Source organism: Cupriavidus sp. DB3, from assembly GCF_020418465.1.
GTDB lineage: Bacteria > Pseudomonadota > Gammaproteobacteria > Burkholderiales > Burkholderiaceae > Cupriavidus > Cupriavidus cauae.
This window is the reverse complement of the sequence record NZ_JAIZPL010000001.1, coordinates 452,710-568,052: the sequence shown is the minus strand read 5'-3', so window position 1 is coordinate 568,052 and position 115,343 is coordinate 452,710. Positions and strand designations below refer to the sequence as shown.

Here is a 115,343-nt window from a genome sequence, read left to right as displayed (position 1 = left end):
ACCATGCCGAGCACGGCCACGCCATAGGGAATCGCGGTCAGCAGTCCGATATCGAGCGCGCCCTTGACGCCGGTCTGCCGGATGATGGTCGGCAGCCAGAAGCTGATGCCGTACAGGCCCATCACGAAGCTGAAGTAGATGGCGCTCATCATCCAGACGCGCGGGCTCGACAGCACGCGGCGCACCGGCAGGTCTTCCTTGTGCGCGGATTCCGCGGCGACATTGCGCTCGAGCACGGCCTTTTCCTCGGCCGTCAGCCACTTGGCATGGCCGATGCGATCGTCGAGGTAGGCCAGCACCCACAGGCCCACCAGCACCGACGGAATGCCTTCGAGCAGGAACATCCATTGCCAGCCGGACCAGCCGTTGTGGCCGTCGAAGGTCTGCATGATCCAGCCCGACAGCGGGCCGCCGATCACGCCCGACAGCGCGACGGCCGTCATGAACCATGTCGTCGTGCGCCCGCGCCGTTCGGCGGGATACCAATAGGTCAGGTACAGGATGATGCCGGGGAAAAAGCCCGCCTCCGCGACGCCCAGCAGGAAACGCAGCACGTAGAACATCGTCGGCGTGGTGACGAACATCATCGCCGCCGAGATCAGGCCCCAGGTGATCATGATCCGCGCGATCCATACACGGGCGCCGACCTTGTGCAGGATCACGTTGCTCGGAATCTCGAACAGGAAATAGCCGATAAAGAAAACGCCCGCCCCGAGGCCATAGACCGTCTCGCTGAACTTCAGGTCGTTGAGCATCTGCAGCTTGGCGAAACCGACATTGACGCGATCCAGATACGCGACCACGTAGCACAGCAGCAGAAACGGAACGAGGCGCCAGCTGACCTTGCGGTAGATCGCGTCTTCGAATCCGGGATCCGTGGAACTCATGGCTGTCTCCTGATGGTTGTCATGCATGACGATGATGTCGACAGTGACGATGCGCCCGCCTCGTGGGCGGCCGCTGCGGGGTGCGAGGCGGTCAGACGCAGCGGCCGCCGTCCACTTCGATGCAGGTGCCGGTGACGAAGGCCGCTTCGTCCGATGCCAGGTAGAGGCAGGCCGCCGCGATATCGGCGGGCGTGGACATCCGTCCCATCGGAATCGTCGCCAGGAAGGAGGCGCGATTCTCCGGCGTGTCGGGCTTGCCCATGAATTGCTCCAGCAGCCCGGTCGCGCCGATCACCGGATTGACGCAATTGACGCGGATATTGTCCGGTCCGAGCTCGGCGGCCATGGCCTTGCTCGCGGTCACCACCGCGCCCTTGCTGGCGTTGTACCAGACCAGCCCCGGACGCGGCCGGATTGCGGCGGTCGATGCGATATTGACGAAGACGCCGCCGCCGCGTTGGCGGAAATGCGGAATGAAATGGCGCGCGGTCCAATACAGGCTTTTGACGTTGACCGCCTGCACACGATCGAATTCGTCTTCGGTAATGTCGAGAATGGGTTTGTTGCGATGCGTGGTGCCGGCATTGTTGACGACGATGCCGACATCGCCGAATGCGGCCAGCGCGACTTCGCGCATCGCTTCCACATCGCTGCCCTTCGAGACGTCGGCGCGCACGGCGCGGGCCTGTCCGCCCTGCTGCTCGATGGCTTGCGCCACCCCGGTGGCCTTGGCCTCATCGATATCGGCGACCACCACGCGCGCCCCTTCCCGCGCGAACAGATTGGCGATGCCTTCGCCAAAGCCGGAACCGCCACCGGTCACCACTGCCACCTTGCCCGCCAGTCTCATGCTTGTCTCCATCGTTATGGTGTGGCTGTATGGCGGGACATTTTAGCTTCGCTTTGCGATCGGAGTGACATCCCTTGAAATATTGCCAATTGCCATATTGATGGCGGCGGGAGGCGGAAACACTTACACGGCTTTCGCGGCGGCGCGATCCAGCACCACGAAATATTTGCGCACCGGCTCGATGACTTCGAATACGCCTTCGAATCCGGCGGGAATCACGCAGGCATCACCGGGGCCGAATTCGCGCGCCTCACCGGCGGCATCGCTGATGCGCAGGCGGCCGCTGATCACGTGAAAGAACTCTTCCTTGCCCGCCGGAAAGGCAATGCGCCAGGCACCAGGTTCGCAGGCCCAGATGCCGCAATCGAAATCGCCATGCGCCGCGCTGTAATGCGTCCACGTGGTGCGATCGGGATTGCCGCGCACCAGGCGGTCGGGACGCGGATTGTCGTGGGTGGGAACGGGGTCGTTGCGGAAGTCGATCAGCTTGGTCATCGGTACCACGGTGTTGTCGTTGGGAATGGTGTTATCCGCCCGCGCCGGTCCAGCGCAATTCGCTCAGATAGTCGTGGCCATCGGTGGCCATCCAGGTGCGCCGGAATTCGACCGGGGCGCCTTGCAGATCGAATGCGACGCGGATCGCCAGCAATACCGGATGTCCGGCCGGCAAGCCGAATTCGCCGGCCATGCCTTGCGGCAATATGCGCGCCTGCAAACGATCCTCGACGCGGCTGATCGATACGCCGCACTGCTGCTCGAGAAACGAGTACACCAGATGCGCGGCGGCGCCGTCCTCGCCCCATTCCTTCGCGCCGACGCGGGCAAACGGGAAGGCGATGGTCTCCAGCACCAGCGGGGTGTCGTCGATGTCCCGGCGGCGCCGCAGCCGGTAGACCATCGCGTCGGGCGGCAGCTTCAGCGCCGCCTTTTCCTCATCGTCGGCGCTCGCCCGTTCGCGGCTCAGGACGGTATCGACCGGCAGCCGCCGTGCGCCATCGGCGCGATCGACCAGGCGGAAGAAGCTGGTGAAGGCGCGCTCGTCGGTGGCGCGCGCGACAAACGTGCCGCGGCCGCGATGGCGCGTGACCAGGCCCTGTCCGCTGAGGACGTCGAACGCCTTGCGCACGGTGCCGACGCTGACTTTCAGTTCCCTGGCAAGCGCCTCTTCGCCGGGCAGCAATTGGCCGGGCAGCCATTCCCCTCCGATGATGCGTTCGCGGATATGCCGGGCAAGGCGGACAAAGGCCGGGCTCAGGTCGATGGCGGTCATCCGCGAATTCTATATAGAACATAGAAATAACACTACAGAATTTGATTCCCAACGGCGGATCGACTCCCTACAGTCACCATCCATCTGCATCGCAAATTGCACAGCGGTGACCACGCAAATTCACCGCCAATTCACCGCAAAGTCATCGCCAATTCCGGCATCGGCATCGATGCAGCGCCAATAACCGGCCGCGAACAAACAGCCTGGAATATCCGACCGGGTCTACGCGCAAGGCCGGAACGACCGAGGAGACAACAGCCATGAACCAACCATCCACCGCCGCGCGCCTGCTTGGCGCGCTGACGCTGGCCGCCGCCTGCGGCGCCGCCCTTGCGCAGACCGCGTATCCGACCCGCCCCGTGACCATCGTGGTGCCCTACTCGCCCGGCGGCACCACCGATATCGTCGCGCGGCTGGCCGCGCAATACCTGTCCGAGTCGCTGGGCAAGAGCTTCGTGGTGGACAACCGCCCCGGCGCCAGCGGCACCATCGCGGCGGGCATGGTGGCCAAGGCCGCGCCCGACGGCTACACGCTGCTGGCCAACGAGGTCGGCCAGACCGCGACGCCGGCGCTGTTTTCCAACCTGAAGTACGACCCGGTCAAGGACCTGACGCCGGTCACGCTGATCGCCGAAACGCCGGTGGTGCTGGCCGTCACGCCTTCTTTGCCGGTACGCACCCTCAAGGACCTGCTGGCCTACGGCAAGGCGCATCCGAATGCGCTGAACTACGGCTCGGGCGGCGCCGGCAGCGGCCCGCATATCGCCGGCGAGCTGTTCAAGCAGGTATCGGGCATTCCGGTCACGCACGTCCCCTACAAGGGCTCGGGCCCGGCGATCACGGATCTGATGGCCGGGCAGATCCAGATGCTCGCCTCCGCCGCGCCGACCATCGCGCCGCACGTGGTCAGCGGCAAGATCCGCGCGCTGGCCGTCGCCGGACCGCGCCGCGTGCCGACGCTGCCCGATGTGCCGACCGCCGCCGAGGCCGGCCTGCCGGGCTTCCAGTTCAGCATCTGGTTCGGGCTGGCCGCGCCCCATGGCACGCCGCCCGAGATCGTCAACAAGCTGAACACCGAACTGCAGAAGATGCTGCAGCAGCCGGCCATCCGCGAAAAGCTGTCGGCCGCGGGCGCCGATCCGGTCGGTGCCGGTCCGGAAGCCTTCGGCAAACGCATTGCCAGCGAAACCCGCCGCTGGGGCGACCTGATCCGCCAGTCGGGCATCAAGCTGGATTGATCCAATACATCGAATTGCCATGAACAAGTCCATCCATCGCATTACCTCGGTCGAAGCCCTGCACGTCGGGCAGTTCCTCTATGCCCGCATCCGCACGGAGGCCGGCCTGACCGGCTATGGCGAGGCCGGTTCCTGGGGCCATATCGAGGCCGCCAAGGCCGCGCTGGAGAAATTCGGCCAGTATCTGGTCGGCAAGGACGCGAACCAGATCGAGATGCACTGGAACGTGATGCAGCGCTTCTCGCATTTCCGCGGCACGGCGGTCAATGCCGCGGTATCGGCCATCGATATCGCACTGTGGGACCTGCTGGGCAAGCGCCTGCAGGCGCCGGTCTGGCAATTGCTGGGGGGCGGGTATCGCGACAAGCTGCGCGTCTACGGCCACGTCTACGCGGAAACGCTGGACGAGGTGCTGGCCGACTGCCGCCGCCTGCGCGCGGAGGGCTTTACCGCGGTCGGGCATATCAACCCCTTCCTCGACGAACCGGAGGGCGAGGCCTATTTCCGCTCGCACGCCGGCAAGGTGCGCGACGCCAGGGAGCGCGTGATGGCCTTCCGCGAGGCCGTCGGTCCCGATGTCGACCTGCTGATCGAGATGCATCGGCGCCTGAGCCCGGCCGAGGCCATTGCCATCGGTCAGGTGCTGGAGCCGCTGACCCCGATGTGGCTGGAGGATCCGCTGCGGCCCGAGTTCTATCCGCAGATGACGACGGTCGGCCATGCCATCCGCGTGCCGATCGCCACCGGCGAGCGCTTCTGCACGCCGGCCGAATTCCATCTGCAGCTGGCCGGCGGCGGCGTGCGTTTCGCGCGCACCTCCGTCTGCGTCTGCGGCGGCATCACCGGCGCAAGGAAGATCGCCGCGCTGGCGGAGGCGCAGAACGTCGATATCGCTCCGCACAACCCGCTGTCGCCGATCAGCCTGGCCGCCTGCATGCAGGTCGCCGCGGCGGTGCCCAACTTCGCGATCCAGGAATATCCGACCGGCTTCGAGAACCTGGTGCTGAAGTCGGGCCAGAAACTGCTCGGTGCCGATCTGGTCAAGCGCTATCCGGTGCCGGAGAACGGCTTTATCGCGGTGCCGGACGCGCCGGGGATCGGCATCGAGCTGGTCGACGACGTCGAGCACAAGCGCGCCCCGCTGTATCGGCCGGTGTCGATGCGGCGGACCATCGACGGCGCGCCGCTGGACCAATAAGGCGCTATCGCGCTCTACAGCTGCGCAGCGACCGTTCCAGGCCCGCTCCGAGCCTGCGCTACGACGGCCCTACGCCCGCTCGCCGACCTGGCTCTCCAGCTCGGCGAGCCGCTTCTTCAGCGCCCGCTCCTCCTGGAAGCGGGCGGTCTCGTCGCGGATCACCGCGACGATCCCCGTCACGGCGCCGCCCGCGTCCTTCAGCAGCGCGACCGTGAAGGCGATCGACATTGCCTTGCCGTCCTTGTCGATCGCCGGTACCTTCAGCAACTCGCTGCCGTAGCGGGTCGTGCCGGTCGCCATCGTCTTGTCGTAGCCCTGCCAGTGCCGCGCGCGCAGACGCTCCGGAATGATCAGATCGAGCGATTGGCCCAGCGCCTCGGCCTCGCTATAGCCGAACATCCGCTCCGCCGCTGGATTCCATAGCGTGATGGCGCCCTGGGCGTCGGCGATCACGATGGCATCGCCGATGGCCGCCACCAGTTGCGCATAGTCGATCGGGTCCGGCATGGGGGTCTCCTTGTTGTGGGGCATTCGTTCATTCGGACATTGCGGGGGCGTTCGTTGCACCCGGTCCTGAACCGACGGTAGCCCGATCCGCGCCGCCCCGCAATGGCGGCCTTGACGCCAGCGTGGAATATCCCATTCGCCCCGGTACTGGGCGCCATTCGATGATTTCGCTTGGGAATCAATGGGAGGCCATTTAAGATGCCGCCCTGGGCAAGGCCACATACGGCCGATGGGCCCATCGCTTGTCCCCGACTGCCCGTCCCGTCGACCCGTCGTCGAGACCTGTCATTACCGAACAAAATGCTGCGAGCGCGTACACGTATTCTTCTGGCGTCGTTGATCGCCTTGCTGATGATTCTCCCCGCCAGCGCGAGTACCGGGAAGCTGGATGCCCGCCTGCAAGCGGCGGCCGCGAACGGCGATGCCGCCGCCATTGCCCTGCTGATCAAGCAAGGGGCCAATCTGGAAGCGCGGGACGAGAGCGGCGCCACGCCGCTGCTGATCGCGACCCGCCACAACCATGTCGACGCCGCCAGGGTGCTGATCGACGCCGGCGCCAACGTCAATGCCAAGGACCGCATCCAGGACAGCGCCTACCTCCATGCGGGTGCGCGCGGCCACAACGAGATCCTGAAGATGACGCTGACGCATGGCGCCGATCTGAAGAGCACCAACCGCTATGGCGGCACGGCGCTGATTCCGGCGGCCGAACGCGGCCATGTCGAGACCGTGCGCATCCTGATCGCCGCGGGGGTGGACGTCAATCACATCAACAGGCTGCATTGGACCGCCCTGCTGGAAGCGATCATTCTCGGCGATGGCGGACCGAAGCACACCGAGATCGTCCGCCTGCTGGTCAATGCGAAGGCCGATGTGAATATTCCCGATGGCAAGGGCGTGAGCGCGCTGCAGCATGCGCGGCAGCGCGGCTATCGGGAAATCGAGAAGATCCTGGTCAAGGCCGGCGCGCGGCAATAGCGCGGCGCCCGGCGACGGCGCGGGTGCTGCGAGGCCTAGCGCTGCATGCCCCAGCGCCGCACCGTGGCCGCCTCCAGCGTGCGGAACACCAGCCCTTCGACCAGCAGGCCGATCAGGATCACCATCGCCAGGCCGGCGAATACGCGGTCGGTATAGAGCTCGTTGCGGTTCTGGAAGATGTACCAGCCCAGGCCGCCCTTGCCCGACGACGCGCCAAACACCAGCTCGGCCGCGATCAGCGTGCGCCAGGCGAAGGCCCAGCCGATCTTCAGGCCCGACACAATGGCCGGCAGCGCGGCCGGCACCAGGATCAGCAGCACATAGCGCAGCCCGCGCAGGCCATAGTTGCGTCCCGTCATGCGCAAGGTCTCCGGCACGCCACGAAAACCCGCATAAGTATTCAGCGCCAACGGCCACAGCACCGAGTGGATCAGCACGAAGATCAGGCTGCCGCTGCCCAGGCCGAACCACAGCAGCGCGAGCGGCAGCAAGGCGATCGCCGGCAAGGGGTTGAACATCGCGGTCAGGGTATCGAGCAGGTCGCGCCCGATCGTCGTGGAGACCGCCAGCGTCGTCAGCACGAAGGCGAGCGCAATGCCGGCGGCATAGCCTTGCAGCAGGATCGTCAGCGAGATCGCGGCCTTGTTCAGCAGCTCGCCGGTCGTCAGCCCCTCGATGAAGGCCTGTGCGGTGGCAAGGAAGGATGGCAGCAGCAGATCGTTGTTCTGCAGCCGGGCGACGGTCTCCCACAGCGCCGCCAGTACCAGAAGGATCACGGCGCGACGCAATCCGCTGTTCTGCCACAGCCGCTGGCGCAGCGGCAGCGCCCGGGCGACCGCGGTGGCGGTGAAGGGTTCGAGCTCGCGTTCGTACTCGGGCCGCAGCGGCGGCAGGGACTGCGTTGTCGTAGTGGCGATGGTCGTCATGGCTGTCCCCTTCAGCGCGCCCGCGCGGTACGCGGCGGGATGTCGGCGGCGTCCGCGATGTCAGTGTCGGCGGCGGGGTCCGGCGCCGGCGTATCGAACAGCAGCCGATGGATGCGCTGCGCGGTCTGCTGGAAGGCCGCGCTGCCCTGGCTGTGCAGATCGAACTGGTGGCTGTTCAGCTCGGCGCGTACGCGCCCCGGATGCGGCGACAGCAGCAGGATGCGGTTGCCGACCACCAGCGCCTCCTCGATCGAATGCGTGACGAACAGCAGCGTGAAGGCCGCGTCCTGCCACAGCGCCAGCAGTTCCTCCTGCATGCGGCGGCGGGTCAACGCATCGAGCGCCGCGAACGGTTCGTCCATCAGCAGCACCTTGGGCCGCAGCGCCAGCGCCCGGGCGATCGCCACGCGCTGTTTCATGCCGCCGGACAGCGTATGCGGATAGGCGTCCGCGAAGTTGGCCAGGCCCACCTTGTCCAGGTAGTGCAGCGCCACGTCGGCCGCTTCGGCACGGCGCAGTCCGCGCGCCTGCATCAGCGGGAACATCACGTTCTGCTTGACCGTCTTCCACGGCGGCAGCTGGTCGAATTCCTGGAACACGACGATGCGATCCGGCCCCGGCGCGCGCACGCGTTCGCCGTCGAGCCGGATCTCGCCCTCGATCGGCGGGACGAACCCCGCCACCGCCTTCAGCAGCGTCGACTTGCCGCAGCCCGAGGGACCCAGCAGCACGAAGCGGTCGCCGGCGTGCACATCGAAGCTGACGCGGTGCGTGGCGCGCACCACGCGCTCCGGCGTCCGATACTCGAGCGAGACGTCGTCGATCTGCAGCAGGGGGCCGCGTTGGCCGGCGGCGCCGACCACGCGCAGCGGTTGCGAGACGGTGGCGGTCATGATCAGCTCCCTTGCGCGGTGGCCGGATCGGCGAAGAAATAGTCCTGCCAGGACTTCGGCTGATTGCGGATCGCGCCGACGCGATGCATGAATTCCGCCAGCACGAAGGTGTTCTGCGGCGCGATACGGAATTGCACCTGCGGGTTCTTCAGGATGCCAACCAGCAACGTGCGGTCGATCTTCGCCTTGTTCGCGCGGATATAGAGGTCGGCGGCGGCCTCGGGATTGGCGGTGGCAAAGCGCGCCGCTTCGGCCAGTGCGTCGACGAAGGCGCGGTAGGTCTTCGGGTTTTCGTTGCGGAATTTCTCGGTCGCGTACAGCACCGTCGACGAACTGGGACCGCCGAGCACGTCGTACGAATTGAGCACGATATGCGCGTTCGGATTGCCGGCCAGTTCCTGCTCCTGGAACGGCGGATTGGCGAAATGCGCGGTGACCTCGGTGCCGCCGTTGATGATGGCCGACGCCGCCTCGGGATGCGGCATCGCCACGGTCCACTTGTCGAGCTGGTTGAAGGCCTTGTCGCCCCACTGCTTCGCCGCGGCCAGCTGCAGCACGCGCGCCTGTACCGACACCGTGACCGCCGGCAATGCGATGCGATCCTTGTCGGTGAAATCGGCCAGCGTCCTGACCTTCGGATTGTTGCTGACCAGGTAGTACGGGAAGCTGCCGAGCGAGGCGATGCCCTTGACGTTCTGCTTGCCGCGGGTGCGGTCCCACAGCGTCAGCAGCGGACCGACGCCCGCGCCGCCGACGTCGATCGCGCCCGACAGCAGCGCGTCGTTGACGGCGGCGCCGCCCGACAGCCGGGTCCATTCGACCTTGATGTCAATGCCCTGCTTCTGTCCCTGCTTCTCGATCAGCTGCTGTTCGCGGGCGACGTTGAGCAGCAGGTAGACCACGCCGAACTGCTCGGCGATGCGGATCTGCCCTTCGGCGTGGGCCGGTCTGGCAAACGCCAGTGCGCCGGCGCCGACGCTGGCGCCAACGGCAAGCGCAATCAGGCGGCGGCCCAGTTTGCTGAGCAGGGACGAACGGGGATACGGTGCTGCCATGGTGGGGCTCCGGAGAAAATTCTGGTTGTCTTGCGAAGGGGTAGTCGGACCGCCAGGAGGCGGTCCATCAGGCTGGCCAATCCCGCCACTGCGGGCCGCTTCGGATCGGCCCCCGGGGTTGTCCGTGCCGTCAGAACGGGAGGTCGCCCTCGATCGTGGTGCGGTACATCACGCGGCGCTGATCGGCCGGACAGCCGGCCGCCAGATGCAGCAGCGAGCGGTTGTCCCAGAACACCAGATCGTGCGGCTGCCAGCGGTGGCGATAGACGAATTCGGGCTTGACGCTGTGTGCGAACAGCGCGTCGAGCAGCGCCCGGCTTTCATCGTCGGGCAGGCCAACGATCCGCGTGGTGAAATGCTCGCTGACGAACAGCGCGCGCCGGCCGGTCTCCGGATGCGTGCGCACCACCGGCTGCAGCACCGGCTTGACCTGCGCGATCTGCTCCGCGCTCAGGTTCGGGCGCCACGGGCTGCGCTGCTGCAGCTCGGCATAGCGCGCGAGATAGGTGTGTTCGGCCTGGCGCCCCTCGACCGCCCGCTTCAATTCCGCGGGCAGCGTTTCCCAGGCCAGATGCTGGTTGGCAAACAGCGTGTCGCCGCCCTCGGCCGGCAGCTCCTGCGCATGGAGAAGCGAGCCCAGGCTCGGCTTTTCCTTGTACGACAGGTCCGAATGCCAGAAATGGCCGGCATCGCCAAGGCCGATCGGCTTGCCGTCCTTCAGCACGTTGGAGACGATCAGGATCTCCGGATGGCCTGGCAACTGGAACTGGTGCAGCACGTGGATCTGCAGCGGGCCAAAGCGCCGGCTGAACGCAATCTGTTCGTCGGGCGTGATGCGCTGGTCGCGAAACACCAGCACGTGGTGGTCCAGATGGGCACGGTGGATACGGGCGAAATCCGCGTCCGACAGCGGCTGCGACAGGTCCAGCCCCACGACTTCGGCGCCCAGCGGCGCGTCGAAGGGACGGATCTCGAAGCCGGTGCCGGCGCGTGGCGTCACGACGGGAGGACGCGCGGGCCGTGCCGCCTGGAGGGAAACGGTCATGTCTGGATACGGAGTTCGAAATGGATCAAGGCACGATGCAAAGGCGGTGCTCGCGCTGGCATCGAATGGGATCGATGCTAAGGAGACCGCCCATCGCCGGTCAACGAATCAAATCGTTCGGCCTTATCCGTTCTTCGCATATGGGCGCGCCGTTCTGACCGCCTGATGAGACCAGCCTGCTGACACCGGCCTGATGAGGCCGGCCATCTGCCATGAACTTTACTGTTATCTCATGGTCACATCGATCCGCTTCTTTCTCCGTGCCAACGGCCTCGCCGCCGACGCCGTTCCCGACCATCTGGAGTCTTGCATGAATACGACCCCGCCCCGGTTGTTGCCGCTATCGACGCTCGCCGTGTCGCTGGCCCTGACCGCGACGTTGCCCGCCGCCATGGCGGCCGAGCCCGGCTCAGCCAGTACCCCGCCTGGTGCCGTCACCCCCTACGGCCCACAACTCGAAGGCTTCCCGTACCCTCACCCGATCCAGCGCTTCACCTTCCAGTCGCAGCAGCAGGACCTGTCGATGGCCTTCATGGACGTCGCGCCGAAGGGCAAGCCCAATGGCCGCACCGCGGTGCTGCTGCATGGCAAGAACTTCTGCGGCGCGACGTGGGAAGCGACCATCGACACGCTGACCAACGCCGGCTTTCGCGTGATCGCGCCGGACCAGATCGGCTTCTGCGCGTCCACCAAGCCGCGCGGATACCAGTTCAGCTTCGCGCAGCTCGCCGCCAATACGCAGGCGCTGCTGCAATCGCGCGGCGTGACGCGCGCCACCGTGATCGGCCATTCGATGGGCGGCATGCTGGCCGCGCGCTTCGCGCTGCAGTATCCGAAGACGGTGGAGCAGCTTGTGCTGGTCAATCCGATCGGGCTGGAAGACTGGCAGGCCGAGGGCGTCCCCTATGCCACCGTCGATCAGCTGTATCAGGGCGAGCTCAAGACCAGCTTCGATTCGATCAAGGCCTATCAGCTGCGCTTCTACTACAACGGCAAGTGGCGGCCCGAATACGATCGATGGGTATCGATGCAGGCCGGGATGTACGCCGGTCCCGGCAAGGAACAGGTGGCCTGGAACCAGGCGCAGACCTCCGAGATGCTGTTCACGCAGCCGGTCATCCACGAGTTCTCGCGGATCGGCGTGCCGACGCTGGTGATGATCGGCGAGAAGGACCGCACCGCGCCGGGGGCCAATCGCGCGGCGCCGGACATCGCCGCGAAGCTCGGCAACTACCCCGTGCTCGGACGGAGCGCGGCCCGCACGATTCCGAACGCAACGCTGGTCGCCTTCCCGGAGCTGGGCCACTCGCCGCAGGTCGAGTCGCCGGCCCAGTTCCACAATGCGCTGCTGCGCGGGCTGGGGGTTGCGGACGGCCCGCGTTGAGCGCGCAGGCTGACGGGCCGCGGTGATGGAGTCGGCGGGATGGAGTCGGCGGGATGGAGTCGGCGACCCGCTGTGATCGGTCAGTTCCGATCAAAAGGTGACATGCCTGCAAGTGGAGCTCGGGGGCCGGCATCAAACTTGGTGCCGTTTTTCCCACCCGGCGACTTCCATCCAGCACCGCAGGGTCGTCGCTGGTCACCTCTCCTGGAGAACGCCCATGTTGCACGCCATCGTCAACCGTTCTACCCCTCCCTCCGCTCCCTCTGCTCCCCTCGACACGAGCCCTGCTGCCTCCCCGCAAGAATCGACAACGCCGACCCCCGCGGACTTCGACCAGCTGATCCTCGATCTGCAACAGGGCAACGGCGCCGCCGCCGCAAGCCGGCTGGCCCGGCAGCCGGCTCTGGCGACCATGACCGACTCGCAGGGCAACACCGCCTTGATCGTCGCCGCGGAACACGGCGCACTCGAGGCCGTCTCTTGCCTGCTGGAGGGCCCTGAGCGCGCCCGCCTCGATGCCGCGAACAACGCGGGCGACAACGCCTTGCTGCTGGCAACCGTTCACAACCATCTGGAAGTCGTCCGCCAGCTCATTCCCGCAGGCGCCAATCTCGAGGCGAGTGGCCGATACGGAAACACACCGTTGATTCTGGCCGCAGACAGGAATTGGACCGATGTTGCCGACGCGCTGATGGATGCCGGCGCGAACGTCAATGCCGCAAACCATAAAGGCGACACCGCATTGATCTTCGCGGCGATCCACGGCAATCGTCACCTGTTGCTTCGGCTGCTCGCGGCTGGCGCACACGTACACACAAGGAACAGCGTCGGACACACCGCCGTGATGATGGCGGCGCGCCAGAACCACGCAGACATGGTGCGGGATCTGATCAAGGTCAATGCCGATATCGATGGAGCCAGCCATGCCAGATACACGGCCCTGATTCTCGCCACGGAATTCTTGGCGATAGACACCGTTCGTGTACTGCTGGATGCCAACGCCAACGTCCATCTCAGAACCGAGAGCGGGAACACGGCGCTGAGCCACGCCGCGCAGAAAGGCCACGTTGCCATCTTCGACGCGCTGGTGAAGGCCAACGCCAACGTCGATACCATGAACAACGCCGGCGCTACGCCGATGATGCTCGCGGCCGAAAATGGGCATGTCGATGTCCTGGTGCGCCTGCTGAAGGCCGATGCCAATCGCGACGCCACCGATCATCTCGGCAACACGGCGTTGATCCGGGCCTCGGAAAAGGGCCAGCATGAAGTCGTCCGGACCCTGATTGCCGCGCGAGCCAATGTCCATGCGCGCGACCACCACGGGAACGCCGCGCTGATGACCGCGGCCGCCAACGGAAAGACCGACATCGTCAGGCAATTGGTCAACGCTGGCGCAAACGTCTACGCCCGGAACGAAGCCGGCCACACAGCCGCCCAGCTGGCGCTGCACGCCGGCCACCGTGATGTCGTCAAGCTCCTCGAGGCCCCGCCCTTAGGCTGACGCGATACCGACACCCGCCGGCGGAAGGCGCCGAGGGCTTCTACGGCACCCTCGGTTACACCGACGCCGGCAGCAGCACGACCTTGGCCGCGGCCACCCGTCCGGCGGACAGATCGTCGAATGCCTGAGGGCCGTCGGCCAGGGATCGGGTCTCGACCCATTCCAGGTCGCCAAAACTGCCGGCGTCCAGCGCCGCCACCGTCGCGCGCATATCCGCCATCGTGTAGGTGTAGGTGCCGAGCAAGGTCAGCTCGGCGAGCGTCAGCTTGCGCATGTCGATCTCGCTAGCCCAGTCCTGCAGGCCGATATGCATCACCACGCCGCCCGGGCGTGCCGCGCCGATGGCGAGATTCCGGGTCGGCTTGGCGCCGACCGCATCGATCACCAGATCGTAGGCCGCGTCTTCCGGCGTATGCGACAGCGGATCCAGCGTCTCGCATCCCAGATGCCGGGCGACGGAAGCGCGCCGCAACGCATTGGTTTCGGCCACGGCAATGTGCCGGCACCCATAGGACTTGACCAGCGCGGCGGTCAGCATGCCGATCGCACCGCCGCCCACGACCAGCGTGCGAGCCTCGGGCAGGGGTCGCGCCATCGCACGCATTGAAAGATTGAGCGCATGCAGGGCCGTGGCGGCCGGCTCGGTCAGCGCGGCGGCTACGCTCGAAAGCGAGTCCGGGATCGGAATCGCGCAGCGGATCGGCACGGCGAGATATTCGGACAGCGCCCCGGGCCGGCTCATGCCCACCATGCCGCGATCGGCGCAGAGATTGTCCCGGCCTTGCAGGCAATAGCCGCAGCGCCCACAGGTCACCAACGGATTGGCCGTGACACGGCTGCCGACCGGTAGCAAGGCGTCATCGCTGCTGGCCACGACCGTCCCCGAGAACTCGTGGCCAAGGACCAGGCCGGGCTTTCGCCGAGAATCGTGCCCATGATAGGCATGCAGGTCGGATCCGCAGATGCCGCTCGCAACGATTCTCAGCAGCGCTTCGCCGGCTTGCAGCGGGGGCACGTCGCGCTCCTGCAGCGCGACGGCATGGGGTTCGGTATAGACGATCGCTTTCATGAGGCTGGCATGGATCCAAACGGGAGAGAAAGAGAGGACGGCGAGGGGCGCCCCACCGCCCGGCCGGAGTCAGGCGTTTGCCTTGGACGGCGCGAGGCGCTCGTGCGCGCTCCGGCCGTTGCGCGAGGCGATCCACATCGTGCAGGCCGCACTGAGGACGCCGATCCCCAGCACATAGGCACACAGGTACCACGGATCGCCGCCGCCCTTGGCGTTCAGCCAGGTCGCGACGATCGGCGTCAGCCCGCCGGCGAACACGCCCGCGAACTGGTACACGAAGGAGATGCCGGTGTAGCGCACACTCGGGTCGAATACCTCGGAGAACATCGACGACATCGTGCCGAACACGGCGGCATGGAAGATGCCGAACGGGATGATGATGGCCGCCCAGACCAGCATCACATTGCCGCCCGAATGCTGCATCAGCCAGAACGCGGGGAACGCCGACAATCCCGCTAGCAGCGCGCCGGTACCGTAGACCAGCGGCCGGCCGACCCGATCCGATACGGCGCCCCACAGCGGGATGAACAGCGTCATCACGCCGGCGCCGATCAGCACGCCGAGCAAGGCATCGTTGCGCGACAGCTGCAGCGTCTGCGTCAGGTAGGACAGCGAGTAGACGCCGAACACGTTGAAGAACACCCCATCGATGAAGCGGGCGCCCATGCAGGCGAGCACCACGCGGGGGTATTGCCGCAGCATCGCCACGAACGGCAGCGGCTGGCGCTCCTGTTTTTTGCCGCGCTGCGCGGCAGCGAACTCCGGCGACTCCTCGACGTGGGTGCGCATGTAGGAACCGATCAGCACCATCACCGCGCTGAACAGGAACGCGATACGCCAGCCCCAGGCCAGGAAGTCCGCATCGGACAGGCCGAACGACAGCGCCGCGATGATGCCGCTGGCAAGAACGAGCCCCAGCGACATCCCCGTTTGCGGCAGGCTGGCGAAGAAGCCGCGCCGCCGCGGCGGGGCGCTCTCGAAGGTCATCAGCACCGCGCCACCCCACTCTCCGCCCAGTCCGATGCCCTGCGCGATCCGGCAGATCAGCAGCAGGATGGGAGCCCAGACGCCGATCTGTTCGTAGGTCGGGATCAGGCCGATGGCGGTGGTGGCGACGCCCATGATCATCAGCGTCAGGACCAGCATGCGCTTGCGGCCAAGCGTATCGCCGAAGTGGCCGAAGATGACGCCGCCGAGGGGACGGGCGACAAAGCCAGCGGCGAAGGTGGCGTAGGCGAGCAGCGTGCCGACCAGCGGATCGGTGGACGGGAAATAGAGCTTGTTGAAGACCAGGCCGGCCACCACGCCGTACAGAAAGAAGTCGTACCACTCCACCATCGCGCCGATCGTGCTCGACGTCACTACCTTGCGCAGCTTGCGCCCCGGGTCCTGCTCCGCGGTCCGCGTCGTCATGGCTGTCTCCTGTGAGTCTTGTCATGGGGGCGCGCTGGACGCCCTTGTATCGATGAGGCCGCGTGCGGGTTCGCCGTCTGCGCCGGCCGTTGCCTATTTCGCCGTGTACCCTCCGTCGACCATGAAGGTCTGGCCGGTGATATAGGCCGCCATATCGCTGGCGAGAAACGCCGCCAGCCCCTGCAGGTCTGCCAGTTCGCCATTGCGCCCGATGCAGGTGCGGGCGGCGTGATGCTGTGCCAGCGCCGCGTCGGCAAATACCGGCCCGGTCAGCGCGGTCGGAAAGAAGCCCGGTCCGATCGCATTGCAGGTAATGCCATGCGAGGACCACCGCTCGGCGATGGCGCGCGTCAGCTGGACGATGCCGCCCTTGGCGGCGCCGTATGGCGCGCTGTTGGCGAAGGCCCGATACGACTGCAGCGACGCGATGTTCAGAATGCGTCCCCAGCCGGCATCGCGCATCGCGGGCGCCAGCGCCTGGGTCAGAAAGAATGGCGCGCCGAGGTGCGTATCGAGCTGAAGGCGCCAGGACGCGGGCGTGACCGCTTCAAACGGCTCGCGCAGGTTCATGCCCGCGGCATTGACCAGGATATCGATATGCCCGTGCCGGTCCCGCATGGCCGCAACGGCCGCCGGGATGGCGTCGAGATCGGAGACGTCGCAGGCCGCCGTGTCGACCGCTATCCCGAGCGCATCAAGCCGGCCCGCCGCGGCATCGAGCTGAGCCTGGCGGCGCGCGGCCAGCAGGATGCGCGCACCGGCGCGGCCCAACGCCATCGCGATCGTCTCGCCGATTCCCGAGCTGCCGCCGGTGACAAGGGCCTGACGGCCGTTCAGCGCGGCGGCAAGCCGGGTAGCGGATGCCGGGCCATCAAGGACCGACATGGTCAGACCTCCACCGGCGCGCCCATCTCCGCGCGGGCACCCGGAAAGTACTTCGCCATGCGGTCGTCGGCGGTACGCGCATGCGCCTCCATGCCCTCCAGGCGCGAGATGCGGGCGGTGACCTGCCCGATCTGCCGGGTCGCCTCGCGCGTCATCCTTTGCCACGTCAGGGTCTTCATGAACTTGTGAACCGACAGGCCGCCCGAATAGCGGGCCGCGCCCTTGGTGGGCAGCACGTGATTGGGCCCGCTGGTCTTGTCGCCGAACGCCACCGTGGTTTCCTCGCCGAGGAACAGCGAGCCATAGCACGTCAGGTTGGCGAGCCACCAATCGAGATCGCGGGCATGGACCTCCAGGTGTTCGGACGCGTAGCGGTCGGAGATGTCCGCGACCGCTTCGCGGCTGTCGCACAGGATGACCTCACCGTAGTCGCGCCACGCGGCAGTCGCGGCATCCCTGGCTGTCGGGGGCAACGCGGCGATCAGATCCGGGACCAGCGCCATCACCCGTTCGGCCAGCCCGCGCGATGTCGTGAACAGCCAGGCGGGAGATTCGTGCCCATGTTCGGCTTGCCCGACCAGATCGCTGGCCACGATGGCGGCATCGGCGCTGTCGTCCGCGATGACCGCAACCTCCGACGGCCCCGCGAACACGTCGATGCCAACCTGGCCGAACAGCGTGCGCTTGGCTTCCGCGACGAACTTGTTGCCGGGGCCCACCACCACGTCGGCCGGTTTTCCCGTAAAGAGGCCGTACGCCATCGTCGCGATCGCCTGCACCCCGCCAAGGGTCAGAATCAGGTCCGCGCCCGCCGCCTGGAAGGCATACAGAACGTGAGGATGGATACCCTGGCCGCGGAACGGGCTCGAGCATGCCACTACGGTCCTGACCCCCGCAGCCTTCGCCGTCGCGACGCCCATATAGGCGGAGGCGATATGCGCATAGCGGCCGGCGGGCGCATAGCACCCGACCACGTTGACGGGAATCACGCGCTGACCTGCCGTCACGCCCGGGTGCAGTTCCACCGAAAACTCCTGCAGCGACGCCTTCTGCGGGGATCAAGACGATCCTGACCTGGTCGCTGTCCAGCCACTATCCCTGTATCGGCTTCGACAACGTCGAGATCGGCGCGCTGGCCGCCAGGCATCTGTATGACCTTGGCCACCGCGACTTCGGCATGATCTCCGGGATTGCCCAACACAACGATCGGGCGCGACTACGTACCGAAGGATTCCTCGGCACGCTGCGTGCACTGCGGATCAAGCCGGACGCCGGCGCGCTGTGCGAGCAGCCCTACAGCTTCGCCGGCGGCCGTGCCGGCCTGCGCCACATACTGCAGGCGTCGCCGAGCCGGCCGACCGCCGTCTTTTGCGGCAACGATGTGCTGGCGCTCGGCTGCCTGTTCGAGGCAACCGCGTTGGGCATCCAGGTGCCCGATCAGCTGTCCATCGTCGGCTGCGACGACCTGCCGATCTCCGCGGAGATCACGCCCGCGCTGACCACCATTGCGCTCGAAAGCGCGACGCTGGGCCGCATGACCGCCCAGGCGCTGCTGTCGTGGCTGCAGGACGGCGTGGAGCCGGGCCGGACCGAGCTGCCGGTCACGCTGGTAGAGCGTCAAACCACCGCGCCACCGGCCGTCCGCGCCTGATCGCGGCCTGACCATCGTCGCGTTCCAGCGCCTCCCCCCTCGGTGGTGCCCTGCATGGTCTTGCCGCTGATTTCGCCGGCATAACGCTGATCGCCCGCGACGAACTAGATGCTGGTGCCGGCGATGCGGCCGTCGCTGCTCGACCACCCGCCCTCACCCCAACCTCACCGGCAAGCGGGAGAGCGAGTGTGATCGCGCCCCGACGGACCGCCGGACACCATACCGGAGCGGAGGCAAGGGAAAACACCGATCCGTCCGGACATTGATTCGCAAAAGAATCCATACCTATACTTCGAACGTACCGCAAATCGCATCGAGTCACCTGCCGAAAAAGGGACTCGATCTTTTTTTAACCCGGCAATGAAACGATTCATCACGCACTTCCCGTAGCGGTCTTTACAAGGACCGCTCCATTCTCTTTCCTCTGTTTCGGCCCAACGATGCAGAGGAAGGGGACGTTTCGCGCGCGGCGCCGCGGCGAGACGCGTGCCCCCCGGATCCTCGTCGATCCCTCCGATTCAAGGAAAACCATGGCCCGCATTCCGTACTTCGACATGTCGCAAGCCCCCGAGTCCTATCTTCGCCTGATCGGTTCGCGCCCGCCGCTGAACCTCTACCGCATGCTGCCGCACGCGGGCAAGGCGGCCGAAGGCTTTCTGGCGCTGGGCGGCGCGATCCTGCGCGAGAACAGGCTCGATTCGAAGCTGCGGGAGATTGCGATCCTGCGCGTGGGCATCCTCAGCGGGGCCGGCTACGAGGTCCACCAGCACAAGCGCGTGGCACGCCGGGTGGGACTGGCCGACGAGAAGATCGCCGCGCTCGAACAAGGAGCCGATACCTCCGCGCTCGACGAGACCGAGAAGATGGTGCTGGCCTACACGGACCAGGTGCTGTTGCACGTGAAAGCGCCCGACGCGATGTTCCACGCCTTGTGCGAGCGGCTGAGCCCTGGCGTCGTCGCCGAGCTGACGCTGGTGATCGGCTTCTACATGCTGGTGAGCCGTTTTCTCGAGAACTTCGAGGTCGACATCGAGCCGCCGGGCACGATCGCTTGACCGGATCGATTGACCGGATCGATTGACCGGATCGCTTGACCGGATCGGTTGATCGACATCGGGCACCGTCGCATTCCCCCGCCAACAAGACAGATCGAAGCCATGAACCTTGCTCCCCAGGAAGTCGACCCAGGCCTTCAGATGCATGACGAGACGCTGGGCCGCGCGCCCGGCCGCGGCCGCCTGCAGGGCCGCCGCGTACTCGTCATCGGCGCCGGCCAGCGAGAGTTACCCGAAGACGATCCGCCGGTCGGCAATGGCCGCGCGATCTCGCTGCTGTTTGCACGCGAAGGCGCCAGCCTGGCCTGCGTCGACATGTCGAAGGCCGCCGTCGACCATACCTGCGCGCAGGTAGAGCGCGAAGGGGGAAAGGCCTTTGCCGAGGTCGCCGATGTGCGCGACGCCGATGCCATCGCGCCGCTGGTGCGGCGCTGCGCCGAGCGCCTGGGCGGGCTCGACGGGCTGGTACTGAATGTCGGGATCTCGAAGGCGCTGCCCCTCGCCAGCCAGACCGCCGCCAACTGGGATGAGGAGTATGCGGTCAACGTGCGCAGCCACATGCTGTTCAGCCAGGCGGCGCTGGAGGCGATGGCACCGGGATCGTCGATCGTGCTGATGTCCTCCCTCGCGGCGGTGCGAAACACCGGGCGCAATCCGGCCTACGAATCGTCGAAGGCCGCGCAGGTAGCGCTCGCGCGCGCGATCGCCGTGGCGGGCGAGCCCAGGGGCATCCGCTGCAATGCGGTGCTGCCGGGCCTGATGGATACGCCGATGGGCCGGGATGCATCGCGCCGCCGGCTGAACCGGGCAGCGGCCGTACCGTTCGGCCGCCAGGGCACCGGCTGGGAAGTCGCCTACGCCTGCCTGTTCCTGATTTCGCACGAATCGAGCTACGTCAACGCCCATGCGCTGATGGTCGACGGTGGGCTTGGTGTCGGCGTGGCGCGCGCCTGAACGTGTCTTCTGCCTTCAAACGCTGACCATGCCTTCGGCATCGGCTCCCTCCAATCGCTCGGCATCTCCATCATGAATACCATTTCCTCCGCTGCCCTCACCACGCCCCACTCCGAACCGGCCAGCAGCAGTCTCGAAGGCCGCGTGGCCATCGTCACCGGCGCCGGCTCGCGCACCGCCGACATCGGCAATGGCCGCGCCGCGGCCATCCTGCTCGCGCGCCGTGGCGCCCGCGTCCTGCTTCTGGACATGCAGCTGGACGCGGCGCGCGAGACCGAGCGCATGATTGCGGCCGAGGGTGGCACCGCGCTCGCCGCGGCATGCGACGTGTCGGTTGCCGAACAATGCCGCGAGGCGGTGGCCACCGCCGTCAAGGCCTGGGGCCGCGTGGACATCCTCGTCAACAACGTCGGCATCGGCGGGCCGGCCGGCACCGCGGTCGAGCTGGACATCGAGCAGTGGGACCATGCGCTGCGCGTCAACGTCACCTCGATGATGCTGATGGCCAGGTACGCGATCCCCGAGATGCGCAAGATCGGCCGCGGCGCCATCGTCAACATTGCCTCGGTGGCGGGGCTGATCGGCGGTACGCCCGCGCTGCTCTATCCGACCTCCAAAGGGGCGGTGGTAAACATGACCCGCGCCATGGCCGCGCATCACGGCGTCGAGGGCATCCGCGTCAACTGCGTCGCGCCCGGCATGGTCTATACGCCGATGGTGGCCGGACGGATGACGCCGGAGGTGCGCGAGCTACGCCGCAAGCGCTCGCTGCTGCAAACCGAAGGCTCCGGCTGGGACGTCGGTCACGCCGTCGCCTACCTGGCCAGCGACGAGGCACGCTGGGTCACCGGCGTGATCTTCCCGGTCGATGCGGGGACCACCGCGGGCAACGCCCCCTCGCCCGGCCTGAAGCCCGATGCCGCGACCCAGGCGAAGTCCGCCTGAACGCATTCCGGAACCCCCCATGCCACGCATTCCCCTGTTGCCCGAGCACCCTGAAGATACCGCCGCGAAAGCCCTGTTCGACCACGTTCGCGCGGCGCGCGGGGCCGGCTTCAAGATGCCCTATCTCTACCGCGTACTGGGCACCGCGCCCGAGATGTTCCGCGCCTGGCTCGACTTTGCCTGGCCGCTGCGCCTGAACGCCAGGACTTCGCGTCCGTTGCGCGAACTGCTGATCCTGCGCGGCGCGCAGGTCGCCGGCACGGCTTACGAGTGGGCACACCACCTGCCGATGGCACTCGAGGCCGGCGTCAGCGATGCGCAGATCGATGCGCTCGCGCATTGGCGCCACACCGACCTGTTCGATGCGAGCGAACGCGCGGTGCTGCAGCTGGCCGAGGAGGTCACGCTTGGCCCCAGCGCCTCGGAGGCGACCGTGACGCAGCTCAAGGCCTGCGGCTTCGACAATGCGGCCGTTGTCGAGCTGGTGTTGACGGCGAGCTTCTATGTCTGCGTCAGCCGCTTCCTGCAAACGATGGAAATCCAGCTGGAGCCTGGCTACGAAGCGCATCTCGCACGGATGTGAGCGGGGCTACCGGTGCGGGGTTCGCGCAGGATCGGCAACCCCGATGGCCATAAAAACGGAGGAGAACCAATCAAAATGCAGAGGAATTTCATCGCGATGCGTCGCCAGATCTGCGTCCTGGCGATCGGCGCCGCCGCCAGCGCCGCGCTGTTGACGAGTGCCGGCGCCACGGCACAGGAAACGGGATTTCCGGATCGGCCGCTCAGGATCATCCTGATGTTTCCTGCCGGCAATGGACTGGATACCAGCACGCGCAATTTCGCCGACGCGCTGTCCAAGGAGCTGAAACAGCCGGTGGTCGTTGAAAACCGCCCCGGCGCCAATGGCACCATTGCGTTCTCGGCCGCCCGGATGGCGCCGGCCGATGGCTACACGTTGCTCGTTGGCAGCTCCTCGGGAATGACCATCCCGCTCGCCTTCGGCCGGTCCCTGCCCTACGATCCGGTCAAGGACTTCAAGCTCGCGGGCGGCATGCTGCGCGCGCAAGCCATCCTGACCGTGCCGGCCAATTCCGAGATCAAATCCATGCGCGACCTGGCCCAGGTCGCCAAGGCCAGGCCCAACCCGATCACCATCGGCACCTACTCCGACGGCTACTACCTGACCTCCCAGCGGCTGGCCAAGATGGTGGGCATCCACCTGCAGAACGTCCCTTACAAGGGATACCCGATGGCGCTGCCCGATCTGGTGGCCGGGCGCATCGACATGGCGTATGGCGATGCCACGGCGACACAGGAGCTGATCAAGACCGGAAAAATCCGCCCGCTCGCAGTAACGGGCACGTCGCGGCATGTCAATTACCCTGACGTTCCGACGGTGGCCGAGAGCGGGTATCCCGATTTCTCCTACTACAGCTGGGATGTGTTCCTGGTGCGCAGCGAAACGCCGGCCCCGGTCACCGAGAAGCTCAGGACCGCGATCCGCCGCGTGCTCAATGGCCGCGAGTACCCGGCCTCGCTCCGTGCGAACGGGTCCGAACCGATGCTGGACGACCTGCCCGCGATTCAGCGCATGATCACCGAGGAGGTGACGCTCTACAAATCGCTGATCGCGAGCCTGCCAAAGCGGGAGTAGCATTCGGCCACCATGACACCGAGATCGGCGGCGACGGCGCGACCATGGCCAGACGATGGTGTGGCGGGTCGCTTGCCGCCCTGCTCGACGTGGAGCCTTCCGATGCTATCCGCCAATGCCATGCGTGGCGACGTCGGTCAAGGCTTCATCAAGGTCGCGTTCCAGCGCCCTCCCCCTTCGGTCGTGCCCTGCATCGTCCTGCCGCTGATCTCGCCGGTATAACGCTGATCACCGGCCACGAACGTGATCTTCGTTCCCGCGATGCGGCCCTCGCTGATCGGCGTGCTGGCGCCTTCCTCGCGCAGCGTCCCTTCGACCATCTGGTACTTCTGCGTCAGCACCAGCTGCTTGTCGCCCATCCGCCAGGTCCCCTGCACCTTGGCGGGGATCACCCACTTGTAGGCGGTGCAGTGCCCCGCGCAACCCTGGGTGACCTGGGCCGTCTCGTCGGGCTCCCAGTCGTCCATCGTGAAGGTATTGGAGACGACGCGAGTGCCCGGCTTCATGTTCAGCAAGGTCGGACGCAGCCGGAGATTGAGGTCCGGCAGCAGGAACAGCGTCACCACGGTGGCGTTCGAGAAGTCCGACTTGAAGATATCGCCCTGGTCGAACCGCGCACGATTGCCCACGCCCTCGGCCTGCGCCGTCCGGCGCGACAGCGCCACCAGGTCGGGATTGAACTCGATGCCGCGGGCGCTGGCGCCGCGCTTGGCCGCGGTGATCACCAGCCGGCCATCGCCCGAGCCGAGGTCGACCAGATGGTCCCTTGGCGTGAGCTCGGCCATGTCGAGCATGCGGTCGACCAGCGCCTGCGAGGTCGGCACCCACACCACGTCCTTGCCCGATTGGCCCACGGACGGCTTGTAGACCGAGGTCACCTCGGACGCCGTCTCCGTCTGCGCCAATCCGGGTCCGCTGAATGCCATCGCCCCCGCGGCGACAAGCGCGGCAGCGACGAAGGACTTGTGCAAGATCGTCATCGACGTTCTCCTGTTCTGAGGGTCACATGGGGTCCGGTGAAGCATCCTGTCTCTCCGCGGCTTCGGCCTGCTTGCGCTTGAACAGCAGGATCGGCGCGCCCGCGGCGAGCATCGCGACCCCGATCAGCGCCGCGGCGCCGGTATAGGTCACGCTGGCATACAGCATGTACAGGCAGGTGAGGCAGAAGATGATCGGCGTGACCGGATACAGCGGCACGCGATACGGCAAGGCGCGGCCGGGATGGCGCCAGCGCAGCACGAACAGCGAGAGGCCGACCAGCAGCAGGAAGCCCCAGAACACCGGCGCGGTGTAGTCGACCATCGCCTTGAAGCCGTCGCGCGTGATCGCCCCCACCGCGATCAGCGCCAGCGCGATGATCCCCTGCGCGATCTGGCCATTGGCCGGCGTCTTGCCGCGGCCGTTCCAGACGCCGACCCATTGCATGACGGTCATGTCGCGCGCCATCGCGTAGAACACGCGCGAGCCGGTAAAGATGGTGGCGTTCAGCGTCGAGATCGCGGCGACCACGATGGCGGCCGTGACCACGCGCTCGCCGACCGGTCCGGCCACCACGCGCATCATGTCGGCGGCGACCGCATCGGATTCGCGCAAGCCGTCCAGCCCGAGGACCGACAGCAAGGCCAGGTTGGTCAGCGTGTACAGCACCACCAGGATGACGGTGCCGCCCGCCAGCACCTTGGCGATATTGCGCGGCGCGTCCTTCAGTTCGCCGGTCAGATAGGCCGCCTCGTTCCAGCCGCCATAGGTCAACAGCACGAAGATCATCGCCATGCCGATCGCCGCGGTCTCCGGCGGCATCGCGGGCGCGGTGCGTTCGGCAGTCTCCGGCGAGCCGAACAGCCCGAACAGGATGATCGCGCCGATGCCGCCGATCTCCAGGAAGGTCACCACCACCTGCAGGTTCTTGCCCTCGATGGTGCCGATCACATTGATCCCGGTCAGCACGATCACGGCCAACGCGGCATAGATCGCCGGGCTGAAGGGATCAAGAGGGCCGAACAGACCGGCAGGCAGCAGCTGCGCCACGTAGTCGCCCAGCATGAAGGCGACCGCCGCAATCGCGCCGGTCTGGATGACGGTGCAGCGCGCCCAGCCGAACATCATCGCGGTGGAGCGGCCGTAGGCACGCGACAGGAAGTGGTATTCGCCGCCGGCGTTGGGATGGGCCGCCGACAGTTCGGCGTAGCACAGCGCGCCGATGAAGGTAATGATGCCGCCGACGATCCAGACCACGATGAACATCGCCTCGGAATCGACGCTGCCCGCGACGATCGACGGCGTGCGGAAGATCCCAACCCCAAGGACGAGGCCCACCATGATCGTGATGGCATCGAAGACCGACAGGATGCCCTGCGGTCGGGGCTGGTTCGGATCGGTCATCCCTATCCCTCGGACGGATGGAGCGAAATCGGCTTGCGAAATGCGCTTGCATTCCGGAACCTGCATTCCGGGGCGCGCATTCCGGGGCCTGCATTCCGCGCTCGCATCGCTGCCGTGGCAGGCAGCGAACTTGTCTGCCTGTCCACAATACGAAACATCCGAAGGGGTGACTAGGGGTGCGGCGGCCTCCTCCGCGGCCGGGTCATTCGACGTGACGAAGGGGACGCTCCAAACCCGCCGAAAATGACATCGGTGTCATTCAACGTTGGCCGAAAGCCGCACCCGTGAACAGGTCCTTGAACTCGCGCGGCTGCGAACGCCAGTACTGCTTCGGCGCCTGGACCTGCGCGCCGAGCTTTGCCGCGGCGTGCCACGGCCAGCGCGGGTCATACAGCATCGCCCGAGCCAGCGACACGGCATCCGCCTCGCCGTTGGCGATGATGCTCTCGGCCTGCTCGGGCTCGGTGATCAGCCCGACCGCGATGGTCGGTAGCCCAACCTCGGCCTTGACCCGCTGCGCGTACGGGACCTGATAGCCCGGTCCCAGCTTGATCGCCTGCTGCGGCGACACGCCCCCCGTCGTCACATGGATCGCCGCGCAGCCCCGCCGGGCCAGCTCCTTCGAGATCGCCACCGTGCCCTCGATATCCCAGCCGTTCGGCACCCAGTCGGTCGCCGAGATGCGCGCCCACACGGGACGGTCGGCCGGGAAGGCGGCACGCACCGCGTCGAACACTTCCAGCGGGAAGCGCATCCGGTTCTCCAGGCTGCCGCCGTACTCGTCGTCGCGATGGTTCGCGATCGGCGACAGGAACTGATGCAGCAGATAGCCATGCGCGGCGTGGATCTCGATCGCATCGATGCCCAGGCGCGCAGCGCGCTTCGCGGTCTCGACGAAATCGCGCTTGACGCGCTCGAGGCCGGCGCGGTCCAGCGCAACCGGCGGGACTTCGTTCGGCCCATGGGGAACCGCGGACGGCGCCTCGGTCAGCCAGCCCTGCGGCTCGTCCGGGCGAATCTGCGAGCCGCCATCCCACGGCGCGCGGCTCGACGCCTTGCGGCCCGCATGCGCGATCTGCATCGCAATCTTGATCGGCGAATACGCGCGCACCGCCTTCAGCACGCGGGCCAGCGCCGCCTCATTGTCGTCCGAGTACAAGCCCAGGTCGTAGGGCGTGATGCGGCCCTGCGGCGAGACCGCGGTGGCTTCGAGAATCAGCATGCCGGCGCCGGACAACGCCAGATGGCCGAGATGGATCAGGTGCCAGTCCGTGGCATTGCCCTGCTCCGCCGAGTACTGGCACATCGGCGCGATCAGGATGCGGTTGTCGAGCTGCAGCTTGCCGATCTGCAGCGGGGTAAAGAGAGCGGACATCGAGAACCTCTTCTTGTTCGGGTTGGAATCGGCCCTGTCCCGGGCTTGCCAGGCGGGCCAGGCGGGCCAGGCGGGCCAGGCGGGCCAGGCAGGCATTGTGCGGCAACTGAGCGTTTGCTGCAGGGAGCGGGCACGGCCCTGACCGACGCATCCTGGTGCGTGGCCCGCCGATCGTGGTGCTGCGACTCCCGCCGATGGTGCCCGCCGAGGGTGCCGCCCCTGATTCCCGCTGACCGCCTCGCCGCGTTTCGAGCGGGACGCTCCGCGCCATCGCCGCAGCGGTGCAGGAATGGCGATGGCATATCACTTGCTTTGGCAGTCCCGACGTCTCTTCCCGCCGCTTCCCTACTCAGGAGCCTTGCCAGTGAACTGCTTCGCCTGCGCTTTCGCATCGATGTCGACCGCCGCTTCGTCCCCCACTGCCGCCTCGGCATCGGCCACCCGCCCAAGGCTCGGCACCATCGGCGCGGCGATCGCGCTGTCGCTGCTGGCCTTGCCGGGGTCCGCGATGGCCGAGAAGGTCTTGCGCATCGGCATGACGGCCGCCGACATTCCGCGCACGCTGGGCCAGCCCGACCAGGGCTTCGAGGGCAACCGCTTCAGCGGCATTCCGATGTACGACGGCCTGACGCAATGGGACTTGTCGAAGAGCGATGGTCCGAGCCTGCTGATCCCGGGCCTCGCCACCGAATGGAAGGTGGACGCGAAGGACAAGACGAAGTGGGTCTTCAAGCTGCGCCCCAACGTCAAGTTCCATGACGGCACGCCATTCAACGCCGATGCGGTGGTGTGGAACGTCGGCAAGGTACTGGACAAGACCGCGAAGCAGTTCGACCCGAGCCAGGTCGGCGTGACCGCATCGCGCATGCCGACGCTGCGCTCGGCGCGCAAGATCGACGACCTGACGGTGGAGCTGACCACCTCCGAGCCCGACTCCTTCTTGCCGTACAACCTGACCAACCTGTTCATGGCGTCCCCCGCGCAATGGGAGAAGAAGTTCGCCGCGGTGCCGGCCTCGGTCACCGACCCGGTCGAGCGCTCCAAGCAGGCGTGGGTGGCCTTTGCCGCCGACGCGGCGGGCACCGGACCCTTCAAGATGAGCCGCTTCGTGCCGCGCGAGCGCCTCGAGGTCGTCAGGAACGCCCAGTACTGGGACGCGAAGCGCGTGCCGAGGATCGACAAGGTCGTGATGATGCCGATGCCGGAGGCCAACGCGCGCACCGCGGCGCTGCTGTCCGGGCAGGTCGACTGGATCGAGGCACCCGCACCGGACGCCATCGCGCAGATCAAGAGCCGTGGCTTCCAGGTCTACGCCAACGCGCAGCCGCATATGTGGCCGTGGCAGCTGTCGTTCGCGCCCGGCTCGCCCTGGCTGGACAAGCGCGTGCGCCAGGCGGCCAACCTGTGCGTCAACCGCTCCGGCCTGAAGACGCTGCTGGGCGGCTACATGGCCGAGGCCAAGGGCATCGTCGAGGCGGGCAATCCGTGGTGGGGTAATCCCAAGTTCGACATCAGGTACGACCCCGCCGGCGCACGCAAGCTGATGCAGGAGGCGGGCTATTCGGCGGCCAAGCCGGTCAAGGTCAAGGTGCAGGTCTCCGCCTCGGGCTCCGGCCAGATGCAGCCGCTGCCGATGAACGAGTACGTGCAGCAGAACCTGAAGGAGTGCTTCATCGACGTCGATTTCGACGTGGTCGAATGGAACACGCTGTTTACCAACTGGCGCATCGGCGCCAAGGACCCGAGCGCCCACGGCGCCAACGCGATCAACGTCAGCTTCGCCGCGATGGACCCATTCTTCGCCATGGTGCGCTTCGTCAGCAGCAAGACGCAGCCGCCCGTGTCGAACAACTGGGGCTACTTCAGCAATCCCGAGTTCGACAAGCTGATCGAGACCGCGCGCACCTCGTTCGACGACAAGGGCCGCGACAGTGCGCTGGCCAAGCTGCATGCCCGCATCGTCGAGGAGGCGCCCTTCGTGCTGATCGCGCATGACGTCGGCCCGCGCGCGATCTCGAAGAAGGTCAAGGGCGTGGTGCAGCCGCAAAGCTGGTTCATCGACATCGCCACGATGTCGATGGACTGATCGAACGCGACCGACTGCCCCGGACCCGCCATCATGTCCTACCTGCTTCGCCGCGCGCTGTATGCCTTGCCCATCCTGCTGGGCGTCGCGCTGCTGTGCTTCTCGCTGGTGCATATCGCGCCCGGCGATCCGCTGGTGTCGGTGCTGCCGCCCGATGCCTCGGAGGAAATGCGCCAGCAGCTGGCCGCGCTGTACGGCTTCGACAAGCCCTTCATCGAGCAATTCGTGCACTGGCTGACGCGCGCGCTGCACGGCGACCTGGGCACGTCGATCGCCACCAGCCGCCCGGTGATGCAGGAGGTCGCCACCGCGGTCGTCAATTCGGTCCGGCTGGCGGCAGTGGCCACGCTGATCGGCTTTACCTTCGGCTGCCTGTTCGGCTTCGTCGCCGGCTACCTGCGCGATTCGGCGGTCGACCGCGCGGCTTCGTTCCTGTCGGTATTCGGCGTCAGCGTGCCGCATTACTGGCTGGGCATGGTGCTGGCCATCGTGTTCTCGGTGATGCTGGGCTGGCTGCCGGCGACGGGCGCCGGACCGGGCGGCTCGGGCGACTGGAGCTGGAACTGGGAACACGTCCAGTACATGCTGCTGCCGGCGATCACGATGTCGGTGATTCCGATGGGCATCGTCGCGCGGACCATCCGGGCGCTGGTGGCGGAGATCCTGTCGAACGAGTTCATCGTCGGCCTGAAGGCACGGGGCCTGTCCGACCTGGCGGTGTTCCGTCACGTGGTCAAGAACGTCGCCCCGACCGCGCTGTCGGTGATGGGTCTGCAGCTTGGCTATCTGCTCGGCGGCTCGATCCTGATCGAGACGGTGTTCGCCTGGCCCGGCACCGGCTTCCTGCTGAACTCGGCGATCTTCCAGCGCGATTTTCCGCTGCTGCAAGGCACGATCCTCGTGCTGGCCGTGTTCTTCGTGCTGCTGAACCTGGCGGTGGACGCGCTGCAGACGCTGTTCGATCCGCGCATCCAGCGCAACTAGCGATCCGGAGAACGCCATGGAAATGACGCTGGACAATGCCGCGGCGCCCGCCGCGGTGGAGCGCTCCCCCGGCTACTGGACCACGGTAGGTCGCCGGCTGTTGCGCAACAGGCTGGCGATGGGCGCGGCCCTGATCCTGCTCGCGCTGATCCTCGTCGCGTTCCTGGCGCCGTGGCTGATGCCGGCCGATCCCTACGCGTCCTCGATCCTGAAGCGGCTCAAGCCGATCGGCACCGAGGGCTATCCGCTCGGCACCGACGAGCTCGGCCGCGACATGCTGTCGCGCCTGATCCTCGGCGCGCGGCTGTCGCTGTTCATGGGCATCACGCCGGTGCTGATCGCCTTCGTGCTGGGCAGCGCGCTGGGCATCGTGGCAGGCTATGCCGGCGGCTGGACCAATACCGCGATCATGCGGGTGGTCGACATCTTCTACGCCTTTCCGTCGGTGCTGCTCGCCATCGCGCTGTCGGGCACGCTCGGCGCCGGCGTGGGCAATGCGCTGCTGTCGCTGACCATCGTCTTCGTCCCCCAGATCGCGCGCGTGGCCGAGAGCGTCACCACCCAGGTACGCCATCGCGAGTTCGTCGACGCCGCACGGGCCTCCGGGGCGTCCGCCCTGACCATCGTGCGCGCGCACGTGCTGAACAACGTGCTGGGACCGATCTTCGTCTACGCCACCGGCCTGATCTCGGTGTCGATGATCCTGGCCTCCGGCCTGTCGTTCCTGGGCCTTGGCGTCAAGCCTCCCGAGCCCGAATGGGGGCTGATGCTGAACACGTTGCGTACCGCGATCTATACCCAGCCTTGGGTGGCCGCATTGCCCGGGGCGATGATCTTCGTGACCTCGATCTCGTTCAACCTGCTCGCCGACGGCATCCGCTCGGCAATGGAAATCAAGGACTGAGCCGATGCCGATGTCTATGTCGATGACAATGTCGATGTCATTTTCCGCGCCGAACGCCGACCTCGGCGGCCCTGCGCAGCCGCTGGTGATCGCGCGCGACCTGGTGAAGCATTTCCCGCTGAAAGGCAGGATTCCCGGGCGCCGCGCCGGCGCGGTACGCGCGGTCGACGGCGTCAGCTTCGACGTGCTCAAGGGCGAGACGCTCGGCGTGGTGGGCGAATCCGGCTGCGGCAAGTCGACCACAGCGCGGCTGCTGATGCAACTGATCGAGCAGGACAGTGGCGAGCTGATCTTCGACGCGCTGGGCGTCGGTTCCGCCCAGCTGCCGCTCAAGCGCTACCGCAGCCAGGTGCAGATGGTGTTCCAGGACAGCTATTCGTCGCTGAACCCGCGGGTGACCGTGGAGGAATCGATCGCCTTCACCGCGCGGGTGCATGGCGTTCCGGCGCGCGAGGCGACCGAGCGGGCGCGCCAGCTTCTCGCCCGCGTGGGCCTCGAGCCGTTGCGCTTCGGCGGCCGTTATCCGCACGAGCTGTCCGGCGGCCAGCGTCAGCGCGTCAATATCGCGCGTGCGCTGGTGCTGCGGCCCCGGCTCGTGATCCTCGACGAAGCGGTCTCGGCGCTCGACAAGTCGGTCGAGGCCCAGGTGCTAAACCTGCTGCTGGACCTGAAGGCGGAGTTCGACCTGACCTATGTCTTCATCAGTCATGACCTCAACGTGATCCGCTATCTGTGCGATCGCGTGATGGTGATGTACCTGGGCAAGGTCGCCGAGATCGGCGATACCGAGGCGATCTACGCCGATCCGGCCCACCCCTACACGCGCGCGCTGCTGGCATCGATGCCGTCGATGGACCCGGACCGCCGCACGCTGGCGCCGCCGCTCGCCGGCGATCCGCCCAATCCGATCGACCCGCCGTCGGGATGCAGTTTCCATCCGCGCTGCAGCCTGGCCGAGGCCGTGTGCGGACAGCGCGCGCCCGTGCTGTCCGACGCGATGGCCGGTCATCCGGTGGCCTGCCTGATGGCCGATCCGAACGGCGGCCATTCGCGCCCGCTGGTACGGCAGCCGGCGGCCATCGCCGCCGCTCCCTGCTGACGGAGGCCGGCATGCAATCCACCGTATCCGCATCGACGCCGGACGCCGCGCCTTCCTGCACCGCGCCTTCGTCCGCGCCCCCTTCCACCGCCGCGCCGATGATCGCCGTGCGGGACCTGCATGTCGCCTTCGACGCCGGCGGCAAGACCATTCGCGCCGTCAACGGCGTCTCGCTGCAGGTGGCCCCGGGCGAGGCCGTCGCGCTGATCGGCGAATCCGGCTCGGGCAAGAGCGTGACGTTGCGCGCGCTGATGCGGCTGCATCCGCCCCGCCGCACCACGATGACCGGCGACATCCGCATCGATGGCACCGACCTGATGCGGCTCGATGCCAGGGGCCTGGCCAGGATCCGCGGCGGCACGGTCGCCATGGTGTTCCAGGAACCCTTGCTCGCGCTGGACCCGGTCTACACCATCGGCCAGCAGATCGTCGAATGTATCCGCGCGCATGCCCGCGTCTCGGCCGCGCAAGCGCGCCAGCAGGCCCTGCAGGCGCTCGAGGCCGTCCGCATCCCGAGCCCCGAGCGGCGCCTGGCGGCCTATCCCCACGAGCTGTCGGGGGGGATGCGCCAACGCGCGATGATCGCGCTGGCCTTGTCCGCCAGGCCGAAGATCCTGTTGGCCGACGAGCCCACCACCGCGCTCGATGCCACCGTGCAGATCCAGGTGCTGATCCTGCTGCGCGAGCTGCAGCGCGCGCTCGGGCTGTCGATCGTATTCGTGACCCACGATATCGGCGCGGCCGTCGAGATCGCCGACCGTGTCGCCGTGATGTACGGCGGCCGCATCGTCGAGGAAGGTCCGATCCGGACGCTGCTGCGCGATGCGCGCCATCCGTACACCGTCGCGCTGCTGCAAAGCCGCCAGCACGGCATGGCACGCGGCGAGCGGCTGACCGCCATTGCGGGATCGCCGCCGGATCTGGCCGCGCTGCCCGCCGGTTGCAGCTTCGCGCCACGGTGCGCCCATGCGCGGGCCGAATGCCTGGAACGCGTGCCGCAGCCCGTCTCGCTGGGCGACGGCCATCGCGTCAGCTGCGTGCTGGCCGCCGCGGCAGAGCCCGCCCGGGCCGTGGCTTGACACCCTGGAGCGGCCCCCCAACCATCGCGCATCGTTCCGCCCCTCGCGGTCGGCGGTCGCGTACGCCGAACACGGGGCCCCGGCCGCCGCGTGAGCGAGGCGGTCGCCCTGGCCCGGCGATGGGCTGAGCCGAGCCACGATCTGAGCCCGGCTACGGTGCGGGCCCTTCCCCGCTTTCCCTACCGCGTCACGTCCAGCTCCCATCCCGGCTCGATGTGGTCCGGATTCTGCGCGAGGTTGTACTGCGGATTCAGGTTGATCAGCTCGCGCAGAGCGTAGGCGGCGACCTGCTGGTCCGTGGTCATCGCCTCGGCATCGGCCTCCTCTTTCTGCTCGTCGGACAGCAGCGTATCCAGGTTGGTCGCCGCAATGCCCCACAGCGTCCCGCTCTCGACGCCGGCGTGGTAGGGCTGCACCACCACGCGTCCGTTGCGCGGCCGCGGGTGTTGCGGAGGCTGGGGCTCCGGCTTCTGCGGAGGCGGTTCGGTGGTCGTCGGCGGCTCCTTGCTCGGCGGCTTGGGCTCTTCGGACGGTGTTGCCGAACGCGGCGGTTCCTGCGGCGCCGGCTGCGTCGGCGACGGGTCCTGCGTCGACGGGACCGATGGCGTCGACGACGACGGCGTCGGCTCGGGCGTCGGCGTACGCGGCTGGTCTTCCTCGTCGCTGCCCAGCGTCTCCAGCAGTATCTTCATGCCGAAGTTGACGATCACGCCGCCGCCCAGCAGCACCAGGCCATACGGCATCGCGCGGCCGAAGAACTCCCATTTGCGCGGCAGCAGCGACTGGTCCGGCTTGAGCTGGATATTGCCGCCCTTGTCGGCCGCCAGCTTGTTGAACTCGCGGTTGGCCACGCCGCGCTCGACGCGCGCCTGCAGGAAAGCGCCGACGCCGAAGGTCGCCAGGCTGGCCGCGCCGATGCCGCCGGCCACGCCGCCGTATGTCATCACGTCCGTGACGGCCAGCGGGATCGCGCCGGCCGCATACATGCTCATCACGAACTTGCGCGTATGGGCGGCGGGCAGCGCGGGCAGCTTGACCTTGGCGTGGTGGGCGATGCGGTTGGCGACATTGAAGGTCGCCAGCACGCCGTTGGCCGCCAGGAAGGCCGTGTTGCTGTAGGTCGCGACATTGCCGAGGTCCACGCCGTGATGCATGAACCAGGTCACCGTGGTGGCGTTGTTGATCGCCAGCGTACCGATCTGCAGGCCATCGTTGAAGCGCCCGGCGACGGTGTCCGGCGTCAGCAGCGCCGTGCCGGCCTGCTTCAGCACCTGGACCGCGGCCGCGACCTCTTCCGTCGAGGGCTTGCTGGTTTCGGCGCTCACATGGCGTTCGAGAACGTCGAGATGCTTCGCGAAGGCCTCGCGATTTTTCTCGCTGATCCCCCACATCGCCGCGCGGTCGCCCGTCAGGGCCTTGCGCAGCCAGACAATGTCGGCCGGGGTCTGGCGCTCGACGTGGCGGATCACGCGGTTGCTGAAGGCCGTGCGGCCGGCCGCGACGCCGCCGCGATAGATGAAGCAGGAGCCGGCCACCACCACCGCCGCGGCGGTGCCGGGCGTCGGCATGAACGGCATGGCCGCGGCCCCGGTGGCGAAGGCCCCGCCGACCGAAGCGGCGACGGTGGCGCGCAGCTTCCATGGGCGCGGCGTCGGCGTGGGCGCCGAGGAAGACGGTGCCGGCTGCGGGGTAGCCTGGGGCGGCTTGCCGGCCTGGCTGGCGCCCTCGGCGGCGGGGGGCTGCTCGGTATCGGGATCGGGCCTGGCGGGCTGTGCCGGCTTGGCTGCGCCGGCAGGATCGCCGGAGTGGGCAGCCGCCTCGGCGGCCGCGGTCTCTTCAGGCTCTGGGACCGGCTTGGCGGACTTGCCGGACTGCGCCGCGTTGGCGACATTGGCGGCATTGGCTGCCTTGGCCGCACTGTCCGGATCCGCGGCCCCGACCGGCTCGGCGGACTGGGCCGACGTACCCGACTCGGCCGACTCGTTCGGCTCCGGCGATGCCGCCCCCTCGGGCTCCGGCTCGCCGCCATGCCGGAACGTGGCCGAGCGCACCGCGCCCTGCGGATCGGTCGCGACGCGGGCGACGTTGGCCTGCGCGGCCTCGCGCATCCTGGCCAGCACCGTCACCACGGCCTGCCCGTGCGCGGCCAGGCCGCCGCCGGGCTCGACCGACATCACGTCGGCGATCTTGACGCTGCCATCGGCGAAGAAGGCGAATTCGACGTCCTGCAGCAGCAGGCCGCGGCCGTCCGCGCCGTTCTCGATGCCGTGTTCGATCGCATCAAGATCGCGCAGCGTGCGCGCGTTCATCCGTGCCGCGTACTGCGGCAGCAGATTGCCGTTTCCGTCCAGCAGCTCGGCGCTGCCGGCCAGATAGCGCTCATAGACGATGGCCGGATGGCCAAGCACCGTATCGCCGTCGCCGCCATGGATGCGCAGCGTCGGCATGCCCAGCGCCTGCACCTGGGCCATCACCTCGCGTTCGGCGCCCATCGGGAAGGCCGCGATCATGCTGTCGTTGCCCAGCCCGACCGCGTGGCTGTTGCCCAGCGCAAACACGGTCTTGATCGCGCCCGAGCCGAGACGCGGGCCCAGATAGTCGGCCAGATCGACGGGCGTCTCGCTGCCATCGTCGTGCACCAGCCGTACCGCGTCGACACCGTCGACGGCGAAGCTGCGGTTGGCATGGCGATACGGTTGCGGCTGCAGCGTTTGCCAGGTCACGCCGTCCTGATCGAGCTTCAGGACGGGCTTGGGCGGGCCGCCTGCATTGGCGTCCGTATTGACGTCCACGGGCCGGCCTGCGGCGCGCTCCAGCGTATCGAGCTTGAAGCCCGCCGCGGGCAGCATCACGTCGACGCCCATCACATCGGCCACCTTCTGCGCAAAGGCGTGCCGCGCATGCTGGCTGCCGCCGTCGACCGCCAGCACGACCGCTGCGCCCTTCTTGCCCGCGTCGGCAAGTTCCAGCGCGAGCCGGTGCGCGCCCACCGCTTCGCCGTCCGCGTCGAGCAAGCCGCGTTCGGGATCGAAGCGCCCCAGCACGACGTTGTAGTCGTCCGGCGCCATCACCTTCAGCGGCGACGCGCCGAACCGCGCATCCGCATGGCGCGGCGGGATGGCACGCCAGCCGGCCGGATGGCTGGCGTTGGCGTTGGTGTTGGTGTTGGTGTTGGTGTTGGTGTCGCCGGCGCGCACGGGAGCCGGCGCATTGCCTCGCGGCATGACGAAGGCGCTTTCGGGCAGCGCCCGTCCGCCTTCGTTGACGCCGACGATCGGCAGGGCCGGCATCGCACCGTAGAAGCGTCCGCCGTGGCTGTGCACCGGTGCGTCGGACTGCGCCATGGCGTCAGGCGTCGCATCGACGTGCATCGCGCCGCCGAATACCGTATCGCCATCGCCATACCAGCCGCGGATCTCCCACTTGCCGTCGGGCGCGTGGACGCGCGCGTTCAGCGCGGTGGCCAGTTGCTGCGCCAGTGGCAGCGGACCGTCCATGCCGAAGCAGTCGTAGATCAGTACCGGCATGCCTTCGCGATAGTCCGGATGCGAGCGGATCCGGTCGGCCAGCGCCGCCGCGTCGTAGTCGGGGCGGCCGCTGCCGTCCATGTCCATCCGCACGCCCTGGTAAGCGCCCTCGGCCCGCACCGTGAAATAGCCCGGCACCTGCGGCACCGAGATCGGCATCGCGCGGTTGTCGAAGGTGACGTAGCCCGCCTCGGCGGCCAGATCGAGATGGGCCCTCGCCCGCGGGAAATGTCCCAGCTGCTGCAGCACGTCGATCCGCTCGCCGCCCTCGTTGCGCACCAGCGGCTTGCCTTCGACAAACCCTTCGGGCAGCGCCACGCGGATATCGCCTTCGTAGGCGCGGTTCAGCGCGATCTCGCCCGGCACGGTGCGGCCATCGCGCCGCGACAGCGGCACGGTGCCGATCGCATCCTCGGCGGCCGGCACGCGGCCGGCCCGGTACTGCGCCTCGGGCACGACCTGCAGCCGCACCTTGACGCCGACCGCGGCCTGCCGGTCGAGCTGCGCCGCGGCCTGCTGCGGCGAATCGAAGGCGCCGATCACCTTCGGCCTGGCGTTGACAGAATCGGCTTCGCGCACCGCCACGTACTTGACGTCGGCAAGCCGGCCGCCGGTCGCGTGCACGCTGTCGATCACCGTGGCGATCGCCGTGTCGCCGGGTACGCCATCGCGCAGCGACCAGCTGCGATCGACGATCGGGGGAACGTGGCGCGGCTGGACATTGCCCCGCCCGCCCTCACCGGCGCCATGGAAGGGACGGCGCAGCCCGTGCGCAAACAGGTCTTCCAGCACCGCGCGAGGCTGGCGGCGCGGCATCGCGGTGCCCATCAGCGCAGGCACCGGCGCGCCCGGCCCGGTGACCGAGTCGGCGCCGGCCCAGAGCCGCAGGAAGCGGTATACCGCCGCATGGACCTCCGGCGAGAAACCGTCGACCGTGGGTACCTGCTGCCGCGACACACCGTCGACCGCGCCCGCGTGGACCGATGCCTCGATGGCCGACAGGATCTGGTTCTCGGTGGGCATCAGATGGGCCCTGCCGAGCTGGCGCAGGAATGCCGCGCCGATCGCATAGGCGCCCCAGTTCGACACGCTGGCGGTCACCAGGATATCGGTCCTGACGGTCGAGGCGATCGGCGTGCCGTCCGGCGCCAGCGGGACGAACGCCGCCACATTGCCCATGCCCGCTTCGTTGCCGCCGTCGCCCACCGAGGACGTGCCGATGCCCATCTCCTGCGCCGCCTTCAGGAAGGCGTCGATTCCCGGCGTGAAGTCGTCGAGGTTGACCCCGCGCATATTGTGCTTGGTGCCGGCCGCCGTGCGTCCCGGCAGTTCGATCGACGACACGTGGTCGGGCCGCAGTTCCTCGAGCATCGCGCGCACCACCGGCGACGAGCTGTCGGCATGCTCGTCGAAGACGTGGACCGAATCGAGCGGCTGCCCCATGTCGGCCAGCGCCGCTTCGAGGATCGGCTGGTTGGCCGAATCGACGATATAGCTGACACGCTTGCCGGCGGCGCGCAGCATCGCGCCCAGCGCCACGGTCCCCGGCGGGCCGTCGGTCTCGGGCATGCCCTTGGCCACCGAGAAGCCGGTCAGCAGCACGACGTGATCGGCATCGGCCATCGCCGCACCGGCATGGATCGCCCCTTGTGGAATCGCCAGGCGGTCGATATTGCGGCCGGTATACCCGGTCACCGCCGCATCGACCGCCGCCGGCATGCGGTTGGCGTCGAGAATGCCGCGGATCTGGCCCGGGTCCGTGCTGGCGCTGAACTCGGGCACGCCGAACGCGCGCGCCCGCGGATCCTCGGTCATGCCCTGCGCCAGCCGCACGACTTCGCTGGCGCGGCCGGTAGTGACCGCCAGCAGCGGCAGCATGTCCTGCCCACTGACCTCCTCGAACGGAATCGGCTCCGGCAGCAGGTCCTCCTGCTTCAGCACGCCGCGCTCGATCAGCCGCTCGACCAGCGCCTTGGCCTGGTACTGCATCGGGTCGATCAGCTTGACGTGGCCCAGGCCGCTGGCATCGAGCTGCTGCCGGATCAGCTTGGCCAGCGCGGGATAGTGCGTGCAGCACAGCCACAGCGAGTCGGTCTCGGCCGGGATGCGATCGGCGTTGATGTACTTCGCCACCAGCTTCCGGATCGCCACCAGTTCCGGCCCTTCCGTGGCCTGGTGCTGCAGCGCGTTGACCGCGGCCGCCCATTCGTTGGCGCCGATCTCGAGCACGTTCTGCCCGGTGCGCAGCTCGCCCACCGCATCGCGATAGGCATGGCTGTTGACGGTCCCCGGTGTCGCGACCAGCGCGACATTGCGGCCCCCGTCCTCGGCCATCGCACGGGCCGTGGTGTGAATCAGGTTGATGAAATCGCGCTCGTCCAGCCCGCGCCAGCCTTCCGGATAGGTGATGCACGCCGTATTGCAGCCGAGCGCGTTGGCGTCGGCCTGCTGCTGGTGCATCGCGTGCAGGCCGTCGTTGACGCGGAGGATCAGGTCGTCGCGCTCGCGCCCGCCGTAGGTGCCCGCCGCGTGATCGCCGTACGCGACCAGTTGCACGCGCTTGCCGGTCATCGAGAAGATATGCCGGGCGATGTTCATGGCGGCCAGGATGCCGCCGTTGCTCGAATCGAAGACCGTGACCTCGATGATGTCGTCGATCACCTTGATGCCGAACTGCTCCGGGTCCACGCCCTTCGGCACGAAGCGGCGCTGCATGCCGTCCAGCATCTGCGCCAGGTCCAGGCCTTCGGGCAGCTGCTTGGCCTGTGCCTGCAGTAGCTCGTACACGCCCAGGTAGCTGCGCTTGTCGAGGCCGCGCATGCTGGTCGCGCCGCGCTCCAGCGTGATGCTGTCATAGGCATGCAGCGCCGCCATGCGGTCGATCATCGCGGCGACGCGCTCGGTCGACGGCATCGCATGGTCGGCGCCGGAGGCACGCTGCAGCGCGAAGCCGACCGCCTGCGCCGCCAGGTTGGTGTTCATGCCGACCACCGGGTGACTGGCGCCGACCGCCGACCATTGGTCGATATCGGCAGGCTCGACATGCAGCGACGTCATCGCGCGCTCCAGCGCGGAGCGCATGCCGGCGGTATGGCTGTCGGCGCCGATCGCCACGGTGACCAGGTCCTTGGCGTTCGCCTCGACCAGCAGCTGGTCGACCCGCGGCGCGCCCTCGAGGCGTTCGCCGTTGGCCAGCCGGTATTCGCCGACGCGGTTGCGGCCGGCCACTTCGACCGCGACCACGGCCTGGGTCCGGTACTTGGCCAGCAGCGCCTGCGCCTGCTGCGCGGCCCGCGTCGAATCGGTGGCGGTGAAGGTCTCGATGCGGGCATCGGCGACGCCCAGCTCCCCTTGCAGCAGGTCGGCCAGCAGCGCCTCGTGCGCGGGGTCGGTGACGTAGACGACTTCCTTGCCCAGCGCGCTCAGATAGGCGCCGAGCGACACCGCACCGAGCGGACCGTGCGTGTCGGCGCCGCCGTGCAGCGTGGCGGGCGACGTCGCGATCAGCACCGTGTCGACATCGTGCAGCGCGCGTGCCGCCAGTTCGGCGCCATAGGGCACGGACAGCGACATCGCGCGGCCGTCCATGCCGGACACGCGGTCCAGCGGCGAGATCGCGTTCTGCAGCACGATCGACGGCTCGGCGCGCGCGGCCTCCAGCACGGCGGCACGGCCCCCGCCGCCATGTGCGAACACCGCGCTGCGGACATTGGGCCGGGCATCGCCGCGTACGTCCGAGCGTGCGTCGGCGCGGCGGCGGCTGCGGCCGCTGGTGTTGGTCCGGCTGGCCGCCGGCGGCGCCTCGCCGTGCCGGCTGCGTTCCCCCGCCTCGCGCATGTATTTGGTGACGGCCTGCTGCATCGCCCGGTCCATCATCCGATTGACCACGCCGTCCTGCAGCCGGGCGCCCTGCGCCACCGCGGCGTCGAAGGTCAAGCGGCTGGCCAGCTTGACCGATTGCCACGTGCCCAACTTCTGCGGGGTAAAGCTGCGCGAGCCGGTGCCATCGGTGGCACTGGCAGCGCTGCGAGGGGTGGGGTTCGCATCGGCAGGCGGCTCCGCCGCGACGCGCGGCGGCACGCCGTCGGCCTCGCCATCGCGCCCCGGCACGGCCGCCGGCCGGCCCGTGGCGCCGTGCTGCTGGCCCGTCCCATCCTCGCCCGCGCGAAGCGGGCCGGCCGTGTCCGCCGGTTGGCGCCCCTGCGCCGCGCCATCCTGGCCCGGCCGCACGCGCACCGGCACGTCGGCATCGCGACCGTTGACCGGGGCATCGCCCGCCTGCATCGCCTGCTGCAGGGCCTGCGCCTGTGCCGCGGCCTCGGCGGCGGGATGGCGTCCGGTGACGCGCCGCGCGGCGTTGTGCAGCGCCTGCGCGCTGCGGATCTGGATGCCGGCGGGCATCATCTGCGTCATGCCCATCAGCAGCATCGCGCCGTTCTGCAGCTTCTCGGTCAGCGTCATGTCGCCGCCGTGCTGCGCGAAGGTGATGGCCTGCTGGCCGGTCATGATCGCACCGGAGCCGAACGCGGCGCCGTTGAACACGCGGCTGCCGATCGCCATGCGGTTGGCATTGCCGGCCAATGTCCTGGCCGCCATCTGCGAGAACGTCGACGAGTTGCCACTCAGCGTGCCACCGGCCCGCATCGCCAGCGACGCGCCCTTGCCCAGGCCCAGCCCCGCCATGCCGGCCACCGAGCCGAAGCCGTTGGCCCACAGCGAAAACGCGCGCGCATTGTCCAGCGGATTGAGCGAGCGTCCATGCGTCGCCATGTCGTTCGCATCGACCGCCGTCACCGCCAGGCCATAGCCCATCGAGCCGAGCATGCCGCCCCAGGCGGCCGCCACCAGCGGCGTCAGCGTGCCGCCCGAGGCCACCATCACGCCGATGCCGCCGATCGCGCCGACCGCGGCCACGCCGATATCGAGCCAGGCGCGGAATTTCTCGCCATCGGTGACGATATGCGCGTCGATATCGTCGAACTCCGCATGGCCGTCGGCGCCCAGGCTCAGGTCCCGGGCCAGATAGACGGTGCCCTTGTCGTGGAGCTCGTTGTTTTCCTGGAAGTCGCGCTCGGCCGGCTGATCGCCCTTGCCGTAGACCGCGCCCTGGTCGTCGACCCACAGCGTCTTGCCATCCTTGCCGACGAATTCGAAGACGGCGCTCTGATAAGGCGACATGCCGGGCCCGGTCACGTACATCGGAATGACCTTGATGGTGGCGCCTTCCGGCACGTCCTCGGCCAGCTGTTCCTTGATCAGCTTCGGATCCGCGTTGGGCGCGGCCAGCGCGATCGCATTGTCGAGCGCCTTGTCGTCGCCGGCCTTGACCGTCAGCTCGTCCTTGCGCAGCGCCAGCGAATCGAAGGTGCCCTGCAGGATCTCATCCTTGTCCAGTTCGAACCGGCGCTGGTCTTCCTTGGCCTTTTCGGTGCCGCTGTACTTCTCGTGACCCCGATCCATCGCGCGGGTCAGGTCGTAGTTGGCCATCGGCGGCGCGCGGTCGTGGTCCTTCAGCTCCTTGGCGAAGGCAAGCGACAGGCTGGTGTGCCCCTTGGCCGCGGCATCCTCCGCGCCGCCATAGATGCGCCCCTGCGTGCCGCCGACCTGGTTCTGCATCACCATGGTGAAGACGTCGTTGTCCTCGTTGGCGAGCCAGCTGGCGGTCGAGGTCGCGGCGGGGCCGGTGCCGAGTTCGGAGCCAGGATTGCGCGCGTAGTAGCCGGCGTCGGCGGCGTCGACCACCGCGGCCAGGCCATGGTAGAAGTCGTTCCAGTCGTTGTAGCTGCCGCCGGACGGCGCGACATTGCGGCCGGTCCAGTCGTTGCTGTATTCGCTCTTGACGGTATCGAGCAGCGTGGTGGCGTCTTCCTCGGTCAGATACGGCGCGACCTGCTGCATGTACTGGCCGACCCGGTCGGCGTACATGGTTTCCTGCCCGATGATCGGCTTGTAGTCGTCGTCGTGCGTCTTGCCTTCGAGGTCCTTGCGCATCGACGCCTCGATCTGCGCGCGGAAGGCCTCGCCGTCAAAGCGATTGCCGTCCACGGCGAGATAGCGCTCGCGCTCCTGTTCGGTCTGCGCGGCATTGGCCGCGCCCTGGCGCAGCTTCAGTGCGCCGACGAAGTCGCCCGCATCGAGCTTCTTGCTCAGGTTGTCCTGCAGATAGCCCTCGCGCAGCGGCACCGAGCCTCGCATCAGCGACAGCATGCGCTGCATGCCCGCTGCCGCGGCGGCGCTGTCTTCCTTGCTGACGCCCTCGCCGCCTTCCGCGCGCCGCTGCGTCTCGGTGAACGCGTACATCACCAGGCCGGAGTTCTTCACACCGGCCTCGAACGCGCGCCGCGTCGGATCGTTCGGCGGCGCATTCTCGGCGGGGACAAGGTAATCCGCTCCCAGCGACTTGTACATGACATAGGCCGCGGGGTTGAACTCCATCAGGTCCCGTTCCTGCTGCGACAGGTCGCGCGGTGTCGCCGAGTTCGGATCCATCCTGGCGTCCGGATCGAGCGTCAGCCCCTGGACCTGCGCCATCGCCAGCGTGGTCGGATCGGTCTGCGCCAGCTCGCGTTCGAACTCGTTCTCCGGGGTCAGATGCTCCATCTCGCCGGCGATCCGCCCTTGCATGTCGGCGGTCGCGATGACCGTGCGCATGCCCTGGTCGCTGCCATAGCGGCCCTGCAATTGCTCGATGGCCTGCTGCCGGTAGCTGTCGGGCACCTTGACGCCCTTGCCGGCCTGCAGCGCTTCGAGCTGTGCCTCGGCGTCGTCGACGCGGTTTTGCGCCTCGGTCAGGTCGTAGCCGCGATCCGTCATCGACTGCGAGCGGTCGTGCGGCTGGTTGCGGACGTCGCTCAGCTTGGTATCGGCATCCTTCTTGTAGAGCTGCGTGGCCAGCGTATCGATCTCGACGCGCATCGTGCCGAGATAGGTCTCCTCGGCCTTGTCCCGCGTCTGCTGCGCCTCGTGCACGGCCGCGCGCGCGTCGCTGACGGCCTGGCCGCTCTCGGGATCGGCGCGGCGGATGCCCATCGGGATTTCGGACAGCGCCTTCTCTTCCCGCTGCAAGGTGGCTTCGGCCTGGTCGAGCCGCTCCTCGGCGAGTCCCAGCTGGAAGCGCGCCCCCTGCGTGTCGCGCGCTTCCTGCGTCGGCTCGGCCTTCAGAAAGCCATCCTTGATGCTGTCGAGGTTCTGGTCGAGCACCGGATCGTTGTAGCGCTCGCGGATCTCCCTGGCCTTGGCATCGACCGCCGCGGTGATCGCCTTGTCGTCGCCGCCGCTTGCCGCGGCCTGATTGGCGGCCACGCGCAGCTCGTTCTGCGCGCCGGCCATCACCATGCCGTATTTCTGCTCGATCGGCTTCCAGTCGGCATCGGTCATGGTGCCGGCATTGCGCTTGGTCTCGCTGTCGTCGTACGCGCCCTTGGCGTCCTTGTGCCAGCGATCGGTGTGCCCCTTCGCCTCGTTCTGCTCTTGCTCGCGCGCTTGCTGCGCGGGAGCGGTGGCCGGCTTGTCGCCGCCCGGACCCTTGACCTGCACCACGCCGGCCGGTTGCGTTTGCGGGGTGTAGAGCGCCGGCGTGACGACGGGCTGATTGTTCGCCGCGCGATCCGGCTGCTGTTTCTGGTCGGCCTGCTGCGTCTGGTTTGCCTGCTGCGCCTGCTGGGCCTGCTCCGCCTGTTGCGCCTGCTGGGCCTGGTTGTTCTGTTCGTTGCGCCGGGCGCTTTCCGCTTCCTGGGCCTGCCGCTGCCGCTCCGCCTCGCGAGCCTGCGCGCGCCGGGCCTCCTCTGCCGCCGCGCGTGCCGCGGCTTCGGCGGCGGCGCGGGCCGCGGCGAGAATTGCTTCGCGGGCTTGCATCAGGTCCTTGAAATCCAGCATGACGCTCTTCTCCTGAGGAACGGGGGCGATGCGAACGGCGTTAAGGCAGGCATGACGTGGGCGCGCGGCGGACCGCGTCTGGACGCACTGCGGCCAGCGTGACAGGCCATTGTCTGCCCGGTGTCGCGCGATACCAACTAGGGAGAATCGTAGGCTGAGGGATCAGCCGGCCACCGGGAGGGCATGGAACTACGTGAATACGTAGTCGAGGACCGCAAGGCGCCGCGACCGGGAGCAATGACCGTCAGCGCTGTCATCGCCCCGTCATGACAATCGTCTACAGCCGGTTGTTGTCGAGGTCGGTGACCAGCATGCAGCCCGGCGCATGCGTGATGCAGATCTCGGGGCGGGCTTCGCGGATCACGGCCTGGGGGGTCACGCCGCAGGCCCAGAACACCGGGATCTCGTCCTCGTCCACCGGCACCGCGTCGCCGTAGTCGGGCGCCTCGATATCCTCGATGCCGATCAGCCGCGGATCGCCGATATGTACCGGCGCACCGTGGACGTCCGGATAACGCGCGGTGATCTCGGTAGCAAGGATCGCGTTGGCGGCCTTCATCGGCCGCATCGACACCACCAGCTTGCCAGACAGGCGCCCGGCCGGCCGCGTCTCGATCGAGGTGCGGAACATCGCCACGTTGCGGCCGAGATTGATGTGCTTGAGCGGAACGTTGGCGGCGATCAGCGCATGCTCGAACGAGAACGAGCAGCCGATCGCGAAGGCCACGAAATCGTCGCGCCACAGCGAGGCGATGTCGGTGGTCTCCTGATAGTCGGTACCGTTGCGGTAGACGCGATACAGCGGCACATCGCTGCGGATGTCGACGTCGACGCCGAGATTGCGGAAGACCGGATCGCCCGGCTCGGTGACATCGATCAGCGGACAGGCCTTGCGGTTCAGCGCGCAGAACTGCAGGAAGTCATAGGCCCAGTCGCGCGTCAGGATGACGATATTGGCCTGGACATAGCCCCTCGCCAGCCCGCTGGTATGGCCGCGATAACGGCCGGAGCGAATCAGGGCGCGCAGTGCGGCGGGGTCTTCGGGCAACAGTCCGTTGGCTTGCTGAAGGGGCAGGTTCATGGTCGTCGGCGTGGAGTCGTGCACGCGAGCGCAACGCGCGCTGTTCGCGAGGTGTGCAACGATTCTGGACGCCGCGCCGATGCACTGTCCAACAAATCTTTTGGATGCAGCGCGATAAGGCTTTTCGATGACAAAGGCAAGTCGGGCTTGCCTTGGGCGATCCGAGGTGCCGGATCTCAGGCGTCGCTCGCGCGATCGCCACCGGTGTCGCGCGCGGTATCGCGGCCGGTATCGCGGCCCGTGTCGCGCCCGTTATCGCCTTCGCCATCGCCGCCGCTGCCCTGCGCGGCCGCATTGGCCACCAGCATCGCCTTGTCCTCGCCCGCTTCCGCGCAGAACGCGGCCACCACGCCGACGGTCAGCGCGATCACGGCCTCCGACAGCTCCAGTCCTGCACCGGTGCGCCACGAGGCCACGATGTCGAGCGACGGCGGATGGCTGTCGATATCGACGATGGTCAGCGTGCCGTCCTCCAGCTCGCGCCGCACCAGCACCGGCGGCACCGCGCCGATGCCGAAGCCCTCGCCGATCAGCCGCGTCATCGCCGCGACCGAATTGACGCAGCTGATGCGCGGCGACGGCACGCCGTTCAGGTGGAACAGGCTCAGGATGTCCTGATGTGGGCGCGAGTTCTTGACGAAGGTGATCACGCGTTCGCCGGCGAGGTCGTCCAGCGAGCGATACGGCCGGTCATAGGCCGAGCCCCTGGCGACGATCCAGCGGATCGGGTACTTGGCCAGCTCGATATTGCGCACGGTCTCGACGCGCAGCAGATCCGTCTGGAAGATGATGTCGAGATAGCCCTTCTGCAGCTGGTCGCACAGGTTCAGCGCCGCGTCGGCGGTCAGCTCGATCTCCAGCGCCGGGTAGGCCTCCATCACGCGGCGGACCACCGACGACAGCCAGGTATGGATCACCGAGTCCATCGCGCCGATGCGCAGGCGCCCCTCGCTGACGCGCGTGGAGTCGATCGACTGGCGCAGCCGGTGCATCGTGTTGACCATGCGCTCGGCGTATTCCAGCACCTGCTGGCCCTGCGGGGTCAGCGAAACGCCGCGCGAATCGCGCAGGAACAGCTTGACGCCGAGGTCTTCCTCCAGCACGGCGATGCGGCTGGAAATCGAGGCCTGGGTGGTGAACAGTTTTTCCGCGGTCAGCCGGAAGCTTCGCAAACGGGCGACCCAGACGAACGTCTCGAGAAAGCGCAGGTTCATGTCGACAGGGGTTGGACACGGGAATCACGATGCGGCTGGCGCGGACGAACAACACCGGCATCGCGCGCCGCGGCGCCCTGCCCGCGCACCGCGGCCGTGTCGCTCAACTTCCCTGCGTCGACGGACGCGCCGCGTCGGTGGACTCGCGCACCGGGTACGCCGGCGCGGCATCGACCGGCTGCTCGGCCAGCACCTTGATGCGGCCCAGCCCCTTCTGCATTTCGTCGCCCAGCGCCTGCGGGTACTCGGCGCGAGTACCGGCGGGCACGGACAGCGGGTCGAGCCACATCTGCCACGTTACCACGGCGGTGCCGGCATCGGGACCGGGACTTACCTGCAGCCGCCCGCGCGTATGATTCGACAGCTTGCGGTAGACGTAGGAATACGGTCCCCTGTCGACCAGCACGTCGACCACCGGCGGCCCGCCGTTCTTGCGCTCGGCGCGACGGACGGTACCGGGCGAGCCGTCGCCCAGCACCACGCTGCACGAGCGCAGCGCGGTATCCCACTTGGCGATCGCACAGTAGTCGCCGGCCTGGCTCCATACCTGCTCGGGCGGGCGGTGGATCAGGATCGAGCGCTCGACCGGAACCAGTTGGGCGTGGGCGGCGGGCGCGATGGTCAGCGTCGCCAGCGCGGCCAGGGCCGCCAGCGGCGCGCTACGAGGACGCCGCCGTGCAAGGACGAGGGATGAGTGGTGGTCGGGCATGCCGGCGGAAGGATCGGTCGTCGGAGAAAGGATGGTGGTCGGTGCGAGATGCGCCGAGGCGCTCGGTTTCGCGTGGATGCGCGTCCCTGCGTGTTCCTGCATGTTCCTGCGGGTTGCTGCACGTCCATGCGCATCCATGCCCGGTCATCGCGGCCGGGCTCGGTGATGGCGTAGCGTACCGCGAGCGGCGCGCCTTGCCATCACCGAAGCTTCGTAGGACGGGAACTTCGCGCAGGTCCGTCAGCCCTGGCGCGTCTGCGGCGGTGCGATATCGACCAGCCAGCCCGGCACGATGCGGTCCGGATCGCCGATCGACGCATTGAGCTGCAGCAGATGATCGAGCGCCCGGCTGGTCTGCCCGATCTCGCCCAGGGATGCGGCACCGGCCTCGCCATCGGCGGCCAGCAGGGTATCGCGATGGCTGCGCGCGATCTCCCACAGCGTATCGCCCGGCGCCACCTGGTGGTAACCCGCCAGCACCGCGGCGGCGCGCCGCGACAGGTTGCGATGCGGCGGCTCGATGGTCGGTGCCGTGGGCTGCCGTTCGGCCCGGAGCTGTGGCGCGGTGCCGCGCGCGGTATCGGGCGGTGCCGCGCGATGGCGGCCGGAAGACCCGAACAGGTCCGGCCACTGGAACTCCTTGTTCAACGTGATCGCGTCGATCTCGCTGACGCGGGACTTCGACAGGTCCGGCCCCTTCAGGTACCACAGCTGCGCCGGGCCAACCTTGCTGCCGTACTGGCCGATCTGCAGCCGGTTGGCGGTATTGGAGCCGTAGAAGCGCAGCGGGCCGATATTGGTCGCATCCATCAGCACCGGCGTGACCGGCCACGACCACGTGGCCTGCCCATCCACGTCGGTCAGCCTGCCGTTGGCGAAGTTGGTGCGCAGGATGTTGTGCTTGACGTGGCCGACGCGCAGGCTCGCCATGCCCATCTTCGACAGCCATGGCAGGCCGAAGCGATAGGCGACGCCGCCCTCGAGGATATTGACGCCGTCGCGCGTGCCGACCGTCGTCTTGCCGTCGCGCGAGAACGCGAACGGCGTGGTGCTGCCGCCCACCCACAGCGACTTGATGCCGCCGATATTGAGCCACAGCGTCATCGAGTTCAGCCCGTCGCGCGAACGGAAGGTGATCTGCCAGCCGTCGATGCGCGTGGTGTCCGGCAGGTTGTACTTGCGCAGCTCCCGCGGATCGCGCGAGACGTCGACCTGGCCGGTCGCGGCCGCGTAGGCGCCATGGGCCAGCGCCGCCGCGCGCGCGCCGCGCTGCAGGCCGCGGCGGACCTGGGCGAAGGTCAGCGCGCTGTCGCCGCTGGCGTTGGCGAGGCCGCCCTGCAACCCAGTGGGCGCGCTGCGGGCGAGCCGCTGCCGCACCGGCCCCAGCGACACCGTGCCCAGCCGCGCATCGGCGCGCTGCTGGCGCTGCGCCCATGCCAGCAGGCTGTCGGCGGCGCGTGGATTGGCGACCGCCAGCCGGGCCAGCGCGCCGTCGCCTCGGCCGAAGACGGCGCGACGGGCATCGGCCGCCTCGCGCCGGGCCTCGCGATGGCGGGCCGCGGCCTCGTGCATCGCTGCGCGCAGGTCCTGGCGATTGGCCGGGCGATTTGCCGAGCGATCGGTCTGGCGACTGGCCTGGCGATTGGCATGGGAGGCCCCGCTTGTACGTTGCGCGCGCCGCCACGCCTGCGTGGCCTGCTGCTCGGCAATGCGGGCATCCGCCCGCTGCCATTCGGCGCGCCGCCACTGGCGCATCGCGGCTACGCCCTCGCCGACGCGCGTCAGGCGCGGATCGGCGGCGGCCTGCCGGGCCAGATCGCGCAGGTGTACCGCCTGCGCCTGCCATGGCGAGTCGGCACCGCCCTGCTGCGCGAGCCGTTCCATCTGGCGAGCCGCACGCTCCAGCACGCGGCGCCACGCCGCGGGATGGGTGTCGCGCAGCGCGGCCAGCGCGCCGTCCGCCGGCGGTTGGCCCGCTGAGCGGCGCTGCGCCGCGCCGGCTCTCGGCGCCAGACCGCCCTCGCGGAGCGGCGGTTGGCTCCCCGCGCCGCGCTGCGTCTGCGTCGCCCCGGCCCTCGGCGCCAGACCGCCCTCGCCGAACACCGCGCGTCCGGCGCGCTCGGCGTTGGTCTCCGCGAGCCGCTGCGCCTGCGCCGCCAGCGCATGCTGGCGCGTCAGCGCGCGATGGGTCGCGGTGCCTGGCGTCGCCGTCCGCAACTGCGCCGACAGCGCGTCGGTCACCCGCGCGGCATCGTTGGCGCTGCGCAGCGCCTGCCGCCAGGCGCGCAGGCTGGCGGCCGCGGCGCGCCGCGTATCGCGCTTGCGTACCCGCGCCGCGGCAAGCTGCAGCTCCGCATAGGCGCGCCGGACCTCGCGCGCCGAATCGCTGCCCCTCGCCTCGGCACGGCTGGGCACGAAGCCCTGCCAGCGACGCACCGTCCCGGCCTCGCCGCCTTGGTAGCGTTCGCGCACACCGCCCGCCGCGGCGAGACGGCGGGCCACGTCCGGCGAATGCGCGGCCACGGCATCGACGAAGGCCTGCCATGCCGCCAGCTTGGACTTGGTATTGCCAGCCGCCGCGGCCTTCGCCGCCAGCGCGCTGGCGCGCTCCTGGTAGAAGATCGCGCGGCCGGCATCGAGCCGGTTCAGCGCGCCGTTGCGCGACGCCCGGTTACCGTCCGCGCGCGGGCGTGCCGGCCCCGATCGCATCACGGCCGACCAAGTCATGCCGTCGGCAGTACGAGCGGCGGTCCCCGTCGCTGCATTTGGCGAGAGGCGCAGCGACCCGCGCGGCGTCGGCATGCCCAGCCGCCGCGCCTGCAGCCACAGCAGGCCGGTGCCGGCATCGGCCATCCCCATGCGGAACCGTTGCCGCAGCGACGCCGCCACGGCGCGTCGCCAGCGTGGCGGCAGTGCCGGCATCGCCGCGGCCGGATCGGCCGAGCGGCGCGGCGCGACCGCATGGATATCGCCGTCGATCGATGCGCGAACCGGCCTGGTCGCGCCCTTCGGCACATAGTCGAGCACCGCATCGCGATTGGCGCGCATCGCGTCGAGCGTCTTCGATACCAATGCCGCGCCATCGGTGAGCGCGGTGCGATGGCTGGCGATCCGGGACACCAGCGCTTGCGCATGGGCCACGTTGCCGGCGTCGCGGGACGCAGCGACTTGCCGCGTCGGCAGCGCGGCGCGCCACTGCTGCAGCTCGCCGCGCAGATGCCGGGTGGCCTCGGCGCGCGGGGTCAGCACGGCATCCGAGCCCTTGAAATCGCGCTGGTTGGCGGCGAGGCGCCGCAGCTCCTGCCGCAGGCCGATCGCGAGCAGCGGATGCCAGCTGGTGGTCAGCCGCTGCGCGGCCGCGTCGAGGCGGCGCAGGTCGCGCACGATCGCCTGCTGGCGCGCGGCGTCGGTCTCCCACCGCAGCCGCGCCAGTTGAGACTGCGCGCGCGCCTCGATCTGCCGCATCTGCTGGCGCATCGGCCCGGACAGCCAACGGTGCAGCGCGTGCCCGTCCTCGAACGCTGTCTCGCGCGCCACGCGCACCAGCTTGGCCTCGGCATCGCGCTGCTTGCCGATCGCCTGCGCCGCGCCGCGGCGGCCGGCGTCGAGCCAGTTCAGCATGCCCAGCGTGTCGACGCGGCTGAGCCGGTCCTGTACCGCGCGCCAGCGGGTGCGCGCCACGGGATAGCTGTGCGGCGGGGTTTCGGTGCGTGGCTGGGCCGCCGACGGGCCCGGCGTTGCGGGTGGCTGTGCCGCGCCGGCGGGATCGGTGCCCTGCCGTCTCGCCGATCCAGGCGATCCCGGCAAACCCCGCAATCCCGGCAATCCCGCCAGCCTCGACAGGCTCGGCAGCCGCTGTGCCAGCGTGTCCTGCCATTGCCCCAGGCGCATGCGCGCCGCCGCCAGCGGCGTCTGCGCGGCATTGCGCAGCGGCATCGCCAAGGTGGACAGCGCCTGCGCGCCACGGTCCAGACCGGCCACCGTGCCGCGCCATGCCGTCGCGACATGGCGCGTGCCGGCCAGCGCGCCGGTCGCGCCCTGGCGGATCCACCGGCCGCTGACCGGATTGATCATGAACTGCACGCCGCCGAGCAGCAGCTGCGTGCGCGTGGTCGCGCGCTCGCCGGGCGTCATGTTTTCCCAATTGGACACGGCCGAGTACGCGGTATAGCCATAGGTACCGGCGCCGATCGCCAGCGCCTGGCGGCCGCTGCGGGTGGCCTGCTGCTGCAGCGCCTGCGTGCGCAGCGCCAGCTGGCTGGCCTCGTCGGTCAGGCCGCGGCTTTCGGCCACCAGCGCGCGCTGGCCGCTGCGCGCCGCGCTGACGCCGGCCACGCCCGCACGCACGCCCAACGCCGCGGCAAGGATATTGAGCCCGTCGATCAGCATCTGCGGGTTCTTGTCCGGATTCCAGCTCTGGCCATGCGAGATCTGGTCGGCAATGCTGGCGGCCGAGGTGCCCACGCCATAGGCGGTCGCCGCGCCGGCAGCCGCCATCGCCACCGGCGCCAGCGCGCCGCCGGAGCCGACCACCAGCACCACGCCGGCGACGATGCCGACGCCGGCCGCCACCGTATCGAGATGGGTCTTGCGGCGGAAGCTCTCCCAGCCGCTCTCGATGCGCGCGTCGCCGATCTCCAGCTCGATATTGCCCTTGCTGTCCACCGTGAACTCGCCGTCGCGCGGCATCGCCAGCACGGCATCGGCGGCCGGCAGCGTATTGTTTTCGCGGTAGTCCTTCAGGTCGTCGTAGGCGCGTCCGGCCTCGTCGACGAAGCGCGGCCCCTGGTCCGTCTCGACCTTGAACAGCATCGTGCGCGTGATGCCGCGCTCGCGGCTGGCGTAGACCACCGGCAGCAGCGTGACCCGCGCGTGCTCGCCGCCCTGCTCGATCAGCTGGTCGGCCACCACGTCGAGCATGTCGGCGTAATCGTCGTCGATGCCGGCAAAGATGTCCTGCTTGCGCAGCGTCTCCGTCTGCGCGTCGGCGTCGCCCGCAAGCTGGACCTCGGGCGGAATGCCGAGCGCCAGCCCCGCCATATTGCGGGCATGCGTGCGGCCCGCCATCTCGTAGGGCCGGCCGCCATAGTCGACGTAATGCTGGTTGATGACGCCCTGCGCCATCGCGCGCGGTTCGGAGACGAACAACTCGTACAGCGCCGCAGGGTCCTCACGCTGCTCGGGTGTCAGCGTCGCGGTCAGTGCGCGGGTCTCCTGCGCGGCGCCGGCCTGCGCGGCCTCCTGCACCAGTTGCTGGCGCGCGGCGTCCTCGTTGTCGAGCGCCTGTTGCAGCGGGGCCCAGGTTGGCGCGTCCTGCTCGCGCAGATAGGGATGTTCCTGCTTCCATGCCTGGTGCTCGTTGCGCAGCCGCTCGACGTCGTCGCTGGCCGCGCCGCTGTCGCGCTCGCTGCGATAGCGTTCGAGCTCGGCGGCGCTGGCCGAGGCCGTGGCACGCGCGCGCTCCAGCGCCTCGCCGGTGGAGATCACGGTCTCGTCCTTGTCCGCGTCGACACCGCGGTCGCGCGCGCGGTCCTCGGCCTCGAAGCGGGCGCCCAGCGCGGCCAGCAGCGCGCGATGGTCGGTGTCGACCTGCGCGGTGAGGCGGGTCAGTTCGGGGTCGTTGTTGGCGTTGTTGGCGTTGTTGGCGTTGTTGGCGTTGTTGGTATTGGGACCATTGGGACCGTTGGCGCCATTGGCATTGGCATTGGCATTGGCCGCCGCGTTACCGTCGCGGCGCGCCTGCGCGATGGCCTGCGCGTCCTGGTTCAGCGTCTCGTAGTCGCGCCACGCGGTGTCCTCCACCGAGATCGCCGACTGCAGCTGCGCATGCGCTTCCCAGACGCGCGCGGTAACCGGGTCCATTTCGACGCGCGCCGGGCCTTGCCCCGGGATCGACAGCGTCGTCGACGAAGCGGGATAGCTGCCATACTGGGTCAGCGACGGCGCCGAAAACTGCGCAGGGTACTGGACATACCATCGCCCGTTCTCCTTGACGGCAACCGGTGGCGAGCCGGGCGGCGCCAGCAGCGGTGCGGCGCTGGACGTGGTCGGCGTGGCCGAGCTGGCCGGCGTCGACGACGTGGTCGACGGCGATGGCGCGGACGGCTTGTCGCCGGTGGCATTGCTGGCCACCGGGTCGCCACCGCCCGGCAACACGGTCCAAGGCGCCGGCCGCGCGGCTTCGCCGAGGTTTGGCGCGCCAAGGTTCGGCGTCAGCAGCGGCGAGGTCGACAGCGACGGGGCCGTGCCCGGCGACGATCCCGGCGGCTGCGTGGACGGGGCGAGCGGCCCGGACGGCCCCGACGGTCCGGACGGTCCGGACGGTGTGAGGGGCCCGGACGGCCCGGCCGGTCCGGATGCCGAGAAATCGTGCGTGCGATGGGCCTCGAGCGCCAGCGCATATTCGCCCTCGGCGGCGCGCCTTGCCTCGGTGGCGGCCAGCGCGTCGCTGCGGTCGTGCGCCAGCGCCTGGGCCAGCCGCGTTTCGTCGCGGCGCTCGCGCGCAGTGTCGATTTCCTGCTGCGTGGCACCCGGGCGCCGCACCGTCGCCTCATAGGTCTGCGCCGCGTTGGCGGCGGCCTCGTCGGCGGTGGGCAAGGCTCGCTGCGCGGCACCGCCGTCCTTGCGCCATTCGTCGGTCCGGCCCTGCCGCAGCGCGTCCGCCGCGTCGCCGTTGGCGTTCGCAACCGTCCCCTGCACGTTGGCGCGCGCGTGGCTGGCCGACTCGCGCAGCGTGGCGATGCGGCCGTCGTCCGGCGCACCGGTTCCGCCCTTCTCTCGCGCGCGCAGCCCCTCCATCAGCGCCGCGTCGGCCAGCTGCGAATGGCGCAGCGCCTGCAGCGCGTCGTGGTCGCCTCGGGCGGCCTGCATGCGGTCCTGCGCGTCGGCGTAGGGGATGCGCGCCTTCTCGCGGGCGTCGGGATCCGCCGCGCCTTCGTAGGCCGTGCGGGCCTGCCCGAGTCCGGTCTGCGCCTCGCGGTACTCGGTGTCGATCCCGGCGGCACGGTCGCGCAGGGCCTTGCGCGCGGCCTGATCGTCCTTGGCCGACTGCGCCTCGGCCAGCGCCGTCTGCGCGGCCGTATTGCGTTGCTCCAGCGTCTGCCTGGCCTGCCGGACCTCGGGCGGTTCGACCAGGCACTGGTTGGCTCGCGTCTCGTCGACGCGATGCTGCTCTTCCTTGGCGGCGAGGTCGTTGGCGGCCACCTGCGCGTCCCACGAGGCCTGCGCGGCGACTGCCTGCCGGTCCGCCACCCACCATGCGTCCAGCGCCGCGCCGTAGGCATCGTCGGCGCGCTGCAGCGCCGCGGCATCGCCCTCCGTGCGGGCACGATCGCGCGCCGCGCCGGCCTGCTCGAGTTCGCGCCCGGTCCTGGTCAGCTCGCGCTGCGCGGCATCGCGCTCGTAGCGGCGCCATTCGGTTTCGAGTGTCGCGGCGGCGCTGTCCGACTGCCGTCGGGCGGCAGCGGCCGTTTCGCGCGCCTCGGTCAGCGCCTGCCGGTCGGCGGCATCCAGCTTGCTCGGATCGCTGCCCGGCGGCGCCAGCGCCGTCACCGCGCGGTCGGCGGCGGCCAGTTCCGCATCGGCCCGCTTGGCGGCGACATCGGCGACCGCGACCCCGTGCAGTTGCTGCGCATCGTCGTACGCGGCCTGCGCCGTGTCGACCTTGGCCTGGTTCCGCGGACCCGGCTCGCGCAGCGCCTCGGCCCTGGCCTCGTCGAGCGCGATGCGCTTGTCGTGCGCGTCCAGTTCGAGCGCGGCCTCGTTCAGCTCGGCCTTGCGCGTTGCCGCGGTGGCTTCGGCGGTCTCGGCCTTGGCGATATCGTCGCGCGATTGCGAGCGCTCGGCGGTCTCGCGCGCGGCCTCTGCCTGCTGACGCGCGGCCGCCTCCGCCTCCTGCGCCTGGCGCAGGCGCTCGAGCATCGCGGCAATCTGTTCCCGCATCTGCTGCAGGCGCGCCTGCAGCTCGGCCAGTTCGCGCTGGCGCTGCGCGGCCGAGTTCGCCTGGGCCTCGGCCGCGCTCGGCGGCGGCGCGGACGGTGCCGGCGGCGGTGGCGGCGGAGGGGGCGGGACCGTGACCGGGCGCAGCATCGAGGGACCTGACAGATCGGCGGGATAGCTCATCGTGACCTCGCAAGGAAGGCCGGGCGAGGCACCATGCCGATGCGGGCGCGCCCTGACCCGGGGCGCCGCCATCAGACCGCTCGTCGATGAAGGCCCCGTGACGACACGAACCCTCGTGGTGCAAAGCGCCGCCGCTGCTGCGCTGCACAGCGATATCCCTACGAGTCTCCGTAGCGCATCCCCTGCCCCGCTTGTCACTGGCGCGCCGTATGCTTACGCGTTGCTCTCGATGAGCCGAACCGACGGGCCGAACGACGCGCCGAACGACGGGCCAGGCGATGGGCGAACGGAGGGTGGGCGGTAAAGACGTTGGGAGGCGTGCGGCATCGCCATTTGGCGACATCGCGTCATCGGGGAAAACCCGATATCGCCCCTGGAGCGCGGGAATGCCAGATCAGGCCGGGGCCCGCGTATTGACTGTGATTTAGTGGTGATCTCAATTTTTTCTTATGAGGACCCAAGCTAAAAAATAGTTGGACGAGGCGCCCGGCTAATTTGAAGAATGCAGATGCCGGGGGACGTCCATCGATGCATGACAGGTTCCCGCAGACCGCCGCGAGTCAAGCGACATCGCCGCGGGCCACCGCGATCGCGCGCCAACTCTCCAGGCGCGCATCGGCACACCGCCGTGCCATCGCGGCCGCCAGTGCGCGGGAACCAGAACAGCGACGACGATCGTCGACCGGCCGGCAGCACCAGCGGTGCCAGCCCGCCCAATCTGCCGAGCTTTGCCGCGCATTGCCGATGCGCATTGCCGAGATTTGCCGCGATGGCCCGATTTGCACGCAATCCGCCTGCAATTGGGGACACGCGTTCTGGCCCGGATCAAGCCTGTACCGACGCACCGCGACGAGACACCACGACGAGGAACGCATGGAAACGCAGATTGGCAGCATCCAGGGGGAGCAGCAAAGCCGACCGTCGACCGGCCTCTTTGCCTGGTATCGCGATATCACGCCCGGCGAGCGCCGCACGTTCTGGAGCTGCAAGGTCGGCTACGCGCTCGACGCGATGGACACGCAGTTCCTCAGCTTCGTCATTCCGACACTGATCGCGACGTGGGGCATCACGCGCGGCGACGCCGGCTTCATCGGCACCGCGACGCTGCTGACCTCGGCCGCGGGCGGCTGGATCGCCGGCATCCTGTCCGATCGCATCGGCCGCGTGCGCACGCTGCAGCTGACCATCGTCTGGTTTGCCTTCTTCACCTTCCTGTGCGGCCTGGCGCAGAACTACGAGCAGCTGCTGATCGCCCGCGCGCTGATGGGCTTCGGCTTCGGCGGCGAATGGACCGCGGGCGCGGTGCTGATGGGCGAGGCGATCCGCTCGCAGGACCGCGGCAAGGCGGTCGGCATGGTGCAGGCGGGATGGGCGCTGGGCTGGGGCATGTCGGCGCTGCTGTATGCGCTGGTATTCAGCATCCTGCCGCCGGAAACCGCCTGGCGCGCGCTGTTCCTGATCGGCCTGCTGCCGGCGGTGTTCGTGATCTTCCTGCGGCGGCTGGTCAAGGAGCCCGAGGTCTACGCCGAGCACAAGGCCCGGGAAGCCGCCTCGGCCGAGAAGACCTCGTTCGCCGCGATCTTCTCGCCGAAGCTGCTGTCGATCACGCTGCGCGCTGCGCTGCTGACCACCGGCGCCCAGGGCGGCTACTACGCGATCACGACCTGGCTGCCCACCTTCCTGAAGACAGAGCGCGGACTCACCGTGCTCGGCACCGGCGGCTATCTGGCGATGGTGATCGTCGGCTCGTATCTGGGCTATATCACCAGCGCCTACCTGACCGACCGCATCGGCCGCAAACGCAATTTCATGCTGTTCGCGCTGTGCTCGATGGCGATCGCGCTGATCTACACGCAGATCCCGGTCAACGACACCGTGATGCTGATCCTCGGTTTCCCGCTGGGCTTCTTCGCCTCGGGCATCTTCGCCGGCATGGGCGCGTTCCTGACCGAGCTGTTCCCGACCAGCGTGCGCGGTTCCGGCCAGGGCTTCTGCTACAACGTGGGCCGCGCCATCGGTGCGCTGTTCCCCTTCCTGATCGGCCACGTCAGCCAGACCATGCCGCTGGGACAGACCATCGGCGTGTTCGCAGCCGGCGCCTATGGCGTGCTGATCATCGCCGCGCTGACGCTGCCGGAAACGCGCGGCAAGACGCTCGAGGCATGAGGGCCGAAGAAACCCATGCCGGCCGCGATAACCCTTCAAGGCCTAAGGAAAGTGGCGGATATACAACATCATCGCCGCATCGCATCAACCGGCCGCAGGCCTTGCCGCGTCGCGGTCCGCGGGCATCGCGGCGCAGGGCAATGCGGCCCCGCATCGCACGGTTGGAATGCGCGCTCGATGTCATGACATCTTGCCTTGCAATAATTTGGCCGGCGCCGGATGGCAGCAGCCAGCGGCGGCGCCATCACGGTTTCGCACCACCACAGCATCGATATCGATAGCGATAGCGGCCGCGCAACGCACGGCACGCACAACACCGGGCACGCCGCACCGTGGCGTTACCCGGGTTTTCCGACGGGAATGGGTCAGCAGTATGTTGGGCTTCGCCTGAAGGCCGGGCCAGCGAGTGCCATGTCGCTCGCGGATCGGGCCGAGGCAAGCCTTCACGCTGCCGCGTCAACGCGGCGGCCATACGCATTTGTCGGAGGCGATCGATGGAAAAAGAAGTGGAAGCCGGCCTGGGCCGCGACAGCAGCCTGTCGCGGACCCTGAGTGCCGACCTGCCGCGCGCCACAAGCGGCGGCACGTCGGCCCGCGGTCCACGTGGCCTGCCGCCCGTGGTGGGCCCCCACGGCATCAAGGTATTCGGCGAACGGCATATCGTTCCCGTCCAGCGGCGCACGCGCCAGGGCGGCATGCCGGGACTGGTCGAGGCGATGCTGCGCGAAAGCTCGCATGAATCGCGCACCGCGCTGATGCAGTCGGCGATCCGGGGGATCGGTTTCGACTGGCTCGGCTATGGCACCGCCACCACCGTGGGCGGGCAGGTGCAGATGCGCACCTTCCTCGATACCTATTCGCATCCGGGCTGGCGCGATTACTACCTGCGCGAGCGCTATTACGAGGTCGATCCGCGCCAGCCGCGCCCGGGTACTTACGGGCTGCCGCTGGTGTGGGACGTCAGCGACCTGGAGCGCAGCACCTCGGGCGGCACGCAGGCGCTGCGGCTGCGCCGCTTCCTCGACGACCTGCGCGACGCCGGCATCCGCAGCGGCGTGTTTCTGAACCTGCCGATGCCGGGCACCAGCGACTTCGTCGCGATCAGCTTCGCCTCCGGCATCGAAAGCCGCCGCTGGATCGGCGACCCGGTGATCGGCCAGGCGCTGACGGTCGGCTTCGCGCTGCACGAATTCCTGACCTGCCACGCCGATATCCCGGCGCTGGGCGGCACGCAGCGCGACGGCCTGTCCGAGGTCCAGCGCGACATCCTCGCCTGCCTGGCGCAGGGGCTGTCCGACAAGCAGATCGCCAACCGCATGGAGATGTCGATCTTCAACGTCGACTACCACATGCGCCGGCTGCGCAGCCATTTCGGCGTGCGCAATCGCGTGCAGCTGGCGCATGCGGCCACGATGCAGGATCCAACCTTGATCGCCACGGCGGTGGAAAGGATGGATCGGGCGGAGCGGATGGAACGCAGTGGCGGCGGCCTTCGCGAACGGACGGCGGCGCGGTATTGCGCGGAAGAGGCGTTTCTTGACGGCTGAGGGGCTGAGGGGCTGATGCGCTGATGCGCTGATGGCGAGGCGCGCGGTGAGTGGATGCCATCCTCCGCCCTTCATCGCCCTGAGCCTTCTGCAGCCCTGCCCTTAGCCGCCCTTCGCCCAACGCATCAGGTCCGCCACCCGTTCGAACAGCGAGCGATCGATGAAGCGGTCCAGCGGCACCGTCAGATAGAGCCGCTGCGCCAGGTCCGAATCGAAGGCCGACGGGATCAGGTAGTCGGCCGCGGCCTGGCGGATGCGGGCCGCAACCTGGCCGCCGCCCTTGGCCACCACCTTGGGCAGCGTGCCGGGCCCGTCGTAGCGCAGGGCCACCGCGTACTGCGTGGAATACACGACCGCGGTGGACACCCGCACCCGCTCGCCGACGCCGAAGAACGCCGCCTCGAAGAACGCGGCGCGGCGGCGTCCGGCGATCATCGGGTCGCCCTGCGTGTCCTTGTACTCGCGCCGGTACTCCTCCACGCTCATGCGCTGGCGCTTCATGAACTCGTAGCGCTCGTGCACGTAGTCGATCACCGCCATGATCAGGTAGATCACCGCGGCCCAGCAGCACATCATCAGCAGGATATGGGCGATCAGCAGCAGGATCTCCGCCGGCCGCGCATAGCCGGTGCGTACGCCGTCCTCGATCGCGCGCAGCGCCAGCACATAGATCAGCCCGCCGAGCAGCGCGATCTTGATCACCGTCTTCAGCAGATTGACCAGATTGCGCACGGCGAACATCCGCTTGAGCCCCTCGGCCGGATTCAGGCGCGCCAGTTGCGGCTTGATCTGCTCGAACGCGACCAGCGGCCCGACCTGCACGAAGGCGCCGACGATGCCGCAGACCAGCGCGATCGCCGCGATCGGCAGCACGCCCATCAGCAGGAAGCGCGCCCCGGCCTCGCCAAGCGCCAGCATCTGCTGGTCGGCGAGATGCTGGTCGATCGCGCCCATCGCGCTCAGCCACAGCGCCTGGAACAGCCGCACGAAATAGCGGCCGAGCAGCCATAGCGCGATCAGCACCCCGAGAAAGACGAAGGCCGAGGTGACATCGCTGCTGCGCGGCACCTCGCCGCGCTTGCGCGCGTCGTCGAGCTTGCGCCGTGTCGCTTCGAGGTTCTTTTCGCTATCGGCCATGGCGCGGCCTCACTGGACGCCCGCGCGTCCGCGCAGCAGGTCGATCAGCGCGTTGTCCGGCCGCAGGAAACCCTGCAGCGTGTCCACCATCACCGACAGCATCAGCACCAGCATCAGGAACGCGACCGTGATCTTGACCGGCTGCGCGAACTGGAACACGTCGAACTGCGGCACGAAGCGCGCGATCAGCGCGAAGCCCAACTCGACGATCACCAGCAGCAGCAGGATCGGCGCCGCCAGCTTGACGACCCACGAGAACATCGTGCCCGCATAGATATTGGCGAACTGGAACGACGACAGCGACACATCCGGGCCGAAGGACATCACCGGCCAGAAGGCAAACGATTCGACGATCACGCCGGTCATCGCGAACAGGCCGCCGAAGGAGGCAAACAGCGCGATGCCCAGATGGGACAGCAGGTTCTCCATCGGCCCGTCCTCCTGCTGCGTGACCGGATCGAAGAAGGTGGCGTTGCCCGAGCCGGTCTGGAAGTCGATCAGCTCGCCGATCATCTGCAGCGCGACGAAGAACAGGCCGAACGCCATGCCCAGCAGCAGGCCGATGAAAGCCTCCTTGAAGATCAGCAGCAGCCAGAGGCCACCCGCCACCGCGTCGATGTCCACGCGGGCGCCCGGCGAGACGAACAGCGCAATCGCGAGCACGATGCCGTTGCGGGCGACACCCGGGATCGACTGGTGCGACAGGAACGGCACCACGGTAAAGGCCGTCAGCAGCCGCGGCATCACCATCAGGATGGGCATCACGGTCTCGCGACCCCACTGGAAGAACATCGCCGGGTCGATCATGCCTTGATGCCTGCCCCCATGCCCCGCTGCCAGACCCGCAGCGCGGCCTCCTCGGCGGCCTCTTCCTCGCGGCGCTCGATGTCGGCGCGTGCCGCGGCCTGTTCGCGGTCGATCAGTTCGCGCGTGCCGGTCAGGCGAGCCTGCGCCTGGGCCCACAGCCGACGGCTCTGCTCGAACTCGGCGCGACGCTGGCCGGCGATATCCAGCGCCTGCGCCAGCGCGGCGTTGGCGCGCGCGATGCGGGCGTCGAACGACGCCTGCCACGCCTGCGCATCGAGCAGCCCCGAGATCGCGACCCCCTCATGCGCGGCGCTCTCGCGCAGGCGCTGCAGGAAGGCCGCGCGCTCCGACAGCGCCGCGCGTACCGCGCCCTGTGCCGCCTCGGCGGCCCGCATGCCTTCGAGGAAGGCATCGCGCTTCTGCCGCATCTCGCGATGCGCGTCGTCGTGGCGGCGTTCGCGCACGCGTTCGAGCTGGCGCAGCGGTACCGTGGTCGATTGGCCGTTCATCGTTTGGCCTCCTGCTGAGCGGCGGCGCGCCCTGCCGCGGCCGTCGCTGGCGTAGCCGCCGCAGCCGGCGGCGTGATCGCGCGTTCGAGCGTGCGCAGCGTGGTCTCGTAGGTGTCGAGCCGGCCCGCCGGTTGCGCCAGGAAGGCGCGGATCTGGCCGATCGATGCCACCGCCGCGTCCGCCACCGCATCGGCCCCGGGACGGTACTCGCCGATCTGCAGCAGCAGTTCGAGCTCGCGGTACTTGGCCAGCAGCTCGCGCAGCCGGGCCGCGTGGCGGGCCTGCTGGTCCTCGACCACATGCGGCATCACGCGGCTGACGCTGGCCAGCACGTCGATCGCCGGATACTGGCCGGCGCTGGCCAGCTTGCGCGACAGCACGATATGGCCGTCGAGGATCGAGCGGACCTCCTCGGCGATCGGATCGCTGTCGTCCTCGCCCTCGGTCAGCACCGTGTAGGCCGCCGTGATCGAACCGCGTGCGGCGGTGCCGGCGCGTTCGAGCAATTGCGGCAGCATCGAGAAGACCGATGGCGGATAGCTGCGGCGCGTCGGCGGCTCGCCGCTGGCGAGGCCAATCTCGCGCTGCGCCCGCGCCAGCCGGGTCAGCGAGTCGACCAGCAGCAGCACGCGCTTGCCCTGGTCGCGGAAGTGTTCGGCGATCGCGGTCGCGGTATACGCGCACTTGACCCGCTCCATCGGCGCCCGGTCCGAGGTCGCGACCACCAGCACCGTGCGCGCCAGCCCCGCATCACCGAGGCTGTATTCGATGAATTCGCGCACCTCGCGGCCGCGCTCGCCGACCAGCGCCACCACGTTGACATCGCTCTGCGCGCCGCGCGCCAGCATGCCGAGCAGCGTGCTCTTGCCCACGCCCGGCGGCGCGAAGATGCCGACGCGCTGGCCTTCGCCCAGCGTCAGCAGGCCGTCGATCGCGCGCACGCCGGTCGGCAGCGGCGTGCGGATCAGCGCGCGGGTCAGCGGATCGGGCGGCTCGTTCTCGACCGGCACCTGGCTGACGCCCACCAGCGGACCGCGGCCGTCGATCGGGCTGCCCAGCGCGTCGAGCACGCGCCCGAGCAGCGCGGCGCCCGCCGGGCAACGGTAGCCATGCATCTGTGGCACGACCTCGGTCACCGCCGACACACCGGTGGTGCGCCCCAGCGGCGTCAGCAGCGCGGTCTGCTGCTCGAAGCCAACCACCTCGGCCAGCAGCGGCGGCTCGCCCGGCGTGACCAGCTGGCAGATCTCGCCGACATGCGCCTGGATGCCGGTCGCATTGATCAGCATGCCGACCGCCTTCGAGACGCGCCCGCGCATCGCCACCGGCGTGAAGTGGTCGAAGGCGCGTTCGAGATCGAGCGCGGCGTGCTGCAGCGCGGCCTTCAGGTCGGAGGTGGGGAGCGGGTCGGCCATGGGTCGGGGAATAAAAGACGCGGCGTGATGCGATCGGTCGGGCATGGGCAGGGAATCAACCCGCCTGCACACGGCGCGCAAAGGCTTCGAGCTGGGCCTGCAGCCCCACCTCCATCGTGCCGGACGGGGTCAGGATGCGGCAGGCGTCGGGCTCCAGGCTCGGCTCGACCACGACGTTGGCGCGGCGCGGCCAGTCCAGCGTCTCTGCCATCGCGTCGAGCAGGTTGCGCACCGCCTGCTCGCGGCCCAGCGGAATCTGGATGGTGATGAAGGGCTCGCTGCGCACCAGCACGTCGATCCGCTGCAGCGCGACCTCGAGGATGATGTCCGGATCGAGTTCGCCGGCAATCTGCTGGACCGCCTTCATCACGATATTGGCCATGGTTCTGCGCATCGCGCCGAGCTGGCGCTCGGCCTCGGCCGCGGCGCTGACCTGGGCGGCGGCGTGTTCGGCCTGCGCCTTGGCCCACCCCTCGCGGTAGCCGTGCTGGCGCCGCTGCTCGGCGTCACGCTGCGCGTCGGTGGTGATGCGGTGCGCCTCGCGGCGGGCGGCCTCGATGACCTCGGCCGCGTCCATCAGGGCCGCGTACTCCGCCTCCTTGAGGACCTTGCGCTCGGACAGCAGCTGCAGGTTCTCGCTGGTAATCAGAAAAGCCAGTGCCATGTCGGAAACCGTTCGGGAATCAGATTGAGCAGCAGCAGCTCGCGCAGCTGCGCGGCCTGCGGACGGCTCAGCGCGGGCACCGGCAGCGCGGCGAGCCGGCGCGGGAACTTGCGGCGTACCGCATTCAACAGCGCGGAGGCGACATCGCCCTGGGCCGCACCGCCTTGTACCGCGCCCCCTTGTGCCGGGCCCCCTTGTGTCGCGCCCGCCGCCGGCGGCAGCGTCTGCACCAGGCCGCACAGCAGCCGGTAGCCGCGTTCGGCCATCACGCGGGCGGCGGACGACGGCCGCGCGCGGATGGGGTCGAGATTCATCGGCAGGTCCGGCAGGTCGGGCACGCGCTTCAGGATGAAGGCCACCGCCTGCGGATCGAAGCGCCGCGCGGCGCGCCGCAGCCGGTAGGGCACGGTGCCGATCAGCGGCTGGGCCAGCGCCCCCAGCCTGCCGTCGAGCTGCTGCGCGAGACGGCTGCGTTCGCTGGCAAAGCCCGGCTTGTGCACGGCCATGCCGCACCAGATGGCGAGCAGCCGCAGCGCGCTGCGATCGAGCAGCACCAGCCGCGCCAGCGGGTCGCCGCGTCCATCGAGCAAGGCTTGCAGCAACAGCGCGCGCGCACGCTCGTCGCCGCCGCCAAGCGCCAGCGGCCCAGCCAATACCTGCGCAGCGGCCGCGCCGAAGCGGTCAGCGCTGCGCAGCGGCAGCGGCCATTCGCGCGGCAGCCAGCTCGGATGCTGGTGCGCGAGCGGACGCTGCGCGAAATCCGCGACCGCGCGGGCCAGCGCAAGCGAGGGCACATGCGAGGACGCATGCGCGGCATGCGGCAGACCCGGCGCGGCCAGCGCGGCCATCAGGCACGGCTCCTCATCGATGACCGTGCCCCCAGGCGGCCCAGCGCCTGGCGCAGGCCGCCGCGTTTCCACGCCAGCACGCCGAGGCCGGCCAGCGCCAGCGCGGCGATCACCGCCCCGGCGATCGCGGCGAAGCGGCCCACCGGAAAGCCCTGGCTGGCGGGCGCGCGGGCGACCGGCCCGATCGGCGTAAACGGCCGCGCCTCGACCAGCGACAGCGAAACCTTGTCGTGCGTCACGCCCTCGATGCTGTGGGCGACCATGTCCTTGACCGTCGGCACCAGCAGCCGCAGATCGGTATCGGGACGATGCTTGATGAAGACCGCCGCGGAAGACGGCCGGATCTTGTCCGACAGCGGATCGGTGGCGGGGATCACCACGTGCACCCGCGCCGTGACCACGCCGTCGATATTGCGCAGCGTCTCCGACAGCTCCTGCGACAGCGCGAAGATATAGCGCATGCGCTCTTCGGTCGGCGTCGCCACCAGGCCCTGCTTCTGGAACACCTGGCCCAGCGACGAAAAACGTTCGCCCGGCAGCCCTTCGCTGCGCAGGATTTCGAGCGCAGCCGGCAGTTGCGCCTCGTCGACGCGCACGCTCCAGCCGGTCTCGCCGGCGCGCACCTTGTCGGCGTCGATGCCCTCGGCGGTCAGCACCGCCAGCATCTGGTTCGCTTCGGCCTCGTTGAGCGAGGCGTACAGGTCGACGCGGCAGGCGGCCAGCAGCAGGGCCAGCGTGAGCGGAGCGAGACGGGCAAGACGGCCAAGCGGCAGCCGGCGGGCAGCCGGCATGCCCGAAGCCGGAGAGATCGGCGTCATTGCTGGTTCTTGAGCAGGCTGTTGAACAGATTGGTGCCCGCGCTGCCGATGCTCGACGTGACATGGATCGACGAGAACAGCTCGAGCGATTCGGTCTGAAGCATCATGGCCTGATACACCACGTCGCTGGTGCTGCCCTGCTGGATCGCGGTGAACATGCTCTCGCGCATCTCGTCGAGCCGCGCGGCCTGGCGTGCCGCCTCTTCGCCCGCCGACACATAGGTGGTGCGGATCGCGGCGCCGAGCGAGGACGCGCTCGGCTCGCTGGCCGTGGTGCCGCCGGCGGCGCCATGCTGCACCATCTCGGCGAAGGTGCGCGCATCGGCCGGATCGGCGGCCTGGTTGGCCTGCGGCGCCTGCTGGTGCGCGGACACGGTAGCCGCCTCGGCGGCAGCGCCTTGCGCGGCGATCGCGGTGGGATCCATCGCTGTTCTCCTGGACTGAAATGAGAGACAAGCCGGTCAGGGTGCGCGGCGCGCCGGACCGGCCTCGTGGCCGTCCGGCGACGCGCGCGACCCCGCCGCCGTCAGTTGGTCCTCGACGTCTGCTTGACGTCCTGCATCGCGCCCTGGACCAGGTTGGCCTTCTGGGTGTTGTGCGCCATTTCGCTGCTGACCACGGCGTTCTGACGGGTCAGCGTGTCCTGCAGGGCCATGATGTTCACCGAGAACTCCTGGGCCTTCTGCTGGATTTCCTGCATCTTGGCGTTCAGATCGACTTCACCAGCCATTTCCATCTCCTTCGTCAAGTGGTACTGCCAAACACTCCGCATCGGCGATGCGGAACCGATCTGCCGCGGCCCCCTTCAAGAAACAAGGGACCACGGCGAATGCCAGCGGCGCTCAGCGCTGCGGCGGCGGCTCGCCGCCCTTGCCTTCCTTAAGCACCAGCCCGTCCGCTTCGATCTTCTCGATCTCGGCGCCGTTCTTCAGCACCGCTCCTTCGAAATACCGGCTGCCGTTCGCGAGCTGCACGTAGCGCGTGCCGTCGCCGTTATCGGTGATGCTGACCACGCGCGCGGGAAACACGCCCTGCCAGTTGTCCCAGCGGCCTTCGCGCAGATGGCGGCGCCGGCTGTCGGCGGTCTCGCGGTAGTCGATGCGATCGGACACCAGCACGCCGGGATGCAGATCCTCGATCACGCGCTTGACCTTGTCGCGGCCGGCCACCGGGTCCGCCGTGCCGGTCAGCACCACGCGGCCGTTGCCCTGGTAGGCGATGCCCACACCGGGCTCGTCCACGTAGCGCTGGATATGCTCGATGATGTCGTCGGCCGATCTGACCTGCTGCTGCACGCCTCGGCCGAACGGCGCCAGCGCCTGCGCGATGCGCTGCCGGTCCACCCGCGAATTGACGAAGCCGCGCACGGTGACCGCGCCGTTGGGCAGCGACACCACCTCCAGTTCCGGATAGCCCGCGACGGTCTCGCGCACCGCGGCGGGGTCCACCTGCGCGGTACGGGCAAAGCCGCCGTCTTGCGACAGCGTGGCGGCCAGCCAGCCGGCACCGATCAGCAGCGCCACCACCAGCACGCCGATGCCGCCCAGCACCCAGCGGCTGGACCGGCGCACCGGCTCGTCGCTGTCGGCGCGCGCGGCGCGGCGGCCCGATTCGGCCCAGGCGAACAGCGTGTCGGTGGTCTCTGACGCCGCCGGCGCGGCGCGCAGCAGCTCCATGTCGAGCGAGCCGACCGTCAGGATGTCGCCGCCGGCCAGCGCGATCACGCGCTGCGTGGTGTCGCGGCCGTTGACCTTGACCTGCGCCTCGCCGATGCGCTCGGCCGAGACCGCCAGCTCGCCGACGTTCAGCACCAGATGGCGCGGCTGCACGTCGTCGCCTGGCACGCTGATGTCGACGTCGCTGGCGGCGCCCAGCACATTGGCGCCGCGCCGCAGCGAGATCACGCGGCCGTAGACGGCGCCGCCCAGCAGCCGCAGCGTCCAGCCGCCAACGCCGGCGTCATGGCGCGGCCGATCGGCCCGCAAATCGGCGCGCGAATCGGCGCGCGGCTCGCCGTGCGGACCGGCGAGCGGATCGACTTGCGATTCGACGTGCAAGGCGGCGGCCATCAGCTCATCCCCGGCATCACCAGACGCGGTGTCAGCAGGTAGAAGCGCTCCATATTGGCCTGGCGCTTCTCCTGGTACTTGAACAGGTTGCCGATGATCGGCACGTCCTGCAGGAACGGCACGCCCGACGACGCGCGCAGCTTCTCCTCGACGGTATAGCCCGCGATCAGCAGGCTCTTGCCCTCATCGACCATCGCCTGCGTGGTGATCGAGCGGCGCCGCACGATCGGAATGTTGTCGACGGTCTCGCCGGACAGGTCGCCATCGGCGATATCGATGCTGAGCATCACGGCGCGCCCTTCGCGCTCGTCGATCACCAACGGCGTCACGCGCACCGCGGTACCGGCCACGACGTTGAACAGGCCCGCGTCCTGGAAGCCGTCGACGCGCACATAGAACTCGCGCATGTTCTCCAGCGCGGCCTCGGTGTTGTCGAGCGTCAGCACCTTGGGGCGCGCGACGAAGTTGGCCTGCCCGCGTTCGGCCAGCGCCTTGACGCGCGTCAGCAGGTAGCGCGTGACGTCGTTGCCGATCGCGCCGGTGAACTGCAGGCCCGAGCCGGCGGTATTGCCGGTGGTGCCGCCCTCCGAGCGGGCATTGCCGAAGGTCAGCGGCGAACCGCCGCCACCGCCGAGCTGCAGGTCGACGTGGCGCGTATGCAGGCGCCAGTCCACGCCCAGGCTGTCCAGGTTCTCCTGGCTGATGTCCATGATCGTGACCTCGATCTCGATCAGCCGCGGCTTGATGTCGAGCGACGAGATCAGGCGCTGGTACTGCGCCATCCGTTCCGGCACATCGCGCACGATCACCGCATTCAGGCGCGTGTCGGCCTGGAACTGCGGCAGGCCGCCGAAGCCCCAGTTGCCGAAGCCGGGCTGGCCGATGCCGGTGGAGCTGTCGGCCATCGACTCCAGCACCTGGCGCGGATTGGCCTGCGGCAGCGTCATGTTGTTGGCGCCGCCGCTGCGCAGCTCGGCCATGCGGCTGGCGCCGCGGCTCGGGCCCATGCTGACCGGCGTGGTGGCCGTGCCGGCGCGCTGGCGTCCGTACAGGCTGCGCAGCACCGTGACCACGCCCGGCACCGTGATGTCCTTGCCCGAGCGGTTGATGCGGAAGTCCGACGCCCACGAATACTTCAGCGGGAAGATCTGCACCTCGGCGCGGTCGTCGTTGACGGCGCGGTCGTCGAAGGCGCGCACCGCGGAACGCACGGTCTCGACATAGCGCTTCGGCCCCGACACCATCACGGTGCCGTCGTCGTCGTTGATCGTGATCGGATAACGCGAGTCGATGACCTGCATGTGTTCCAGCGCATCCTGCAACCGGTCCCCCGCCCCGCGCGCGAATGGAATGACCTCGCTGCGCGCTTCGCCGGCCGGCTCGATATAGAGCAGCGAGCCGTCGTAGTAGTAGGTCAGGCCATAGCTGGCGCAGACGCTGCGCAGGATCGACAGCGGCGAATCGGAGAAGCGGCCGCTGATGGTGCCGTCCACGCGCGAATCGACCACCGCGGTGGTGCCTTGCGTCGACGCCAGTTCGCGCAGGAAATCGGCCACGCGCTTCTCGCTGGCCGAGATCTGGAACGGCTTGCCGGGCCAGTTCAGGTCGGCGGCGTGCAGCGGCGCGATGGCGCCGAACCACAGGGCCAGCAGCAGCGCCAGCGCCACCACCATGCGCAGACCGACCGCATATCGCGGCGTTAGTGGCTTCTTATCTGTCGACGGACCGCCTTGCATTGCGCCCGCCATGGCCAGACATCGAGGTCCGAACCGTTCGCTTGTCAACATATCCTCCCCGGTTTTCCACTGCATCAGTGTGCGTAACTGCCCTGCGAATCTGTCGTCGAAACTTCGTTATAGAAAGGTCAGCATGGTCTGGATCGCCCGCTGCGAGAACCGCATCACCTCGCCGCCGAGCCAGCCGCCCAGCAGCACCAGCGACACCAGCACCGCGATCAGCCGCGCCGAGGTGCCGATGCTCTGGTCCTGGATCTGGGTGACCGCCTGCAGCACCGCCACCACCAGCGCCACCAGCGTGCCGATCAGCACCACGGGCAGCGTCACCCACAGCACCACCAGCAGCGCCTCGCGCGTGATATCGAGAATCGTGTCGGCACCCATCGCTTACTCGACCTCGGGATTGCGGATCCAGCCGACCGGCACCAGGCGCACGTCCTCGTCGACTTCCTGATAGGACAGCACCGGCAGGCGCGGCGCGACCGGCTCGATCAACCGCTTGATGTAGCGCCGCACGTCGACGCTGACGACCACCACCACGCGGGCGGCATTGGCCTTCTCCAGCAGTTGGCGCAGCTGCTCGCGGATCTCGCGCGTGACGTCGTGGCTCAGCAGCAGCAGGTTGCCGCGCGCGGCCTTCTCGATCGCGCCCTGCACGCGCTGCTCCAGCGCGGGCTCGAACAGCACCGCGTCGATCGCGCGTTCGCCGCCGACATGGCGGCTGGTGATCAGGCGGCCGAGATCGACGCGGACCAGCTCGGTCAGCGCGATCGCATCGGTTTCCTTGGGCGCCCACGTCACCAGGCTCTCGAAGATCGTGCGCAGGTTGCGGATCGGCACGTCTTCCTGCAGCAGGCGCCGCAGCACCTCGGTGACGCGCTGCAGCGGCACCACGCGGGCCAGTTCCATCACCAGGTCCGGGGCCTCGGCCTGCACCACGTGCATCATCTCCTGCACGTCCTGGATGCCGAGCAGCGGCGCGGCATGCTGCTTGATCACGGCGCCGACGTGGACGGCCAGCACTTCCTCGCACGACAGCGTCCGGGGTGCGCCGGGCGCGGGCACATCGCTCGCGCCTTCGCGGCCGCCGCGGCCGGCGGGCTTTTCCTGCGGAATCCAGACCGCCTCGGCGAACGGCCCGAACGGCGCGCCGACCACCGCGCGGCCCTGGTCCACCAGCGCCCGCGACCCCGGCTCGACCAGCTCCATGCCGGGCCGCAGCGCGCCGCGCGAGGCCACCACGTCCTGCACGCGGATCGCGTAGGCGTCGGGCTCGCCCAGCGGGCGGTATTCGATCCGCAGGCGCGGAAAGACCATGCCCAGGTCCGACTCGACCTGGCTCTTGGCGATCGTCATGCGCTGCTCGAACTGGCGCATGTCGAGGCGATCGCGCAGCGTCGGGTCCAGGTCCAGCGCCAGCGCGGGCGCCACGGCCGCGCGCGCGTCTTCTTCCTTGCGGTCGTCCGGCATCTCGATCCACGTCACCGTGCCGGCGGTACGCTGGCCCCGGCGCATCAGCCAGTAGCCGCACCCCGCCACCACGAGCGCCATCGTGGCGAAGGTCCATTTGGGGAAGCCCGGTACCACCAGGAACACCGCGATGGCGACGCCCGACACCAGCAGCGCCTTCGGCTGGGCCAGCAGCTGGCGGCCGATCACGGTGCCGAGGTTGGCGGCACGGCTGTCGCTGTCGTCCGACGACACGCGCGTGATGACGACGCCGGCGGCGATCGAAACCAGCAGCGAGGGAATCTGCGACACCATGCCATCGCCGATGGTGAGGATCGCGTAGCGCTGCAGCGCGTCGCCGATGCTCATGTCCTTCATCAGCGTGCCGATCGTGATGCCGGCCAGGATATTGACCAGCGCGATGACGACGCCGGCGATCGCATCGCCCTTGACGAACTTCATCGCGCCGTCCATGGCCCCGTGCAGCTGGCATTCCTGCTCCAGCTCGCGGCGCCGCTCCTGCGCCTGCGCGGCGCTGATGGTGCCGGCGCGGACATCGGCGTCGATGCTCATCTGCTTGCCGGGCATCGCGTCCAGCGCGAAACGGGCACCGACCTCGGCCACGCGCTCCGAGCCCTTGGCAATCACGATGAACTGCACGATCGCGATGATCAGGAACACCACGCCGCCGACCACGACGTTGTTGCCGACGATCAGCTTGCCGAAGGTCTCGATGATGTGGCCCGCATTGGCGTGCAACAGGATCAGCTTGGTCGACGCGATATTGAGCGAGAGCCGCAGCAGCGTGGTGAACAGCAGCAGCGAGGGGAAGGTCGACAGCGACAGCGCCGACGGAATATAGGTGGCGACGATCAGCAGGGTCAGGCTGATGCCCAGGTTGATCGTCAGCATCAGGTCCAGCAGGAAGGTCGGCAGCGGCAGCACGAACAGCGCGATCACCGCGAACAACAGCAGCGTCAGCGCGATGTCGGACTGGCGCGAGGCCGCCGCAGCCATCTGCTGCAGGCCCGGCGCGGGGCCGATCCCCTTGGTGAATCCCGACAGTTTTGCCATGACGCGGTATGTGGGCTGCTGCGATGGTTCGATCGGCCGTTCGCCGGGACGGGCCCGGACTGTCCGCGCTCGATGGCGCTACCTGGGTGAAGGCCACGCGGGCCACACGCGCCACGCAGGCCGTGCCGCCGCGGCGCACCCCTGGCGAACGGTGAGCGCAGTGTATGGCGGCTGCGCCACGCGACCAATACCGAGGATTCGTAGCGGCGGAGCTGCGGACGGGGCCGCCGCAGTCCCCACTACCAAGGCTCGTAGTGGACGGGGCTGCACCTGCTTCCGTATCGTTCTTCCCGTATTTCCGTCTTGTTTATTTCGGTCTCGCTTGTTTCGGCCTCACCAACTGGCTGCGACCGCCGCGGTCCTCGCCGCCGCCGGCGGGCCTTGCCATGCCTCTGCCATCCATGACGTCCATTGCGCTCAGCGAACCTCCTGCGTCGGCAGGTCCCATGTCGGCGGGCCGCCGCGGGCCTGCGCGTGCGCGCGTGCGGCTGCATCGCCCTGGCAGCGGCGAGGCGGCGATCCGCGAACTGGACGCCGCGCCGGAGTTGCCGCACGTCGAGGCGGATGTGGCGGCCCTGGCCAATCGCCTGCTGTGCCGGACGGCACCGCTGCGGCTGCGCGTGGCCGGCGCCGACTGGTTGCTGCATTTCGAGCCGCATGAGAGCCCCGCGGCGGGCGGCTTGCCCTCGTCCAGCGGCGGGGGTAACTCCCATGCAAACCCCAACCCCAAGGTCAGTGCCAACGGCGGGCTCAACGCAAGCGCCAACGCCTACGCCTTCACGCTCGGCGAGACGCGCGGACAGTTGCTGTTCGATGTGCCGAGCGAACGCCGCCTGCTCGGCGTGGAGGGTGCGGCGGAGACGCTGCCGGCCCTGCTGCGTCAAGCCTTGATGGCCGATGCCCTGGCCCCCGTCGCCGACCTGGTGGCGGCCACGGCCCGGCAGCCGTTCGCGTGGCACGGGGACGGCGGCGGCCTCCGCTCTGGCGCGCCGTGCTTTGGGCTGACGCTGCGGCGCATCGGGGATGGAGCCGGTGGCGCCGATGCGGGCAATGCAGGCAATGGCGGCAACGACCGCCATGTCGCGGCCGCCAGCGAGACGCTGCACGCCACCCTGCAACTGGACGAGCCCGAGCGCCTCGGCGCGCTACCGCTGCTGCAACGCGAGCCCGACGCCTCGCTGCCGCCGTGGCTGGCGCAATTGCAGGTGCCGCTCGCCGTGCGCATCGGCACCACCGCCATCGCGGTCGGCGAGATGCGCGACATCCGTCCGGGCGACATCGTCGGCATCGAACACTGGCAGACGCATGGCGGCGCGCTCGCGGTCCATTGCACGACCGGTGCCGCGGGCCTGGGCTGGCCCGCGCTGGCCGAGGGTCGCCGCATCACGATTCAACGCCCGACCGGCGCCCCCGCCGCGCCGTCGGCTCACGGAGACAGCATGGAAGACCGCAACAACGGGCAGCGCGAGCTGCCCCATCCCGACGCCGCGCCGGCCGCGCTGGACCGGCTGGAAGAGCTGGAGGTGTCGCTGCGCTTCGAGGTCGGCGATGTCTCGCTGGCGCTGGCCGACCTTCGCGAGGTGAGGCCCGGCTATGTGTTCGAACTGCCCCAGCCGCTGAAACAGAGCGAGGTACGCATCGTCGCCGGCGGCCGCATCCTGGGCACCGGCACGCTGATCGCGGTGGGCAACCGGCTCGGCGTGCGCGTATCGAGCTTCGCCGCGGGCGACGCATGAGCGGCAATCTGTACAACCCGGTACTGATCCTCACCGTCATCCTGGCGTTCGGCATTGCGCCGTTCGTCGCGCTGATGGTGACGAGCTATACCAAGCTGGTGATCGTGTTCGGGCTGCTGCGCGCCGCGCTGGGGCTGCAGCAGGTGCCGCCCAATATGGTGCTCAACGGCATCGCGATCATCCTGACCGCGTACATCATGGCGCCGATCGGCGCCGATGCCTTCGACGCGATCGAGCGGCGCGCGCAGAGCAATGCGCCGTTCAACGTGGGGGATGTGGTCACCGTCTACGATTCGGTCAGCGGGCCGCTGAAGGAATTCCTGATCAAGCATACCGAGGAGCGCAACCGCACCTTCTTCGTGCAATCGGCCAAGCGGATCTGGCCGGAGGGCCGCGCCGACGATCTGCAGCCGGACGACATGATGGTGCTGATCCCGAGCTTCACGCTGTCGGAGCTGACGCGCGCGTTCCAGATCGGCTTCATCATCTATCTGGTCTTCGTCGTGGTCGACCTGATCGTGGCGGCGATCCTGCTGGCGTTGGGGATGTCGATGATCGCGCCAACGACGATCTCGGTGCCATTCAAGCTGCTGCTGTTCGTGATGCTGGAGGGGTGGACGCAGCTGATCCAGGGGCTGGTGCTGTCGTACCGCTAGGGCGCTGCGGCTGCGGCATCGGCGGCGACCTCGCTCTCGGCCTCGGTCGGTCACCGCCGCCTCAGTCAATCACCTCGGCCCCATCACCACCTCGGCCTCAGTCAATCCCCTCAGCCTCAGTCGATCACCTCGGCGCAGGCATCGGTCGGCAGCGCGGCGACATCGCCGATCACGGGCACGATCTTCAGGCCCGCGGAGGCGACCCGGCAGGGAGCGGCAAGCACACCGCAGCCGCCCAACGCAAAGACCGTTGCAAGGACCAGCGGCAACATCATCAGCAATCGTTTCATCGGGCACGGCCTCGTCAGCGGGAACGCGCATTGTGCACGATTCCTTGCCTGCCGGCATCCTGGGCTAGCATATGGACTGGTACGCCATTCCGGATCCCTGATGACTGTTGCCGAAACGTCCCACCTGCACGCCCTGCAATCGCCCTTCCCCGTTCTGCTCGCCCGCTGCCGGCGCTGGTATGCCGGCGCGCTGACCGCCTTGCCGATGGTCCTGCTGGCCGCCCTGCTGGCAAGCTTCGCCACCGGCGCACTGGCCCAGCCCCTGTGGTTCGCCAATGGCAAGCCGACTCCCGCCGCGCAGCAGGCGGTGGCCGCGTTGGTCAATGCACCCGCCGACGGCCTCGATGCCGAGGACTACGATGCCAACATGCTGCGCGACGCCGTCGCCAAGGCCGCCAATGGGCCCGCGCTGGCGCCCGAGGCGGCCGATCGCCTCGATGGCGCCCTGACCGCGGCGATGCAGCGCTACCTGTCCGATCTGCACCGCGGCCGCGTCGACCCGCGCAAGGTCCATGCGAACTTCAATATCGCCGAGGAAAAGCCGTTCGACCCGGACAGCTATCTGCGCGCGGCGTTGGCGGCGAACCGCCTGCCGGCCGCGATCCGCGAAGCCGCGCCGACGTTCCCGCTGTATGGCACCTTGCGCGATGCGCTGGCCCGCTACCGCCAGCTCGCCACGCTGCCCCACTGGAAAACCCCGCTGCCCGCGCTGCCCGAAGGCAAGCTGACCGAGGGCAAGAGCTACGAGGGACTGGCCGCAATGGCCCAGCGCCTGACGGCGCTCGGCGATCTGCCGACGGGCACACCGGTTCCGGCGACCTATACCGGACCGCTGGTGGCCGCGGTCAAGGCGTTCCAGGGCCGCCACGGCCTCGAAGCGGACGGCGTGATCGGCCCGGCCACGCTGGCCCAGCTCAATACGCCGCCGTCGGCGCGCGTGCGGCAGATCGTGCTGACGATGGAGCGGCTGCGCTGGACCCCGCTGGCGGAGGGCTCGCGCATGATCGTCGTCAATATCCCCGAGTTCATGCTGCGCGCCTACGAGTTCCACGAGGGCAAGCTCGATATCCGGCTGGAAATGAAGGTGATCGTCGGCAAGGCGCTCGACACGCGCACGCCGCTGTTCAAGGAGGACATGCGCTATATCGAGTTCAGCCCGTACTGGAACGTGCCGCGCTCGATCGCGCAGAAGGAAATCATTCCGCGGCTTCAGCGCGATCCGGCCTATTTCAAGCGCCAGGGCTTCGAGTTCGTGGCCGGTAATGAGGTCATCAAGCAGCTGAACGCGGCCAATATGCAGGCCGTGCTGGACGGTCAGATGCGCATCCGCCAGCGGCCCGGGCCGCTGAACGCGCTCGGCGACATCAAGTTCGTGTTCCCGAACAACCAGGCCATCTATCTGCACCACACGCCGGCGCCGCAGCTGTTCAAGCGTGGCCGGCGCGACCTGAGCCATGGCTGCATCCGCGTCGAGGATCCGGTCGCGCTTGCCAAGTTCGTGCTCAAGGACATGCCGGAATGGACCGAGGAGCGGATCCGGCAGGCGATGGGCGCCGGCACGGCCAGCACCGTCTCGCTGGTCAATCCCTTGCCGGTAACGTTGGCTTATGGCACGGCCATCGCAAGAGCCGATGGACGGGTATACTTCCTCGCTGACATTTACGGCCAGGATAAAGTGCTCGGCCAGGCGCTGCAGCAGCGCGCCGCGCGCCGAGCCTCGCATACGCCGGCCGTCAGGGCAACGCCGCCGGCCAACCGCGCGGCCAGCGCCCCACCCCCCTGACCTCCTGAGACAAGCAACATCGAGCCAAACGAGCTAGAACATCACATCATGACGTATTCACGTGATCCGGCACGGCGCCGCTTCCTGCAACGCACTGGCGGCCTGGCGCTGAGCGCCGGCCTGACGGCCCTGGCGCCCAAACTGGCGCTCGCCAATGTGCCGGGCGCCCGCGCGCTGGCCTTCGACCACACCCACACCGGCGAGCATCTGTCGCTGGTCTACGCGATGGGCGAACAGGTCCTGCCGCAGGCCCACCTGAAGCTCAATCGCTTCCTGCGCGACCACTATTCGGGCGACGTCGGCACGATTGATCCGGAGCTGTTCGGCGTGCTGTACCAGCTGCGCACGGTGCTGGGCAGCGACAACCCGTTCCAGGTCATCTCCGGCTATCGCAGCCCCAATACCAATTCGCGCCTGCGCAAGACGCGCGGCGGCGGCGTGGCGAAGCACAGCCTGCATATGGACGGCAAGGCGATCGACATTCGTCTGCCCGGCGTGGCGCTCGACGACCTGCGCGACGCGGCCGTATCGCTGCAGGCCGGCGGCGTGGGCTTCTACCGCAGCGAGAACTTCATCCACATCGACACCGGCCGCGTGCGCCGCTGGGGTTGAACCTTAGCCTTGCTGCGACGGCTGGGCGCGCCCGCGCTTGTCCGAGACGATCCGGCCGTCCTTGAAGACCAGCTGCAATTGACGGACGTTGTTGACGTCCTCGAGCGGATTGCCGCCGACCACGATCAGGTCGGCGATCTTGCCGGTCTCGATGGTCCCCAAGCGGTCGCCGACCCCGCACACCGCCGCGCCATGCGCGGTCGCCGCGCGAATCGCCTGCCAGGGCGTGGCGCCATCGCGCACCCATAGCCCCAGTTCCAGCAAGGCCGCGTCCTTCAGCGGCCGGATATCCGAGCCCAGCGCCATCCGCACGCCCGCGCGCAGCGCCTTGCGGAAGCCCTCGGTGTGCTGCTCGACGGCCGCCTCGGCCCGGCAGCACAGCGCGTGGGCCAGATTGCGCTCGCTCGACCAGCGCCGCTCGAAGATATTGGTGGCCTGCCCCGGCGTCAGATGGCTGATGGCGAGCGTCGGCACATACCAGGTGCCGTGCTCGACCAACGCCTCGATGCACTCGTCGTCCATGATGTAGCCATGTTCGATCGAATGTGCGCCGAGCCGGACGGCGGCCTTTACCGCGGCCGGATTGGTGGCATGCGCCATTATCTTGAATTCGCGCAGCTTGCAGATATCGAAGGCGGCCCGGATCTCGTCGTCGAGCAGGAAGCTGTGCCGATGCAGGTCCCACGCCGGCCCCAGAATGCCGCCCGACAGATTCAGCTTGATATGGTCGACGCCATGCTTGATCTGCTCGCGGATCGCCTTGACGAAGCCATAGGGGCCATCGCATTCGAGCGCATGGCCCGAGGTCAGGAAATGCCCGCCAGTCGTGGTCAGGAAATGTCCCGCCGCGAAGACGCGCGGGCCCAGATGCTGGCCCGAATCGAAAGCGCGCTTCCAGGCAACGTCCATGAAGCTGTGCGCGCCCGCGCTGCGAAAACCGACGATGCCCGATTCGAGCAGCCCCTGCTGCAGCTTGTGGCCGAACAGCGTGACCTGGTCGGGCAGCGGCATATCCATCAGCGTCGGGAAGTAGTCGGGATGGATGTGCACGTCCCACAGGCCCGGCATCAGGAACGCACCCTGCAGGTCGACCACCTCGCAATCACCCACGCTGGCGGGATCGCCGGTATGGAAGATCTCGCGGATCATGCCGTCCTCCAGCAGCACCGCCTTGTCGCGCTGCGCGACCGGCTCCACGCAGTCGATCAGCGTGGCGTGTTTCAGCAGCGTCCTTGTCATGGTCTCCCCCTTATCGTTTGGCGGCCGGTGCCATCTGTTTGGCCAGCTCGCTCCATTTGCCGATTTCCGCGTCGATATAGCGCCCGAACGCCTCCGGCGACGATCCCTGCACCACCGCGCCGAGCGAGGCATAACGCTGGCGCACTTCAGGCATTTGCAGGATGGCGTTGACCTCGCGGTTGAGCCGCGCGACCACCGCATCGGGCGTTTTCGCGGGTGCCAGCAGTCCCCACCAGGTGCCGCCGGTGAAGTCCGCCAGCCCCGCTTCGGCAAAGGTCGGCACATTGGGCAGCGAGGGCAGCCGCGACGGCAGCGCCACGGCCAGCGCGCGCAGCTTGCCGGCCTTGATGTGCTCCTGCACCGCGGGCGGCGTGTCGAGCGTGTAGTCGATATGGCCGGCGATCACGTCGGCGATCGACGGGCCGCTGCCCTTGTACGGGACATGAGCCGCCTCGATGCGCGCGATCCGCTTGAACAGCTCGCCGCCCATATGGTTGGAGGTGTTCTCGCCGAACGAGGAATAGTTCAGCTTGCCTGGATTGGCACGGGCGTAAGCGATGAACTCGGCCAGAGTCTTCGCCGGCACCGCCGGATTGACGACCAGCAGGAACGGTACCCTCCCGACCGTCGACACCGGCTTCAGATCGCGCCGCGGATCGTAGGGCAGGCTCATCGTCGAAGGCGCGATCGAGACCTCCGGCGAGGCGGCCAGCAGCAGCGTATAGCCGTCCGGCTCCGCCCGCACCACCGAGGCCGCGCCGATGGTGCCGCTGGCGCCGGGGCGGTTCTCCACGACGATCTGCTGGCCCAGCCGCGACGACAACTGCTCGGCCAGCAGCCGGCCGCCGACATCCGTACTGCCGCCTGGCGGATAGCCGATCACCATGCGAATGGGCCGCGCGGGCCAATCGGCTGCCGCGCCGAGCCGGGGTAGCGCCGTCGTCATCAAGATCGACGAGGCGACGAGGAATTTGCGTCGTTTCATGGTGAGCTCCCCTGTGTCACATCAGAATGGCAACGCGGTATCGGCGGGGCTGGGCGGCTTTCGGTGAGCGCCGTTCGGTGGGTGGCGTCCGGATCAGCGTGTCAAGCCGCCGGGCTCACCATCGCATCCGCAATCCGATACGCCGTATTGACCGAGTCCGTCACGCCCAGGTGGCCGTGCCCGACTGCCAGCCACAGTCCGGGGTGGCCATCCGCCGGCCCGACGATGGGCACCGAGTCCGGCATGCAGGGCCGATGGCCCATCCAGCGGGCCGGCGCCGGATCGTCCAGCCCGTCGAAGGTCTCGCGCGCGATGCGCTCCAGCATCGCCGCGCGGCGCATGTCGGGCGGCCGCGACAGCCCGCCGATCTCCACCGTGCCGCCGACGCGCAGTCCCTCCTCCATCGGCGTGACGAAGACCTTGCGGTCCGCCAGCACCACCGTGCGCGATACGGTGCGCGCGGCATCGCGAAACTGCACGTGATAGCCGCGCTGGCTTTCCAGCGGAATTTCGAGCCCCAGCGGCGCCGTCAGCTTGCGCGACCACGCGCCCGCGGCCACCACGACCTCGTCGAAGCATTCGTCCTCGCGGCCATCCGCCTCCACCACGCACCAGCGCGGCCGGCCCGCGAAGTCCGCACGCCGCAGCGCGCGAACCTCGGTCCTGCGCCGCTGGCCGCCGCGTTGCTCGAACGCCCGCACGATGGCCTTCACATAGCGCCCCGGATTGACGATGGTCGCGTGATCCTGCAGGAAGACGCCGATCTGATACCGCGGGCCAACATTGGGCTCCAGCGCCTCGATGCCGGCGCGATCCAGCGTCTCGAACTCGTAGCCGAATTCCTTGCGCATGCGCCAGGAGGTGGCGTCCTTCTCCAGCGCCCCAGCATCGGGATACAGATGCAGGTGGCCGCGCTGCATCAGCAGCTCGGGCGCACCGATCTCCTGCGTCAGCTGCCGATGCCGCTGCACCGCGTTGACGTGGATGGCATGCAGCCGCTCGGCCGCTTGCTCGACGCGACGCGGCGACGCCGACGCGATAAAACGCAGCAGCCAGGGCAAGGCCCGCGGCAAATACGACAACGGCAGATACAGCGGACTGCGTTCGTCCAGCAGCATCTTCGGCAACGAGGCGAGCACGCCCGGCATCGCCAGCGGCGCGACCGAGCCCGGGCTGATCGCCCCGGAATTGCCGTAGCTGCAGGCTTGCCCCGGCTCGTCACGATCGATCAGCGTGACCTCGGCCCCGCGCTTCTGCAGTTCGTACGCGATCGCCGACCCGACGATGCCGGCTCCGACCACGGCAACGCGTGGCGGGCGGGACGGTGGGATCGGCGCGTTCTGATGTTCCATGGGAATCGGTGTATGGGTGGATGTCTTGACGGCTTCGAATGTAAGTGGCTCACTATCGCAGGCGCAATAGCGGATATCGGTATGCGATATTTGCGGCGAATCACCGCGGGAGAATGGGGAAATGGGGACGGCGAAGGCAGTGCGGGGATCGAAAGCCCGGATCGCGGCGGCGAACGGCGGTGGCAGGCATCGCGATCAGCGCAGCAATGAGCGAGGCGATCAGCGAGGCGATGAGCGCGGCAACGACAGCCGCTTCGCCAATCCGCTCTTTATCGCCTCGATCGGCAAGGCCTTCGAAGTGCTCGAGCGCCTGGCCGACATCGGTCGCCCGGTCGGCCTGACCGAGCTCTGCCAACACGCGTCGCTGAGCCGCAGCGCGTTGCAGCGCATCACCCATACGCTGACCGCGCTCGGCTATCTGCGCCAGGACCCGAAGACCCGCGCATTCACGCTGTCGGGCAAGGTGCTGCACCTGAGCCACGCGATGCTGTCCAGCGATTCGCTGCGCGACCGCGCCCTGCCCCATCTGGAAGACCTGAATCGCCGCACCGCCGAGACGGTCAACCTGATGGAGATGGAAGGCGACGAGATCGTCTATGTGGTGCGCTTTCCGGGCTTTCGTGCCGTCAGCGTCGATCTGCACGTCGGCTCCCGTCTGCCGATCCACTGCTCCGCCGCTGGGCGCGCCATCCTTGCCGAAATGGACATCGACGACGCGATGCGGCTGCTCGCACGCGTGCCGCGCCGCGCGATGACGCCGCATACGCGCACCGAGCTGTCCGACTTGCGCACGGCCCTGCAGACCGCGCGCAAGCGCGGCTATGCGTTGAACGATCAGGAGTCCTTCATCGGCGATATCTCGATCGCCAAGGCGATCCTGAACCGGCAGCGCGAGCCGATCGGCGCGGTGAACATCGCGGTGTCGACGTCGCGCTGGACGGTCGAGGAAACGCTGCGGCAATTGCTGCCGCAGTTGCTGGTCACGGCACGCGCGATCGAGCGGGACGTCAATGCGCGCTGAGGGCGTTGAGGGGCACTGCCGGCGCTGAGGGCGTTGCGGCCGCTGCCGCCGCCGCTGAGACGCTGAGACGCTGAGACGCTGAGGACGCTGACGGCACGGAGGCCACTGAGGGCACCGCGCGGGCCGAATGCCATCCACCCCGCTGTCAAAAAACTGTCATCAACGCTGCCTACCATCCCGACTGCGCTCCGAAGAGCGGTCCCACTCGATGCCCGGCCACCCGCCGGGCATCGTCGTTTGCAGCGTCGAACTTTCAGATTGCTTTCAACAACATGAAGCCAACACCGAATCCATCTCGCCGCACCCTCCTCAAATTCCTTGCCACCTCGCCGATGCTGCCGCTGGGCTCGGCCTCGGCCGCACTGCTGGCCGGCTGCGGCGGCGACGACGACGCGGACACCGCGCCGAACCCCGGCACGCCGACCGCCACCTTCACCACCGCCGAATTCATCGGCATGAGCGCCCCGACGCTGGCGGCGCCGGCGGCCATGGCCACCACCACGGTCGGCTCCGAGCTGAAGGTCTCGTTCAGCGACGGCAGCAGCCAGACCTACAAGCTCGCCTATCAGCCCTTCTTCATCACCGGCGATACGGTGCCCGACGGCAAGGGCGGCACCGTGGTGGCCGGCGGCTACTTCGACATCCACAACCAGCCGATCGTCGACCGCTCGGTGCCGGGCAGCGAGCGCCAGTTCTTCTCGGACTGCGTCGACGGCAGCTCGCTGCTGACGCTGGCCGATGCCAACGTGCCGGGCGTCAAGGGCAAACCCGTGTTCGCCGTCGTGCAATTCGAATACACCACGCGCGACCAGGCCGGCGCCTCCACCTACGGCATGCTGCCCTCGCCGATCGCGATCCTGACGCTCGACCAGGACCCGGCCACCGGCAAGCTGACGCTGGTCAAGTACCACAACGTCGATACGTCGTCCGCGCGCGGGCTGTGGATCACCTGCGGCGCCAGCCTGTCGCCGTGGAACACGCACCTGTCGAGCGAGGAATACGAACCGGACGCCTTCACGATCGCGTCGAACACGCAGTTCCAGCGCTTCAGCACCTACACCTTCGGCGACCCGACCGCGGCCTCGCCGTACGACTACGGCCATCTGCCCGAGGTCACGGTCAACCCCGACGGCACCGGCTCCATCGTCAAGCACTACTGCCTGGGCCGGATCTCGCATGAGCTGGTCTGCGTCGCGCCCGACGAGCGCACCGTGCTGATGGGCGACGACGCCACCAACGGCGGCGCCTTCATGTTCATCGCCGACCGCGCGCGTGACCTGTCGTCCGGCACGCTGTACGTCGGCAAGTGGAATCAAACCTCGGGCACCGGCCCGGGCTCGGCCACGCTGAGCTGGATTCCGCTGGGCCACGCCACCAGCGACGAAATCCGCGCGCTGGTGCGCGGCGGCATCCAGGCCACCGACATCTTCGACGTCAAGACCACCGATCCGGGCGATACCAGCTATACCCGCATCCCGTTCAATGGGGGCTTCCAGTGGGTCAAGCTGATGCCGGGCATGGAAAAGGCCGCGGCCTTCCTCGAGACGCACCGCTACGCGGCGCTCAAGGGCGGCAGCCTGGGCTTCACCAAGTGGGAAGGCACGACGATCAACGCGCGCGACAAGATTGCCTATATCGCGATGTCCCGCATCGAATCGTCGATGCTGAACGGCTCGGGCGGCGTCAAGGTCGAAGGCCCCTATTCGGGCGCGGTCTACGCGCAGAACCTGCGCGGCGGCCAGGCCGATACCACCGGCGCGCCGATCAACTCGGAATGGGTGCCGGTCGATATGGCCGCCGTCCCCGAACTGATCGCCGAGGACTTTGGCGGCGGCAAGCTCAAGCAGCAGGACGCGCTGGGCAATTTCGCCAACCCGGACAAGATCGCGACGCCGGACAACCTGAAGTTCTCCGAGAAGCTGCGCACGCTGTTTATCGGCGAGGACAGCAATACCCACGTCAACAACTTCCTGTGGGCTTACAACGTCGATACGAAGAAGCTGTCGCGCGTGTTGTCGACGCCGGCCGGCGCGGAATCGACCGGCTTGCATGCGGTCGACGAGATCAACGGATGGACGTACGTCATGAGTTCGTTCCAGCATCCGGGGGATTGGGAATCGCCGTTGCATGACATCGTCAAGCCGACGCTGGATCCGCTGGTTCGGGCCAATTACAAGGATCGGTTTGGGGCGGCAGTGGGATACATCACGGGCGATGCCACTTCGGTGAAGTTGGCGAAGGGATAAGCCTCAGACGCGTCAAAAGAAGCCCGGGCGAGAGAAATCGCCCGGTTTTTTTTATTGACGTCCGGGTCTCACGCCGACCGCGAAGCGGATGTTGAAAGGAAAGACGACTAGACTGTCGCCCTCGGCTGCATCCCGCATGCCGTGCCCCCCGAGGGGGCCGGCCCTTTCACCTATCCCTCAATGACTGACAAGACCCGACAAATCGCCATTGCCCTGATCCTATTGGCGGTCATCGCCATGCTGTGGCTGGTGGGCAACGAGCAGAACAATGCCAGCGACACCGCCTCCTCTTCCGTTGCGGAGGCGTCGCAGGTTCCATCAGCCAGCGCGGCGGGCGGCATTTACCGCGGCGGCACACTCGAACCGTTCAGCATCGACCCAGCGCGATCCGCCGATCGCCTGCAGGTATACCAGGCGGCCGCGATCCTGCAAGACTATCGCGAAGATCGCGACAGCGCCGATCAACGTTATCGCGGGGCGTACTTCATCGTCGAGGGCGTGGCCAGCGGAATTCGACGCGAGGGCGATACGCGGGTCTATCTCGATATCCGCACCACCGACCCGGATCAGCCGGTACGCGCGAACCTGCTGGAACAGCAGAACTGCGGCGCCGCTCGGCCGGTCTGCGAAGTGGAAGCGCGCGCCACGATGGTCCGGCGCGGACAGAAGGTCGCGGTCGAGTGCACCGGTGCGGGCATCGTGGGTACCACGCCGGTGCTCGACGGCTGTCTGCTGCGGGGCGGCGCCAATTGAGCTGAAGAGATCCGGGGCCGGCCGCCTTCCCGAACGCCTTCCTGCTGGGCCCTCCCCCAGTTTCATCCTGCTGTCATTTGCGCCGCGCACAATCGCCCCTGTTCGGCCACCGATGCCGATCGCATGACCGCGCCGGCTTTTTTGCGGCGCACCGCACCACCGGTTGTCCTTGACACCGGTTTTTTTGTGGCTTGAATGAAAACGTTTTCATTTCTCCACACCTCGCCCCGATTCCAGCCGAATGCCTCGTAAACCCGCACCCCTCGCCACGTCGTCCGCGTCGCCCATGCCGTCCAATGGCGCGACGCTGATGAACGTGGCACAGGCGGCGAGCGTGTCGCTGGCCACGGCATCGCGCGTGTTCAGCAATCCGGAACTGGTCCGCCAGGACACCGCCGAGCGCGTGTTGCGGGCGGCGGGCGAACTCGGCTTCCGCCCCAACCTGTTGGGTGCCAAGCTGCGGGCGCAGCGCACGCGCATCGTCGGCGTCATGCTGCCGACGCTCGAAAATGCGGTATTTGCCGAATGCTGGCGCGGCATCGAGGAGGCAGCGCTCGCGCAAGGCTATTCGCTGATGCTGGTGACCAGCCGCTACGACCCCGCGCGCGAACGCGAGCGGATCGAATATCTGCTGCGCCATCGGGTCGACGGCATGGTGCTGACGGTGGCCGATGCAGCCCGCAGCGCGGTGCTGGACCAGCTCGATGCGGAGCGCGTGCCGTATGTGCTCGCGTACAACCAGGGCACGCGCCGCGGCAAACACTACTGGGTATCGGTGGACAACCGCGTCAGCGCACGCGCCGGCGTGGAGACGCTGATCGCCGCCGGGCATCGGCGCATCGCGGTGGTATCGGGCGCCTTCGCCGCATCGGACCGCGCCAAGCAACGCTATGCGGGTTATCAGGACGCGATGCGCGCGCATGGCCTGGAACCGCTGCCACCGCTGTCGCTGCCGGCCCACACGCCCACGCATACGCCCGAGGAGGCGGAACATATTCGGCGCCTCGTCACCGCGCCGCGCGGACCCACGGCGCTGTTTTGCACCAACGACATGCTGGCGATCGGCGTGATGTCCATTCTGAAGCGCCTGGGACTGTCCGTGCCCGGCGATATTTCCGTGCTCGGCTACGACGGCATCGAACTCGGCAAGCTGCTGGAGCCGCCGCTGTCCACGGTCGTGCAGCCCAACAACGAGATCGGTGCCCGGGCGCTGGCTTGCCTGCTGGCACGGCTGAACGCCGCCGGCGCCGACGCCGCGCCGGACCGTGGCCCGCCACGCGCAACGCTGCTGCCGCACGCGATACGTGCGGGCGCCACCGTCGGACCACCCGCCTAGCGCCCGCCGCAGCCGAACCGGCGCGCTTCACTCGCATCGACTTGTGCCGTTTTCCACCACCGCCGTATCTAGATAAGGAGTGCATCATGCAATCGACTTCGTCCTGGCTGCGCCGCTTGCGCTGGGTGCTGCCCACGCTTGGCGCGGTCGTATTCAGCCACGCCGCGGCCGCGCAAACCGCGATCTGCTACAACTGCCCGCCGGAATGGGCGGACTGGGCTGCGCAGATCCGCGCGATCAAGGAAAAGACCGGCGTCACGGTGCCGCACGACAACAAGAACTCGGGTCAGTCGCTGGCCCAGATCGTCGCGGAAAAGGCCAACCCGGTGGCCGACGTGGTGTATTACGGCGTGACGTTCGGCATCCAGGCGCAGAAGGAAGGCGTGACGGCGCCCTACAAGCCGGCCAACTGGAATGACATCCCGGACGGCCTCAAGGATCCGCAAGGCCACTGGTTCGCGATCCATTCGGGCACGCTGGGCCTGATGGTCAACGTCGATGCGCTGCGCGGCAAGCCGGTGCCGCAATCCTGGGCCGACCTGCAGAAGCCCGAGTACAAGGGCATGGTGGGCTATCTAGATCCGGCCAGCGCCTTCGTCGGCTATGTGGGCGCGGTGGCGATCAACCAGGCCCTGGGCGGTTCGCTCGACAATTTCGGCCCGGCGCTGAAGTTCTTCAAGGACCTGCAGAAGAACCAGCCCATCGTGCCGAAGCAGACCGCCTATGCGCGCGTGCTGTCCGGTGAAATTCCCATCCTGCTGGACTACGACTTCAACGCCTATCGCGCCCGCTACAAGGATCGCGCCAATGTCGCCTTCGTGATTCCCAAGGAAGGCACGCTGGTGGTGCCGTACGTCATGAGCATGGTCAACAAGGCGCCGCACCCGGCCGAAGCCCGCAAGGTGCTGGACTTCGTGCTGTCCGACGCCGGCCAAGCGCTGTGGGCGAATGCCTATCTGCGGCCGGTACGGGCCAAGGCGGTGTCCAAGGAGGTCGAGGCCCGCTTCCTGCCCGCTTCGGACTACGCCCGCGCCAAGACCATCGACTACGGCAAGATGGCCGAAGTCCAGAAGGCCTTCAGCGACCAATACCTGAAGGAAGTGCGCTGACGCAGCGCCGGGGCGCACGTCGCTCCGGCCAGCCCTATTTCCGGCTCCTTTCGGTTGGAGACACCCTCACCATGCGCCGTCGCCCCTCTTCACCCAACGCCCGCACGCTGATCGTCTTTGCATTGCCGGCGCTGATCGTTTTCCTGGCGTTCTTCTGCCTGCCAATGGCCAAGCTGCTGGCGGTCAGCGTGGCGGGCGACGACGGCGCCGGCGTCTATTGGACCGTGCTGTCCAGCCCGCGCTATCTGCACAGCCTGCTGTCCACGGTGCTGCTATCGGCATCGGTGACGCTGGTCACGCTGGCGATTGCCGGCGTGGCGGGAACCTTCCTGCAGCGGCATCCGGTGCCAGGCAAGTCGGTACTGGTTGCCATGCTGACCTTTCCGCTGGCGTTTCCCGGCGTGGTGATCGGGTTCATGGTCATCATGCTGGGCGGCCGCAACGGCCTGCTCGCCTCGATCGGCGATCTGCTTGCCGGCGAGCGCTGGACGTTCGCCTATGGCATGGCGGGACTGTTCGTCGGCTACCTGTATTTCTCCATTCCACGCGTGATCCTGACCGTGATGGCGGCCGTGGAGAAGCTCGACGCCTCGCTGGAGGAAGCGGCCCGCTCGCTGGGCGCCAACCGGTGGCGCGTGGTGCGCGACGTCATGCTGCCCGCGCTGATGCCCGCCCTGATTTCCAGCGGCGCGATCTGTTTTGCCACCAGCATGGGCGCGTTCGGCACCGCGTTCACGCTGGCCACGCAGCTCGACGTGCTGCCGCTGACCATCTACAACGAGTTCACCAATTACGCCAACTTCGGCATGGCCGCCGCGCTATCGATCCTGCTCGGTGCCGTGACCTGGGCGCTGCTGGCGGTGGCTCGGCATCTGTCCGGCAACGCGGTTGCCGCCACCGCATAGGAGCGCGCCCATGAATTCCATCCGTCGTGGCTATGCCTATTGGGCGCAATTCGCACTGACGCTCGCCGTCTGCGCCTTCATGACCGTACCCGTGGCCCTCTCCGTGCTGGCGGGCCTGACCAACAATATCTTCGTCGGGCTGGAGAGCGGCCTGACCACGCGGTGGGTCCAGGAGGTATGGGGCCTGTACCGCAACACCATCTTCCTGTCGCTCGGCATTGCGCTCGCATGCCTGGCCTGCACGGTGGTACTCGGCGTTCCGGCCGCCTACTACATGGCGCTGCGCCGCAGCCGCCTGACCCGGCTGATCGAAGAGCTGCTGATGTTGCCGGTGGCGATCCCCGGCCTGGCGACCGCGCTCGGCCTGATCCTGCTGTATGGCGGCCTGCCATGGTTGCGCACCAGCTGGTTCTTTATCCTGATCGGGCATGTCCTGTTCACCCTGCCTTTCATGGTCCGGTCGGTACTGGCCATCATGTCCGCCATCGACATCCGCACGCTGGAAGACGCGGCCGCAAGCCTTGGCGCCACGCGCATGCAGCGATTCTTCACGGTGGTGCTGCCCAATTGCCGGCAAGGGATTCTCGCCGGCGCACTGATGGTCGTGACGCTGTCCGTCGGCGAATTCAACCTGACCTGGATGCTCCATACCCCCACCACGCAGACACTGCCCGTCGGACTCGCGGACAGCTATGCATCGATGCGGCTGGAAATCGGCTCCGCCTACACCATCGTGTTTTTCCTGATGATCATTCCCCTGCTGGTGGTGATGCAGATGGTGTCCGCCATGGGTGCACGCGCCCAGCGACATCCGGTACAGGACACGGCCGTGCCGTTCGCCGGCACGGTCACCACTTCACTGAACCCACCAGTCGGTCTGGACAGCGCGCCGCAGTCCCAGCCCCAGCCACAAAGGGAGGCCCCCCGCCATGCATGAGCCCACCACCATCGCCCTGCGCCACTGCGGCAAGACGTTCCCCGATGGCACGCGCGCCCTCGAACCGCTGGATCTGGACATCGGCGCCGGCGAAACCGTCGTGCTGCTCGGCCCCTCGGGCTGCGGCAAGACCACCACGCTTCGCATGATCGCGGGCCTCGAATTTCCCGATACCGGTGGCGAGGTGCTGTTCGGCGGCGCCCCGGTCACGCATCTGCCGATCGAACAGCGGGGCGTCGGCATGGTGTTCCAGAACTATGCCCTGTTCCCCAATATGACAGTGGCCGAGAACATCGGCTACGGCCTGCGCGTGCGCAAGGTCGATGTGCAGACCCGCCGGCGGCGCGTCGACGACATGCTGGCCATGATGCAGTTGAGCGCCTTCGCCAATCGGCGGGTCGACCAGCTCTCCGGAGGCCAGCGCCAGCGCGTGGCCCTGGCGCGCGCCATCGCCGTGCAGCCGCGCGTATTGCTGCTGGACGAACCGCTGACCGCGCTCGATGCCAAGCTGCGCGACGCGCTGCGCGCCGACATCAACCGCTTGCTCCGCAGCCTGCGCATCACGACTGTCTATGTCACGCACGACCAAGCGGAGGCGATGGCGCTGGGCGATCGCATCATCGTGATGGACAAGGGACGCATCGCGCAAAGCGGTACGCCGCAGGACGTGTACCGGAATCCGGCCAATGCCTTCGTCGCGGACTTCATCGGCACCATGAACCGCTTGCCGGCGGCCGCGGCTGACCACGTGTGGCGCGTGCCGGGAGGCGCGTTGCCGCGTGAGGCGCAACACATCGCGGTGGCGCAGGCCGAGCTGATGTTCCGGCCGGAGGACGTGTCGCTGACCGACGCGCCCGGCGCGCCCGATGTCCATGTGACCGGCAGCGTCGTCACCGCCCTGTTCCTCGGCCATGCGACCCGGCTACTGGTCGACGTGGGCGCCCCTGCCCCGATCGTGCTCGATACCGCGCGACGCGACCGCTGGTCGGCCGGCGACCGCGTTGGCCTGCGCATCGATACCAGCCACTTGGTGACGGTGCCCGCCGAGGCGGCACGGAGCGCGACATGATGCAGACCGCTTCCCAGACCACGCCCTACCTCGTCGCCCACATCACGGACCTGCATATCAAGGCCGGCGGCAAGCTGTCCTACCGCCGCGTCGATACCGCGGACGCGCTGCGCCAATGCATCGATACGCTGTTGGCCCTGCCCCAGCGCCCCGATATCGCCGTGGTAACCGGAGACCTGGTCGACTTCGGCAGCGAGGACGAATATCGCTTCCTGCGGGGGATTCTGGAAACCCTGCCAATCCCGGTTCGGCTGATGCCCGGTAACCACGACAGCCGGGAAGCGCTGCGTCGCGTATTCGCCGATCACGCCTATCTATTCGCTGCGGGCGATGGTGAGGCGCCCGTGCACTATCGCATCGACGCAGGGCCGTTGACCCTGATCGCGTTCGACTGCACCGTGCCGCGCCATAGTGGCGGACGCGTGGACGCGGCCGCGCTGCCATGGCTGGAAGCCGCGCTGGCTGCCGACCCGGAACGCCCCACCCTGCTGATGCTGCACCACCCGCCCTTCCACACCGGCATCGGCCATATGGACCAGCAGGGCCTGGAGAACGCCGCGCTGCTCGAAGCCGTGGTCCGGCGCCATCCGCAGATCGAGCGCGTGCTATGCGGCCATCTGCATCGGCATATCACCCGGCGCTTTGGCGGCACCATCGCCATGACCGCGCCCGGCCCGGCGCATCAGGTGGCACTGGACCTCGATCCGCAGGCGGCTTCGCGATTTCGGATGGAGCCGCCGGGGTTTTTGCTGCACTGGTGGCATCCGCTGCACGGGTTGGTTACGCATGCGGCGCCGATTGGGGATCATGGGCCGGTGTATCCGTTTTTTGATGAGGGGGGGAAGTTGATTGATTGATTCAGGGGATGGGGTGGAACGCCGTGCCGACATACAACGTCCCACCGCGCCCGCACCCTCTCCGGCAGCATCCCAACATACCGCGCCGCGGCCGTATCGCCTCCCCCACTCCCAATTGCTTGAGGCTATGTGCCAGCAACCCCATCCTGCGCGCCGTAGCCAACATCCCGACTGATTCTCGGCCAAGCCTATATCAACTACGGCAAATCAATTCGAAATGGATCCCCGTCGATATGGCCGCCCTCCCGAACCGATCGATGAAGACTTCGCCGACGGCAGCTCAAGCGGCAAGATGCGCTGGGCAATTTCGCCAATCCCGACAAGATCGCGACGCCAGACGATCTGAAGCAGAGCTGCGCACGCTGTTTATCGGCGAAGATGGCAATACGCAAGTCAATAGCGTTTGAGAGGCTGACCGCTGGATCTCAAGTGGGAGGAACTGCTTCCGACAAAATCTCGCCGTTCGTTCTCGGGGAATGGCATGGAGTGGCTCGGGCCACTCCAAATGCCTGCCCGACACCGGTTCGCTATTCGCCGCCATCACCTAGAATGATTTCAGAACGGAACAACTCGCCAATCTTCATCGTGGCTGTGATTCCATCTGACTCGATGTTGCTTCTTCCCATCAGTTGAACCCAAGGCGCGCTGTCCTTGTCTACCAAACCCTCGATTGTTGGACGTTCCTCTAGCTGCGCCAGAGCATCGCGATTCACGCCCTGCTTGATAGTAACCCGCTTCACATGGGTTTCATTTATCCAAATACCCCGAGGCAGCGCAACCACGGTTTCCCGTCCACGGAACCGTCCATCAAACAGGCTCGGATGATCTACCTCGTTTCGAAGCTCGGTTCGCGATGTCTCATCGCGCCCCTTCATTTCGGCTTGTCGTCGGCGTTCGGCTCTGGGCGACCGCGCACGCGTCGCATCGGGCCTGTGACCAAAAGGCGACGCAACTGCTTCTGCAGTAACCTCAAAACCCGCCATTCGAAGCGCCTTTGACATGACCCCACGAATGGCCGCGTCATTAGCGAAGACAAGTTGTTGGGCGCTGAGCTCGAACGGATCCTCGGGCTCAGGATCAACAATCCGCAGGACGCCGGCCCTTCCACCCTCCACATCAATGTCGAGACCGCAGACAAGTCGCTGACCAGTGTGTCTAGGAGGAAATCGGATTGACCGCTTCTGAGCAACGCCCCCTTTTAGAAAAGGCCCATTGGACCCGAGTTGCTTGGCACTGTACTTAGGACCTGACTGTGTACCCTTACATTCAATGACATGCCATTTCCCCGCTACATCGCAGGCTACGAAATCCGGAGTCTTGCTCGGTCCTCGCTTAGCGGTCCGTGGTTGGTCCGCGCCAACCGATACCGCAATTCGCTTCAGAAAATAGCTGCCGTCGACTATTGCTGTCAGCGATAGCTTGTTAATTAGCCACAGGATCGGCACTCCCATACCGAAATCGTCGCTTAAGATGGTCTTCTGATGAGCATCTAGCTCCGCGAAGCTGCGCGTTAGACTAAGGTGCGGATCGCTTGAAATCGCGGCAAGATAGCGAACCCAAGCCCAGAATTCGCTTAGCGAAACGCCGGTTGACGAGGTAGGGGTGGTCAAATATCCGATTACCATTAGCATTGCAGGGATATTTAGCTCGTATGAACTTGCCCCATTTTTGAAACTTCTCGGAAATAGCGGCGGTCTCCCCGAACCAGGCCATGTTGATCGATCGATTTGTACAGTCAGTTTCCTATCCATTCGCGGATGTCAGCAAGTTCATACGATTGAGATCCTATATGCTCTTCATACCATCCAGCTAGACCGACTCCCGGAACTTGGCGCGAATCATTTGGTGTGCATCAGGCAAATTTGAGCGCAAGAGAAACTCGTTCAACGCCAAGTGCCCATCCATCCCACATGCACCTTCGATGGCATGGACGAATTCAGGACGCGCTAGCAGCCCCGGATAGCAGCCAACCGCCAGACGCCTCCCTTCCCGTTCGACAACAAGAGGCATGTCAGGTGTACCGCCTTCTGTGCAGCAATACCCGTCAAGCTCCAAGCTCGCGCGCAGTTGAGAGAGAGTTGCGGCCTGCACTACCGGGGATCCACAGCGCGGCGCCTCGCCGCGTATTGCATAACGGAGCAGGGACGCACCGAGCTTGCGGTCAAGTCTTTCCTGAATATGCTGATTATGGAAATGATTAAGACATTCCGTACAGGAAGTGTCGCACGAACAGCCTTCTAACAGCGTCAGCGTGGCATCGAGGATTTTGGGCAAGTTCCGTGCTGCCACCTCTGCATAGCCCGCCCCACCTGACAATGTGTCATATAGGAACAAGTCCACCATGCGAGCGCCCTCCTGCAATGCCGGAACGATGCGAAATCCCGAGCCGAATTCTGCAGGATCAATGTCTAGTTGCCGGTGGCGGCTCGCCGCGAGTCGCAGTGCCTCTGCGATCGTATGAAGCGCGCCCTCCAGCATGTGCAATACCACTTTGTCAGAGGTATCCGTCACGAGAGGTGCCGCCAATCTTATCCGCACAAGCATCAGGTCAGTGCTGAAGTCGTGCCCCAAAAACACTCGCCGGAACTCTCCTTTGCACTGCTGATCCACACCCCGCGCATTCAATATTCTGTAGGGACGATCATGGGGTCCACCGGCGGGATGATAAGCGTCAAAGACCGACGCCTTGCCGCACTCAACGCAAACCGAAAACCCGCCGATCTGACCGCCCTCCTTACCCCTATTAACCACGACGAGTCTACGATCGGTTGCATGCGTATATCTAGCATTCGGTCCGCATTGTACGAAGGTAAAAGCCTCCGGATCAACGGGTTGCGGGAATTGAGCCATGGTCGCATAGGTTATCTCTTGCTCGCGATCATCGTCCGGCAACTCTCTGGCATTCTCTGGACCGAATACCTCGGGCTCGATCATGGTCTCTTCCATGAGCGTCTCGTCACACACTGGGCAAGCCTGCCCACTGGCCTGCGTTGCATGAGGGTCACGCACAAAGGAGCATGCCTTGCAATGCACGAGACGTTTTGGTTTTGCAAACAGCGGTCTGGCTCGATTCACTTCAGAAACCGGCACATCCGCAAATACCCCCGCAGACCGGTATGTCTTCTTGTCGATAACAATGAGGCGACCGGGCGCGTACTCACTGAGCGCTTGCGATATCGACTGCTGAGGACGCTGGACCGTACGGATATCGTGCATGCCTTTGCCATTCCTGCCAATTTGCTCTACCAGGAAGCTACACAGGCTGGTCGGAAACGCATAACTGGGCAGCAATCCATGGAAAAAAAGGAACTCGAGTAGCTCCTCCTGCTCCAATTGAGGATTTGCGATTGTGTCGCTCGCCTCCTCATCCATGGATTCATCACCCACCGTACTATCAAGCTGTTTTCCGGCCGTACCATGAGGCACGGCGGCTGGTCGAGGCACCTTTTTTCCAAGTTCGTGTAGTGTGGCCAGGAACGACTCCGCAGTTGTCGCGAGCCATTGCTCGATTAGTTCTCCGCCCGTGTCGAGCGCAGGCGGCAGCCACGCCGCGACGGACGCTCTCAGGTCGCCATTTGACGCGAGCACACGGCGCGACACCCACGCGTCAAACTCTTCCAATGTGAGCCTCGTATCGCGCGCGCCGTGGAAAAATATGCGCGTAGGGCCGAGCGCCTTCTCCAGACTAGAGGTTTGCGTACTGGGACCGCAGTCACCCTGTGACATACGTTCGTGGAAGAACGTCTGAATCAGGTAAGCGTGAACGTGGCGCCGTGCGATTTTGGGATTGTCGACCTTCACTTCGGGCGTACGCGGGTCACCGGCCACGATGGACGCCGGGTTCAGAAAGTAGTGGCTGTCGTGTGGCCCCGTTTGGGAATATGTGACCACGGTCGACACCGACGCGCCCCGTCGTCCCGCACGGCCGGCCCGTTGCTGGTAGTTTTCGCGCTGAGGCGGGACGTTGCGCAACGCCACGGCCACCAGCGAACCGATATCGACACCAACCTCCATCGTCGTCGTGCAACTGAGCACGTCGATCGGCCTGTCCGCTTCTTCGAGGAGAACATCCTGAAACCGCAGTTCGTAACGCTCGGTGGTCGCGTGAACGCTGCTGCGATCTCGGTTGGAAAGTTGGGCCGTGTGCTCCTCAACACTCAGGTTCAGGAGCCGGCCACCGTCTAACGTTTCACGCACAGGCTGACGCCAGAAGTTCTTACGAGCTGCAATGTAATCACTTGTCGCAGGATCGACCAGACGGACACTGTCTCCACCACAGGCAAGGCACGTCGACTGGCCAAGGCCCAGTGGAGTGAGCACAGTGCAGTCCTGGCACTGTGCCCAGACATGATCAAGGTCTATGCGAAGACGTAACGCGTTGGGGGCGAGGAACCAGGCACCATCCTTTTCGGTGGCCAATTGGTTCCGAAAGGTCGACTCCACCACCTCAACCAGTTGCCTGCTCCAATGTGCGCGGCGCGCAAGCGCCTCACGCAAGAGCCGGCGGAACTGCCCCTTGCTCCCCCAAATGGGCTTGTAGTAGCCGGCCGCCTTGCTTCGCAGCACCGGGTCCAGGGACGAATCAAAGGCGAAATCCTGAAGCAGTCCCTCGATCCACGCCACCGCCAAGGCCCGGACATCTTCGTCACTCGCGGAAAGCCCGATAACCTTGAAGCTCTCCCTGAGCTTGCCGAGCTTCACCTTTGCGGGCTCGACAAAGCCCACTGTAGTGCCCGATAACGAATAGTAGGTGCTCCCCAGCAGCTTGAGCAGTGCGATGCGATAGCGCGAGGGGGCCGGCTCTGTCGGCGAGAATCCGTCGAACGCTTCCGCCAGGTCGCCCTCACAATCGCGGATGAATTCTGCTCGGGCGGCCGCGACTTTCCTCGCGTCCTCTCCATCGAACATCGACAGATCGTCCTCGCAAAGGACAGATAGAAAAGCTATATACAGATTCTGGTTTGGCCTGGGTTCCTGGAATTTCTCGAGCCGACGGCAAGCACGTGCAATCGCCCGCCGGAACACGTCGAGCTCAATGTCACGTGGAATATCACGGGCAAGCCGGGCGGCCTTCTGGCGGCCATCGGAGAATATGAGGACCTTACGCCCACCATTGGGACGAGCAGTCTCGATAGGACGGCTCGCCGGTTGGCGATCCATCTGTGTGCGCACCAACGTTGTGAATGGCGCCTCGCCCTTTGTCACATGGTCCATTATCTTGGAAGGCTCGTCTCTTCCCCCACGCGTGCTACGCATGCACACCGGACATTCATCGAACCGCATGTCGGCGCCTGATGCGGCCGGCATATCTGGTACGCGCACGCGCCGGTATCCTATTGCATTCGGCGGGCACAGAACCGAAAGGCGGCCAGTCGGAATGTGGAGCCACATATCCTTGTAGCTACTGCGAGGGTGAACGCGCTCCTCGACCAGCATTTCGACCGGAATTAGATCGACGGTTTGCCCTGCCGACAACGGTCCGCTCGGCTGATGCCAGACAAAATCCATCTCCGCTGTGACATAGCCCCTCAAGAACGCAGCGCCGCAATCGCGATGCGTATAAAGTTCGTAGACCCGTGCCCGCGAGGTGCACGAACATCGGTCAAGCGGCTTTGTATGCAGGCGACCCAAGATAGTAGGGCTGTCGTACCCGACAAGCCTGGCTGAGCACTGTGGGTTCACACAAGCGTATAGCCCTGGAAGTCCCCGGTGGAAAAGGTGCAGGCGGGTTGGAATTAGCACCCGGCCGTCGGATTGGCGCCGCGCATGGCTGCCTAGGGCCAATAGGGCATCGACCGCTTGCTCCGCGGTTGCGCTGGGGCTTCCGGGGAAAAGCATTTGGCTCAGCGCGTCAAGCCGGACTGCCTTGCCTGAGACCGCAGCGATGAGTTTCTCGAGCGGCCCGAAACCCGTCATAGTGCTGAATAGCCAATCCCTGAACGACTCGTGCCCCCCTTCACCAGGCACCTTCCAGCCAAGGCGCGCCGCAAGACGAGTCGCCGCTTGCCTTGCGGCGCCAAGGTCGGCAGCAGCATTTTCGAAGGCTTGGAGATCAAAATCGGCCAGCGCCTGAGCCTCTTCATCAGTTGCCCCGCGTGCCGCAGAGCGCGGCTCTGGCGTGCCCTGGATGACCCTGACACGACGAGCAGAAGTGGGAGCCAGTCCGGTGAGATCCCGTGCAAACCGTTCACCGTCCGCCAGCGCCGTGGGACCGTTACCTAGACTCGCACTGGTAAGAATGCAGCGCATGCGTTCGCGCGGTATTTCGAGTCGCGCGCATAGGCGGCGGATGAGAAGTGCCACCTCAGCGCCTCCCGCACCTCGATACATGTGCGCCTCGTCAAGGACTAGTGTGAAGGCATTGCGCGGATCCGCGCGCAACCAATCCCGTGTCTGCGCGAAAATGCGGCGCTCGATTGGGCGCATGAGCATGTATTCGAGCATCGAGTAATTGGTGATGAGCAATTCGGGGCAGCGCTCCTGCATCTCATGGCGCGTCATGAGCTCTCGGTCGCCATGTTGCGTGACAAGCCGACTGTCCCAGTTGTTGGAGGCCCGCGCCTGGCCAGCCCTAGGGCCTGAAGCGATAATTCGACTCTCGACGAGCTCCTGTCCATAGAACGCTTCGAGGTCCTTACTCGGCCACCGGCCGATGCGCTCCAATTCCTCCCGGATAGTGGGCTGTTCCGCTACCTTGTGATAGAACTCTTCGAACAGCGGTTTAATGAAGCGTTCGTCGCGCGTTGCCGAACGCCGCCCCGGATAGGGTGTGCGTCCCGTATAGCTGCCAAACCGGATCGGGCGGGTCCGTCCGCGACTGAGCACCTCTGCTGCCTGAGCATTTCCAAACAGGCGGCGGATACGCGCAAGCTGATCGTTCACAAGGGCATTCATCGGATACAGCAGCATGGCACGACACCCATGAAGTGCGGCAGACTCAGGCCTCTGCGCGCCTTCGATGGCGAGTTGGCCGATGATCGGCATCAGAAAGCTCTCCGTCTTGCCTGACCCTGTGCCGGTGGCTACAACGAGATCGGCTGCCTCTTCACCAAGGAAGGACGCCAGAGCTTGCGATTGGTGTTCGTAAGGACGGGGATAGAGACCTACGTCCATGCGTGACAATTCGGTCAGCACATCGATCGCGGCACTAGGTATCGGCAAGCTCTCGTAGGGATCACCGACCTTGTATACGGCCGTAGCCTCCACGTAGGGAATTTGCGCCACCGTCGCAGCTTGTACGAGCAGTGCGCGGCGTTCCCGAATAAGTCCCTCATCGCGGATGTGATATTGCGCCTCGATGTACTGGCGCAGATTTTCCGCCAGGCTTCTGGCAGTCTCGTGTACGCCAGCCGCTTCGACAGGCTTTATCGTCGTGCTCATCGTTGTCCCTTCCATTCATCCACGCGTTCTTCCACCACGATGTAGAGTCCTTCCAATGCGTTCCGCACGATCGGGAATACCGGCGCGGGGAACACGTGATGTTCAATACCGGCCGCCTCCCTCGCTTCGGCCTGAATCCAACCCAGTAGCAACGCCTTCGCTTCTCGCTCAGGCAACCTCCGTGGCAGCCGTAATCGCACCAATCCCTGCCTCGCCACGGCCTCGACGCGCAAGGGCAACGAATCGGTGGCATCCAGACCAAAGCGCAGCCGCCTTGCGTCCGACGCGGCGATGGCGACAAGCCGTCCAATACGTCCTCTTGCAAACCGGCCGAGGAAGTAAGATGCGGACTGTCCGATCGGAGTCCGGCATAGCACTAGCCCACGCCGTTCTAGTTTGGATGCGGTATCCGGAGACAGCTTCGACGATTCGCAGAAAGGCAAGTTCGCGATCGAGACCCATTCTCTTCGCCGGTAGATGTACACCTCGCCCATGTCGCCTGGTGCGTCGGTCAGGCGACGGGCAGACTCGGCAATGAACCGGTCGCACCAGGTCTGCAGCCCTTCGGCCGGAGCGCCGATCCATTCCTTTGCGTCCAACAACGGAACCGTACCGCCATTGGCTTCGCACTCGGACAGCTTCGTGAGCCGGATTCGACCGGCGACGATCGCATGCCCGCTTAAGATCCCGGGCAGAGCTTCCAAGGGGCCGCCGCCTAGTAACACCGCCAGACCATGATTTGCGCGGACCGCGTATGGGGGCGAGACAAGCCAGCGACCGCCGTCGAGTCGGACCATATCGCCCAGTGCCGCAAGGCTGTTCAGAACCGCCATCACGGACAATGGCGCTCCCTCTCCCTCCCCAGCGAGCTCGGGCCAAAGCGGCACCAGCCTCCGGCGGACCATGCCGGTCAGGCGCACCGAAGCGGCCGGCTGCCAGAGCCCATCTGAGCTCATCGGTGCGTTACACAAATACGACATTGCCCGTAGACACTCAGAGACGGCGGACAATCGCAGCCCCTCTCCCGTCAACGCACAACGCATCCCCGCCGCGACAATCTGGCGTGCCTGCTCACGCGTAGTGGCTTGCCATTGCATCACGCGTCCTTTCAAGCCCCTTCGTCTTCGGTGCGCCCCTGGGCGAGCTGTCGCTCGGCGAGTTGGCGGAGGTCTTCAGCCGGCCCTCCAGTCGCCGCAGCCCAAGGTACCGCCCAAGCCATCAATAGCGCATGCAAATCAACGGCAAGGTTGCTTTGCGGCATGCGCCTGAGCATCACGTAGCCGCGGTACATCACACGCTTATGCAGCGCACCGCCCTTAAGACCCGACTCTTCCAAAAGCTCCACCAATTCCCCTTGTGCTGGTAACTCGGAATCGAGGCCCTCAAGCTTCGCCCAGTCATCCGCCACAAGACGGCCGTATCGCTTCTCCGGCAATCTCGCAAAGGCGCTGCGCATAGCGAAGGTGTCTGTGTCGAATACCGGGCCCAGTTCGGCCAACGTGCCGTCGTCTGGAAAAGTCGCGGGGCCCTGGGCATGGGTCGCAATCAGCGCAAGGTTGCCATGGTCGGATGCGCCGAACTGTCGGCGTACGACGATATCGCGGATCGCACTACCGTAGACTTCAAACGCCGACCGATTTGCGCCCTTCATCAGCAGACATCCGGAGTGGCCAGTGAGCCTGCGAACACAATCGGCAGCAGGACCGTCGCTAACCAGTCCGACTGGCACGCACCATTCGTGGTGAACCGGCCCGCCAATCGCTGCCGCTACACCTTCGGCCATTAAGTCTGCAAGCGACCCGGTAATCTGTATGAGTTGGCCTGCAGCGAGTGCAGCGACCATTTGGCGGGCCACTTCCATAGCGGCGCCTCGTGTCACACCGGTGGCGTGCAGGTTCGACGCGATAAGGCCACAGGCATCGTCGACACGACGAACGTCAGTAAATACCTGGGCCGACCGATGTTCGACGAGCCTGCCGCGAAGCACGCCACCCGAAGCCGACTCCTGGACGGTGGGCGACGCTTGCTGCGCCTCGATGCGACGCATCAGATCTGCCATGGAGTCGGCCCACCCAGCCCAGCTGTGGGTCTGCTCCACAAGGCCGTCGACAATCTCTCGGAGTTCAGCGACTTTGAGAATGACGTCCGCAATTTCATCATGCCGCGCCTCGGCCGCGCACAAGCGCTCCTCGAGCGTGGCTAGCCTGTCGCTCGTGTCCTGGACGGCTGCGGTCAACTGGCCTCGTGCTTGGCCGAGCGCCTCGATGGTCTTGTCATGCTTATCACCGCGCAAGGACTCGCTTCGCAATCCCTCGCGCAGTTTGGAAAGTTCGGCGGCATTCTGTTCGACCCCCCTATCAATCCCCTGCGCAAGTCTGCTGAACTCTACACACTTTGCCTCCAATTGGTCGGCACGACCTGCGGTGGTTTTCGTCTCGCTGTCGATACTCTCGAGGCGAGCCTCCATATTGGAGAGGCGCGCAGGCATCCCATCGATCATCCGTTCACGTGCCAGCACCGAGGCTGGCCGAAAGCGCGCGAGCATGGGCACCACGTCAGGGTGGTCAGGAAAGCCGCTGAATAAGAACAGGCGCGCCACGTCTTCACGAGGGACGTCAGGCAACCGTTCGGACAACGCCTTCAGAAACCCCACCCCAGCGTCGACCCCGGGCGGGGTGTCGTCTCCAAGCGGCAACGTCTGTCCCAGTCGATGACCCGCCCATGCCTCCCAAAGATAAGCAAAGTGCCGCCATTCAGGCGCACCCTTTGGGCTTGCCTGCGGATGAGTGAGCAGAGCAATCAGACGCTTTTGCCGTTCCTTGAACTCGGCGCGACCTGGTCGAAATCCCTGCACGCGCGGGTACCGGTCATACAACGGCTTCCGAACTGCTTGCGGGATCTCGTCGATAAACTCTGCAATCTCCGCCGGACCCAATGCACAGATTCGCTGTCTGGCCTCCTCGCTGTACTGGAAACTCATACCTCCACACCTTCTTCCAAGCGCTCAAGTTCAACGCCGCTGGCGCGTAGCGCCTTCACTAGCGATCGATAATGGGGGATCAGGGATGGCGGGAGCGCCTGACGCCGTCGGGCTGTAGTCATAGCCCGGATCAGCGGCACATCGCCGTCCGCAAGCGACGTGGGCGATTGCAATTGCGTGAGAAAGGCACCGATTCTGGCGCGCAGCAGTGGCGGCAAATAGCGCGGCGCACCCCGTGTAGCTGCGACCTCCGCGATGCGTGCGAGACGCATGCGGCCGAATCCTCCAAAGTCCAGTTCCACCTGGCATGCGAAATCGACCAATGCAGCCCTTAGTGCCGCTAGTGCATCAGGCTGCGCCAAGCAAACACGATGGTCATGCGGAGCCGCATCGCTGCCACTACGTAGTGCGACCGTACTCGAACCATCTCTCCCCTCTATTCGCAAGGTCCCTTTAGCACCGGCCGGCATTGAAAGATATTCGGGAGATATGCCCATACGCCTGAATTCTTCTGTGACGCCCGCAGATCTGGCCCCATGCAGCGCGACCACCTGCCGATCGCCCTGCACGGCCCTGAAGGCAAGCTCGACTGTGAGGGGCGGTGCAGTATGGTCCACGCCCAAAGAAAAGGAGAAAAATGCCTCACTGTCCGGCGCGGTTGCCTCTGTCACCCTAACGAAGTCGGCGCCTTCGGGCCGTAACGTGAAAAGCGCCGGAGATCTCTCCACTCCCACAGCGCCCAGCTTCATTGCTCCGCTCTGCGCCTGCATGGCCGGCCCACGGCCGCCACGCCCGACGGGCATCCTTGCCACTGACAGCAGAATTCGCTCCGAGCGGACGCAATCAATGCAATTGACGCTGGCGTGCCGTGTGAGGAATGGCCAGACAGGAAGAATGGAAGGAACGGGCGGGGCCATCCGTAACCCGGTAAAGCTCTCCAGCCAGGCGATACACGACTCGGTCGGCTCTTCAGGTATGCCAACTAGTGCCAGGTTCCATTCCTGCCTGCCGCGTAGCTTCTCAATTTCGAGTTCATCAGGAAAGTCGGGAGTCTCGGGCACGCGCCACAGTAAGGCGAAGGTCTCGCCGCCCCGCAGGACGTTGGAGCGCGGAAATCCCTTGAGCTCCCCGGCACCCGAAGCGCTGAAGGCAGCGGCACCTATTGCAGGCAGGCCTGAGCACTCTCTTTCCACGCCGTTGAGAAAGGCGGGATCCGGCTTGCCCTCAAAGTCGACGATGCGGTAGGCCTTCACTGAAGGTTCAGCCCCGATTCGACGCCGTTGCGCCATGCCACGCATGCTGAGCGTCTGAAAACGGCCACCGACATCCACGGTAACCGTAGCTTGACACTCGCGGGCGGTAGGAAGAATCAGCTCAAGTTGCCACGCGGCACGATCAGGGCCTCTGGGGATCCACAGGCGAAGCTCCATCTTGCGCCGATCTGCCACAGCGACAGCTTTGCCTTGCGGCTGGACGCCGTACTGGCCAAGTACGAAGTTTTCGCACTCAGGTGATCCCCAGCCCGGCCAATGCGCGAAATGCGCTCGCCTGAAAGCGCCCGCGCGGAAGTTGACAACTGCTGTGCAGACCGGACAGATGTAGCGCCCCAATCCTCGCGTCTGGTCCGCGGATTCCAGTTTGCCGGTCACCTCGTTGATGGCGTACTTCAACCGCTTCTCCCCAGCGCCCCTCGCGCGCCCTTAGAACCCGACCGCTTTCCCGAGCGACCTTGATGCAAGATGCGATGCATCGACCTGCGTACGTAGCATGCACGCTTGGCTACCAAACAGGTCGATCAGATGCTCGGCAGTCCAGTCTCGGTATGCCGGCATGCGTATGGCCCGAGGCATCATCCAGCGGTCGACGGCCAGCCTTGCAACCTCCTTGGCAGAGAGTAAATCCGTAACATCGGGGCGACCTTTCCCTGTCTGGAGGATTCCCGTGGCATTGCGGGCAAGCCGGCTGATAAAAACCTCCCGCTGAATCCCGTGCTTGAGAAGGTCGTCCTTAAATCCAAGCGCTGTCAGCGCGGCACGTGTTGTGCGCAATCGCCAGTTAGGGCCCTGCCCAAAGGCATGCTGGTCCGCATAGGTGTGGTCGATATCGCGAAGGTAATCCCGTAACTCCCCAAACAACCGATCTGGGATGTGGAAATGCCCCCAACCGCCGGTGTAGCCAATGGGTTCAAGATATGCAGTTCCACCGAGCTTCAGACGGTTGTAGACCGAGGACCTTCCCATAGACGACGTGGTCGTAATGGCAAGAAGCCGCGCCTTCTTTTTCTCTTTGGAGATGACGCCTGTCGTCGATCCATAGGCGCGAGTAAAGTCATCGTAGAGGTCGCGGCTACGCAGCAGGCAAGCCACAAGCTTTCCACCAAGCAGCGCGTTATAGGGTGGCAACGCGCCGAGAACGTAAGCGTCCATGATGTTCACAAGCCGCGCACCGCGGTCATGCGCATCCCAACCGATAAACTTATCTCGTACAGCAAGGTTAAAGACTGGATCGCCAATCGCTATCAGTCCGATCAACTTTCCGTTGTGTTCATCCCAGACCAAGTAGCGGAGGCGTCTACCGAACCCGTTTGACACGGGCACCGTCCAAGACAACGCTGCAAGCCGGAAAAGGTCGCCATGTTGAGAGGCTGACGATACGCGCTCAAGCACCGGAGAAATTTTTTCGGGGTCGACCTCGGAACCCGAGGCAAAGTAACGCATCAACGATGCGCCACGTCGGGCAACAAATGCCTGATTGGCCGATAGTCGTTCCTCCCGCTGGGCGCGATGCAGGCATCGAATCGCCTCCTTGCCAGTGTCCGGCGCCTGAAGAACTCCCGCCTCGGAACGCGTGAAACCGAGGGAGCGCAGGTGCGCCCGCAGTTTTCGCTTCAAATTGGCCTCTCGCGGGTTAACCCCTACGACTGTGGCGGCGCGCCCAGGCATTTTATTATCTCGCGTCCCATTTACTATTATTTCGACCGCATTCTACCCGCCAATACCCGTCCAGGCCCACCCACGTCACCAAACTACGACGTGCGTGCATATCCGACTAGTCTGCAGTTTTTCAATAGGCTGATCCAACAGTGCGGATACTGCCATCGAACTCAGCCTTTCGACAGCCACCATTGGTGGGGTAATACAACTCTCTTCGCTGAGGGGTACCGTTGCTTTGCCACGAAGAGCCCCGCAAGCGCCCGCTGCACCTCGCTATACCCGCATTTTCGCCGTAGAAAGGAAGCCGTCTCCAAGAAATTCCGTAGCTCTCCTGATGATTCCGCTCGCGACTTGCGCCTCATGAAGACTTGGGCACCAGCGATGCTGCGGTCGACGACAAGGGACTCTGGTTGCACAAGCCTTCGTACGCCCGACTGCTCATCGCGCAGGGAACGGAAATCGCAGCGCCTGGCGCCGTAATCGGGTCGACTTACCCTGGTAACACGTTTCAGCTATACCGGAGCATCAGCATGGCTCCCTACACGTTGCGATACGACGCAGGGCAGCAGCACAACCTGCAAGACCTCACCGCCCCCCCACCCTCCCCGGCACCATCCCCACATACCGCCCCCGAGGCCGTATCACCTGCCCCACCCCCAATTGCTCCAGGCTATGCGCGAGCAATCCAATACTTCGAGCCGTAGCAAACATCGCGAAAGCAGCATCGTCCGGCAACCCGTAATGAATAACCATCGCCGCCAACGCGACGTCGATATTGGGCTGCAGCCCCGTCAGCCTTGTCGCCTTCTCGATAAAGCGCGCTATCGCTCCCGGCGGCTCGAACATTGCCAACAACGCTGCGGCCCGCGGATCGCCGTCGGGATACAGGTGATGCCCGAAACCGGGCAAAGGCAATCCCGTAGACAGATGATGTGCAATCACCTGTTCCTCTCCCTGCCGCTCCACTTCATCGAATAGCGCCTTGACGCGACCCGAGGCATCGCCATGTAACGGGCCGGAGAGCGTCGCCAGCCCTCCGAGCAAGCAGGCCGGCAGCGATGCGCCGGTGGATGCCGTGATACGGGCGGCAAAGGCGGAGCTCGTCAACTCGTGGTCGATCAGAAGGACCATGGCCGTCCGCAGAAGCTCGGCCACGTGCGCCGGCTGTTTCCATCCTTGCGCAAAGCGAAGGTGCAGCGGCTGTTGGCCCGGTTGCGCGCCGAATGCGTTGGCGAGTTGGCCAACAAGGCTTTGGCATTCGACATGCAGGACCCTCGTCATGCGCCCATGCGTGGAGTGGCCGGTGGCGGCCAGCGTGGCGAGGGTCTTGAATGCCGCGACACGGCCGGGCTTGGCGACGCGGGCCGAGCATGAGAAGTCCACCGGCTGCTGCGCGTCCCACAGCAATTGCGCCACATCTTCGAGGGTGGCCGAGCCAGCCAGGGACACCGCGTCCTGTCCTCGGTAGTACAGCCGCTCGCGCACGAAGGTGGAAAGCGCGGTCGGGATGCTGGGTTCCGCGCCGAACAGCGTATTGGTTGCGAGGGTCTCGTGCTTGCGGCCGGCCTGTTTGCGTTTGGCGAGGCCGGCTACGTCCTCCGCGCGGTACAGGCTGCGGCGCGTGTCGGCCGGGTCGGTCATGACTTCGAGCTTGCCGCGGCTGACGTAGGCGTAGATCGTCTGCGGTCGCACGCCGAGCTGTCGGCACGCCTCGTCCATCGAAATCCAGGAGCTCATGGTCGTGGTGGAAACCTTATATGTTGATTTTATAGATCAATATTGCCATCACGATCAAGTATTACCTACTATGCCGTCAACGTTCAACGCCTCGCTCAAACACCAACACGCTGACGCACATGAAGCCGCAAATCCTGCAACTCAATCCCATCCTGATTCCCGCGATCAATGACGAGCTCGCCTCGCTCTATGACGTCCACAAGTACTTCGAGATCGCCGATCAGGCGGCGTGGTTGCGGGAGTACGGGCCTTCCATTCAGGCCGTCATTACCGGCGGACACACGGGGATTTCGCGGGCGATGTTGGAGCAGTTGCCGGCGCTGAAGGTCGTGGCCATCAATGGCGTGGGCACCGATGCGGTGGACCTCGAATATTGTCGTGGCCGCAATCTGCCCGTTACCGCGACCCTCGGTGCGCTGACCGAGGATGTCGCCGATCTCGCGATCGGTTTGCTGATCGCGGCCTGTCGCAATATCTGCGCGGGGGACCGTTTCGTGCGCGATGGTCAGTGGGAGCTGTACCCGCAGCCGAGCGCGATTCCCCTAGCCCGCCGCTTCAGCGGCATGAATGTTGGCATCGTCGGCATGGGGCGTGTCGGCCGGGCGGTGGCGACGCGGGCGGCGGCCTTTGGCTGCCCGATCCGCTACACCGACCTGCGCCGCATGGAGGACGTGGCCCACGAGTTCGTGGCGGATCTTCGCGAGCTTGCCCGTCGCAGCGACGCGCTGGTGCTTTGCGCAGCGGCCGACAAGGCGGAGGGCATCGTCGATGCCGCGGTGCTCGACGCGCTGGGGTCGCGCGGCTATCTCGTCAACGTGGCGCGTGGCAGGCTGGTCAATGAGGCCGATCTTGCGGCAGCCGTGGCGGCCGGCCGCATCGCGGGCGCGGGTCTGGACGTGTTCGTCGACGAGCCGCGCGTACCGCTGGCCTTGCGCAAATCCGATCGCACGACGCTGCAGGCCCATCGTGCCAGCGCCACCTGGGAGACCCGGACCGCGATGGCGCAGATGGTGTTGGAAAGCGTGGCGCAAGCGCTGGCCGGCGGCCGGCCGACGATGAGCCTGACCACCTGAGCGCGAGGCAATCGGTCCCACGCCCCACCGCACGGTCGCACGGTCGCACGGTCGCACGGTCGCACGAGCACACGAGCACACGAGCACACGAGCACACGAGCACACGAGCACACGAGCACACGAGCGCACGAGCACGCGAACGCCCGGGCGCCTGTGCGCGCAGAAGCCTTCCAGCCTCACACCCCATTAAGGAGACCCGCCCTTGAACGCCTCAAGAAAAATCGCCCTCGTCACCGGCGCCGGCAGCGGCGTTGGCCGCCTCAGCGCGATGGCGTTGCTGGAGGACGGCTGGACGGTGGTGCTGGCCGGCCGCCGCGCCGAACCGCTGCAAGCGCTGGCCGCCGAGGCTTCCGCGCGCGGACAGCATGCGATGCCCGTCCCTGCCGATGTCACCGACCCCGCCAGCGTGCAGGCGCTGTTCGATACCATCGAACAGGAATTCGGGCGGCTGGACCTGCTGTTCAACAACGCCGGCGTCAATGCCCCGGCCGTGCCGATGGACGAGCTGCCGGTGGACGCATGGTTCAACGTGATCAACACCAATGTCACCGGCGTCTATCTCTGCGCGCGAGCCGCCTTCGGCTTGATGCGCCGGCAGTCGCCGCAGGGCGGACGCATCATCAACAACGGCTCCATCTCGGCGCACACACCGCGCCCCTACACGGCCCCCTACACCGCCAGCAAGCATGCCGTCACCGGCCTGACCAAGGCACTGGCGCTGGACGGCCGCCCGTTCAACATCGTGGCCGGCCAGATCGACATCGGCAACGCGCTAACGGAACTGTCGGAGCGGATGACGCGCGGCGTGCTGCAGGCCAATGGCACGACAGCGCCGGAGCCGATGATGGACGCCACGCACGTCGCCAATGCCGTGCGTCATATGGCATCGCTGCCGCTGGAGGCGAACGTGCTGACCATGACCGTCATGGCCAGTGCCATGCCTTTCGTCGGGCGCGGCTGATATCGATCAATCCGTCCCGGCTTCCCGGCTTCCCGGCTTCCCCGCGCCCCGGCGTAACGGCGCCCCGGCGTAACAGCGCCCCCGGCGTACCGGCATTCCGGACGCCGCCCCAGAGTTGACACAACAGTTGACCAGAAACAGAGGAGACAACCATGCCTTTCACCAAGCTGATCACGACGGTAGCGATCCCTGCCGCGCTGATCATGGCCCCCAGCCTGTCGTCGGCAGAGACGCCGAAATACCCGACCCGCCCCGTCACCATCATCGTGCCCGCACCGGCAGGCGGCGGCATCGATCTGATCGCCCGCGTGGTCGGAGAAAAGCTGGCGGTCAAGCTGGGGCAGCCCTTTATCGTCGAGAACCGTCCCGGCGCATCGAACAACCTCGGCACCGCGGTACTGGCCAATGCCAAGCCGGATGGCTACACGATCGGCATCGTCGGCGGCAGCCACAACATCAATAAATACCTCTTCAAGAATCTCGGCTGGGATCCGGAAAAGAGTTTCGAGCCGATCGTCTATACCCACGTGATTCCGCTGGTGTTCGCGGTCAATCCGAAAATCCCCGCCAAATCGATCCCCGAACTGGTCAATTGGATGAAGGCCAATCCGGGCGAGGCGAAGGTCGCGACTTCCGGCCGTGGCAGCGCGCAAGAGATGGCCGCGGAAATGTTCCGCATGGTCAGTGGCGCCAATATGCTGCTGATCCCGTACAAGGGCTCGCCCGCCGCGCACCCCGACCTGGTGGCCGGGCGCACCGTACTCTTCATCGACACGATCAGCGCGATCCAGGAGCAGGTCAAGGCCGGCAATGTCCGCGCGCTCGCCGTATCGACGCGGAGCCGCTCCAAGGCCCTGCCCAATGTCCCGACCGCGGAAGAGCAAGGACTGAAGGGCTATGACGCCAACACCAATGGCGGATTCCTGGCGCCGGCGGGCACGCCAAAAGAAATCGTTGCCAGGCTCAATACCGAGATCAATGCGGCATTGAAGCTGCCGGAGGTACGCGCCAAGCTCGAAGCGGCCGGGATCGAGGTCCAGGGCGGCACGCCGCAGGAGTACGCCGCGCTGATCAAGTCCGACCTTGCCAAATGGGGGAAGGTGGTCAAGGAGGCCGGCATCCAGCAGGAATAGCGGCCATTAAAAGAATTGGGCAATTCTTTGCCCGTCGGCCCTAAAGTTTTCCACCCCTCTGCCGTCAATCCGCGTTGAGCACAAAAAACCGGACCACGCAGTCCGGCCCGGCGAAGGCGTCCGCCTTTGGGCGCCAACCCACACCAAAGGGGAGCGGAGGCAGAAATGCATATCGGAAACTGGACCATCCGAGCGCGGCTCGGGGCATGTTTTGGCGCGGTGCTGCTGGTGCTGGCAATCGCGCTGGGAATGGGTGTCACGCAGCTGCGCGCCATCGGCGAGGCGGCCCATGCGGCCGATACCGCGGCCGACACCACGGCCAAGGGCGCGGCCTCCCTGTCCCAGCTGGATCAACAAATCACCACTACCACCGAATGGATGGCCGGCCTGGGCATCGCCGCCCTGCTGCTGGCGGTGGCAAGCGTCCACGCGCTGTCCAAGGGCATTCAGCAGCCGCTGGCCGAAGCCGAGCTGATCGCCGAAACGGTGGCGGCGGGCGACCTCAGCCAGGAATTCGAGACCGAGCGCACCGGCCCCTTCGGCGCCCTGCTCGGCGGGCTCGGCCGGATGGAGGACATGCTGACCGACCTGATTACGCGGATCAAGACGTCCACCGACTCGATTACCGAAGCCTCGCACCGGATCGCGGCCGGCAACACCGATCTGTCGCAGCGCACCGAGCAGCAGGCCGCGACGCTGCAGGAAACGGCGTCCAGCATGAGCGAGCTGACCGCGATGGTGCAGCAGAACACCGAGCGCGCCCGCGAGGCGAACCGCTTTGCGCAGTCGGCGTCGGGCATCGCCGAGCGCGGCGGCGAGGTGATGACCGCCGTGGTCGACACGATGCAGGCGATCGATACCAGCTCGAAAAAGGTCGCCGATATCGTCGACGTGATCCAGGGGATCGCCTTCCAGACCAACATCCTGGCGCTCAATGCCGCGGTCGAAGCGGCGCGCGCCGGCGAGCAGGGTCGCGGCTTCGCGGTGGTGGCCGGTGAAGTGCGCACGCTGGCCCAGCGCAGCGCCGCGGCGGCGCGCGAGATCAAGGACCTGATCGACGATTCCGTGCAGCAGGTCGGCAGCGGTTCGACGCTGGTCGGCAAGGCCGGTCAGACGATGCAGGAAATCGTCGGGGCGGTCCGTCACGTGACGACGCTGCTGGGCGAGATCGGTACTGCGTCCGAGCACCAGAGCAGCGGCATTGCCCAGGTCGCCGAGGCGGTCACGCAGATGGATACCGTGACGCAGCAAAATGCCGCGCTGGTCGAACAGGCGGCCGCGGCGTCGAACGCGCTGGCCGACGAGGCGCGCGAGCTGCAAAGCGTGGTGGCCCGATTCCGGCTGGAGGCCGGTGCTGCCCCGATGCCGGCGTCGCGCGAGCCGTCCCTGCAATTGGCGGCGGCTCGGTAACCGGCGACGTCACGCTATTGGTCCAGGGCCCGGTCCGCATTGCCGACCCGGCCGGCCGAAGGCAGGCAACGTCCGGCGCGGCCCCCGGTGCCGTCGTCAGTTCAGCCGCTGGCCAGACGCCGCATCGAACAGGTGGACATGCTCGACCCGAGGCGTCAGCTTCAGCGCGGTGCCGGGGCGAGCGTCCACGCGCTCCCGGAATGCCGCCACCACCTGATGGCGTCCGAGCTTGGCCGCGATCAGCGTTTCCGCGCCGGTCGGTTCGACCACCACGACCCCGGCTTCCAGCGTGCCGCCCGCCTCGAGCGCGAAATGCTCGGGCCGCACGCCATACAGGACCTCATGGCCATCCACTGCCTCGGGGAGACGATGGAGCGGCAGCCGCAGGCCATCGTCCGTCAGCACCGCCGGCGCGCCATGGCGTTGCACGCGCCCGCGGAAGAAGTTCATGGCAGGCGAGCCGATAAAGCCCGCGACAAAGGCATTGCGCGGGCGATCGTAGAGTTCCAGCGGCACGCCGGACTGTTCGACCACCCCATCCTTGAGCACGACGATGCGATCGGCCATCGTCATCGCCTCTACCTGATCGTGCGTGACGTACAGCGTGGTGGTCCCCAGCCGCTGGTGCAGCGCCTTGATCTCGGTGCGCATCTGCACGCGCAGCTTGGCGTCGAGGTTCGACAGCGGCTCGTCGAACAGGAAGGCTTCCGGCTGGCGCACGATCGCACGACCCATGGCCACGCGCTGGCGCTGGCCGCCCGACAGGCGGCGTGGCGTGCGGTCGAGCACGGCGGAAAGGCCGAGCGTCTCCGCCACGGCCTGCACGCGCCGCTCGATCTCCGCCTTGGGCACGCCCTGCAGCTTCAGCGAGAAGCCGAGGTTCTGCGCCACCGTCATATGCGGATACAGCGCGTAGTTCTGGAACACCATCGCGATATTGCGGTCGCGCGGCGCCACGTCGTTGATCAGCCGGTCGCCCAGCCGGATCTCGCCCGCGGTGATCGGCTCAAGGCCTGCCACCATGCGCAGCAGCGTGGATTTGCCGCAGCCCGACGGGCCAACCAGCGCGACGAACTCGCCGTCGCGGATATCGATCGACAGGTCGTAGATGACCTCGGTGCTGCCGTACGCCTTGCGCAGATGTCGGAGAGAGATGGAAGCCATGAGTCCTTCGGAATGGGAATTGCGGGCCCGCCGTCAGTCCTTGACGCCGCCGGCGGTCAGCCCCCGCACCAGGTACTTGCGCACCAGCAGCGTGAATGCCACCACCGGCAGCATCACCAGCGTGCCGCCCGCCGCGATCTTGGTCCATTCCCATCCTTCGTATTGCAGGAAATTGACGATCGCGACCGGCGCGGTCACGGCTTGGGTCCGGGTCAGGATCAGCGCATAGAAGAAGTCGTTCCACGAGAAGATGAAGCACAGCACGGCGGTGGCGGCCACGCCCGGCGCCGCGAGCGGCAGCGTAACGCGCCAGAACGCACTCCAGACACCGCAGCCATCGATCCACGCGGCCTCTTCCAGTGCGGCCGGTACCGCCTCGAAGAACCCCTGCATCAGCCAGATCACCACGGCCAGGTTGAAGGTCAGATAGACCAGGGCCAGTCCCCAGACGGTGTCGAGCAAGCCGATCCAGCGGTAGGCAAGAAAGAACGGGATCGTGAAGGCGATCGGCGGCGCCATCCGCGTGATTAGGATCCACAGCGCCACCCGGCCGCGCGCGCGGAAACGCCACCGCGTCAGCGCGTAGGCGGCCGGCACGCCGATCGCCAGCGACAGCACCGTGGACAGCGAGCTGACCAGCAGGCTGTTGGCGAACGAGCGGGCAAAGTTGCCTTGCAGCAGCGCGCGGAACGCCTCGATCGTGGGCGTAAACAGCAGGCTGTCGTCGAACGCGCCTTCGGCCGGCCTGAAGGCGATCTGCACCAGCCACAGGAACGGAAACATCAGCACCAGCAGCAACACGACTGCCAGCGCGACGCGGCCGTGGCGACGCAGCCAGGCCAACGGCCTTGCCCCCGATCGCCGCAACGCCGGCACATCGTGCTCGGCGGCGCTGTCGCGGGGTGGCAATCGCAGCGTGTCAGTCGTGGCGTTCATTCCCATCGCTCCCCTGAAACCGGCTGATCGACCAGCTGATGGCAAACACCGCCACCAGCATCACCACGGCAATCGCGCTCGCATAACCCCAATACGAGAAATTGAATGCCTGGATAAAGCCGTAGAAGTTGGTGACCTCCGTTACCGTGCCCGGTCCGCCATTGGTCAGCACATAGATCAGCGGAAACGCCTTGAAGCTGTCGATCAACCGGAACAGCGCGCACACCACCAGCACCGCCCGGATATAGGGCAGCACGATGTAGCGGAACAACTGCCAGCGGTTCGCGCCATCGATGCGCGCCGCTTCCAGCGGCTCGTCGGGGATCATCTGCAATGCCGCCAGCACCATCAGCATCGTGAACGGAAACCACTGCCAGGTCTCGGCAATGCTGATGGCCCACAGCGCGGTATCCGGATTGGCGATCAGCGATCGCAGCGGCAGGCCGATCTGCTCCAGTGCCCGATGCAGCGGGCTGACGTCGGGCGTGTACAGGATCTTCCAGATCAGCGCGACGACGATCGGCGGCAGCACCATGGGGATCAGGAAGACCGAGCGAATCGCCGCCAGCACGCGGGAGTTCGCATTCAGCAGCAGCGCGATGGCCAAGCCCAGGGCGAGCTGCAACGTCACGCTGGACAGCGACAGCCGCACCTGCACCCACAACGAGCCGATAAAGCGTGGATCGTCCAGCAGTTGCCTGTAGTTGACGAGGGGATCGTCGAAGCGGAACGTCCCTGCCGGGTCCAGCAGGTTCAGCGGCGTCAGGCTGATCAGCAGCAATGCCGCGGCGGGCACGAGCGTGATGGCGCCCAGTATCAGCAGCGATGGCGCCAGGCCAAACAGGAAGGCGCGCCGCCGTTCGGCTTCCCAGCCGCGTGGCGACGCGGCGTGCCGGATCGAAACGGAGCCCGCCATCAGACCGCCACACCCGCCCGCTTGAGCTCGGCGATGGCCGCTGCCTGCGCCTGCTTCATCGCGCCGGCCGCACTCTGCTGACCGGAAACGATCAGCTCGATCGCCTTGTTCAGCTGCTGATCGACCTGCGGATAGACCGAGACGGTGCGGTATTTCATATGCCCCTGCTTGCCGGACAGCTCGATGGAATCGGTGCACAGCTTCGCGATGTCATAGCCGTTGACGACCTGCCGCTTGCGGAACACGTCGGCGTCGATGTCCGAACGCCGCGACGGCGAGCCATAGCCGGCGGCAACCGCCCGCCGCGTGATCGTCTTCGAGGTGGCCCAGACGATGAACTGCCAGGCCGCATCCTTGTTCTTGCTGCCGACCGGTATGCCATAGCCGTGCACCGCCGTCCCCGGGAAACGGCCCGCCGGCCCCTTCGGCACCAGGCCCCACGCGGCGGTTTGCGCGGCCTTGCTCGAGGCAGGGTCGCCGACCTGCGACAGATAGATCTGGCCTAGCGTGCTGAAATTGCTGCGGCCGGCCTTGAGCGCCTGCACCGCCTGGTCCGGCGTATACGAGACGGCGCCGTCGGGGCCGAACTCGCGCAGCAGGCGCGCGAAATAATCGGCCGCGGCAATCGCCTCCGGTGTATCCAGTGTGGGATACAGGTCGTCCGGCGCCTTGCGGAAGACGTCGCCGCCAAAGGCATGCAGATACGGCGGAAAGGTCCAGCCGTAGTGGTTGTCGGTGACGAAGCCGGCGACGCGCTCCTTGCGATTGACAGCCTTCAGCGTCCTGACCAGATCGTCGGTGGTATCCGGATAGGCGAGTCCCGCCGCCTTGACCAGATCGAAGCGCGACGAGGCGCTGATGGTCACCTCGGCGGTCCACGGCACGCCGTAGAGCTTGCCATCGCGGCCCGTCTCCGGCGCGCGGGCGCCGGGCAGGAAATCGTTGATATCGAAGTCGGCTGGCGTGCGGCCGGGATCCTTGATGAAATCGTCGAGCGGCGTCAGCCAACCGGATTGAATCCAGCGGCTCGAATAGATGAACGTCACGTTCACCACGTCGAAGCCCGAGCCCTTGGTCGACAGTTCCAGATCGACGCGCTGGTTGTAGACCGGAAAGGACGGCGTGTCGAAGTTGACCTTGATGCCGGTCTGCGCCTCGAACTCGGGCAACCATTGCCGCAGCAGCTTCTGGTAAGGCGCGCTGAATGCGGAAACGTTGAGCACGACGCCGGCGTACTTCTTCGCGCCTTGCGCGAATGCCGGCGCCCCAAGCACGGCACCGGCACCCAGTGCCGCGCCGGCGCGCAGCACGCGGCGGCGGCCGATGTCAGGCGCCGTCGACGGCCGGTGGTCGGTGCTCAAGACAGGCGCAGTGGCGGAATCGTCAGACTCGATTGCAGTGGTCATGTCATGTCCTGATGCATTGGCATGAATCACTGCTGCGCGGCGGCAGTCAGGTCGACACTGCGGCGGCCGTCGACCCCGACCGGCACGTCGCCGCTGACGGTCACGCGCCGCACCACGCGGTGCTGGTCGCCGTAATCGTTGAGCGCATAGTGTTGCGTGGCGCGGTTGTCCCAGATCGCCACGTCGCCGGGCGACCAGCGCCAGCGCACGGTGTTCTCGAGCCGTACCACGCGGTTTTGCAGGACCTCGAGCAGATGGCGGGATTCGCTGGTGGAAAGCCGCGACAGCCGCTTGATGAAATGCCCCAGCAGCAGCGCACGTTCACCGGTTTCCGGATGGACCCGCACGACGGGATGCTCGGCCTCGATGACCGTGCGCGTGAAGACGGC

General features: G+C 67.1%; 85 protein-coding genes and 2 pseudogenes (2 of these 87 only partly in view). 35 read left to right on the top strand and 52 right to left on the bottom strand.

From position 1 onward, the window contains the following. The 4 genes from K7G19_RS02400 to K7G19_RS02385 form a co-directional block, all read right to left on the bottom strand. Nucleotides 1-887, bottom strand: the 5' portion of a protein-coding gene (locus K7G19_RS02400) for an MFS transporter (protein WP_226105585.1). Its footprint begins 442 nt before the window's first position; the window shows 887 of its 1,329 coding nt (coding positions 1-887); the start codon lies at nt 885-887; its stop codon lies beyond the left edge, outside the window. 91 nt (nt 888-978) lie between these two features. Continuing rightward, nucleotides 979-1,737 (bottom strand): glucose 1-dehydrogenase, encoded by a 759-nt coding sequence (locus tag K7G19_RS02395; protein ID WP_149318323.1) that lies wholly within the window; start codon nt 1,735-1,737, stop codon nt 979-981. Nucleotides 1,738-1,860: 123 nt separating this feature from the next. Then, nucleotides 1,861-2,232: a cupin domain-containing protein gene (locus K7G19_RS02390; RefSeq protein WP_226105583.1), complete on the bottom strand. Its 372-nt coding sequence runs from the start codon at nt 2,230-2,232 to the stop codon at nt 1,861-1,863. Nucleotides 2,233-2,263: 31 nt separating this feature from the next. Then, nucleotides 2,264-3,007 carry a GntR family transcriptional regulator gene (locus K7G19_RS02385; RefSeq protein ID WP_226105581.1) on the bottom strand — a complete coding sequence of 248 codons (744 nt, stop codon included), beginning with the start codon at nt 3,005-3,007 and terminating at the stop codon, nt 2,264-2,266. Nucleotides 3,008-3,267: 260 nt separating this feature from the next. On the opposite strand from K7G19_RS02385, the gene K7G19_RS02380 reads away from it, so the two are divergent. After that, nucleotides 3,268-4,245 carry a tripartite tricarboxylate transporter substrate binding protein gene (locus K7G19_RS02380; RefSeq protein WP_226105579.1) on the top strand — a complete coding sequence of 326 codons (978 nt, stop codon included), beginning with the start codon at nt 3,268-3,270 and terminating at the stop codon, nt 4,243-4,245. Between the two features lie 19 nt (nt 4,246-4,264). Beyond that, nucleotides 4,265-5,443 (top strand): mandelate racemase/muconate lactonizing enzyme family protein, encoded by a 1,179-nt coding sequence (locus K7G19_RS02375; RefSeq protein WP_150083738.1) that lies wholly within the window; start codon nt 4,265-4,267, stop codon nt 5,441-5,443. A 69-nt stretch (nt 5,444-5,512) separates the two neighbouring features. Here the strand turns inward: K7G19_RS02375 and K7G19_RS02370 are convergent, their stop codons facing one another. Further along, entirely contained in the window at nt 5,513-5,950 is a 438-nt protein-coding gene (locus K7G19_RS02370) for a PAS domain S-box protein (protein ID WP_149318318.1), read from the bottom strand. A 300-nt stretch (nt 5,951-6,250) separates the two neighbouring features. Between K7G19_RS02370 and K7G19_RS02365 the strand changes: the two genes are divergently transcribed. Continuing rightward, a complete protein-coding gene (locus tag K7G19_RS02365; protein ID WP_149318412.1) occupies nt 6,251-6,928 on the top strand; it encodes an ankyrin repeat domain-containing protein in 678 nt (225 codons plus the stop codon). Between the two features lie 35 nt (nt 6,929-6,963). On the opposite strand, the gene K7G19_RS02360 is transcribed toward K7G19_RS02365, so the two are convergent. The 4 genes from K7G19_RS02360 to K7G19_RS02345 all read right to left on the bottom strand — a co-directional run bounded on the left by K7G19_RS02360 (nt 6,964) and on the right by K7G19_RS02345 (nt 10,847). Further along, the gene (locus K7G19_RS02360; protein ID WP_226105577.1) at nt 6,964-7,854 is read right to left on the bottom strand and encodes an ABC transporter permease; all 891 of its coding nucleotides are present in this window, start codon (nt 7,852-7,854) and stop codon (nt 6,964-6,966) included. An 11-nt stretch (nt 7,855-7,865) separates the two neighbouring features. Continuing rightward, the gene (locus K7G19_RS02355; protein ID WP_149318316.1) at nt 7,866-8,747 is read right to left on the bottom strand and encodes an ABC transporter ATP-binding protein; all 882 of its coding nucleotides are present in this window, start codon (nt 8,745-8,747) and stop codon (nt 7,866-7,868) included. A gap of 2 nt (nt 8,748-8,749) precedes the next feature. Then, the gene (locus K7G19_RS02350) at nt 8,750-9,802 is read right to left on the bottom strand and encodes an ABC transporter substrate-binding protein (RefSeq protein ID WP_150083733.1); all 1,053 of its coding nucleotides are present in this window, start codon (nt 9,800-9,802) and stop codon (nt 8,750-8,752) included. 130 nt (nt 9,803-9,932) lie between these two features. Beyond that, nucleotides 9,933-10,847, bottom strand: a complete 915-nt coding sequence (locus K7G19_RS02345) for a TauD/TfdA family dioxygenase (protein ID WP_226105575.1) — start codon at nt 10,845-10,847, stop codon at nt 9,933-9,935. 310 nt (nt 10,848-11,157) lie between these two features. On the opposite strand from K7G19_RS02345, the gene K7G19_RS02340 reads away from it, so the two are divergent. Both K7G19_RS02340 and K7G19_RS02335 read left to right on the top strand, forming a co-directional pair. Continuing rightward, nucleotides 11,158-12,231, top strand: coding sequence for an alpha/beta fold hydrolase (locus K7G19_RS02340; RefSeq protein WP_370639468.1), 1,074 nt, complete (start codon nt 11,158-11,160; stop codon nt 12,229-12,231). Nucleotides 12,232-12,448: 217 nt separating this feature from the next. Beyond that, the gene (locus tag K7G19_RS02335; protein ID WP_226105573.1) at nt 12,449-13,735 is read left to right on the top strand and encodes an ankyrin repeat domain-containing protein; all 1,287 of its coding nucleotides are present in this window, start codon (nt 12,449-12,451) and stop codon (nt 13,733-13,735) included. A 55-nt stretch (nt 13,736-13,790) separates the two neighbouring features. Here the strand turns inward: K7G19_RS02335 and K7G19_RS02330 are convergent, their stop codons facing one another. The 4 genes and pseudogenes from K7G19_RS02330 to hisD form a co-directional block, all read right to left on the bottom strand. Continuing rightward, nucleotides 13,791-14,804, bottom strand: a complete 1,014-nt coding sequence (locus tag K7G19_RS02330; protein WP_226105571.1) for a galactitol-1-phosphate 5-dehydrogenase — start codon at nt 14,802-14,804, stop codon at nt 13,791-13,793. 69 nt (nt 14,805-14,873) lie between these two features. After that, nucleotides 14,874-16,217, bottom strand: coding sequence for an MFS transporter (locus K7G19_RS02325; protein ID WP_226105569.1), 1,344 nt, complete (start codon nt 16,215-16,217; stop codon nt 14,874-14,876). Between the two features lie 93 nt (nt 16,218-16,310). Beyond that, the gene (gene hpsO, locus K7G19_RS02320) at nt 16,311-17,102 is read right to left on the bottom strand and encodes a (S)-sulfopropanediol 2-dehydrogenase HpsO (RefSeq protein WP_226105567.1); all 792 of its coding nucleotides are present in this window, start codon (nt 17,100-17,102) and stop codon (nt 16,311-16,313) included. 2 nt (nt 17,103-17,104) lie between these two features. Next, nucleotides 17,105-18,154, bottom strand: a pseudogene (gene hisD, locus K7G19_RS02315) (histidinol dehydrogenase); the annotation flags it as partial. Between hisD and K7G19_RS02310 the strand changes: the two are divergent. From K7G19_RS02310 to K7G19_RS02285, 6 genes are all read left to right on the top strand, one after another. Continuing rightward, nucleotides 18,100-18,753, top strand: coding sequence for a substrate-binding domain-containing protein (locus K7G19_RS02310; RefSeq protein WP_370639492.1), 654 nt, complete (start codon nt 18,100-18,102; stop codon nt 18,751-18,753). The pseudogene hisD and the gene K7G19_RS02310 overlap by 55 nt on opposite strands. A gap of 530 nt (nt 18,754-19,283) precedes the next feature. Further along, nucleotides 19,284-19,808 (top strand): carboxymuconolactone decarboxylase family protein, encoded by a 525-nt coding sequence (locus tag K7G19_RS02305; RefSeq protein WP_149318307.1) that lies wholly within the window; start codon nt 19,284-19,286, stop codon nt 19,806-19,808. 102 nt (nt 19,809-19,910) lie between these two features. Beyond that, complete coding sequence (locus K7G19_RS02300) at nt 19,911-20,762, top strand: SDR family NAD(P)-dependent oxidoreductase (protein WP_226105565.1); 852 nt, start codon at nt 19,911-19,913, stop codon at nt 20,760-20,762. A 72-nt stretch (nt 20,763-20,834) separates the two neighbouring features. Then, nucleotides 20,835-21,707, top strand: a complete 873-nt coding sequence (locus K7G19_RS02295; RefSeq protein WP_149318305.1) for an SDR family NAD(P)-dependent oxidoreductase — start codon at nt 20,835-20,837, stop codon at nt 21,705-21,707. A 19-nt stretch (nt 21,708-21,726) separates the two neighbouring features. After that, a complete protein-coding gene (locus K7G19_RS02290) occupies nt 21,727-22,290 on the top strand; it encodes a carboxymuconolactone decarboxylase family protein (protein WP_226105563.1) in 564 nt (187 codons plus the stop codon). A gap of 75 nt (nt 22,291-22,365) precedes the next feature. Continuing rightward, a complete protein-coding gene (locus K7G19_RS02285; RefSeq protein ID WP_149318303.1) occupies nt 22,366-23,364 on the top strand; it encodes a tripartite tricarboxylate transporter substrate binding protein in 999 nt (332 codons plus the stop codon). A gap of 137 nt (nt 23,365-23,501) precedes the next feature. Here K7G19_RS02285 and K7G19_RS02280 read toward each other — a convergent pair whose 3' ends face one another. The 4 genes from K7G19_RS02280 to K7G19_RS02265 all read right to left on the bottom strand — a co-directional run bounded on the left by K7G19_RS02280 (nt 23,502) and on the right by K7G19_RS02265 (nt 27,658). Then, complete coding sequence (locus K7G19_RS02280; RefSeq protein WP_150083720.1) at nt 23,502-24,344, bottom strand: class I SAM-dependent methyltransferase; 843 nt, start codon at nt 24,342-24,344, stop codon at nt 23,502-23,504. A gap of 22 nt (nt 24,345-24,366) precedes the next feature. After that, nucleotides 24,367-25,746: an APC family permease gene (locus K7G19_RS02275; protein ID WP_226105561.1), complete on the bottom strand. Its 1,380-nt coding sequence runs from the start codon at nt 25,744-25,746 to the stop codon at nt 24,367-24,369. Between the two features lie 259 nt (nt 25,747-26,005). Next, nucleotides 26,006-27,121 (bottom strand): NADH:flavin oxidoreductase/NADH oxidase, encoded by a 1,116-nt coding sequence (locus K7G19_RS02270; RefSeq protein ID WP_226105559.1) that lies wholly within the window; start codon nt 27,119-27,121, stop codon nt 26,006-26,008. A 345-nt stretch (nt 27,122-27,466) separates the two neighbouring features. Beyond that, nucleotides 27,467-27,658 (bottom strand): hypothetical protein, encoded by a 192-nt coding sequence (locus K7G19_RS02265; RefSeq protein WP_226106360.1) that lies wholly within the window; start codon nt 27,656-27,658, stop codon nt 27,467-27,469. On the opposite strand from K7G19_RS02265, the gene K7G19_RS02260 reads away from it, so the two are divergent. The 5 genes from K7G19_RS02260 (at nt 27,630) to K7G19_RS02240 (ending at nt 33,273) form a co-directional block, all read left to right on the top strand. Further along, nucleotides 27,630-29,207 (top strand): ABC transporter substrate-binding protein, encoded by a 1,578-nt coding sequence (locus K7G19_RS02260; protein WP_226105557.1) that lies wholly within the window; start codon nt 27,630-27,632, stop codon nt 29,205-29,207. The two genes, K7G19_RS02265 and K7G19_RS02260, sit on opposite strands and share 29 nt — an antisense overlap. A 33-nt stretch (nt 29,208-29,240) precedes the next feature. Continuing rightward, nucleotides 29,241-30,191 carry an ABC transporter permease gene (locus K7G19_RS02255; protein WP_226105555.1) on the top strand — a complete coding sequence of 317 codons (951 nt, stop codon included), beginning with the start codon at nt 29,241-29,243 and terminating at the stop codon, nt 30,189-30,191. Nucleotides 30,192-30,207: 16 nt separating this feature from the next. Then, nucleotides 30,208-31,095, top strand: a complete 888-nt coding sequence (locus tag K7G19_RS02250) for an ABC transporter permease (RefSeq protein ID WP_226105553.1) — start codon at nt 30,208-30,210, stop codon at nt 31,093-31,095. Between the two features lie 34 nt (nt 31,096-31,129). Next, nucleotides 31,130-32,194, top strand: a complete 1,065-nt coding sequence (locus K7G19_RS02245; RefSeq protein ID WP_149318296.1) for an ABC transporter ATP-binding protein — start codon at nt 31,130-31,132, stop codon at nt 32,192-32,194. Nucleotides 32,195-32,292: 98 nt separating this feature from the next. After that, the gene (locus K7G19_RS02240) at nt 32,293-33,273 is read left to right on the top strand and encodes an ABC transporter ATP-binding protein (RefSeq protein ID WP_149318410.1); all 981 of its coding nucleotides are present in this window, start codon (nt 32,293-32,295) and stop codon (nt 33,271-33,273) included. 179 nt (nt 33,274-33,452) lie between these two features. Here K7G19_RS02240 and K7G19_RS02235 read toward each other — a convergent pair whose 3' ends face one another. The 5 genes from K7G19_RS02235 to K7G19_RS02215 all read right to left on the bottom strand — a co-directional run bounded on the left by K7G19_RS02235 (nt 33,453) and on the right by K7G19_RS02215 (nt 55,800). Further along, a complete protein-coding gene (locus tag K7G19_RS02235) occupies nt 33,453-44,675 on the bottom strand; it encodes an LWXIA domain-containing protein (protein ID WP_226105551.1) in 11,223 nt (3,740 codons plus the stop codon). Nucleotides 44,676-44,952: 277 nt separating this feature from the next. Further along, complete coding sequence (locus tag K7G19_RS02230) at nt 44,953-45,756, bottom strand: putative hydro-lyase (protein ID WP_226105549.1); 804 nt, start codon at nt 45,754-45,756, stop codon at nt 44,953-44,955. Nucleotides 45,757-45,932: 176 nt separating this feature from the next. Continuing rightward, nucleotides 45,933-46,970, bottom strand: a complete 1,038-nt coding sequence (locus K7G19_RS02225) for a LysR family transcriptional regulator (RefSeq protein ID WP_226105547.1) — start codon at nt 46,968-46,970, stop codon at nt 45,933-45,935. A 103-nt stretch (nt 46,971-47,073) separates the two neighbouring features. Beyond that, nucleotides 47,074-47,679: an SRPBCC family protein gene (locus tag K7G19_RS02220; RefSeq protein WP_226105545.1), complete on the bottom strand. Its 606-nt coding sequence runs from the start codon at nt 47,677-47,679 to the stop codon at nt 47,074-47,076. A gap of 240 nt (nt 47,680-47,919) precedes the next feature. Beyond that, a complete protein-coding gene (locus tag K7G19_RS02215; protein ID WP_226105543.1) occupies nt 47,920-55,800 on the bottom strand; it encodes an LWXIA domain-containing protein in 7,881 nt (2,626 codons plus the stop codon). Nucleotides 55,801-56,673: 873 nt separating this feature from the next. Here K7G19_RS02215 and K7G19_RS02210 point away from each other — a divergent pair. Next, nucleotides 56,674-57,966, top strand: a complete 1,293-nt coding sequence (locus K7G19_RS02210; protein WP_226105540.1) for an MFS transporter — start codon at nt 56,674-56,676, stop codon at nt 57,964-57,966. Between the two features lie 494 nt (nt 57,967-58,460). Further along, on the top strand, nt 58,461-59,513 hold the full coding sequence (locus K7G19_RS02205) for a LuxR family transcriptional regulator (protein ID WP_223819652.1): 1,053 nt from the start codon (nt 58,461-58,463) through the stop codon (nt 59,511-59,513). Nucleotides 59,514-59,615: 102 nt separating this feature from the next. Here K7G19_RS02205 and K7G19_RS02200 read toward each other — a convergent pair whose 3' ends face one another. The 13 genes from K7G19_RS02200 to sctV all read right to left on the bottom strand — a co-directional run bounded on the left by K7G19_RS02200 (nt 59,616) and on the right by sctV (nt 72,039). Further along, the gene (locus tag K7G19_RS02200) at nt 59,616-60,650 is read right to left on the bottom strand and encodes an EscU/YscU/HrcU family type III secretion system export apparatus switch protein (RefSeq protein ID WP_023264257.1); all 1,035 of its coding nucleotides are present in this window, start codon (nt 60,648-60,650) and stop codon (nt 59,616-59,618) included. Nucleotides 60,651-60,659: 9 nt separating this feature from the next. Beyond that, nucleotides 60,660-61,457 (bottom strand): type III secretion system export apparatus subunit SctT, encoded by a 798-nt coding sequence (gene sctT, locus K7G19_RS02195; protein ID WP_226105538.1) that lies wholly within the window; start codon nt 61,455-61,457, stop codon nt 60,660-60,662. Next, complete coding sequence (locus tag K7G19_RS02190) at nt 61,454-61,966, bottom strand: type III secretion protein HrpD (protein WP_226105536.1); 513 nt, start codon at nt 61,964-61,966, stop codon at nt 61,454-61,456. Before K7G19_RS02190 ends, sctT begins: the two co-directional genes overlap by 4 nt. Continuing rightward, nucleotides 61,963-63,381 (bottom strand): FliI/YscN family ATPase, encoded by a 1,419-nt coding sequence (locus tag K7G19_RS02185; protein ID WP_226105535.1) that lies wholly within the window; start codon nt 63,379-63,381, stop codon nt 61,963-61,965. The genes K7G19_RS02190 and K7G19_RS02185 overlap by 4 nt, the downstream gene beginning before the upstream one ends. A gap of 55 nt (nt 63,382-63,436) precedes the next feature. Then, the gene (sctL, locus tag K7G19_RS02180) at nt 63,437-64,045 is read right to left on the bottom strand and encodes a type III secretion system stator protein SctL (protein WP_023264256.1); all 609 of its coding nucleotides are present in this window, start codon (nt 64,043-64,045) and stop codon (nt 63,437-63,439) included. Next, nucleotides 64,027-64,893, bottom strand: coding sequence for a type III secretion system protein SctK (locus K7G19_RS02175; RefSeq protein WP_226105533.1), 867 nt, complete (start codon nt 64,891-64,893; stop codon nt 64,027-64,029). The genes sctL and K7G19_RS02175 overlap by 19 nt, the downstream gene beginning before the upstream one ends. Next, nucleotides 64,893-65,711, bottom strand: a complete 819-nt coding sequence (sctJ, locus tag K7G19_RS02170; RefSeq protein ID WP_226105530.1) for a type III secretion system inner membrane ring lipoprotein SctJ — start codon at nt 65,709-65,711, stop codon at nt 64,893-64,895. The genes K7G19_RS02175 and sctJ overlap by 1 nt, the downstream gene beginning before the upstream one ends. Beyond that, entirely contained in the window at nt 65,708-66,136 is a 429-nt protein-coding gene (locus K7G19_RS02165; protein WP_226105528.1) for a hypothetical protein, read from the bottom strand. Before K7G19_RS02165 ends, sctJ begins: the two co-directional genes overlap by 4 nt. 101 nt (nt 66,137-66,237) lie before the next feature. Continuing rightward, nucleotides 66,238-66,441 carry a hypothetical protein gene (locus K7G19_RS02160; protein WP_006580119.1) on the bottom strand — a complete coding sequence of 68 codons (204 nt, stop codon included), beginning with the start codon at nt 66,439-66,441 and terminating at the stop codon, nt 66,238-66,240. A gap of 112 nt (nt 66,442-66,553) precedes the next feature. Further along, nucleotides 66,554-67,780 (bottom strand): FHA domain-containing protein, encoded by a 1,227-nt coding sequence (locus tag K7G19_RS02155; protein WP_226105526.1) that lies wholly within the window; start codon nt 67,778-67,780, stop codon nt 66,554-66,556. After that, nucleotides 67,780-69,453 (bottom strand): type III secretion system outer membrane ring subunit SctC, encoded by a 1,674-nt coding sequence (gene sctC, locus K7G19_RS02150; RefSeq protein ID WP_150083550.1) that lies wholly within the window; start codon nt 69,451-69,453, stop codon nt 67,780-67,782. Before sctC ends, K7G19_RS02155 begins: the two co-directional genes overlap by 1 nt. A gap of 180 nt (nt 69,454-69,633) precedes the next feature. Further along, nucleotides 69,634-69,900 (bottom strand): EscS/YscS/HrcS family type III secretion system export apparatus protein, encoded by a 267-nt coding sequence (locus tag K7G19_RS02145; protein ID WP_149318284.1) that lies wholly within the window; start codon nt 69,898-69,900, stop codon nt 69,634-69,636. A 3-nt stretch (nt 69,901-69,903) separates the two neighbouring features. Next, nucleotides 69,904-72,039 carry a type III secretion system export apparatus subunit SctV gene (sctV, locus tag K7G19_RS02140; RefSeq protein ID WP_226105524.1) on the bottom strand — a complete coding sequence of 712 codons (2,136 nt, stop codon included), beginning with the start codon at nt 72,037-72,039 and terminating at the stop codon, nt 69,904-69,906. 254 nt (nt 72,040-72,293) lie between these two features. Here sctV and sctQ point away from each other — a divergent pair, with 254 nt between their 5' ends. Then, nucleotides 72,294-73,775 (top strand): type III secretion system cytoplasmic ring protein SctQ, encoded by a 1,482-nt coding sequence (sctQ, locus tag K7G19_RS02135; protein ID WP_226105522.1) that lies wholly within the window; start codon nt 72,294-72,296, stop codon nt 73,773-73,775. After that, nucleotides 73,772-74,431 carry a type III secretion system export apparatus subunit SctR gene (gene sctR, locus K7G19_RS02130; RefSeq protein ID WP_006576043.1) on the top strand — a complete coding sequence of 220 codons (660 nt, stop codon included), beginning with the start codon at nt 73,772-73,774 and terminating at the stop codon, nt 74,429-74,431. The genes sctQ and sctR overlap by 4 nt, the downstream gene beginning before the upstream one ends. A 116-nt stretch (nt 74,432-74,547) precedes the next feature. Here the strand turns inward: sctR and K7G19_RS02125 are convergent, their stop codons facing one another. Next, a complete protein-coding gene (locus K7G19_RS02125) occupies nt 74,548-74,706 on the bottom strand; it encodes a DUF6726 family protein (protein WP_265635469.1) in 159 nt (52 codons plus the stop codon). Nucleotides 74,707-74,926: 220 nt separating this feature from the next. Between K7G19_RS02125 and K7G19_RS02120 the strand changes: the two genes are divergently transcribed. Together K7G19_RS02120 and K7G19_RS02115 are read left to right on the top strand one after the other, a co-directional pair. Continuing rightward, complete coding sequence (locus K7G19_RS02120) at nt 74,927-76,504, top strand: murein L,D-transpeptidase (RefSeq protein WP_226106279.1); 1,578 nt, start codon at nt 74,927-74,929, stop codon at nt 76,502-76,504. Between the two features lie 48 nt (nt 76,505-76,552). Further along, entirely contained in the window at nt 76,553-77,116 is a 564-nt protein-coding gene (locus K7G19_RS02115) for a DUF882 domain-containing protein (protein WP_150083548.1), read from the top strand. A 3-nt stretch (nt 77,117-77,119) separates the two neighbouring features. On the opposite strand, the gene K7G19_RS02110 is transcribed toward K7G19_RS02115, so the two are convergent. The 3 genes from K7G19_RS02110 to K7G19_RS02100 form a co-directional block, all read right to left on the bottom strand. Continuing rightward, on the bottom strand, nt 77,120-78,355 hold the full coding sequence (locus K7G19_RS02110) for an amidohydrolase family protein (RefSeq protein WP_226105520.1): 1,236 nt from the start codon (nt 78,353-78,355) through the stop codon (nt 77,120-77,122). Between the two features lie 10 nt (nt 78,356-78,365). Then, nucleotides 78,366-79,340 carry a tripartite tricarboxylate transporter substrate binding protein gene (locus K7G19_RS02105; protein ID WP_226105518.1) on the bottom strand — a complete coding sequence of 325 codons (975 nt, stop codon included), beginning with the start codon at nt 79,338-79,340 and terminating at the stop codon, nt 78,366-78,368. Nucleotides 79,341-79,441: 101 nt separating this feature from the next. Continuing rightward, nucleotides 79,442-80,692 (bottom strand): FAD-binding oxidoreductase, encoded by a 1,251-nt coding sequence (locus tag K7G19_RS02100; RefSeq protein ID WP_226105517.1) that lies wholly within the window; start codon nt 80,690-80,692, stop codon nt 79,442-79,444. A gap of 139 nt (nt 80,693-80,831) precedes the next feature. Here K7G19_RS02100 and K7G19_RS02095 point away from each other — a divergent pair, with 139 nt between their 5' ends. The 9 genes from K7G19_RS02095 (at nt 80,832) to K7G19_RS02055 (ending at nt 90,925) form a co-directional block, all read left to right on the top strand. Further along, nucleotides 80,832-81,713 (top strand): IclR family transcriptional regulator, encoded by an 882-nt coding sequence (locus K7G19_RS02095; protein ID WP_226105516.1) that lies wholly within the window; start codon nt 80,832-80,834, stop codon nt 81,711-81,713. Nucleotides 81,714-81,985: 272 nt separating this feature from the next. Beyond that, nucleotides 81,986-83,959, top strand: coding sequence for a PhoX family phosphatase (locus tag K7G19_RS02090; RefSeq protein ID WP_226105515.1), 1,974 nt, complete (start codon nt 81,986-81,988; stop codon nt 83,957-83,959). Nucleotides 83,960-84,139: 180 nt separating this feature from the next. Next, on the top strand, nt 84,140-84,712 hold the full coding sequence (locus K7G19_RS02085) for an OB-fold putative lipoprotein (protein WP_226105514.1): 573 nt from the start codon (nt 84,140-84,142) through the stop codon (nt 84,710-84,712). A gap of 286 nt (nt 84,713-84,998) precedes the next feature. Beyond that, nucleotides 84,999-86,048 carry a LacI family DNA-binding transcriptional regulator gene (locus K7G19_RS02080; protein WP_226105513.1) on the top strand — a complete coding sequence of 350 codons (1,050 nt, stop codon included), beginning with the start codon at nt 84,999-85,001 and terminating at the stop codon, nt 86,046-86,048. Nucleotides 86,049-86,134: 86 nt separating this feature from the next. Next, complete coding sequence (locus tag K7G19_RS02075; RefSeq protein ID WP_150083542.1) at nt 86,135-87,157, top strand: ABC transporter substrate-binding protein; 1,023 nt, start codon at nt 86,135-86,137, stop codon at nt 87,155-87,157. A 71-nt stretch (nt 87,158-87,228) separates the two neighbouring features. Then, on the top strand, nt 87,229-88,062 hold the full coding sequence (locus tag K7G19_RS02070) for an ABC transporter permease (RefSeq protein ID WP_150083541.1): 834 nt from the start codon (nt 87,229-87,231) through the stop codon (nt 88,060-88,062). A gap of 10 nt (nt 88,063-88,072) precedes the next feature. Further along, nucleotides 88,073-88,999: an ABC transporter permease gene (locus K7G19_RS02065; protein ID WP_226105512.1), complete on the top strand. Its 927-nt coding sequence runs from the start codon at nt 88,073-88,075 to the stop codon at nt 88,997-88,999. Then, the gene (locus K7G19_RS02060; protein ID WP_226105510.1) at nt 88,992-90,068 is read left to right on the top strand and encodes an ABC transporter ATP-binding protein; all 1,077 of its coding nucleotides are present in this window, start codon (nt 88,992-88,994) and stop codon (nt 90,066-90,068) included. The genes K7G19_RS02065 and K7G19_RS02060 overlap by 8 nt, the downstream gene beginning before the upstream one ends. After that, nucleotides 90,065-90,925, top strand: coding sequence for a phosphodiesterase (locus K7G19_RS02055; RefSeq protein WP_226105507.1), 861 nt, complete (start codon nt 90,065-90,067; stop codon nt 90,923-90,925). The genes K7G19_RS02060 and K7G19_RS02055 overlap by 4 nt, the downstream gene beginning before the upstream one ends. Here K7G19_RS02055 and K7G19_RS25035 read toward each other — a convergent pair. The 8 genes and pseudogenes from K7G19_RS25035 to K7G19_RS02020 all read right to left on the bottom strand — a co-directional run. Further along, nucleotides 90,874-91,094, bottom strand: a pseudogene (locus tag K7G19_RS25035) (hypothetical protein); the annotation flags it as partial. The gene K7G19_RS02055 and the pseudogene K7G19_RS25035 sit on opposite strands and share 52 nt — an antisense overlap. A 358-nt stretch (nt 91,095-91,452) precedes the next feature. Beyond that, nucleotides 91,453-92,535, bottom strand: coding sequence for a hypothetical protein (locus K7G19_RS02050; RefSeq protein ID WP_226105505.1), 1,083 nt, complete (start codon nt 92,533-92,535; stop codon nt 91,453-91,455). A 199-nt stretch (nt 92,536-92,734) separates the two neighbouring features. Continuing rightward, complete coding sequence (locus tag K7G19_RS02045) at nt 92,735-98,305, bottom strand: DEAD/DEAH box helicase (RefSeq protein WP_226105503.1); 5,571 nt, start codon at nt 98,303-98,305, stop codon at nt 92,735-92,737. Continuing rightward, nucleotides 98,302-99,402 (bottom strand): hypothetical protein, encoded by a 1,101-nt coding sequence (locus K7G19_RS02040; RefSeq protein WP_226105501.1) that lies wholly within the window; start codon nt 99,400-99,402, stop codon nt 98,302-98,304. The genes K7G19_RS02045 and K7G19_RS02040 overlap by 4 nt, the downstream gene beginning before the upstream one ends. Nucleotides 99,403-99,413: 11 nt before the next feature. Next, nucleotides 99,414-101,285, bottom strand: coding sequence for a hypothetical protein (locus K7G19_RS02035; RefSeq protein WP_226105499.1), 1,872 nt, complete (start codon nt 101,283-101,285; stop codon nt 99,414-99,416). Further along, complete coding sequence (locus tag K7G19_RS02030; RefSeq protein ID WP_226105497.1) at nt 101,282-102,955, bottom strand: hypothetical protein; 1,674 nt, start codon at nt 102,953-102,955, stop codon at nt 101,282-101,284. Before K7G19_RS02030 ends, K7G19_RS02035 begins: the two co-directional genes overlap by 4 nt. A gap of 30 nt (nt 102,956-102,985) precedes the next feature. After that, on the bottom strand, nt 102,986-104,176 hold the full coding sequence (locus K7G19_RS02025) for a Druantia anti-phage system protein DruA (protein ID WP_226105496.1): 1,191 nt from the start codon (nt 104,174-104,176) through the stop codon (nt 102,986-102,988). 627 nt (nt 104,177-104,803) lie between these two features. Beyond that, on the bottom strand, nt 104,804-105,955 hold the full coding sequence (locus K7G19_RS02020; protein ID WP_226105494.1) for a citrate synthase family protein: 1,152 nt from the start codon (nt 105,953-105,955) through the stop codon (nt 104,804-104,806). A gap of 119 nt (nt 105,956-106,074) precedes the next feature. Between K7G19_RS02020 and K7G19_RS02015 the strand changes: the two genes are divergently transcribed. The 4 genes from K7G19_RS02015 (at nt 106,075) to K7G19_RS02000 (ending at nt 110,532) form a co-directional block, all read left to right on the top strand. Further along, nucleotides 106,075-107,028 (top strand): 2-hydroxyacid dehydrogenase, encoded by a 954-nt coding sequence (locus K7G19_RS02015; RefSeq protein WP_226105492.1) that lies wholly within the window; start codon nt 106,075-106,077, stop codon nt 107,026-107,028. Between the two features lie 202 nt (nt 107,029-107,230). Next, nucleotides 107,231-107,989 carry an SDR family oxidoreductase gene (locus K7G19_RS02010; protein ID WP_226105490.1) on the top strand — a complete coding sequence of 253 codons (759 nt, stop codon included), beginning with the start codon at nt 107,231-107,233 and terminating at the stop codon, nt 107,987-107,989. 152 nt (nt 107,990-108,141) lie between these two features. After that, the gene (locus K7G19_RS02005) at nt 108,142-109,122 is read left to right on the top strand and encodes a tripartite tricarboxylate transporter substrate binding protein (protein WP_226105488.1); all 981 of its coding nucleotides are present in this window, start codon (nt 108,142-108,144) and stop codon (nt 109,120-109,122) included. A gap of 165 nt (nt 109,123-109,287) precedes the next feature. Then, the gene (locus K7G19_RS02000; RefSeq protein WP_226105486.1) at nt 109,288-110,532 is read left to right on the top strand and encodes a methyl-accepting chemotaxis protein; all 1,245 of its coding nucleotides are present in this window, start codon (nt 109,288-109,290) and stop codon (nt 110,530-110,532) included. A 96-nt stretch (nt 110,533-110,628) separates the two neighbouring features. Here K7G19_RS02000 and K7G19_RS01995 read toward each other — a convergent pair whose 3' ends face one another. The 5 genes in view from K7G19_RS01995 to K7G19_RS01975 are tightly spaced (at most 33 nt apart) and all read right to left on the bottom strand, a layout consistent with a single transcriptional unit that may run on beyond the window. Then, nucleotides 110,629-111,696, bottom strand: a complete 1,068-nt coding sequence (locus tag K7G19_RS01995; RefSeq protein ID WP_226105484.1) for an ABC transporter ATP-binding protein — start codon at nt 111,694-111,696, stop codon at nt 110,629-110,631. 33 nt (nt 111,697-111,729) lie between these two features. After that, a complete protein-coding gene (locus K7G19_RS01990) occupies nt 111,730-112,632 on the bottom strand; it encodes a carbohydrate ABC transporter permease (RefSeq protein WP_226105482.1) in 903 nt (300 codons plus the stop codon). Beyond that, on the bottom strand, nt 112,616-113,548 hold the full coding sequence (locus tag K7G19_RS01985) for a carbohydrate ABC transporter permease (RefSeq protein WP_149318257.1): 933 nt from the start codon (nt 113,546-113,548) through the stop codon (nt 112,616-112,618). The genes K7G19_RS01990 and K7G19_RS01985 overlap by 17 nt, the downstream gene beginning before the upstream one ends. After that, on the bottom strand, nt 113,548-114,954 hold the full coding sequence (locus K7G19_RS01980; protein WP_226105479.1) for an ABC transporter substrate-binding protein: 1,407 nt from the start codon (nt 114,952-114,954) through the stop codon (nt 113,548-113,550). The genes K7G19_RS01985 and K7G19_RS01980 overlap by 1 nt, the downstream gene beginning before the upstream one ends. A gap of 26 nt (nt 114,955-114,980) precedes the next feature. Next, nucleotides 114,981-115,343: the 3' end of a TauD/TfdA family dioxygenase gene (locus tag K7G19_RS01975; RefSeq protein ID WP_226105477.1), read on the bottom strand. It continues 567 nt past the right edge of the window; the window shows 363 of its 930 coding nt (coding positions 568-930); its start codon lies off the right edge, out of view; it ends in the stop codon at nt 114,981-114,983.

Bases quoted from the DNA above. Each gene is read 5' to 3' on its own strand.
- K7G19_RS02395 (WP_149318323.1), bottom strand. From the start codon at position 1,737: ATGAGACTGGCGGGCAAGGTGGCAGTGGTGACCGGTGGCGGTTCCGGC.
- K7G19_RS02390 (WP_226105583.1), bottom strand. From the start codon at position 2,232: ATGACCAAGCTGATCGACTTCCGCAACGACCCCGTTCCCACCCACGAC.
- K7G19_RS02385 (WP_226105581.1), bottom strand. From the start codon at position 3,007: ATGACCGCCATCGACCTGAGCCCGGCCTTTGTCCGCCTTGCCCGGCAT.
- K7G19_RS02380 (WP_226105579.1), top strand. From the start codon at position 3,268: ATGAACCAACCATCCACCGCCGCGCGCCTGCTTGGCGCGCTGACGCTG.
- K7G19_RS02375 (WP_150083738.1), top strand. From the start codon at position 4,265: ATGAACAAGTCCATCCATCGCATTACCTCGGTCGAAGCCCTGCACGTC.
- K7G19_RS02370 (WP_149318318.1), bottom strand. From the start codon at position 5,950: ATGCCGGACCCGATCGACTATGCGCAACTGGTGGCGGCCATCGGCGAT.
- K7G19_RS02365 (WP_149318412.1), top strand. From the start codon at position 6,251: ATGCTGCGAGCGCGTACACGTATTCTTCTGGCGTCGTTGATCGCCTTG.
- K7G19_RS02360 (WP_226105577.1), bottom strand. From the start codon at position 7,854: ATGACGACCATCGCCACTACGACAACGCAGTCCCTGCCGCCGCTGCGG.
- K7G19_RS02355 (WP_149318316.1), bottom strand. From the start codon at position 8,747: ATGACCGCCACCGTCTCGCAACCGCTGCGCGTGGTCGGCGCCGCCGGC.
- K7G19_RS02350 (WP_150083733.1), bottom strand. From the start codon at position 9,802: ATGGCAGCACCGTATCCCCGTTCGTCCCTGCTCAGCAAACTGGGCCGC.
- K7G19_RS02345 (WP_226105575.1), bottom strand. From the start codon at position 10,847: ATGACCGTTTCCCTCCAGGCGGCACGGCCCGCGCGTCCTCCCGTCGTG.
- K7G19_RS02340 (WP_370639468.1), top strand. From the start codon at position 11,158: ATGAATACGACCCCGCCCCGGTTGTTGCCGCTATCGACGCTCGCCGTG.
- K7G19_RS02335 (WP_226105573.1), top strand. From the start codon at position 12,449: ATGTTGCACGCCATCGTCAACCGTTCTACCCCTCCCTCCGCTCCCTCT.
- K7G19_RS02330 (WP_226105571.1), bottom strand. From the start codon at position 14,804: ATGAAAGCGATCGTCTATACCGAACCCCATGCCGTCGCGCTGCAGGAG.
- K7G19_RS02325 (WP_226105569.1), bottom strand. From the start codon at position 16,217: ATGACGACGCGGACCGCGGAGCAGGACCCGGGGCGCAAGCTGCGCAAG.
- hpsO (WP_226105567.1), bottom strand. From the start codon at position 17,102: ATGTCGGTCCTTGATGGCCCGGCATCCGCTACCCGGCTTGCCGCCGCG.
- K7G19_RS02305 (WP_149318307.1), top strand. From the start codon at position 19,284: ATGGCCCGCATTCCGTACTTCGACATGTCGCAAGCCCCCGAGTCCTAT.
- K7G19_RS02300 (WP_226105565.1), top strand. From the start codon at position 19,911: ATGAACCTTGCTCCCCAGGAAGTCGACCCAGGCCTTCAGATGCATGAC.
- K7G19_RS02295 (WP_149318305.1), top strand. From the start codon at position 20,835: ATGAATACCATTTCCTCCGCTGCCCTCACCACGCCCCACTCCGAACCG.
- K7G19_RS02290 (WP_226105563.1), top strand. From the start codon at position 21,727: ATGCCACGCATTCCCCTGTTGCCCGAGCACCCTGAAGATACCGCCGCG.
- K7G19_RS02285 (WP_149318303.1), top strand. From the start codon at position 22,366: ATGCAGAGGAATTTCATCGCGATGCGTCGCCAGATCTGCGTCCTGGCG.
- K7G19_RS02280 (WP_150083720.1), bottom strand. From the start codon at position 24,344: ATGACGATCTTGCACAAGTCCTTCGTCGCTGCCGCGCTTGTCGCCGCG.
- K7G19_RS02275 (WP_226105561.1), bottom strand. From the start codon at position 25,746: ATGACCGATCCGAACCAGCCCCGACCGCAGGGCATCCTGTCGGTCTTC.
- K7G19_RS02270 (WP_226105559.1), bottom strand. From the start codon at position 27,121: ATGTCCGCTCTCTTTACCCCGCTGCAGATCGGCAAGCTGCAGCTCGAC.
- K7G19_RS02260 (WP_226105557.1), top strand. From the start codon at position 27,630: ATGGCCGAGAAGGTCTTGCGCATCGGCATGACGGCCGCCGACATTCCG.
- K7G19_RS02265 (WP_226106360.1), bottom strand. From the start codon at position 27,658: ATGCCGATGCGCAAGACCTTCTCGGCCATCGCGGACCCCGGCAAGGCC.
- K7G19_RS02255 (WP_226105555.1), top strand. From the start codon at position 29,241: ATGTCCTACCTGCTTCGCCGCGCGCTGTATGCCTTGCCCATCCTGCTG.
- K7G19_RS02250 (WP_226105553.1), top strand. From the start codon at position 30,208: ATGGAAATGACGCTGGACAATGCCGCGGCGCCCGCCGCGGTGGAGCGC.
- K7G19_RS02245 (WP_149318296.1), top strand. From the start codon at position 31,130: ATGTCATTTTCCGCGCCGAACGCCGACCTCGGCGGCCCTGCGCAGCCG.
- K7G19_RS02240 (WP_149318410.1), top strand. From the start codon at position 32,293: ATGATCGCCGTGCGGGACCTGCATGTCGCCTTCGACGCCGGCGGCAAG.
- K7G19_RS02235 (WP_226105551.1), bottom strand. From the start codon at position 44,675: ATGCTGGATTTCAAGGACCTGATGCAAGCCCGCGAAGCAATTCTCGCC.
- K7G19_RS02230 (WP_226105549.1), bottom strand. From the start codon at position 45,756: ATGAACCTGCCCCTTCAGCAAGCCAACGGACTGTTGCCCGAAGACCCC.
- K7G19_RS02225 (WP_226105547.1), bottom strand. From the start codon at position 46,970: ATGAACCTGCGCTTTCTCGAGACGTTCGTCTGGGTCGCCCGTTTGCGA.
- K7G19_RS02220 (WP_226105545.1), bottom strand. From the start codon at position 47,679: ATGCCCGACCACCACTCATCCCTCGTCCTTGCACGGCGGCGTCCTCGT.
- K7G19_RS02215 (WP_226105543.1), bottom strand. From the start codon at position 55,800: ATGAGCTATCCCGCCGATCTGTCAGGTCCCTCGATGCTGCGCCCGGTC.
- K7G19_RS02210 (WP_226105540.1), top strand. From the start codon at position 56,674: ATGGAAACGCAGATTGGCAGCATCCAGGGGGAGCAGCAAAGCCGACCG.
- K7G19_RS02205 (WP_223819652.1), top strand. From the start codon at position 58,461: ATGGAAAAAGAAGTGGAAGCCGGCCTGGGCCGCGACAGCAGCCTGTCG.
- K7G19_RS02200 (WP_023264257.1), bottom strand. From the start codon at position 60,650: ATGGCCGATAGCGAAAAGAACCTCGAAGCGACACGGCGCAAGCTCGAC.
- sctT (WP_226105538.1), bottom strand. From the start codon at position 61,457: ATGATCGACCCGGCGATGTTCTTCCAGTGGGGTCGCGAGACCGTGATG.
- K7G19_RS02190 (WP_226105536.1), bottom strand. From the start codon at position 61,966: ATGAACGGCCAATCGACCACGGTACCGCTGCGCCAGCTCGAACGCGTG.
- K7G19_RS02185 (WP_226105535.1), bottom strand. From the start codon at position 63,381: ATGGCCGACCCGCTCCCCACCTCCGACCTGAAGGCCGCGCTGCAGCAC.
- sctL (WP_023264256.1), bottom strand. From the start codon at position 64,045: ATGGCACTGGCTTTTCTGATTACCAGCGAGAACCTGCAGCTGCTGTCC.
- K7G19_RS02175 (WP_226105533.1), bottom strand. From the start codon at position 64,893: ATGGCCGCGCTGGCCGCGCCGGGTCTGCCGCATGCCGCGCATGCGTCC.
- sctJ (WP_226105530.1), bottom strand. From the start codon at position 65,711: ATGACGCCGATCTCTCCGGCTTCGGGCATGCCGGCTGCCCGCCGGCTG.
- K7G19_RS02165 (WP_226105528.1), bottom strand. From the start codon at position 66,136: ATGGATCCCACCGCGATCGCCGCGCAAGGCGCTGCCGCCGAGGCGGCT.
- K7G19_RS02160 (WP_006580119.1), bottom strand. From the start codon at position 66,441: ATGGCTGGTGAAGTCGATCTGAACGCCAAGATGCAGGAAATCCAGCAG.
- K7G19_RS02155 (WP_226105526.1), bottom strand. From the start codon at position 67,780: ATGGCCGCCGCCTTGCACGTCGAATCGCAAGTCGATCCGCTCGCCGGT.
- sctC (WP_150083550.1), bottom strand. From the start codon at position 69,453: ATGGTGGTGGCGCTGGCGCTGCTGCTGGCCCTGTGGTTCGGCGCCATC.
- K7G19_RS02145 (WP_149318284.1), bottom strand. From the start codon at position 69,900: ATGGGTGCCGACACGATTCTCGATATCACGCGCGAGGCGCTGCTGGTG.
- sctV (WP_226105524.1), bottom strand. From the start codon at position 72,039: ATGGCAAAACTGTCGGGATTCACCAAGGGGATCGGCCCCGCGCCGGGC.
- sctR (WP_006576043.1), top strand. From the start codon at position 73,772: ATGAGCGGCAATCTGTACAACCCGGTACTGATCCTCACCGTCATCCTG.
- K7G19_RS02125 (WP_265635469.1), bottom strand. From the start codon at position 74,706: ATGATGTTGCCGCTGGTCCTTGCAACGGTCTTTGCGTTGGGCGGCTGC.
- K7G19_RS02120 (WP_226106279.1), top strand. From the start codon at position 74,927: ATGGTCCTGCTGGCCGCCCTGCTGGCAAGCTTCGCCACCGGCGCACTG.
- K7G19_RS02115 (WP_150083548.1), top strand. From the start codon at position 76,553: ATGACGTATTCACGTGATCCGGCACGGCGCCGCTTCCTGCAACGCACT.
- K7G19_RS02110 (WP_226105520.1), bottom strand. From the start codon at position 78,355: ATGACAAGGACGCTGCTGAAACACGCCACGCTGATCGACTGCGTGGAG.
- K7G19_RS02105 (WP_226105518.1), bottom strand. From the start codon at position 79,340: ATGAAACGACGCAAATTCCTCGTCGCCTCGTCGATCTTGATGACGACG.
- K7G19_RS02100 (WP_226105517.1), bottom strand. From the start codon at position 80,692: ATGGAACATCAGAACGCGCCGATCCCACCGTCCCGCCCGCCACGCGTT.
- K7G19_RS02090 (WP_226105515.1), top strand. From the start codon at position 81,986: ATGAAGCCAACACCGAATCCATCTCGCCGCACCCTCCTCAAATTCCTT.
- K7G19_RS02085 (WP_226105514.1), top strand. From the start codon at position 84,140: ATGACTGACAAGACCCGACAAATCGCCATTGCCCTGATCCTATTGGCG.
- K7G19_RS02080 (WP_226105513.1), top strand. From the start codon at position 84,999: ATGCCGTCCAATGGCGCGACGCTGATGAACGTGGCACAGGCGGCGAGC.
- K7G19_RS02075 (WP_150083542.1), top strand. From the start codon at position 86,135: ATGCAATCGACTTCGTCCTGGCTGCGCCGCTTGCGCTGGGTGCTGCCC.
- K7G19_RS02070 (WP_150083541.1), top strand. From the start codon at position 87,229: ATGCGCCGTCGCCCCTCTTCACCCAACGCCCGCACGCTGATCGTCTTT.
- K7G19_RS02065 (WP_226105512.1), top strand. From the start codon at position 88,073: ATGAATTCCATCCGTCGTGGCTATGCCTATTGGGCGCAATTCGCACTG.
- K7G19_RS02060 (WP_226105510.1), top strand. From the start codon at position 88,992: ATGCATGAGCCCACCACCATCGCCCTGCGCCACTGCGGCAAGACGTTC.
- K7G19_RS02055 (WP_226105507.1), top strand. From the start codon at position 90,065: ATGATGCAGACCGCTTCCCAGACCACGCCCTACCTCGTCGCCCACATC.
- K7G19_RS02045 (WP_226105503.1), bottom strand. From the start codon at position 98,305: ATGAGCACGACGATAAAGCCTGTCGAAGCGGCTGGCGTACACGAGACT.
- K7G19_RS02040 (WP_226105501.1), bottom strand. From the start codon at position 99,402: ATGCAATGGCAAGCCACTACGCGTGAGCAGGCACGCCAGATTGTCGCG.
- K7G19_RS02035 (WP_226105499.1), bottom strand. From the start codon at position 101,285: ATGAGTTTCCAGTACAGCGAGGAGGCCAGACAGCGAATCTGTGCATTG.
- K7G19_RS02020 (WP_226105494.1), bottom strand. From the start codon at position 105,955: ATGAGCTCCTGGATTTCGATGGACGAGGCGTGCCGACAGCTCGGCGTG.
- K7G19_RS02015 (WP_226105492.1), top strand. From the start codon at position 106,075: ATGAAGCCGCAAATCCTGCAACTCAATCCCATCCTGATTCCCGCGATC.
- K7G19_RS02005 (WP_226105488.1), top strand. From the start codon at position 108,142: ATGCCTTTCACCAAGCTGATCACGACGGTAGCGATCCCTGCCGCGCTG.
- K7G19_RS02000 (WP_226105486.1), top strand. From the start codon at position 109,288: ATGCATATCGGAAACTGGACCATCCGAGCGCGGCTCGGGGCATGTTTT.
- K7G19_RS01995 (WP_226105484.1), bottom strand. From the start codon at position 111,696: ATGGCTTCCATCTCTCTCCGACATCTGCGCAAGGCGTACGGCAGCACC.
- K7G19_RS01990 (WP_226105482.1), bottom strand. From the start codon at position 112,632: ATGAACGCCACGACTGACACGCTGCGATTGCCACCCCGCGACAGCGCC.
- K7G19_RS01985 (WP_149318257.1), bottom strand. From the start codon at position 113,548: ATGGCGGGCTCCGTTTCGATCCGGCACGCCGCGTCGCCACGCGGCTGG.
- K7G19_RS01980 (WP_226105479.1), bottom strand. From the start codon at position 114,954: ATGACCACTGCAATCGAGTCTGACGATTCCGCCACTGCGCCTGTCTTG.